This is a genomic window from Paenibacillus sp. NRS-1782, from assembly GCF_050467685.1.
Classification (GTDB): Bacteria; Bacillota; Bacilli; order Paenibacillales; family Paenibacillaceae; genus Paenibacillus; species Paenibacillus terrae_A.
In genome coordinates, this window is record NZ_JBITPH010000037.1 from 1 (window position 1) to 85,516 (window position 85,516).

Below are 85,516 nucleotides of genomic sequence, written 5' to 3' on the forward strand. Positions count from 1 at the left end.
TTAAATTCCCCTTACTTCGACTGGTAATAATTATATATTAATGAATGAAATTAAAATTATTGTTGATAAAGGAATAGCTGAAGGAGTGGGGCAGGTTGTAGAATGGCTCATAAAGTATGGAAGTAAAATTGTCCTTTAGAATAGAGGGGTAAAATGAACAACTTAGATGAGAAATACCTAAAAAAACGGATAGAAATTCTTCTGGAGTGGAAATCAGTGTTATTACGTCTTGCAGAAGATGAACTGTCACCATTTGTAAAATGGTGCGCTGAAAAAGAACTTAGTCAGGAAGATCAGCATTTTATAACAAACTTATGCTTGCTATTTCAAATTCATTTACATCCTGATCAGGGAGACCCTGAAGTTAAAAACATAATGAGAAATATTAAAGGTCATTTTAATGTTGATGTTGTTGAAATAAGCTGCGAATCCTTCCAAGGCTTTATTGAAAAATATCAACAAGACAAACAACCAATCCATGAATGGGACGCTAGAGAAGTACTTGAAAAGTTAGCTGAGAGTAACAGAAGTATTGAACTGAAAGAAAAGCTTCTTGGGTAGCTATGGATTGGAAAGACCCATTCAGGTTAACGGAGGCTTCTAATATAAACCTCTATCCCCACTTTAGTAGTGGAGACGGAGGTTCTTTTGCGTGAAATTCGGGGACTTCCCAGTTTATGCGAACTTTTGGAACGGTCCTTTTTTGGTAGGATCATCATTAAAAAACCCTTAAAACGTCTTTTTATTCTAAAATATGACATATAGGAGGGATCATGCTGATGAATCAAGGTGTGACTTTACTTCGTGTCGAGAGAGCTAGGAGGAAGCTGTATCAAGTCCAGAAAAAGTACGGATTTTTAACACATCCCAAAGTGATCGAACAATCCAAGAAGCTGGATGATCTGTTGAATCATTACCAAATGGGCAGATCATTAAGCTAATGTGTATTACGTGTTGCATCATATATGATTTCAAAAACTAGGCTTGGAGGTAATAAAATTGAACCGACGAAATGCTGTAACCCCCTTTGGGTGGGAGATCAAACAAAAATTGGTCGAGAAAAGAATGGATCAGAAAACGTTTTGTACTACATACCATATTCCAGCCTCCAGATTGTCCAATCTCATTCACGGGACACGTAGGGCTACGAGATATAGAAAACAAGTAGCTGAATTGCTTGAAATTGAAGAATAAATGTAATTTTATCTATTTATGGATAAAATAACTTCTATACTATACGCATGTATTCACACCAATAGCGAAATCAGTACAGGCAGTATAGCAAGAGAAATGACCGCACTAATGACGAAAGCAGAGACTGTTTCCGATTCCAGACTTTCAAAACGTGTAGCAATCATGGCAGCGACGGCTGAGCCGGGAAGGAAACCTTTACCGATTGCTTCACTGCAAACCGACCCACTAGCAGGAGGGCGGCATAAAAGCCGAAAATACCCATGAACAGAGCCAGCAAGAAAGGCCATTGCTCGATAAGCCTGCGAACCACCCTAAAATAATGACGAAGAAAATAGGCACCAAAATGTAAAAGATATGTCCGACACTCATGGATTGTTCCTCCTGAAAGCCCTCTTAATGCGGGTGGTGTATTACGTTTTCCACTGCTTTTACCTTCGCATATTCCGGCTTCCACATCGCATCCCGAACGGCTTGCTCGATATTAGCAATGCGTGCCTGAGCAACCTGATCCTGAATCGCGGCCTTCGCAACCGCAACCGCAACAGCGTATGAAACATCCCGTAATTTTCGGATATGAGGGAGCAGCGCACCGCCAGGCTTATTCGAATCTACGCCATTGGCAACAGCATCTGCTGCGGCTGTAAACATGGCAGGGGTGATCCTTTTGGCTTTGACTACAATTGCGCCCAGACCAAGTCCCGGGAAAACAAAGGCATTGTTTGCCTGTCCAATCTCAAATTCTGTATCGTTATAGGTGACGGGCTCAAAGGGACTTCCGGTAGCGATTAAGGCTTTACCCTCTGTCCACTGAAGCAAATCCTTAGGTACCGCTTCTGCAAGGTTTGTAGGATTGGACATAGGCATGATAATCGGGCGTTCTACATGCTTGGCCATTTCCTTGATGATCTCTTCGGTAAAGGCATCCGCTACGCCGGAGGTTCCGATCAATATCGTAGGCTTCACCTGACGGATGACCTCTAGCAGCGGTATTTTTTCGTCATCAGACCGGGTCCATGAGCTGACTTCATCTTTGTTCCGCACATACGGCTTCTGATAATCCAATACATCCTCCATATCGTCCGTTAGCAGACCACGATAATCAAAGGCCCAGAACGACTTGAAGGAATCCTTCTCTGCAAGGCCGTCCACGATCATGGCTCCGCGAATTTGGTCGGCGTTGCCGATTCCCGCTGCCCCCGGGCCGAACACAAGTACTTTTTGCTCACGCAGCGGAACCTTGGTGACGCCTACCGCCGAAAGAATTGCAGCCAGGGTGACCGCTCCTGTGCCTTGAATGTCATCGTTAAAGGTGAGAATGCTTTGACCGTATTTTCCGATAATATGGCGTGCGTTCACGCTGCCCACATCTTCCCAATGCAAAAGCGCTTTTGGGAATTGAGCTAACGTTTTGCTGATAAAGGTATCAATAAACTGGTTATAAGCCTCTCCGCGAACCCGTTTATGGCGATTGCCGATATACAGCGGATCATTCAGCAGCTTTTCATTATTCGTGCCCACATCCAGCACAATCGGCAGCACCCGCCCGGGATGAATACCAGCCGCAGCTGTATACACAGCCAGCTTGCCAATCGCAATATTAATGCCTCCCACACCCCAGTCACCAATCCCCAAAATACTTTCGGAATCCGTCACTACAATCAGATCTACATTCTCACCACTCAAGCCAGAATTATAGAATGCTTGTCCGATGCCGTTCGGGTCATCTATCGATAAATACACGCCTCCAGGGCGATTATACTCATGACTATATTCCTGAATCGCGGTCCCCACCGTAGGTGTGTAGACTACGGGCAGCATCTCACTCAAATGGTCGGTTAGCAGCCGATAGTACAGCACGACATTTCGATTGTGAAGGTCATTCAGGGAAGCGTTTTTGCGCAGCATGGTCGGTTGTGCCAAAAATTGCTGGTACGCCCGGACGCTCTGTTTCTCCAGAGAAAGGATGGTCGGCGGAAGAATGCCTTCAAGACCCAGTTCTTTGCGTTCCTCTTCGTTAAAAGCGACCCCCTTGTTCAAAAGGGGATTGGCTAATATATCCTTTCCCCGCAGCGGGGTGGATAATGACCCATCCTTATTCAGATAAAATGCTTCCATATAAATAACCTTCTTTCACTTCATATTGACGACCATTCATGACGAAAGAAGACATGTTGTCCATAGTATGGACGTGTGAATCTGGTTTATTCGCCCTAATTTTATATGACAAAATAACCATAGTCTATTCTATTTTTGATCAAAAAGAACTATATATGAAAAATGAAGTGCAAGGTCTTTTTGCACGTATTTTACAGGGTGGAGTAGGTCTAAATGCTTGTTTTCTACTAAATGTTAAATATCAGTCTCACTTCGACATTATCCATATATATCAAGATGTGTGAGCTATTTTATTAAAAAAATATGAAGGATTAGCAGCTATGTTTAATCACTATAAGCAAACATTTTTAATTCCTTTTCAACAAAATAGAACTACCCGGAGGAAAAGGAGATGTTTATGTGCAGGGACCTATAGCCATTTTTAGCGATAACCACAGGGCTATTGATTATCCCAACGTGATTTATTTTTACGAGTATATACAGTGCGAGGATCAGGAAGCCACTTCAGTCTATGAAGACGCATGTTGCTGCCTGATTGATTACAGGGAGTCTGGACAGGCTGTACGGGTAGCGAATCAGATCCGTAGTCACTTTCCGCAGATGCCGCTGTTACTGGTGACGGATGTATCGCATCCTTTCAGTGATCAGCATATGGTGCAGATTACTGGAATAGGTCGTTTGCGCCTGCTTTTTTGGCAAGCCAATGACAACGAAGAGATGCTTTCTGAAATTCAAAGCTTGCTCTATCCCGAGTATTCGGCCAAAAGCCGGCATATTGCTTTTATCTTGTCTGTATATAACGAGGAGCAGCGTTTTGTTCATGTCAAGAAGTTTGCTGAACGGCTGCAAGCCTTTATCCGCAGTCATATTGTGGAGGGCTCTATTTATCTCATTGATGATGGCAGTCATGATGGCACGAATGCCTTGATCAAAGCGCTGGAGGCGGCGACAGACCTGTCCGTGAACCGGATTAATCAGAATCTGAGTCCGCTGCTTCAAACCAGGGAACTGGGACGCAATACTCGCAAGGCAGGAACGTATCTGGAAGGGATGCGCACCATCGGCGCGGATTACTACGTATTTGTGGACGCGGACGATTCCTTTTTTATTGAGGATATTGCCAGAATGATTAATGTCGTTCAGCAGGGCTACTATGATGTGGTGATTGGAACCAAGGACATGACGGCTGAAAACCGTTCCTTATTACGATCTGTAGTCAGCTTTGGCAAACGTGTCATTTCCCGGCCTTTTTTACCAACAGGCGTGGTGGATTCCCAGACAGGGCTTAAAGTGATGAGCTCGGTCGCTGTGAAGCGGATGTTCCCGCATTTGAAGGAACAGCTCGGGCTGGCGCTGGATCTGGAAATGATGTTTATCGCCAAGCGGCTCCAGCTTCGTGTGCTGCAATTACCCGTCAAGTGTATTGACCGAGATGGATCGCATATCCATGTCTGGAAGGATTCCATTCGTTTTTTGCGCTCGATCATTGATATTTGGTGGCTGGATCGGCGGGTGAGATAAGCACGTGACAAACCGCTTGCGAACGTTGATGTTTCCTCTATTTAATGTGCTGCTGAACGGATTTAATTTTTTCTTCCACATTGCAGCGAGCTGGTATCTTACCGGACAAGCTTATGGTCAGGCGAATGCGCTACTGGCCCTCTTTGCACTTTTGTCCGTTTTGGGCCTGTCTATTCAGCTATTAACAGCCAAGCTGGTCTCCAAGGGAGACAGGAAGCTTCCATTGCGTAGCCTGCCACTCGGTTCCCTATTGCTAAAAGCACCACTGTTGCTAACTGCGCTTGCCATGGTCATTTTGCTGGCATTTCATCCGCTGCTACGCTCGCTATTAGGTGTCCAATCCGGCCCGTTGTTCATGCTGTATGGCTTGGTAGGGCTGCATATTCTCGTCAGCTCGTGCCGTGGAGATCTACAGGGCAGGGAACGTATGCTGTCGCTGAATGTGAACTATTACATCGAGGTTTTAGGAAAGCTGAGCCTGTTTTTTATGCTGGCTGCATCAGGGCTTAAGCTGGAAGCCTTACTGCTGGCAAGCTGTGGGGGGATGCTGCTGTCGCTGCTTCACGGCTGGGCTGTTTCGGTTCGGGGCTTATCCTTACTCGGTCACACTAAGGAACGTATACCTTCCGGGCTATGGAAATCACTAGGCCAGGATTTTACGGATAGTCTGATTACGAATTTATTTATTTTGTTCTGCATCTCCATTGACATGCTGTATGTGCAGCATTACTTTCCCGAACAGGCCAGTGGCTATGCGATTGCACTGAAATACAGCCAGTTGGTCTACTACGTGTCGTACAGCCTGATTGCCGCCTTTATTCCAAAGCTCGGTGCGCAGGGTCATGATCGCCAAGCCCTGGGCAAGCTGGTTGCCGTCTATGCCGGATTAATGGCTGTTGCAGCGATCTGTGTATATGTGGGCACCACCTTTGTATTCCCGACCTCTATTCCCGTACTATTCGGGTCTTCATACCAGTCGGCAGAAGCCTATATTCCGCTGGGAGGATGGGTGTATTGGCTGTTTTCTATCGTGCTGTTCTTTGTTCATGTGCATGTGTTGGTGGGCAGACGTAAATTTATGTTCGGGCTGCTGGCCGGAGCTGCGACTTTATTGGCAGCCTTTCATATTGCACATCAAAATCCGTCTGACTTTCTGCTATCTGAATTGATTGTTTACGGCGTCATGTCTCTCTACTTTGTGGTAGATGCCTATGTATATTTGTTCAAAATAAAGATAAGGGGGGATTCAACCCGTGAATACAATACCTGAACAGGATGGTAAAACCGTAGTTTTGTTGCTCTCCTGGCGTGACATTCGTTCGCCTAAAAGCGGGGGAGCCGAAATTTTTACCCACGAAATGCTCAAACGCTCACAGCAAGACCGTTTTCAGTTTATTCATTTTTCGCCCAGGCTCAAGGGGATGCCCGAGGAAGAAATCATAGACGGAATTACGTATATCCGAAAAGGAAACATGTATAGCGTTATTTATTATGCCATGCGCTATTATCGCCATCATCGTAAGCATATTGATTATGTGATTAATCAGGCGAACACACATCAGTTTTTCACACGTTTCTGGGTAGAGGCACCCAAGCGTATTTTCTTTATACATCAGCTAACAAGGGAAATATGGTTTGAAAATGCCAGATTCCCGCTAAATCATATCGGATATCGCTTGGAGCCATTGATGCTCAAGCTTGCTCGTAAGGATCGGACAATGACCGTATCCCCATCTACCCGTTATGATCTGCTCAAGCTGGGCTTTCACCCGGATCGAGTTCATCTGTTGCCTGAAGGTATTGAGTTTGAACACTGGCCTCGGGAACAATTCTTAACTAAGGAGTCCCATCCGACCTTTATGTACGCCGGGCGCTTTGTGAAATATAAAGGTATTGATCTGGTGGTTGAAGCTTTTGGAGAGCTTAAGAAAAAATTCCCGCAGGCTATGTTATGGATCGCTGGAAAAACCGATAAAAACTATGTGGCAGAACAATTATTGCCGATTATGAAACGGTATGGATTGACCTACGGAGAACCGGATGAGCAGGGACAATCACAAGCGGATATTACCTTTTACGGATTCGTCTCAGCAGAGCATAAGCTGGAACTGATGAGCCGCGCCCATGCGCTCGTTTTCCCTTCCCTGCGTGAAGGCTGGGGCTTGACGATTACCGAAGCAGCGGCTGTGGGGACTCCCAGCATCGTAAGTAATTCACCCGGACTGGTGGACGCGACAGATTTTGGGAAAAGCGGATACCTGTGCTTCCACGGCGACGTCCGGGGATTATCTGAACAAATGGAAAGAGCAGCCAACGGCGGCGAGGACTATATGGCCATGCGTGAGCGGGCGTATCAGTATGCGCTGAGGTTTCATTTTGATCATACGGCGGCTGCATTTGAGCAGTTGATGGGAGATTGGGTAAAGGAGGCGGAACAGAGTGGACAAAGTGGTCATTCTCTTCTCCACGTACAACAATGAACCGTCAATAGAGCCTTGTTTGCGGAGCTGTATGTGGCAAAATTACAAGGATCTGCATATCGTGATTGCCGATGACGGCTCAGAGGATCAGACGGTGGAGACGATTCGTACGCTAGCCGCAGGGAGTCCAGTGCCCGTAACGATATTGGAGCTTCCTCATGGAGAGCGAGGAGTCGCGAGAGTCAAGGCGGTTGAGGAAGCCGGACGTTTGGGTGCCGAATACATACTTGTATTGGATTCCGATATGATTTTAGCCGAGCATTTGATTCAGCAGAGCATCGACTTTTTTGACCATCATCAGGACATCGGCGCATTGGTCGTTCCCGAGGAGGCCTATTCGGAAGCGACCAACTTTTTTTCCAAAGTCAAAGTCTTTGAGCGGAATGTGATTAACAATGCGGGTGACACCTTGGGAAAACGTTCGATTGAAGCAGCACGCTTCTGGCGAATGAGCGCTTATGAATCGACAGGCGGATTTAACGCAGAGCAGATTGCTTTTGAAGAAATACAGCCGACCCTGCGTTATATAGAGTCTGGCGGAGTCATCCGGCGGGCAGTGTTTACACGTGTATATCATGATGAAAAACAGGTCTATTTGCGTGATGTATTACGTAAAAAAGCTTACTACTTCTCGGTGATGGATCGTACGCTGTCGTCTGAGGAGGGGGGATTGCGGAAGGCGCTGGAACGGTGGTACTTTTTCCGTCCGGTGCTGTATACATGGAGCAATCTGAAAAGCTATATCTGTCACCCGTTGCTAACGGCAGGGATGCTATGGATGTATGCATGCCTGACCGTGATTGGGGCAGCCGCCGTGTTGAAGGGCGGCGCCCGTCACTCAGGCGATCTCGCTAAGGCGGATAAGGCGTAAGGATGAACGGCCCAGGGTCAGCGTATCCACCGTGTACAGCTCGAGATCGGAGGATTCCGACTCATCATACGGTATATACAGTGAGTGTGCAGTTAGCTGAATGCCTTCCTGTTCAGGATGACGAAGCGAGCTGCCGACAGGATATAGCTCAGTGAGTGCAACATGTACAGCGGTGACGATATCTTGCTCATTGAGCAGCACATAAGGTCGGTATGGAGCATTGAGAATACTGTCTAGAAATAGCGACAAGTTGGAAGTCGCGTTCTGGTCTGCATACAGTCGGTTTCGGTTGAGCTTGGCTTCATCAAGCGCCTTGTATAGGATTTTTTTCAGTGTGTCATCATCCAGCTCCAGTGGTTTTGTCAAAAAGCGGAATACGCCCACTTGATTAATCGCCGATAAAATGGTCTGCGTATGCAGGTGACCTGACAAAATGATCCGCACGATATGGGGATAATCCTCCTTGATCATGCGAAGGAAGGTAATCCCGTCCAGACCAGGCATAAGCAGATCGGAAACCACGACATCAATGGGGTGCTGCTCCAGTATCTGCAAGGCTTCTTTGGTGGTATGGGCGGTATATAAGGTGAAGCTTTCTTCCGACAATGTCCGTTCAAGCAGGGACAGAACCATAGGGCTGTCGTCAACAAATAGAATGTTTTGGGGTGTCATAAGAACTGCGCAACTCCAATCAGGAAGTAAGAAATGAGGAACTACATGTATAATATCAGCGTTTTGGCATTTTTGAAAGATGTCAATACAGAACGAGCGCTGCGTCTTTTTTGTGAACGATTCGACTCAGCGGAGCATGCGCTCTGGGAAAAAGGAATGCGTCTGCTTCACCAGTATCATGCTGCACAGCATGCGGGAGTAACCCTGACCGTCTCCAGCGCACTTCAGCATATGGACGATCGTCATGATATTTACATTGTTGATCTGCGAGAGTATAGCGAAGAAGAGCTGGATCGTTTATATATTGCAAAAACCTGCGAGTTGCTGCTGCTGACGGACGAGGCAATGGAAACCGCTGCTAGGTTTGCTGCACTCCAGCGCCGGACTCCCCGGCTGCTGTGCGCACGGTTGCCGCTAGTCAGCTACGAGCTGGAGTGTCTGATGCAGGCTATTCTGGGCCGACTTGAATCGAATGGAGGAGACAGTGAAGCATGAAGCGATGGGCTTTGTTGAAACCGGGTTGGCAAAAGCTGATCCTGTACCTGCTTGTTCTGGGCATGACCATGCTTCTGGCCATTGTGCTTCAGTGGTTTATCGTTCGGGAGTTCGGCAGTCAATTGGCAGATATTCAGGACAAGCAGCTCCGGTATGAAGTGCAGGAATTGTCCAGTCGTATATCCGAGCACTACGCGACATGGCAGGCTGAGCTGAATGAGCTTGCATCTGGCCTTGGCAAAAACATACTGAACCAGGAGACTCGTCAGTATACTGATGGCTTTAAGCGTGGAAGCGGGGCATTTTATGTGCTGGATGAACAGTATCGTGTCATCGCAGGACGTGACAACCGTGAGATGAAAAGCGCGATACAGCAAATTAAATTACTGCAAAACGGCTGCGCTGTAAGCCCCTTTGTGACAGAGGAGCATCAGCCTGCCCAGTATATCATATGCAGGATTCAAGGAGCGCAGACGGGCGGATTTATGGTGCGTACGATTGACTCCGGTATGCTCAGCGGCATGATCAAGAGTAAACCGGTCAATCAGCATGAGGTTTTATTTTATAATGATCAATTCAAGGTCGTAGCTTCCCTCAACACACCGGATATCAATCGGACAGACATTACGGGCGTGACCCGCAGGCTGCTGGAGGGCAATACGGGCGTTGTTGAAGATCAGGGAGTGAAGCATGGAATAGGGTTCAGCCGCATGGGGGAGGAGGCTCTTTATATTTCCGTTAAGGATGTCGGTCAGGACACTGCCCAACGGATAAGCTCTTTTCGCAAAAAGGTGTGGCTGGTCATGGTTGTGCTATTGTTTATGCTGTGGGCCATGCTCGTACAGTTTCGCAAACGGGTCGTGAAGGATGCGCTCGTGAATAATCAGGTGTGGGACCAACGACGGGATGAAGATATGCGTCAGCAGCAGGATACGTATTACTTGCCGTTAATGCAGACGATTGAGCAGCGGCTACAAGAGTTGCAAGAGCAGACTACACACCTGACAGGCGGTGACGATTTGAAGCTGTTAGGCTTTTATCATGATCTGGTGAACCGCTTTGAGGCAGCTTCCAGTCAGGGAAAGGGAGCAACCCATGAGGAATTGGAATATTTCCGTGAGCTGAATGAAAATTTCATTCAGGGACGTCTCAAACAGGAATCCTCGCTGGGAGGTCTGCTGACTGGAGTCCGCACCTTACGTGACGAACTGGAAGAGAAGATGCACGACAATAGCGGAATCCGTTTCACAGATATGAATGAAGTGTTGTCAGAATCGCTGAAATGGGCGAACCGTTCGTTGAACATGAAGGATATTCAGGTCATCTTGCGGCAAGAGCCAGTTCCATCCATTGCGGCCCAAGCACCCTTGCTGTACAAGACGATTCAGGGACTGCTGGAAAACGCGGTGCAGGCGATGGGACAAGCGGATGAGCTATCAGAGGATCAGCATCGAGGCCGAACGGGTCTGCGTACCAAGCGGAAGACGCAAGTGCTTAAGGTCAGCTCGCGGCTGGAAGAAGGAGAAATCGTTATTACCATTGAGGATACGGGCGGCGGTATTGATGACAAGATGCGTTGGAGCTATTTCCAGCCGGACTATTCCGAAAACTCGCAAGAGCATACGTTCAGCCTGTATCATATGGATGCCTATCTAAAGACGATCAGTGGCCGCTTGAAGCTGCGTAATACGGATCAAGGCTTGCAGGCAATCGTTCGTTTGAGAAGATAACGGAGAGATAAACCGAAAGATCATCGGAAATTTCAAGAGAGGGGGGCCAGGCATGGTAAGAAAATGGATATTTCGATACCGCTATGATATGGCAGCAATCTTGCTGATGCTGGCTGCGATTGGCGTATATCTTGCGCCTATCTATGGACCAGGGCAAATCGTATTTAGTGATATTGCCTTTGGAGCCACCTCTCATCGGTATCTGGAGGAAATTATGGGGGTATGGAACGAACGGTGGTCTACCTCTACCATGTTCAATGCTCCCCGTATCCTTTATATCTTGCCCTTCTATGGACTTTCGTTGCTATTCGGAGAAAGCGGCCCGGTCTTGCTGAAGTCGTTTATCACGGGTCTACTGTTTGTTTCGGCATTTTCGATGTATGCCTTTGCCAAGCGGCTGGTCAGTGTATATTATTCACCGAGCTTTACGAAAACTCGCATTTTTGCCATCATGATCGGCGCACTGTTTTATGCACTGAATCCGTGGGTTATATTCCGCATTCAGCATATCTATTTGCTCTGTGGATATAGCTTGTTCCCGTTAATGCTGCGTTTCTTTTTCAGCGCGGTTGATCCCAAATTTCAAATTCAGCAAATTAAAAACTATCATCCTCACAGGCTGTACCAGCGGAACTGGATAGACTTGTTTCTGTTGGCTGCGGTATTTACCGTCAGCGCCGCTGCGATTCATTATTTTTTCTTCGGCATGATTTATTTGGGCTTGTTCACCGTGCTTCTGCTGATCAAGCTGACCTGGACGCACCGCAAGTCTGGTCGCACCTATCTACAGCCGTTATACGGCAATTTTTTGCGTAAAGGGATCATTTTTGGCGTGTTCTTCGGACTACTCAGTTTTTACTGGTTGTCCCTGTATCTCGGCAGTATGGTGATGGATGCCCAGGCGTCGCAGCATAATATCAACGTCGTCGATACTTTGTCCCTGTTCAGTCGTAACAGCAGCTTAATCAATGTGGGTTATTTGCTGAGCTATTGGTGGCCTATGTTTTCCTTTTCCTCACTGCCTGCGATGTTTTATGTGGGAGGGGGGTTTTTACTGCTCTTGATTGGCTATGCGATGGTGACGCGCTCACACAAAAATCCGATCATTCTGATCTTTTCGTTGCTTACGCTCCTGTTTCTCGTTGCCGCCACCGGGACAACCTTCCCGTCCATTGCCAAGTGGTTTGTCATTCTGGTGACGAAGACCCCTGTGATTGGCTCGGTTTTCCGTGATCCCAACAAGTTTATCGGGCTGATTGCCCTTAACTTCGGGGTACTACTGACCTTCGGTGTGATTCAGATTATGGAATGGTTTGGATCATCGCCGCTGCAACGAATGTATAAAAGGCTGGTGCTGGTCATTGTCGTCCTGTGCCTTGGCGTGTATTTTGCACCCTTGCGTACCCAATTCATTGAGGGATATTACAAGCCTGTTCAAGTGCCAGAGGCTTATAGCCAAATGGCTGAAAAGCTGACAGACCCGGACCGCTTCGACAGCAAAGCCTTGTATTTTCCGATTGCCGACAATATGATTCAGAGCTTTAACGGCGTAGCCACGCCCAAATGGAATAAGGGGAAGACAGCAACCGAGAAGGCAACCGGGGATTTTCAGGTATACTCTTCTCCTAAAAATACAGTCTTCCACCATGAAGGCAATGACTCCGGTATTACATATTATATGAACTTTCTGGAGTATTTGCTGGACAACGGATTAAGCTCGCGGTTAGGCTGGCTATTCTCCACTTTTGGGGTCAATCAGCTGGTCTACCATGACGAATATGAGGGACAGGAGAAGCGGCAGGATTTCCACCTGTCTCAGCTGGAGGGTCAGACCGGGCTGAAACGCACATACAAGAACGGACTTTTTTCCATATTTAATCTGGATCAGCCGCCCCCTTACATGAACATATTAACGAGCAAAATTGTAACACCTTACGGGTTTAGCCGACTGGAGAGCTACAGCCATCTGCCTGGATTTGATTTTAGTCGCTTCGGCGTATTGTTCAGTGCGTTAAAGCCTGAGCTAAAAACCGTTCAGACGGTCAACAAGGGGGATTATGTGGAAGCGGCCTCCTTTAATGATTTGCTGTTGTCACAGCTTCCGGCAGAGGATTATTTGCGTCCGTTTGATGTCATTGAAGATGGTAATGCCTTTTTAAAATGGTCCAAAACCTTTGCCTCGACTAACGATTGGTTATGGTATTTATCGTCCCAAAATATACGGAATTTCCCGTTTGATATGGAAATGGACGCTGGAATTGCTGTCACCTTTGCCAGTAAGAAGCTGGATGTGGCCCCTTATCAGATGAGCAGCATTGAGGGGAAAACAGTCGTGGATTTTGATTCCATGCTGCGGACCGAAACCTTTTTCAAACCGGATAATCCGCAGTTGTTCAGTGTGGAGGCTAACCCGCGTGAGGAATTGAATAATGTGCCAACCCTGCACGGCGAGATTATGAAGGGGGACCCAAGTAATATATGGCAGGTCGCCAGATCCGGGTTGCTGGAAGCCAAGGAAAATAACCCGTACCAGTTTCAGATCACCGTCTCTGGACGCGGCACGAACAAAATGCATGTTAAAATGAGGTTTTATGATAAGCAGATGCGTGAGCTGGGGGTTAGCTATGTCGTTGCACCTTCGGAGGGATACAATTTTGACGGTGTGAAATTTTACGGGGAATATGTGTCCCCGCCGGGCAGCTACTGGATGCGAATGGATTTGTTAACCCTGCAACGCCCGCAGCAAAAGAACTACTGGTGGATTCATGATATCCAATTGCGTGATTTGGGACAATATAGCAAGCCTAACGCATTTACGATGCACAAAAAGCTGGAACAGCCGCAAACCTCGCATGTCTATGCAAGAGTGTTTATGAATAAGGCAGGCGGGAAGCTGCGAGTTACGCTGCCGGGCGGAGTGGTCGACATCAAGACCCATGATGAAGGCTTGAATCAGTTCCAATGGGTCGACTTGGGGGAGCATGCTTTTCCCAAAGGGGATACCCCGATTACGGTGAATAACCTGCAAGGCTTTAATGCGGTCAATCAATTTGCGATTGTGCCTGTAGACCAACTGGATGAGCTATCTTTTCCGGTGGAGCAGGCATTGAAGCGAGGCAAGCTCTTTTTCACGCTGGAGGCCGAGAACGATTTTAACGCCCAAGGAAATGTACAGTCAGAGCGTGCTCTGCCGAGGCTCAGCATGGGACGGGGAATCAGCTATCAGAAAGGTACATTAAGCAGGGATGTGGAGATCGCCAAAACCGGAACCTATTCCACAGCTATTCTGGCTGATTTACCTGCCGGGTATCATGGGGCATTGACGATGAAGTGGACGAATGAAGAGACAGGCAAGGTGCTGACAAGAACGATTCATACAGGTGAATCGTATACGCGGTTGTCCGTTGCCTCTTCATCCGAAAATCAGGTTATTGAAACGGTGCCGAATCAGGATGGCTTTGCCAAACAAATCATTCAAATTCCTGGTCTGTTGAACGATTATGGACGTGTAGAGTTCAAGAATCTGTTTTTAACCAAAGGGAAGTATCGCTTAACGCTGGTGTTGGACAGTCAGGTGCCGTCCACGAGCGGGTATGGAGATATTCATCGGATGGCTGCGCAGGAAGTGACGGTTATGCCAGAGGATAACACGAAGGAATCTTTAACCAATGATGTAGGCTGCGTGGCGGATATTCAGCCTGGCAAGACGAGTCTGTCATCAGGCGGCGAGGGGTTGTCCATTCGTTACGTACCGAGCTATTCATGTGATTGGAATATATATGCGTCGAAGAAGATGAAGGCTGAGCCGCTGCAAGAGTATGCCGTACAACTGGATGCGCGGTCAGATCAAATTGGAAGTCGGCATATGAAGGTTATTTTTTTGAATAAAGCCTCCCAAATCCTCCAGACCTCTTATATTAACGAGGTGGAGGAGCGAGATAAGGAGCAATGGAATCATTATGATCAGATTGTGAAGGCTCCGGCAGGAACCGCCTTTATGCAGTTTCAGATTTTGGCACATGCGCATAAGAAGCAGTCAGGCTTATTTCAAATGAAGCATTATTCCATCATTCCTTATCGGGCCATGATTACAGTGGATCAGCTTACGCTGTTTGAGGGGACGGATATGGAAACCTTTTTTACGGCTCCCCATGCTTCAGAAAGTATTCAGGCTACTCGTGAAAATTCCATGGAACGCAGCTTCACGCTGTATAATCCGATGAATCAGCAGGTGCTGATTCGGGAAACCGAGTCGCCCAATCCACTGTGGGAATTCAGACTGGGAAGTGAAACCCAGCGTGCCCGTCTGTCGGTGAACGGAGTGACTACCGGATTTATAACCAGTGGCAGCGGAAGCGGCAAGGTCGTCATTATTCTGGCTTCCGCCTACCGTTTTGGCTGGATACTGTTCATCATTGGGATTCTTGGTGGAGCAGCTTGCTTTCTTCCATATCGGCGATGGAAAAAGCGAAAGATTCCATAGAAGGAAGTTATCATGATGCAATTCAGTAGCCATTAGAGGGCACGGCTACATCTCGTATTTGTACCCTCGGCCCCAAACGGTGCGGATGTGCTGAGGATTTTTGGGATCACGTTCGATTTTTTTGCGGAGACTGGAGATATGTACGTCGATCGTGCGATCGAGATAGGCACCGTCTCCGCCTTTAATCCGATCCATCAGCTCGCTGCGGGTAAAGACTTTCCCCGGGTAGCAGGATAGCTCTTTTATAATGGAAAATTCAATTTGAGTTACTTCAACCTCCCGATCATCGACCAACAGGCTGTGACGGTAATCATTTACCCAGACCCGCACTTTTTTGAGTTTTTTGCTTATGGCTTGGGACTCGACAGGCATGTTGCGGCCACAGCGACGCAGTAAGGCTTTGATACGGGCGGTTAGCTCTCTCAGGTTGAATGGCTTGCATAAAAAATCATCCGCTCCGTCTTCCAGTGCTTTAATTCTTATATTCAGAAGGGTATTGTTGGAGATCACCAGCACAGGAACCGTCGTATATTGACGGATTTGGCCGATTAGTGCGCATTCGACCATACCGGAAAACATAAGATCGGTCACAATAATATCAGGCTTAAAACGCATAAGTGTCGGAAGTGCTTGTTTGAAATCGTAAATAAGTTCGGTATGATAACCTTCTTCCTGAAGATGAAGGGCGATCATATCTGCCAAACTTTTTTCATCTTCAATGATAAGTATTTTAATAGACATGACTGACAGCTCCTGTACAAACAAATATACAAATACATGATGTAATCATGCATAAATTGCGATTTATGCATACTTATGTAATCGGCATATTTATGAAAAACGAACAGTGCCAGGTGGCATGTGTTTATTAATTTAGAGGAAGAAGGTTGCATAAATGCGAATGATTTTATTATCTGGAGGTTCTGGTAAACGTCTCTGGCCTTTGTCCAATGAGAGTCGCCCCAAGCAGTTTCTTACCATTCTGCGTCATGACGAACGACCTGAAAGTATGCTGCAACGGATTTGGCGGCAGTTATCTGAAGCAAATTTGGCAGGGGAGGCCTATTTTTCAACGAGTGGAACTCAAGCTGAGCTGATCCGTGGGCAAATTGGGGCGGACGCTGTGGTAATTGAGGAGCCAACCCGGCGGGATACATTTCCGGCTATTTCCTTGGCTGCGGCCTACTTACATGACAAGGCAGGTGCGTCACGCGATGAGATTGTAGGGGTCATGCCGGTGGACGGATATGCGGGGGATGAGTTTTTCGAGCATTTACGCAGGCTCCCATCTATATTGGAGCAATCCGGGAGTGACATCGCACTCATGGGAGCTGTTCCAACGGAGCCTTCTGACAAATATGGCTATATTGTTCCTTCGTCATCTCCCTCCCCCAATCAGCCGTATCTCAGGGTTAGCTCATTTGTGGAAAAGCCGGATCTGATCCGTTCGGAGGCGCTGATCCGGGAGGGGGCACTATGGAATTGCGGTGTGTTTGCTTTCAGGCTTGGTTTTTTACTGGACACGCTGGAGCAAAAGGGTCTATCATCGAACTATGAATCTCTTTCGACAAATTATGCAGAATTGCCCAAAAACAGCTTCGATATTGCGGTGGTGGAGCAGACCCGTCAGCTTTCGGTGCTTCCATATCATGGGGAGTGGAGGGATTTAGGAACGTGGGATTCGCTGGTGCGGGAAATGAGCTCGGAGCTGAGCGGCCCGGGCTATATTTCGGAAGCTTCTCATGATTCGCATATTATCAATGAACTGGAGATTCCAGTTAGCATATGGAATGTCCCGGACATCATCGTCGTTGCCGGACCGGATGGTGTGCTGGTGACCGATCGACAGTCGTCCACCGGGATTAAGGATATGGTGACAGAAATTGAGATTGGCCCTCGCTTTGAGGAGCGTTTTTGGGGGAAACAAACGGTGTTGTCCCACCAACAAGCGACCAGCGGCTTACAGACAGTCACCAAACGGGTAGTCATCTCTGCTGGAAGATTTATCAGTTATCATGAGCATCTGTTCCGTAAAGAGGTTTGGACTATTGTGTCAGGGGTGGGAAGCGTCTGTATCGATGGAATTACGCAAACGGTCAACCCCGGTGAGGTTATCGTCGTAGAGTCGGGTACGAAGCATTATATAGGTGCTGTCGAGGGGGATTTGGAGTTCATCGAATCTCAAATGGGGCATATTGTGTCAGAAACCGATATTATTAGATACGAATTTCCCGACTCCATTTAACACTAGATATCGTATGAAGTAAATCTATAATAATAGGACCCAGCCGGTACAGACGATGCTATCATAAGGTAGTGAAGGCGAGTTAGGAACTGTTTTTCTTCAAAACCTTAAATCATCTGAAAATTCTCCAAAAAGGTATCCATGCGGTGAACGCGTGAATACCTTTTTCTGCATCGAAGCTTGTCCGTAAGACACGGTAAAGGACGATGCTTATAAAATCAGTTTCTTGGAAATCAGCCATTCTTTTACCACATCCGTACTGAGGTCCCCTTCAGGTGTCCATTCTACTTTATCTACCAGCTTGCCATGTCTGAATTCCGCAATGGTGGGGGTATACTTTATGTTGTATTCCTCTTTGAATTTATTCCACTGAGGCTTGTCCTTATGAATTTTGTGAACATTTAAAAAAGTGATTTTGGAGCCCAGATCATACTGCTCGATCATCTTATTAAAGTTAGGCTCAAATCGGTTGCAGTCACCGCAGCTCGGTCTGCCAACATAGACAAACACACTTTGATCCTGCTGGATCAGGTTTTTAAAACCATCAACTGTAACTGCATTCAAATGATCGTATATTTCGGGATAATTGCTTTTACTCACTTGAATCTCTTTGTCTTTTTGCTGAACAACCTGCTCCAGATCCTGAAACTTGAACACAGCCGAAATAGCGATAGCAATGACGAGCAGCACGATCACGCTTAAACCGATAATATATCCTTTTTTCACAGAAATCCTCCTTTATTTAACAGTCTTATACACACCATAAACAATTTTTCCGTTTTTCGCTGTAATACTTGTCTCATATTTACTTTTTTTCTACGAATCATGACATAAATATGAAAAGGATATATTTGTAAAGTACTTGACTGAGGGCAAACATAAGCTGTAGTGGGAGGAAACGCAAAAGAAGCTCCCCGCAAGGGAAGCTTCTTTTATACGTGAAGACAATGTTACTGTGTTCATTCATGATTAGATAACGACTGTCATCAAGTAGTCTTCACGTTTCACTTCAGATTCTGCTGTTTTCAGAACATCCAGGTACTTAGCAGAATTCGTCACAATGATCGGCGTAGTCGTCGGGTAACCTGCTGCTTTAATTTGCTCAATGTCAAATTCGAGCAGCAGTTGTCCTTGAGTAACGATGTCGCCTTCTTTTACGCGCTTGTCAAAAAATTGTCCCTTCAGCTTCACTGTATTCACGCCAACGTGGATCAAAATTTCTGCTCCGTCATTGGAAGTAATACCGATAGCATGTCCGGTCGGAAATACCGTCGTAATTGTTCCGTTTACAGGTGAAGTCAGTATGCCCTCTGTAGGTTCAATTAGAATTCCTTTACCCATAGCCCCTGAGGCAAATGCGACATCAGAAGATTCTTCGAGTGGCAACACTTTACCTTGCAGTGGACTTACGAGAATTTCCTTCTCGATCACAGTTTCTTTCTTCTCAGCTGTTGGTGCTGCTTGGACAGCTTCTTCTTTTGGATCATCAAAGCCCAATACCATAACTAGCACCATTGCAAGTACAAAGGCAACGACTAAGCCGATGATAACCCACAAAAATCCTGCTCCGAAGTAGGTCGGCAACGCCAGCAAACTAGGCAGTGAGAAGGATTTTGCAGTCGCTCCGCCGGAAGCGATAATAGCCCCGCCAATACCACCGGAAATACAAGCATAAATAAATGGCTTTTTCAATTTCAAAGTTATTCCATAAATCGTTGGTTCTGTAATCCCGAAAACAGCCGCCAGCGTAGAGGAACCTGCCAAAGCCTTCATTTGAGTATTTCGGGATTTCAGGAATACGCCGAATGTTGCACCAGCCTGAGAAAGTACGGCTGCTGTAAGCATCGGAAGCATCGTGTCATAACCCAATGTTGCAATATTCGACAGTATGACCGGAACGAAGCCCCAATGCACGCCGAAAATAACAAACACTTGCCAGAACGCCCCGGCAATAGCACCAGCGACCAGCGGGCTTAAATTGTATATCCAGGTAAAGCCGTTCGCCAAGCCTTGGCTGATCATGTTACCTATTGGACCAAAGGCCAGGAATGTCAACGGAATAACGACCAGCAAAACCAGCATCGGAACGATAATATTTTTCACCGATTGATGGATAAAGGAATTGAACCAGCGTTCCACGTAGGACTGAACCCAGACTGCGAGAATAATTGGAATAACACTGGAACTGTAATTAATCAGAATGATCGGAATACCCAGAAATGCCAATCTTTCCGGGTTGCTCACCGCCGCTATAACCGCCGGATAGACCAGAGCTCCGGCGATTGCGACCGATACAAAGGTGTTTGTCTTAAATCTACGGGACGATGTAACAGCCAGAAATACGGGCAGGAAATAAAATACGCTGTCCGAAGCAGCGCTTAGGATCAGATACGTACCGCTTTTATCATTAATCCAATGGAGTGACAAAATTAATGCCAGAATCCCTTTGAGCAAACCGGCTCCGGCAAGAGCGCCCAAGAGAGGCGAAAAAATGCTGGAAATGATATCGACGGCTTTACCAAGAAAGTTCGTTTTTTCGGAAGACTCTTCCTTTTTCTCGCCTTCATTTTCGGCATCCTGCAAATTCGTTTCTGCCATCATATGCTCAAATACTTGACCTACATTGTTGCCGATGACAACTTGAAACTGGCCGCTGCTTTCAACCACCGTAATGACACCGGGCGTTGCCTCCAATGCAGCTTTGTCTGCTTTGGTACGATCATTTAATTTAAATCTCAAGCGTGTAGCGCAATGGAATACCGAATTGACATTCTCTTCGCCGCCAACGAGGGTCACTATTTTTCTGGATAGCTCTTTATCGCTCATGTTCAGAACTCCTTATGGGTTATTCTTGTTATGGATAGGACTTTCTGTTTACTTCATGTTGCTAAGATGCGCCGGCGTGCATCTTTTTAACCTTGTAAACAAGAAAAACCTAAACTCGTGGTAAAAACAACGCACCCTCTCCATAGAGGAAACGCCGATTTCACCATCAGTTTAGGTTTTGCCTGCCTTACCAGTCACAATCCATGAACGATGAGGGTATGAAGTTTTTAGCCAGATTTATGATTCGACTTGTTACTTGGCAATGTTATTCCGCTCGGTCACTCGATGAATATGAATGGTCAGATATACATATTCGTCCTTGCTTAAATATTGATCGTATGTTTTTTCCAGATATTCATTGATCTTTTGCGCACAAGCGAAAGCTTCGGTATACGTCTGTTTTACCTGGTTGTACAAAAATTCTTCTCCACTGTGAATGACCTCTTTACGAATCACCCGCATCGCAAAATATTGCAAATGCGTCAAAAATCTCGAATAGCTAAAAGAGGACTCATCCAGCACAATACCGTAATGATACGTAATAATATTCAATATATGTTGAACAATCTCGGTCATTTTCAGCGTAGACTTCATTTCGTTACCGTCGATCCGAGCATTCACCATATGCAATGCGATAAAGCCCGCTTCGTCTTCGCCCAGTTTCACTCCAAGCGTATTTTCAATTTTTCGCAAAGCTTCCAGCCCAACCTCATATTCTTTCTTGTAAAAGCGCTTAATCTCATACAGCATCGCGTTTTGGAGCGCGAGCCCTTTTTCTTGACGCTGTATCGCAAAATGAATATGATCGGTCAGCGTTAAATAAATATTATCGCTTAATTCCGTATCGAGCACTTCCATTGCATGGGTTACGATTTCATTCACGACCTCCAGATGAGATACGGGAATATCGTTTAGCAGCTCGGTAAGCTTGGCCGTGAACTCGTTTTCATTTAACATGAAAATCTTATCTATTTTATCATCATCGACTTGGTCTCCAGCCACCTTTTTGAAGGAAATGCCTCTTCCCATCACGATGACCTCTTTGCCTTTGTCGTTTTTAGTCAACAGGACGTTGTTATTGAGTACTTTCTCAATAATCATTGAAGTTCCTCCTCCCATCCTTTAGCAATAAAAAATGCCTAAGCACAATTCAACACTATTGTTAGCAATAGCACTCAATTGAACTCAGGCATTGCCCGCATTACCGGTCACAATCCTTTATATAGTGCTATTGTAGCACAATATAAAGCGATTTCAACATATTTTATTCTTATTCGACAAAAAACATTACAAACACAGGTCATTTCGCCTAGCCCCAGGTAAGCGTTACGCTATGTAGTTGTGCGTTCAATGAGGCTGTATTGCAGGTGGTGCAGTTCCATTTGGCGACCTAGGAGCTGAGGGGAAAGCATGTAAAAGGCATTTTGTGCCTGAGCCTCAATTGGATTCTGAACGGTTGTAATCCCCATCGTATGCGAGAGCTCCGTGTTATCAAACCCGACGATCGCCAGATCTTCCGGCACGCTCAGCAGTTGTCTGCGGGCTTCGCAGAAAATACCAACCGCCACATAATCGTTGGAGCACAGAATAGCCTGTGGGAATTCGTCCCGATATTGTAACAAATCACGCACCACCTGTTCGCCATCACGGATGTTATAGATGGAAGATTGATTCCAATGCTGCAATACAGGAAGATTATGCTGCTCCATGATATACGCATAGGATCGTTGTCTGCTGTGGGTGTTGATGCTGCTTGGGCGGCCAAAGGCATTGGCTATACGAGTATAGCCTTTTTGTATCAAGTGTTTTAGCGCCAGCATGTACCCTTCGTACTGGTCCATGGCGACGGAGCGAATATCGGTATGATCCATTCGTTGCCACGACACAATCGGGCCATACTTGCAATAAGTGCTTAACAAATCGGTATCATTTACACAGGAAATGATGACCAGCGCATCAACTCTTTTTCTTTTTAGATCTTCGAAGGCCTGAAGCTCTTTCTTCTTATCTTCTTCCGAAGTATAAATAATCGTTTGAAATTCGTACTGGGCCGCTACCTCTACAAAGCTGTTCAGAAATGCGAGAACAATTTCATTAATGGTTGAAGTGATGATGCCAATTTGAAGGGTCTGACCCTTGGATAAGGAAACGGCGTTCCGATTGGGAACGTAATCCAGCTCCTGCATGATTTTCAAAATCTTGCTTCTCGTCTCCTGGCTCACATGGGGGGACTTGTTTAACACTCTGGATACCGTAGCTTTGGAAAAGCCCGCCAGTTTGGCAATTTGATCAAGATTCGACATGCTGCTTCTCCTCACATATGAAAAATATTTGACATGATACGCGTTACAACGTTTAGGATGCTTATGAGGGCATTACGTCTAGTTTATAGCATCTGTCGATGCATTTCAAAAAAACGTTCCTCATGTTGTGGTATTATTCTGGCAATACTTGCGATATACTCCTCATGGCGCTGATGATTACAATGAAACTATATTATATTACCCGGACAAAAAAGTGATTGTAAAAACTTCTCTGGTGGTGTGCCTGCCTTACCCGCAGTTTACTATTCACGGCACGAAGGGCAGCTTCGTCAAATGGGGAGATGATCAGCAGGAAACCTGGCTGAAAGCCGGCAAGACCCCGGATATGAAAGGTTTCGGACTGGATAATCCCGCTTCCTATGGCAAACTTAAATACGTGCCGCCCGGCAGTAGTGAAGCTATCGAGGAAACACTTGCTACGCCAGTAGGAGATTATGGGCAATTGTATGACTCGTTGTACGAGTCCATTGTCCACGGAGCACCCAAGCTGGTTAAGGACGAGGACATTTTGCTGACAATCGAAATATTGGAAAACGGCTTTAAGCAGCCTTCCCCGTCCATCGTTGATTTCCGGCGATAGGTTCGTTATCAAGAAAGGAGTTACGCTAATATGAAGCTTGGAATAATTGGAACAGGGTGGATCAGCACAGAATGGGTTAAAGCCGTGAAAGAAGCTGGCGGCTGGGAAATTACAGCACTCTTTGTTCGAAATAAGGACAAAGGCGCAGCTTTTGCCGCCGAGTGCCAGCTTGAAAACATTACGCTGTATGACAGTTTGGAAGAAATGGCTCAATCCGATATGGATGCCATTTATATTGCTACCCCCAATTCCTTGCACATGGCGCAAGCGCGTCTATTTTTGGAGCATGGCAAACATGCGATTGTCGAAAAACCGATTAGCCTGACAGAGCAGGAATTGCAGGAGGCTTACGAGTTGGCTAACCGAAATGGCTGCTACCTGCTGGAAGCGGTTCGTCATATCCATGAGCCTAATTTTTTGTGCCTTAAGGACAACTTGAAGCGCGTGGGCAATATCCAGGGTGGCACCTTGTACTCCATGCAATTTTCCTCCCGGTATGATCAGTTGCTGTCAGGAGATACTCCTAATATCTTTTCTCTGTCTTATGGCGGGGGTGCATTAATGGATTTGGGTGTGTATTCGCTGTATTTTGCCATTGATTTGCTCGGAGCCCCGACATCAGGCCTGTACTGTGCCAAAAAGCATGAGAATGGCGTGGATTTGGGCGGCCCGATCCTACTGTCGTATCCCGATTTTACACTGGTGATCCAACTGGCCAAAAATGCTGTAACCACCAACCGTGTTGAAATTTACGGGGACCAGGCCACTATGATCTCCAGTGGTGTCTCTGGTATCACGGACGTAACAGTTCTGGATGTTCGTACTCAGGAAACAGATACTGTAAGTGCTCTGGAAACGCATCATTTCATGTTTTACGAGGCTCAGGAGTTTTATCGGATCATTGCCGAAAAGGACAAGGACCGCTACGAAGAATTGAAGTCATTGAGCATTGAGGTTCAGAAGATCAGCAATGAGCTGCGTTATCAAAATGACATTTATTTTGAAGATGGACAAAAATAACTAAAAAAAGAAAAGAGGCTCTCATCCCATGACTAAGATATTAAAAGGATTTCCGAAAAACTTTCTGTGGGGCGGGGCAACCGCAGCCAACCAATTGGAAGGCGCCTTTGACGTAGATGGAAAAGGATTGTCCAGTGCGGACGTAATTGCCTATGTACCCAAAGCAGAGCGCACAAACGATCATGCTATAGAGATTTCGTCCGAGCGACTTGAAGACATTTTGGCTGGCAAGGTAAATGCCCGTTTTCCAAAGCGCGAAGGTGTGGACTTTTTTCATCATTACAAAGAAGATATCGCATTATTTGCGGAAATGGGCTTTAAGGTATTCCGCATGTCCATTAACTGGTCGCGGATTTTCCAAAATGGTGATGATGCGGAGCCGAATGAAGCAGGACTGCAATTTTACGATAATGTATTTGACGAGCTGCGTAAGTATGGGATAGAGCCACTGGTGACATTGTCCCATTACGAAACACCGCTAGGTCTGACACAGAAATATAATGGCTGGCTTGGTCGTGAAGTGGTACAACACTACGTCAATTATGCCGAAACGGTGTTTACACGTTATAAGGATAAAGTGAAGTACTGGCTGACTTTTAATGAGATCAATGTGATGACGATGAGTCCGTTCACAGGTGGTGGTGTGGTCATTGACCGTGTAGATAACAAGCAACAAGCCATCTATCAAGCCCTGCATCACCAGTTTGTGGCGAGCGCATTGGCGACAAAACGAGGACATGAGATTATTCCTGGCTCTCAAATCGGCTGTATGCTGGCTCGTATGGAAAGCTATGCACATACGTGTAACCCGGAGGATGTGCTGAAAAGTCAGCATGAAAACCAGATGAATCTGTTCTTTACGGATGTACATGCCCGTGGGGAATATTCAAATTATATGAACCGTTATTTTGAAGAAAATAATATTGTTTTGCACACAGAACCCGGCGATGCCGAGATTCTGAAAAACAACACGGTCGATTACATCTCATTCAGCTATTACATGACCTTGACTGTCTCGGCAGGTCCGGAAGGTGAGAAGGCAGCGGGGAACCTGATTGGAGGCGTGAAAAATCCGTATTTGCAATCCTCTGACTGGGGCTGGCAGATTGATCCGATCGGCCTGCGTGTTACGCTGAACACATTATATGACCGCTATCAAAAGCCGCTGTTCATCGTGGAAAACGGCTTGGGTGCATATGACAAGGTGGAAGAAGACGGCTCCATTCACGACACGTATCGCATTGATTATTTGCGCCAGCATATTGCCCAAATGAAGGAAGCGATTACGGACGGTGTGGATTTGATTGGTTACACCAGTTGGGGGCCTATCGACCTTGTGAGTATGTCTACTTCCGAAATGTCCAAGCGTTACGGATTTATTTATGTTGATATGGACGATGACGGTAACGGAACACTGAAGCGCTCCAAGAAGGACTCTTTTGACTGGTACAAAAATGTAATTGTCACTAACGGAGAAGAACTGTAATCCAAGTTAACTGAATATAACCCAATATGGTCTGGGGGTGGGTGCGGCTGAGAACATCATGAGGATGAATTCGGCCAAGTCCGCCCTTATTTTATAGGCTCGTCCTAAAAAAACGAAACACCTTCACAAATTTTTCACTTGTAAAAAGCTGAAAGTTTTCTGTATAATAAAAACAATTTCATATGTCTGGTTGATGTTTGCGGGAGATGGAACGTAAGTTCCGACCGAAGGGGCAAAACTCTCAGGTGCTTGGGCTGATTACAGCAACAAGCGGGACCGTAAACGGACAGAACTCTGGAGAGACCCTTAATTGGGCGCCGAAGGTGCACCGCAGATATCATCTGCTTAAACTCTCAGGCAAAAGGACAGAGACGCGAATAACCTGTGACAGGGGATGCCCTAGGCTTTTTTATGAGCTGTTAGTGGCTGAATCCTGCACAAGATGGTTGTATTTTTTCGTGCCTTTAACCTCTCCAGGAGTCGAATCAGCGGATTTGACTCTTTTTTGTTTTTTAATATGCTAGAGGAGCGGGTTGAAATGAATTTGGTACATGTGCTAGAAATGATTGACAGCTGGATGTGGGGAGCGCCGCTTCTAATTCTCGTCATGGGCACTGGGTTGTGGCTAACGATCCGTCTGAAGCTACTTCAGGTTGTTCGATTGCCCCTGGCGCTCAAGCTAATTGGTAAAGCGCCGGATGAAGGCAGCGGGGATGTCAGTAGCTTTGGAGCATTGAGTACAGCACTCGCAGCTACTGTAGGTACAGGAAGTATCGTTGGCGTTGCGACTGCGATCAAACTGGGTGGACCCGGCTCATTATTTTGGATGTTGGTTGCAGCTTTTTTCGGAATGGCAACCAAATACGCGGAAGGATTATTATCCGTTAAATACCGTGTTAAAGACCGGAACGGACAATTTTCGGGTGGACCCATGTATTATATTGAAAAAGGGCTTGGCCGCCGTTTCAAGCCGCTGGCGATGTTGTTTGCCTTTTCTGGTATTCTTGTAGCGCTATTTGGAATCGGTACTTTTCCGCAAGTAAAGGCTATCGTTTCTTCTACGGAAAGTAGCTTTGGAATACCAACAGTAGTTACAGCAATCGTTATTTCCGTGTTAACGGCTGTTGTAACGATTGGAGGACTCAAAAGTATTGCCAAGGTATCCACAAAGATCGTTCCATTCATGTCGGGGCTCTATATCGTAGTTTGTTTAATCGTTCTCATTAAGTTTGCAGGAGAGCTGCCTCATGCGATCGCTTTAGTATTGCAAGGGGCTTTCTCGACCACATCCGCGACTGGTGGTTTTGCCGGAGCCACGATTATGCTGGCGATGCGAAGCGGGGTAGCCAGAGGTATTTTTGCCAATGAGGCCGGACTGGGCAGTGCACCAATTGCAGCCGCAGCTGCCAAAACCAAATGGCCTGCGGAGCAAGGGCTAATATCCATGACAGGCGTATTTATCGATACGATGATTATTTGTAATCTGACAGGGTTTACGTTGCTAGTTACAGGAATATGGAGTGGAAATGATGATGGAGGTCTGATGACCCAGCATGCGTTTTCCAGTGCCTTTCCGGCTGGGGCAGAGCTCGTGACGATTAGCCTTATTTTATTTGCGTTCACAACGATACTTGGCTGGAACTACTACGGGGAGCGCTGCGTTGAATATTTGCTTGGGGTCAAGTGGATTAAACCGTATCGCTATCTATTCATCGCTCTGGTAGCAGGAGGCGCGTTCATCAAGCTGGAAGCCATTTGGCTGCTGGCAGATATCTTTAACGCCATGATGGCCTTCCCGAACTTGATTGCACTGCTTGGCTTGTCGGGAATTGTAGTTGCTGAGACCCGTACCTATATGGATTCCCTGTACCCCAACAAGAAAAAGGGAATGCTTGCCGGTGCCAGTGCCGGAGCAGCCATAGACATAGAAGAAAAAGGACAAACAGTCAACTCATAAAGGAGTGTCCCTCAGCCACTACAGGTTGGGAGGACACTTCTTTTTTTACTGTAAATATCGTCTTATTCAAGCTCTTTTGATGTTATTGTTGTGGGCTATGACTGGATTCCAAGGGCTTCGGCAAGGCGGGCGGCTAAAAGTCATTGTGGGTTTTCTGGTTGTCAGCATCGGCTTGTCCTTGGGCGGGACGACAGGTTATGCTATTAATCCGGCTAGAGATTTGGGGCCGCGTCTTGTGCATTGGTTGCTGCCGATTGTAGGGTCATTGTTTGGGGGCGCTTTCGAGGGTTGTTTTACCAGATCGTATTTAAAGGGAATATGACTCCAGCTTTTGGATTGTGCTGGGTATGATTGTAGTAGTGCTTATGGTTACCTTTCGTTTCAGCCGTACTTATAAAAGTGATAAAGCTCATAAAATGACAGCATAAAATGGTTTCATTACAGGGGGGAGATTAACGATGGAAAAATATATTTTGTCACTGGATCAGGGAACAACCAGCTCAAGAGCGATTTTGTTCAACAGTAAAGGGGATGTGGTGTACTCGGCTCAGCGGGAGTTTCCGCAATACTTTCCTCATCCCGGCTGGGTGGAACAGAATGCGAATGAAATCTGGAGCTCCATTCTGGGGGTCATTGCATCCTGTCTATCCGAATCCGGTGTAAAAGCGAAGCAGATTGCCGCCATCGGCATTACCAATCAGCGTGAGTCGGTAGCGGTGTGGGACAAAAATACAGGACTACCTGTGTATAACGTACTTGTATGGCAGTCACGCCAAACCTCGGAAATCTGCGAAGAACTGAAGCAGCAAGGGCATGAAGAGCTATTCCACAGTAAAACAGGGCTGTTGATTGACCCGTATTTCTCTGGCACAAAAGTGAAGTGGATACTGGACCATGTAGAAGGTGCGCGCGAAAAGGCGGAACGAGGCGACTTGCTGTTCGGTACGATTGATTCGTGGCTAATCTGGAAGCTGTCCGGCGGCAAGGCGCATGTGACCGACTATTCCAACGCAGCCAGAACGCTGATGTATAATATTTATGAGCTAAAGTGGGACGAAGAGCTATTGGACATTCTAGGTGTGCCAAAAAACATGCTGCCTGAGGTACGGCCTTCTTCCGAGGTATACGCGCACACCGTGGATTATCATTTCTTTGGTCAAAATATACCGATTGCTGGCGCAGCAGGTGACCAGCAGGCGGCTCTATTTGGTCAGGCTTGTTACGAAAAAGGGATGATCAAAAATACTTACGGCACAGGTTGCTTCATGCTGATGAACACGGGCGATCAACCCGTGGAATCCAAGCACGGACTCATTACAACCATCGCTTGGGGGCTGGAGGAAGGCAAGGTGCAATATGCGCTGGAGGGGAGTGTCTTTGTAGCGGGCTCGGCGATCCAGTGGCTTCGTGACGGTCTGCGCATGTTCCGTGAAGCCAAAGACAGCGAAGCCTATGCAGCCCGCGTGTCCTCTTCGGAAGGGGTGTATCTGGTACCTGCTTTTGTCGGACTGGGCAGTCCGTACTGGGATAGTGAGGTGCGTGGAGCGATGTTTGGCCTGACACGGGGTACCACGAAAGAACATTTTATTCGTGCAACACTGGAGGCACTTGCTTACCAGACGAAAGACGTGCTTGCCGCGATGGAAATTGACTCCGGCATTGCCGTGAAGACGTTGCGAGTGGATGGGGGAGCCGTGCTGAACAATTTTCTGATGCAATTCCAGAGCGATATTCTGGATGCCACAGTAGAGCGGCCTGTGATCCATGAGACGACGGCACTGGGAGCCGCATGTCTGGCAGGCTTGGCGATTGGATATTGGAAGAGCATGGATGAACTGCGCAAGCGTGTGAGGGTGGAGCGATCTTTTGCCCCCGCTATGGATGAAGAAACGCGCAGCAGCTTGTATGAGGGCTGGAAAAAGGCCGTGAACGCGACGATGGCCTACAAGTAACAGCTTAAATGAAGGGTCTCTTCTGGAGCAACGCAATGTCTTTTTCGGTTACATGTAAGACAGTTGAATAGGGCGTTATATTTTATCCGCTCCACCACTGTTGTTTACTCTAAATAAAACTTAAATGCCCCGTAAGATGGATACTTTCTCTCAAAGTGTCCATCTTACGGGGCACAGGCATGTAACACGATGGTGACTCCCTTTTTTGCTAAAGAGTTATAGAAAGCTGACGCACTCTTTGAGATACGCATGGATATGCTAGCCCTGAACCATCGTATGGTTCCAATTTTGCATCGCTCCGCAGGAACTGCGAATGACTAGCTCCGGTTCTACTTTAATACATTTCGTTTCCATTTGTTTATTCATCAGGTCAAATAGCACCATAGCAGCTAGTCGGCCTATTTTTTGTTTATCTTGTTTTACAGTGGTCAGTGGAGGATCGGTGTAGCGACAGGCTTCTATATCATCACATCCCACCACAGCAATATCCTCGGGTACCCTCAAGCCGCTTTCCTTGAAAGCACGGATGGCACCAAAGGCAAGCAGGTCGGTAGCCGCAAAAATAGCCCTTGGCAAATTTCCTTGCTGTATCCACGCCTTCGCAATCTGGTATCCATCTTCCGCCGCGTAGTCCTTAGCATACACGATCCATTCGGGTCTGACATCAAGACTAAACCGTTTTAGTGAAGCAATAAAGGCTTCTTCTCTCTCCTTAATCACCAGGGAGGGGCGTTCGATGCCTATAAAACCCATATCGCGGTAGCCATTCATGTAAAAATGCTCAACAACCTTCATTGAGATCTTTTGATTATCGGACATAATATAGCAGGAACTGGCTCCGGTTAGTTCAATATCGACACCGATGCAGGGAATGGGGCTGGCATCGAGATCAAAAACGCTCTTCTCCACTTCATCTCCGGCAATAATAATGCACCCGTCCACTGAAAAATATTTTGAACGAGCCAAATAGTCCTCTCCATTGTCCAGAAATTTTTCATTCGAAAAAAACAGCAGGTCGTAACCGAGCAAGCCAATCTGTTTTTTGAAGACATTAATGATATCTACAAAAAAAGGATGGCTAAAATCGACATTCAGCTTGCCAGCGAATATAACGCCTACCACATTTGATTTTTTGGTAGCAAGCGTTTTAGCCGAGGAGGAGGGTCTGTAGCCTGTTTCCTCCATAATTTTAAGCACCCGCTGCCGGGTTTCCTCACTGATATCCGTGTAATTATTTATAATTTTCGAAACCGTTGCTACAGAAACGCCTGCCATATTTGCTATTGTTTTTATATTCATGAAATCCTCCAAAACTAAACTGGTTTAGTTGAATTGACCTTGTATTCTAAATCTAATGATTACTCGTATTCTATGCTACCTTATAGAGGAGAGTCAACAGTGCTTTTAGGATATGTTTTAATATATTATGGGAAAATAAGTTTAATTTAGCGGTGGTTCATGTTTTTTTTGATATTTCACAAATCTCTATTTACAAAAACAGATCATTCGTTACATAATGGTAAATGTAAATAACGAAACTGCTTTCGTAACGTATTCTAAAATGATATGGGGGGATTCTGCAATGCTAAAAAAGAGTTTATTTTTACTTCTTGTAACCGCTTTAATCTTGGTATTGGCCGCTTGCGGTAAAGGTAGCGGAACTGCACAGGAGGGGAATAAAAAGGTCACGTTAAAGATTATTCATTGGCAGCAGGAAAATATTAATAACTATATAAAGGAATTTAACAAAAAATTTGAAGAGAAGTATCCAGATGTTCAGGTGGAGTATACGACAGTTCCTGCTGACTCGACGTATGATCAATTGATGCAAACGCGTATGAATGCTGGTTCATCCGGTGATGCAGACATTATTCCTTTGAAATTCAGCTTCGTAGGCGCTCCGCAGGAATGGTCCAAGGGAGCAGCAGATCCGATGTGGAAGCAATGGATTGACGGAGGACTAATAGCCGATCTGTCGGATCAAGCTTTTATCAAAAACTATAATCCTACAGATGTCAAAAATGCCATGACCTATAAGGACAAGGTGTACGGTGTAAATATGGGTAAGGTGGCACTGACAGGTCTGTTCTACAACAAAGAGATTTTTGAAAAATATAATCTTGCTGTGCCCACAACTTGGGATGAGCTGGTACATGTGATGAAGGTACTCAAGGATAACGGCGTAGAACCGATTGGTTTCGGCGGTAAGGATGTATGGCCTATTAACCTTGCTGTCCAGGGGCTTCAAGCCTCTATCCATGATGATCAGCTGGAATATATTAAAGGGCTGTGGACAGGTAAGACAAAGCTGACAGACCCCGTCCAGCTTGAGGTGCTGGAAAAAACACAAATTTTGATGAACAACGCCATTGGTGGATTTATGGGGATTGACTATGGAACCCTGCCAAGCTTGTTTGCTACAGGGCGTGTAGCTATGATTGCGGATGGCACGTGGGATGCAACGACGATCCAGACAGCCAATCCAGAGATGAAATTTGGTTATTTCCCGATTCCAGGCAGCAATGATCCCGCCAAAAATAAAAACCTTGCAGGCAAGTATGATATGACATGGATGGTATTGGAAAAGTCGCCAAACAAGGATTATGCGATCAAATGGCTTGAAATGCTTTCCGAAAAACAGAACTATACGGATTTTGTGAACGCCGCCGGATTTTTGCCAACACAGCCTGATGTGAAGATAAGTAGTGAATTCGTTAATGAAATCCAGCCTTCACTGGAAAACTTCAAGCTCTCTTGGGATCAGCTGTTTATCAATCGTAAGAATGTTGGACAGTACATTAAGGATGCCAGCGTACATGCTGAATTTCTGACGCCTGCCGGTCCGCTAAAGACGCCTTTGGAACTTGCCCAAAAATCTCAGGCAGACTGGGATGCAGCAGCTCCTAAATAAATCAACAGGCTTTACATGAGCCCAGACAGGCAAGTGTAAAGCCCCATAATAATGTAAAAAGGTGTGAGGCCCATGTATCCCTTCGGAAAGGGTGCGGCCCGGTTAATGCCGTATCTTTTGCTGAGTATTCCGGTGCTGCTCTATTTGCTTCTTGGCTTTGGTCCCTCCATGGTAACTGTACTGTTTTCCTTTACAGATGCTACAGGGGTTCCGGGACAAACGTGGAATTTTGTTGGATTCGAGAATTATATGACCTTTTTTACCTCTTCCGATTCTGGAGATCGAATCGCATCTATGGGTCGTTCCCTATATTTCGCCGTAGCTGTGGTTGTGATTCAAAATGCAGTAGGGCTGTTCATGGCCGTCATTATTAATAAAAAGCTCAAGGGTGATGTGTTTTACCGCGCTATATTTTTCCTGCCCGTTGTGCTTGGGGTAACGGTATCCGGACTGATCTGGCAGCTGATTGCCAATCCGCTTGGCGGTCCTGCGCAAGCCATGATGAACTTTTTTGGAACCAGCTCCAACTTTTTCGGGGACTATGATATTGCATTTGAACTGATTATTTTTGTGCAAATTTGGATGTACATGGGTTACTCGATGACTATTTTCTTAGCCGGACTCCAATCCATTCCCAATGATTTATATGAAGCAGGGTATATGGATGGCGCTTCTGGGTGGAAAGCGTTCAAAAACATTACCTTTCCGATGATTGCGCCGTCTTTTACAGTCAATATGCTGCTGTCCATTATTGGAGCATTGCAAACCTTTGACATTATTTATGTGCTGACAGGTGGTAAATTCAACACGACGACACTTGCGTTTGATGTGTATGCAACAGCCTTCGGCTCCGGGACGTCGGATTACGGCCTTGCTTCCGCAGTAGCTATGATCCAGTTCCTGTTCGTATTTACGGTGTCGATGATTGCTCTATATTACTTGCGCAGAAGAGAGGTGGAAATGTAATGAGCAGTACCAAAGGAACCAAATTACTGAGCTACATCATCGTACTGCTCATGCTTTCGTTATATGTATTTCCGCTTTTCTACCTCTTTAATGTATCGATGAAGACTCAAAGTGAGTATCTGATGGATCCTGTGGCTATAGCCAAGAGTCTGCGCTTGGAGAATTTCATGGACGCTTGGGAAAAAGGAAATTTCTCTCAGTATATGTGGAACAGTATTTTGTATACGGGCGTATCTACGCTATTAACGTTGGTGATATCTGTGTTTGCAGCTTTTCCACTGGCGCGGGGATACGTTAAGTTCAGCACCTTCTTTTATGTGTTTTTCCTGATATCCATGTATCTTCCGAACCCGCTGATTCCGCAATTTGCTCTCATTAATAGTCTGGGACTTTACAATACCCAGCTTGGTTTTATTTTGCTAAAAACAACGGGTACTGGCATTGCCTTCCTGATGTTTGTGGGATATATCAAGTCTGTCTCCCGTGAGCTGGATGAAGCGGCTGCAATGGACGGGTGCGGATATTCCCGCTACTTGTTTACGATTCTTGTTCCGCTGATGAAGCCGGTGTTGGCGACAGGCATTATTTTGACAGCCATCGGGGCGTGGAACGACATTATCGGTCCTACCATTTATTTGTCTGATCCCGCGTATCAGCCAGTGACCAAGGGATTGTTCTCCTTCTATGGACAATACATGAACAACTGGCCGCTGCTTGCTTGCGGTATCCTGATTGTTACACTACCACTGGTCATTTTGTATATTTTCCTACAGCGCTTTATTGTCGGTGGTGCAATGGCCGGAGCTGTGAAGTCTTAAATCCTGAAAGGAAGATACCAAGTATGAGTGAGAATACCTTTTTATTTCCAGACACTTTTATGTGGGGAACCTCGACCTCTTCTTATCAAATTGAAGGTGGTGTAGCTGAGGGAGGAAGAACGCCTTCCATTTGGGATACTTTCTGTCAAGCACCCGGGAAGGTGATAGGCGGTGACAGCGGAGATATAGCTTGTGAACATTTTCACCGCTTTAAGGAAGACGTGCAATTAATGAAGCAGCTTGGCTTTTTACATTACCGTTTTTCCGTGGCCTGGCCGCGCATTATTCCCGCACCCGGCGTGGTTAACGAACAGGGATTACTCTTCTATGAGCGCCTGCTGGATGAGATTGAGTCGGCCGGGCTCATTCCGATGCTGACATTGTATCACTGGGATCTTCCGCAGTGGATCGAGGACGAGGGAGGTTGGACACATCGAGGGATTATCCAGCATTTTATGACGTATGCCTCTGTCATTATGGATCGCTTTGGACAGCGAATAAGCTGGTGGAATACAATCAATGAACCCTATTGCGCCTCTATTTTGGGCTATGGTACAGGAGAGCATGCCCCCGGCCATCAGAACTGGAAGGAAGCCTTTACTGCCGCCCATCATACTCTGCTGTGTCATGGGATAGCCATCAAATTACACAAGGAAAAAGGGCTGACGGGTAAGATCGGTATTACACTGAACATGGAGCATGTGGATGCCGCTTCTGAGCGACCTGAGGACGTAGCCGCTTCCGTCCGCCGGGATGGCTTTATCAATCGTTGGTTTGCCGATCCTTTGTTTAACGGGAAATATCCAGAGGATATGGTGGAATGGTATGGTGCGCATCTGAATGGCTTGGATTTTGTACAGTCTGGTGATATGGAGCTGATTCAGCAGCCGGGGGATTTTTTGGGCATCAATTACTACGCCCGCAGCGTCATCCGAGCGGCTACAGACGCTTCGTTGCTTCAGGTAGAGCAGGTTCGCTTCGAGGAACCGGTAACGGATATGGGATGGGAGATTCACCCCGAATCCTTTTATAAGCTGTTGACTCGGATTGAGAAGGATTTTACCAAGGGCTTGCCCATTCTGATTACGGAAAACGGAGCAGCGATGAAGGACGAACTGATGGATGGGAAGATTGAGGACACTGGACGTCAGCGCTACATTGAGGAGCATTTAAAGGCATGCCATCGCTTCATCGGGGAGGGAGGGCAGCTCAAGGGCTATTTTGTCTGGTCATTCCTTGATAACTTTGAATGGGCCTGGGGCTATAGCAAACGTTTCGGTATTGTACATATCAATTACGAAACGCAGGAACGGACACCCAAGCAAAGTGCGCTGTGGTTCAAGCAAGTGATGGCGAATAACGGGTTTTAAACAGATTATCATGATAATCCAAGCCGTCATGCTGCAATACAGCGCATGACGGTTTTTAAGACTGCATAAATCTTTGTGTAAGGGGGGGACTATGCTGAAATATCTTGCATGTCCAATATAACAGGGCAGTGATCGCTGCCCGTAATATGACAATCAATGCTTGCGTCTATCAACAGCGGACGAAGTCTGTTCGAGACGAGGAAGTAATCGATCCGCCAGCCGATGTTCCGTTCTCTCACCTTCGGCATGTAGGACCACCAGGAATAAACATCCGTCCTGTCAGGATAAAAGTATCTGAAGGTGTCTATAAATCCTGCTTCGAGCAGCTGTGACATTCGCCCCCGTTCCTCAGGCGTAAATCCGGCATTGCCGTAGTTGGCTTTTGCATTTTTTAAATCCATTTCCTGATGAGCCACGTTGAGATCACCACAAACAATGACAGGCTTCAATGCATCCAGTTGCTGCAGATAGCTGCGGAAACGGTCCTCCCATTCCAGTCTGTACGGCAATCGGGACAAATCCCGTTTGGTATTTGGAGTATATACATTAACCAGATAAAATTTCTCGAATTCCAAAGTAATGGTTCTGCCTTCAGGCTCTCCATTTTCTTCAAGTCCATAATGCACAGAAAGAGGTTTGATTTTGGTGAAGATCGCCGTGCCGGAATATCCTTTTTTCTCGGCATAATTCCAGTACTGTGTGTATTCCTCCATATTCTCCATCAGGATTTGTCCCTCTTGAAGCTTGGTTTCCTGTACGCAAAAAATATCAGCATTCGTTTCTTTTAGATAAGTATAAAATCCATTGGTCACACAGGCTCTTAAGCCATTAACATTCCAAGATATTAATTTCATTAATTATTTCTCCCTTGCCGTACCCAACATGTAAGCTTACTGCTTTATTTCTGAGGCACTTTGTTCAGTTCATGCTCCTCAGAAAATATTCAAAATTAAATCAGAAAATATTCGACATTATAGATGATGGTATTCACGATCTCAATTCAGCGCTATAGAGATCGAAACGGTTTAGTTTGTCTATCTATTGTACTTTCTAGCGTGGGGAATCAAATGATGCAAAATGCTGGAATTAAAATAGAATATATTTTTTGTGGGGGGTTGTAAAACACAAAAAAGCTCCCTTACGGAAGCTTCTCATCATAACGTCCCAGGAGGGATTCGAACCCCCGACCGACGGCTTAGAAGGCCGTTGCTCTATCCAGCTGAGCTACTGGGACATAAAATTCAAGCGAATATTAATATATCACATGGGAAAAAAAGATTCAAGTATTTTTTCATATTATTTGATTGTTTTAGTCTTTGTGCAGCATAAATTCAGAGTAGGTATGGTTTTTTTTGCCTTATAAAAGGGTATGTTAGAATACAGGTGAATATGTTGAAGACGAGAGGTTGGACTTCGGCCGCTGTTTCTCATATAATCTACAAATACTTTAGCTTACGGAGGAGAGGGGGTGCCTTGAATAAAGGACTCCAAGGTGACGACAAAAGAAAATAATATTGTATTGTTTCCTAAGACACTGGATTACTATCAAATTCAACTTACTGTAATGCTTGAAAATGAGCGTTACGGAGAGGCGATGGCGATGCTGCGTTTTTTGATGCAGTGTCAGGGACAGGAACAAAAGCAATACGAAGAGTGGGAGGCCCTTTTACAATGGCTGGAGGCCGCATTTCCACAGTATGCTGACAGAGGGGCGGACACGGACGCTACGGCAGAAGATGAGGTCAATGAAGCAGAGCTGGCCCGCCGACATGCGCGCTTCAAGCAGGAGCAGGATGCAGGCTACGGCAACAAGCTGCTACATATGGCTATGGATGAACCGTTGTCGGAACAGACGATTTTAGCGTTGGAACAACTGTCTTATCTGGATCTGCCAGAAATCGACGATGCGTTGCTTCACTGGATTAAGGAACGGGAAATCCACCCTCTGCTTCAATTCCGTGTTTTGCAGACACTGCGGCGACGCGGAATGGAAGGGACGATTGAAATCAGCCGGGGGGATGAAAAGGCGGAAATCGAGATTGAGTCGATTCCGCTGCAGCCGGATGAATTTCCTGAGCCGATTATGCGTATTCTGGAGCGGGTGGCCGATCAGACTGAGGTACATGAGCCTACGCTGTTCTATTTTGCGCAGGAGCTATGGTCGCAGTTTGTGATGGCAGTGTATGGTACAAAAGATTACAGGTCAATGCTGGTGGAGGAGGACGGGATGCCAGATATTTGGGCGGCAGCACTCCATCAGACGGTATCGGAGAGTCTGAGTGGGAACAAGGATGAGGAAGAAACCCGTGTTATATATGGCATTACTGATGCATTGCGCTTCCGTTTTGAGCAGGTATATCGGTCGATGCGTCTATTCGTAGCGGCGGGAATGAACACTCTATAATGGCCGGAAACGTTTACCTGTGAAGCATTCAAGGAGCTGCCCTTGAAAAAGATAGTAATGTTAGATATACTATAGTGGTTATTTTGTGTGCGTTGATCATATGAAAACTAAGTGAAGATTTTGTTGGAGGGGAAAGCATAAAATGAAAGCAACTTGGGAGAAAATAGAGAAGAACCTTGGGGTTCTTGAAGTTGAGGTTGACGCGGATCGTGTAGCCGCTGCACTCGACAAAGCTTTTAATAAAGTGGCTAAACAAGTAAGTGTACCAGGATTCCGTAAAGGTAAAGTACCACGTCCTATTTTTGAAAAACGTTACGGTATTGAAAGCTTGTATCAGGATGCAATTGACTTCCTGCTACCAGAAGCCTACAGCCAAGCTGTAGAAAAAACGGATATTTTCCCGGTAGACAGCCCTGACGTTGAAATTGATCAATTCGCTAAAGGCGAATCCTTCAAATTCAAAGCCAAGGTTACGGTTAAACCTGAAGTGACTTTGGGTGAGTACAAAGGCGTAGAAGTGTCTGTAAGCAAATTCGAAGTGACTGACGAAGAACAGGCTCAAGAGCTGGAGCGTTTGCAACAACGTCATGCCGAACTGGTTGTCGTTGATGAAGATGCTGCACAATCCGGCGATACGGCTATTATCGACTTCGACGGTTCCGTTGATGGTGTACCATTCGAAGGCGGACAAGCTGAGAAGTATTCTCTGGAGCTGGGCTCCAATACGTTCATTCCCGGCTTTGAAGAGCAAGTGATCGGTCTGCACACAGGCGATTCCAAGGACGTTGAAGTAACGTTCCCTGAGAACTACCATTCTGCTGATCTCGCTGGCAAACAAGCAGTGTTCAAAGTGAAAATTCATGAACTGAAACGCAAGGTTCTTCCTGAGCTGGATGATGAATTTGCAAAAGACGTAAGTGAATTTGATACACTGGCTGAATTCAAGGAAGACTTGAAAAAGCAACTGCTGGAGCGTAAGGAAAACGAAGCTAAAGCTGCCCGTGAGGGTGCGGTAGTGGAGAAGGTTGCTGAGAATGCAACAATCGACATTCCTGAAGCGATGATCAAAAGTGAAGTGCAAAACATGGTTCGCGATTTCGACAACCGTCTGCGTAGCCAAGGCATGAATCTTGAAATGTTCCTCGGATTCTCCGGCCAAAGCCAGGAAGATCTGGAAGCGCAAATGAAAGTGGATGCTGAGAAGCGTGTACGCAACAACCTTGTGCTGGAGCAAGTGGCTAAAGCGGAAAACATCGAAGTTTCCGAAGCGGAAATCGATGAAGAGCTGAAAAACATGGCTGAAGCTTACAAACGTTCGGTTGAAGAAATTCGCAGTATTCTGGAAGGTAACGGCTCGTTGGCAAACCTGAAAGAAGAAATTTCACTGCGTAAAACGATCGCTTTGTTGTTGGAAAACAGCAAAGAAGTTGAAGCGCCAGCTGAAGTTGCCGAGTAATTCGATAAAATATATGGAGTATGCCGAACAGGCTGCAACGTAGCAATTAGATAGGGATAAGGCACGTAGTGAAAGTTACGTGCCTTATTTTTAACTTAGGCAATCCATATTTTAGTCGTTTATGGAAAGTGCTGTGAGTTGCGCTTTCTTGTTGTACATAAGTCACTGCTGTACATTTGCACATACATACGAAACATGGTTAAATATGAGAAGGTCTCGGCTAAGCACGTTGTATAACAGCCCGCACTGCATATATGAGCGGATGCAAATATGACACGAGACTCTGAACATGTTAAAATATTTTGTAAGGTGTTCCCGTTTCATGCTTGCCGCTTTCGTTCCAATCGGACTTAAGGAAGTGGATGAATACTGGTGTTCATTTCAATAAAGAAAAGAGGTTGGTCGTGATGAGTCTCGTCCCTATGGTTGTGGAACAAACGAATCGAGGAGAACGATCTTACGATATTTACTCGCGGTTGCTTAAGGATCGCATTATTTTCCTGAGTGGCCCGATTGATGACGATGTCGCCAATCTCGTCATTGCACAGCTATTATTCCTTTCTGCGGAAGATCCGGAGAAGGATATCAATTTGTACATTAACTCGCCGGGCGGTTCTGTAACTGCGGGCATGGGTATATATGATACAATGCAATTCATTAAGCCAGACGTATCGACGATCTGTGTAGGCGTGGCTGCAAGTATGGGCTCTTTGCTGCTCACAGCAGGTGCGCCAGGTAAGAGATTTGCGCTTACCAACAGCGAAGTCATGATCCATCAGCCGTTGGGTGGCATTCAGGGGCAAGCCTCCGATATGCTGATCCATGCAGACTGGATTATCAAAACGCGTGCCAAGCTGAATCAAATCTATGTCGAGCGTACGGGTCAGCCCCTCGAAAAAATCGAACGTGATACTGACCGGGATTTCTTCATGGAAGCGGAAGAGGCAAAAGTATACGGTATCATTGACCAGGTGCTGTCTAGACCGATTAATCTGTAAAGGGGTGGCTCTATGTTTAAATTTAATGATGAAAAAGGACAACTGAAATGTTCCTTCTGCGGTAAATCTCAGGATCAGGTTCGCAAGCTAGTTGCTGGACCGGGCGTATATATATGTGACGAATGCATCGAGTTGTGCACAGAAATCGTGGAAGAGGAATTGGGTCATGAGGAAGAAGTAGATCTGAAAGACATTCCGAAACCGATGCAAATCCGTGACATTCTGGATCAATATGTAATTGGTCAGGATCAAGCGAAAAAATCATTGTCCGTAGCGGTATATAACCACTACAAACGTATTAATACGCAAAACAAAATTGATGATGTGGAACTGCAAAAAAGTAACATTTTGATGCTCGGACCTACAGGTTCAGGTAAAACGTTGCTTGCGCAAACCATGGCTAAAATCTTGAACGTTCCTTTTGCCATTGCAGATGCCACTTCCCTTACGGAAGCAGGTTATGTGGGCGAAGACGTTGAAAACATTTTGCTGAAATTGATTCAAGCTGCCGATTATGATGTGGAAAAAGCCGAACGCGGCATTATCTACATCGACGAAATTGATAAAGTAGCCCGCAAATCCGAAAACCCGTCCATTACGCGTGACGTATCGGGTGAAGGTGTGCAGCAGGCATTGCTTAAAATTTTGGAAGGCACGGTTGCTTCTGTACCTCCACAAGGTGGTCGTAAGCATCCGCATCAAGAGTTCATTCAAATTGATACCACGAACATTCTGTTCATTTGCGGTGGAGCCTTTGACGGTCTGGAGCAAATGATCAAACGTCGTGTCGGTAAGAAAGTGATTGGCTTCAATGCGACTACAGATCAAAAGGATTTGAAGCCGGGTGAATATACTTCTATGGTATTGCCTGAGGATCTGTTGAAATTCGGTCTGATTCCGGAGTTTGTAGGACGTTTGCCGGTTATTTCTACGCTGGAGCCGCTTGATGAGAACACATTGGTTCGTATTTTGTCTGAGCCGAAAAATGCGTTAGTCAAGCAGTATCAGAAGATGCTTGAACTGGATAATGTTACTTTGGAGTTTAAGCAAGATGCTCTGGAAGCCATTGCCCGTGAAGCCATCAAGCGTAACACGGGTGCCCGTGGTCTTCGTGCGATCATTGAAGGCATTATGCTGGATGTGATGTACGAGGTTCCTTCCCGTGATGATATCACGACTTGTGTCATCAATGAGCAGGTTGTAAAAGATAAAATCGCACCGGAGCTCGGTGGTACAAATAAGGATAAAAAACAAGAAGAGAGCGCCTAAGGATTGATACTTCGCGATCTCTAAAACATGAGAAGCCGGATCTCCACTTCACTAAACCCATATGAGGTTTTATGGGGTGGAGGTTTGGCGTTAATGGGAGAGAAAAGTACATGTTCTTAAGACAAGACACACGTCCCGTTAAAGTCGGGAATCTGACGATTGGCGGCAGCAATGAAGTCATCATCCAAAGCATGTGTACGACCAAAACAGCAGATGTGGAAGCTACCGTCGCTGAAATCCTCCGTTTGGAAGAGGCGGGTTGCCAAATTGTACGGGTCACCGTAAACAATGAGGAAGCTGCCGCAGCCATTAAAGAAATTAAAAAACAGATCCATATTCCGCTCGTAGCGGATATTCATTTTAATCATAAGCTGGCTCTACTGGCTATTGAAAACGGAATTGACAAGGTTCGTATCAATCCCGGCAACATTGGTCGTCGTGAAAAAGTCGAAGCTGTCGTCAAGGCGTGTAAAGAAAAGGGGATTCCGATTCGGATCGGTGTGAATGCCGGGTCATTGGAACAGCATTTGCTGGATAAGTACGGCTATCCTACGCCGGAAGCGATGGTAGAAAGCGCACTATTCCATATCGGTATACTGGAAGATCTTGATTTTCACGATATTATCGTGTCCCTGAAAGCATCTGATGTGCCTATGGCGATTGCAGCTTATACGAAGGCAGCCGAAATCATCAAATATCCGCTACACCTGGGTATTACCGAAGCGGGTACGCTTTTTACCGGAACCGTTAAGAGTGCAGCGGGGATGGGGGCTTTGCTGGCAGCAGGTATTGGTTCGACTATGCGTATTTCGCTGAGTGCCGATCCAGTGGAAGAAGTGAAGGTTGCGCGGGAACTGCTCAAAACCTTTGGGTTGATCACGAATGCAGCGACTTTGATTTCCTGTCCTACTTGTGGACGTCTGGATATTGATCTGTTCTCTATCGCCAACGAAGTCGAAGACTATATTGCCAAACTCAAGGTGCCGATTAAAGTGTCGGTACTGGGTTGCGCGGTGAACGGTCCGGGTGAAGCAAAGGAAGCTGATATCGGTATTGCCGGAGCGCGCGGGGAAGGACTTCTGTTCCGTTATGGAAAAATGATCCGCAAAGTTCCCGAGGCTGACATGGTTGACGAATTGAAAAAAGAAATTGACATCATCGTCAAGGCGTATGAAGAGACGGGTAAAATTCCGGGTCGCGAGGAACGTCATACAGCCGAGAAGGTATAAGCCAAATCGGTTCTCATAAAGAGGCATAATCATATTCTATTTGCCATCATGTAAACGCCGTGGAGGGCAGCTCTGCTACAGAACTGTTCTTCGCGGTGTTTTTGTATTTTCTCTCTGATCTTTTGGAAGACTGCCGTTTAGCTATTAGGGAAAAGGAAATACTGTTTTTCATAGACGGCATTTTAGCGGCATTTTCAAAATGCTGAGATGAGAAACGGAGGAAATACGATGGACTTTACTATGATTTTGTTGTTGGTGCAAATGTTTTTTGGGATTGTCATCGGTCTGTATTTCTGGAACCTTTTGCGGAGCCAAAAGACGAACCGCAGCGCAGTGGACCGGGAATCTCGCAAGGAACTGGATAAGCTGCGCAAACTGCGCTCCATTTCATTAACCAAACCGCTGGCTGAACGCACTCGTCCTGCCACATTACAGGATATTGTCGGTCAGAAGGACGGATTGCGAGCGCTCAAGGCAGCGTTATGCAGTGCGAATCCACAACATGTTATTATTTATGGCCCACCGGGAGTGGGCAAGACGGCTGCTGCACGTGTGGTGCTGGAAGAGGCCAAGAAAAACCTGTCCTCTCCGTTCAAGGGAGACGCCAAATTTACAGAGATTGATGCGACGACTGCCCGTTTTGACGAGCGGGGTATTGCAGACCCGTTGATTGGTTCGGTGCATGATCCAATTTATCAAGGTGCTGGAGCAATGGGAGTGGCGGGTATTCCACAGCCCAAGCCTGGAGCTGTAACGAAGGCGCATGGCGGTATGTTGTTCATTGATGAAATTGGCGAGCTGCATCCCACACAGATGAATAAGCTGTTGAAAGTATTAGAGGACCGAAAAGTATTTCTGGAGAGCGCGTACTACAACTCGGAGGATTCGAATACTCCTGCTTATATCCATGATATTTTCCAAAATGGTTTGCCTGCCGATTTCCGTTTGGTAGGTGCGACGACCCGTTCGCCGCACGAACTGCCGCCTGCCATTCGTTCCCGCTGCATGGAAATTTATTTCCGTGCCCTTCAGCCGCAGGAAATTGCACGTATTGCTGAGGATGCTGTCCACAAGTTGGGCTTCGGTCCTTGCCCTGAGGCAGTTGAAGTCGTACAGCGCTACGCCACTAATGGCCGGGAGGCCGTCAATATGATTCAGCTTGCCGCTGGATTGGCACTTACGGAGAAACGGGAACGTCTAAACGCCTCGGATGTGGAATGGGTAGCAGGCAGCAGCCAAATTCAACCGCGTCCTGACCGGAAAATACCGGGTCTGCCACAAATCGGATTTGTTAACGGTTTGGCCGTATATGGCCCGAATATGGGCATGCTGCTGGAGATTGAGGTTACAGCAGTTCCGGTTCCTGCGGGAAAGGGAACTTATAATATTACGGGTGTGGTCGATGAGGAAGAGATTGGCGGCGGCTCCCGCACGCTGCGGCGTAAAAGTATGGCCAAAGGCTCTGTAGAAAATGTATTGACCGTTTTGCGTACGCTTGAGTTGTCCCCGTCAAATTACGATTTGCATATTAATTTTCCTGGGGGAACACCAGTAGATGGCCCGTCGGCAGGTATTGCAATGGCAACGGCTATTGCTTCCGCAATGCGGGGAATTCCGGTAGATCACGAAATTGCGATGACCGGAGAGGTCAGCATTCACGGTCGTGTCAAACCGATTGGCGGCGTATTAGCGAAAGTTGAGGCTGCTTTTCAGGCAGGAGCTAAAAAGGTGATCATTCCTCAGGACAACTGGCAGTCTCTTTTTGACAGTATTGAAGGCTTGAAAGTCATTCCGGTGCAGTCGGTTACGGAAGTATTCCGGCACGTATTTGGAGAAGAATTGACGCCAGATTTACCTGTGCACACACCAATTGAGACTTTTCGCCCATCCCAATCTTCCCTGTTGCAGGCCGATGGACCGCATAACGGGACGATATCGGACACAGGATCTTGCTAATGAACTACCCCTTCATTGGTTTTTTCATAAAACATTTGATAAAATATGAAAGATAACAACGTGAAGGATTGTAAAATCCGGAACCTGAGAATCACTGGAGGTGCGAAAGCGATGGGACCCAACAAGACAAAAGGTCGTCGTTTTCCTTTGCTGCCTTTAAGAGGACTTCTCGTCTACCCGAGCATGGTGCTGCATCTCGATGTGGGCCGGGAAAAATCGGTCAAGGCTTTGGAAAAAGCGATGGTTGAAGATAATTTGATTCTCCTGTGTTCTCAATCAGAAGTGAATATTGAAGAACCCGCACAAGAGGATATTTTTAGAGTCGGCACGGTAGCCAAAGTGCGCCAGATGCTCAAGCTTCCCAATGGAACGATTCGGGTGCTGGTGGAAGGGCTGGAACGTGCCGAAATTATTCAATATACGGAGAATGAGGAATATTACGAGGTACTGGCGAAGGAGCTGCATGAGGCAGAAAACGTGCATCCCGAGACAGATGCACTCATGCGCACGGTTCTGACCCAGTTCGAGCATTATATTAACTTGTCCAAAAAGGTAACCCCCGAAACTCTGGCTGCGGTATCCGACATTGAGGAGCCCGGACGGCTGGCTGACGTGATTACAAGCCATCTAACGCTCAAAATCAAGGAGAAGCAGGATATACTGGAGACGATCGACGTAACTCAACGTTTGGAGAAGCTTTTGGATATTTTGAATAACGAGCGTGAGGTATTGGAGCTGGAACGTAAAATTAACCAGCGCGTGAAGAAACAGATGGAGAAAACGCAGAAGGAGTATTACCTGCGTGAACAAATGAAGGCGATCCAGAAGGAGCTTGGCGAGAAGGAAGGTCGCGCGGGAGAAGTAGAAGAACTGCGCAATCAGCTAAGTGAACTGGAACTGCCCGCTCCTGTGAAGGAGAAGGTTGAGAAGGAAATCGACCGTCTGGAGAAAATGCCTGCAAGTTCTGCTGAGGGCGGGGTTATCCGTAATTATGTCGATTGGCTGTTAAGCTTGCCATGGAACAAGTTTACGGATGATGATCTGGATATCGTCAAGGCTGAAGAGGTACTGAATGATGACCACTATGGACTGGATAAGCCGAAGGAGCGGGTGCTGGAGTATCTGGCTGTACGCAAGCTGGTGAAGACCATTAAGGGGCCGATTCTGTGTCTCGTAGGCCCACCGGGGGTCGGCAAGACCTCGTTGGCTCGTTCCATCGCCAAATCCATGGGGAGGGAATTTGTCCGCATCTCGCTCGGAGGTGTGCGGGATGAAGCAGAAATTCGTGGTCATCGCCGCACTTATGTGGGCGCGATGCCAGGGCGTATCATTCAGGGGATGAAGACGGCAGGAACGTCTAATCCAGTCTTTTTGCTGGATGAGATTGATAAAATGGCTTCAGATTTTCGAGGTGACCCTTCGGCGGCGTTGCTGGAGGTGCTTGATCCCGAACAGAACAATACGTTCAGTGACCATTTTGTCGAGCTGCCCTTCGATTTGTCCAATGTGATGTTCGTGACGACAGCCAATGCTGCGCACAACATTCCGCGTCCGCTGATGGACCGGATGGAGACATTGTACATTCCGGGTTACACCGAGCTGGAAAAGCTCGAAATCGCCAATCGTTATCTACTGCCCAAGCAGAAGAGAGAGCATGGTTTGGAAGAGGAACGGCTGGACATCGGAGAGGATACGCTGCTGCGTGTTATTCGCGAATATACCCGTGAATCCGGTGTGCGGAATCTCGAACAGCAAATGGCTTCTCTGTGCCGTAAGGCTGCGAAGTCAGTGGTATCTGGAGGAGAAGGCCCGATTCGAATTACACCGGTTAATCTGAAAGATTATTTGGGCGTCGCCAAATTCCGTTACGGTGTAGCGGAGCTGGAAGACCAGATTGGTACAGTTACAGGCTTGGCGTGGACAGAGGTCGGCGGTGAAACGCTGATGATTGAAGTGACGGTCGTGCCCGGCAGCGGTAAGCTGATTCTTACAGGTAAGCTGGGTGACGTTATGAAAGAATCCGCGCAGGCAGCATTTAGCTATACTCGCTCCAAAGCGGTTGAGCTGGGCATTGCTACGGACTTTTATGAGAAAAATGATATTCATATCCACATTCCGGAGGGAGCGATTCCGAAGGATGGACCATCGGCGGGGATTACCATTGCGACAGCGTTGATTTCAGCGCTGACCAACCGTCATGTATCCAAGGATGTAGCTATGACGGGTGAAATTACCCTGCGCGGCCGCGTATTGCCTATTGGCGGGTTGAAAGAGAAGTCGCTGGCTGCCCACCGGGCAGGCTACAAAAAAATTCTGCTTCCCAAGGATAATGAACGGGATCTAAAAGATATTCCCGACAGTATTAGGCAGGATGTTGAATTTGTTCCCGTTGCCCATATGGATCAGGTGCTAGAGCATGCTTTGGTTGAGCAGGCAAGGGCACATTAGAGAGGAATTAAGGACATAATGAAAGTAACAAAAGCAGAATTTATTATTAGCGCGGTTGGCCCCGATCAGTTCCCTGTGGACGCTTTGCCGGAGATTGCTCTGGCGGGGCGTTCCAATGTAGGGAAGTCGTCACTGATTAATCGGTTGATTAGCCGTAAAAACTTGGCGCGGACCAGCTCTACGCCGGGGAAAACACAGCAGCTTAATTATTACCGGATTAATGATGATCTCTATTTCGTCGATTTTCCGGGTTACGGCTACGCAAAGGTATCCAAAACGTCCCGTAAAGCCTGGGGACAAATGATTGAGTCGTACTTGCTGGAACGGGAGCCGCTTAAGCTGGTGCTTCAAATGGTCGATTTGCGTCATCCACCGTCCAAGGATGATATCATGATGCACGACTGGCTGCGCCATCACGGGCTTCCGGTATGCGTTGTAGGCACGAAGGCAGATAAAATCCCCAAGACACGGCGGGAGAAGCATTATAAAGTAATCAAGCAGGAACTCGGAATACTTCCTGGGGGTTTGTTTATCCCCTTTTCATCTGAAGAAGGCATGGGTAAGGACGAGCTATGGTCGGTCATCTCCGGCTATATTGAGAACGACGAAGACGAAGAACAACCAGAAATCTAAGAAGAAGGACGTCCATGGAGGGCGCTCTATCGGAAAAGATATATGCGAAGAATAACCATGGATTTATTCCATGGTTATTTGTTTTAAGACTGGTTCAAACTATATCAAACGATAGAGAACATTTTGGATGTTGGAGTTTGCCATACAATTTTCATAAACAATTCATAAAACAGCCGGAGGACATTCGGACTTCTGTGATATAATTAACATAGTTTGTGATAACAGTAGTTATTCTTATTACAGTTTAGGCAGGTGAACTTGCAATGCACATCGTCGTTGTTGGGTTGAATTATCGTACGGCGCCTGTGGAAGTCAGAGAGCGTTTTACATTTGCGGAACAAGATTTGCCAAAAGCGCTGGAACAACTCAAACTCACCAAAAGTGTGCTGGAGGGCGTAATTGTCGCAACCTGCAATCGGACTGAAATATATGTCGTGGTGGACCGCCTTCACATGTGCGGTTATTTTATACGCAGTTTTATGGAGCAATGGTTCGGTATTCCTCGCGATCAATTTACACAGCATTTATATATATATGAGGACGAGCAGGCCATCCGGCATTTGTTCCGTGTGACTTGTGGCCTGGATTCTATGGTGATCGGAGAAACACAAATTTTGGGACAGGTGAAGAACGCTTTTCTTCAGGCTCAATCCCAGAAAATTACGGCAACGTGGTTTAATATGCTGTTTAAGCAGGCCGTCACATTGGGCAAGCGTGCCCATTCGGAGACGTCCATTGGAGAAAGCGCCGTATCCGTCAGCTATGCAGCAGTGGAGCTTGGCAAACGGATTTTCGGGATGTTTACCGATAAGAAGGTGCTGATTCTCGGTGCGGGCAAAATGAGCGAGCTTACCGTTAAGCATTTGTACAGTGGGGGAGCAGCCGAGGTCATTGTGGCGAACCGGACTTTATCCAGAGCGGAAGATTTGGCTTCCAAGTTTCACGGAACGCCGGTCACGATGGAGGAAGGCATGAATCGGTTGGCGGATGTGGACATTGTCATTAGCTCGACAGGTGCACAAGGATATATTCTGGATCGGGAGCGGGTTGAAGCCAGTATGAAACGCCGTCGGTCCCGTCCTTTGTTTATGATTGATATCGCGGTTCCACGTGATTTGGACCCGGCTATTGGCGAGTTGCAGAATGTTTTTCTTTATGATATTGATGATCTGGAAGGCATCGTGGAGAGTAATTTGGAAATGCGTCGTACCGAGGCTGCCAAAATTGAGCATATGATCGAAGGGGAACTTGGCGAGTTTTATCAATGGTTAAAAACGATGGGAGTGCGTCCGGTGATTCGTGCTTTACAGGAAAAAGCAGAGTCCGCGCATCAGGATACGCTGGAAAGCTTGTTCAACAAGCTTCCCGAGCTGGATGAACGACAACGCAAAGTGATTAGCCGTTTGACGAAAAGCATGCTGAATCAGATGATGCATGATCCGATCAATTCGGTGAAGGAACTGGCTGTCCAAAAGCAGGGGAATGAGGCGCTTGAACTGTTTAGCCACATTTTTGCTCTGGAGGATCGTTTGGAGGACGCCGCTCAGAAAGTAGATAAAAGCGATGCATCCGCGTTAATGAAACCGGAGGTCGGTATTCATGAAAAATCCGGTCAGGCCCAAGCCTCGCCAGCGTCGTTTGCGCCGGCTGGCCTGTAAAGGCGGGTGAGTGGACGTGGCTTTAAGCACGCTTATATATGATTCGATGATTTATGTTTTTGCCCTGAGCCTTCTGTTTGTATTCTCGGATGGCATTCGCCGTAATGCGAGTGCCAAACGGACAGGTACAGGGCTTCTTGCTGTCGTTCTTGTGCTCCAGCTTATATATATGGGAATGAGAACCTGGAACGAAGGACATCTTCCTTTTTTCGTGACTTACGATTTTTTATTTCTGTTTTCATTTATTTTGGTCCTGATTTCTTTAATACTGTCACGTTATCAGCGGTCAGAATTTGCGGTATTGCTGCTTAACATTATTAGTTTTGCGGTTCTTGTGCTTAATAATATATGGATGGAGCCCACCAACAATCCGCTTGGGAGTTGGCATACGGTGCATGGGCTGCTTCTCATCCATATCGCTTTGGCCAATCTTGGCTTTGTAGCCATGACGGTAGCGGCTGTATTTTCGGGGCTCTATCTGTTTTTGCATCGTAAATTGAAAGTTAAAAAATGGAATGATACGATCCGGCGTCTGCCGAGTCTGGAAATGATGGATCGGTATACCCACATGGCGTTGTTGATCGGTACTCCTTTGCTTGGGGTCTCCATTGTAGTTGCCGTCATTTCTATTATTGCTGAAGAACGCTGGCGTCTGCTTCTGGATACTAAAGTATTGATGACAGCAATAGCCCTGTGCGTGTATATTGTATTTTTAGTGAGCAAAAGATTCAATCAGAAGTCGGGCCTCGTGATGGCAAAATGGGCATTGGTGGGCTACACGCTATTGATTCTTAACTTTTTGCTGAATTCCTGGTCTGTATTTCATCAGTGGACAGGAGAGTGAATGGCCATTTGCAGCATTTTGTGCCGATTTCGCTGAATTGTAAAAATAAGATCTGTTGTATTGTGGGCGGTGGAAGGATAGCGGAACGCAAGGTAAAGGGACTGATGGAAAGCGGGGCGTTCATTACCGTCATCAGTCCGAATATAACGCCGGATTTACAGGTTCTGGCCGATCATAAGCAGCTCCACTGGGTAAATCGCGTATACCGCGAGGGTGACCTCCAGGGAGCCTTTCTTGTATATGCGGCGACCGACCGGAGAGATGTGAACGATGCGGTTGCGCATGAGGCCAGACAAAGGGGTATACTGGTAAATGTGGCGGATCGTTCGGAAGAGGCGGACTTTATAACACCGGGCATCATCCGGCGGGGCAGGCTAACGATCAGCGTATCCACCGCAGGTGCGGGTCCGGCAGTTACATCCGAAATTACATCGGCTTTGGATACGCTGTTTGGTAGGGAATACGAACCGTATCTGGATTTCATGTACGATATGCGGCAAGCGATTAAACATACCGTATCTTCCCCGCAGCAAAGGGCGAAACTGCTGAGACGTTTGGCGAGTAGCGGAATTTTGGAGCAAATACGACGTCAGGAATTTACGGTATGGACTCAAGAAGAGATAGACACATGGATTGCGCAAAATCAGGAGGAATAGCATGCGAACAATTGTGGTAGGTAGCAGACAGAGCGCGCTTGCGCTAACTCAGACCGGGCATGTCATCGAGGATTTGAACGCGTTGTGCGCGGAGCATGGGCTGGATATGCAGTTTGTCGTAAAAAAAATATTGACCAAGGGCGACCGGATTTTGGATGTAACGTTGTCCAAGGTGGGTGGCAAAGGGCTGTTTGTCAAAGAAATTGAACAGGCCATGCTGGCTGGTGAAATTGATATGGCAGTACATAGTATGAAGGATATGCCGTCAGAATTGCCTGAAGGGCTAGTGAACGGCGCGGTACCGCGTCGGGAGGACCCGCGGGATTGTCTCGTTTCCCAGGGATTCAAGAGCCTGGAAAACCTGCCGCAAGGGGCAAAGGTCGGCACAAGCAGCCTGCGCAGAGCTAGCCAGATCAAGTCATTACGACCGGATCTTCAATTGGAGCCTGTGCGCGGTAATATTGATTCCCGTCTGAAAAAGCTGGAGACTGAAGGTTTTGACGCCATCATTTTGGCGGCTGCAGGTTTGAACCGGATGGGCTGGAAGGACCGAATCACGTCCTATATACCGGAGGAAGCCTGCTTGCCAGCAGTCGGACAAGGAGCGCTCGGTATTGAGTGCCGTGCAGACGATGAAGAGCTGCTGGCGTTGCTGCGCCTGTACAACGACGAGGATACCTCAGCTACGGTTGCGGCAGAACGAACCTTCCTGGGCGTGCTGAATGGGGGATGCCAGGTGCCAATCGGGGCTCACGCAGTCTGGGCTGACCAGGAAATCCGCCTCACGGGCATGGTAGGCTCGCCGGATGGCGAAGTTATTTTGAAGGAAACGCTCCAGGGAAATGATCCGCAAAAGCTGGGAGAAGCTGTGGCGGCCAGCTTGATCGCCAAAGGAGCGGAACAGATTCTGGCGCAGGTGAGGGGGTGATGAAATGGCAGGAAAGGTATATTTAGTAGGCGCAGGACCCGGAGACGCAAGACTGATTACGGTCAAGGGCTGGGAATGCATTCAACTGGGTGATGTTATTGTCTATGACAGACTGGCAAGCCCTCGCCTTTTGGGTTTGATGAAGCCAGGTGCCCAAAAAATATATGTTGGCAAGCTGCCGGATCGTCACACCATGAAGCAAGAGGAAATTAATCAGTTGCTGGTGGACTTGGCCTTGGAAGGAAAAACGGTTGTTCGGCTCAAAGGGGGAGACCCCACCATCTTTGGTCGGGTTGGAGAGGAAGCCGGACTGCTGCGTAAACACGGTATTTCCTATGAAATCATACCTGGCATCACTTCAGCAATCAGCGTACCCGCCTATGCGGGCATTCCGGTTACACATCGGGATATGGCTTCATCGCTGTCTATCATTACGGGGCATGAAAGTCCAGACAAGCTCGACAAGAGTATTCATTGGGATAAAGTAACGAACGCAACGGGCACACTGATCTTTATGATGGGTGTAGCGAAGATCGGCTATATCAGTGAGCAGCTGATGAAACACGGCAAATCGCCAGGCACCCCCGTTGCTTTAATCCGTTGGGGAACGCGGGCGGAGCAGGATACACTGGTGGGTACGCTAGCAGATATTGAGGCCAAGGTGAAAGCGACGAATTTTCAGCCTCCCGCCGTTATCGTCGTCGGAGAAGTGGTTAATCAGCGTGAGCAGTTAAAATGGGCTGAGGATATGCCTTTGTTCGGCAAGCGGATTTTGGTTACACGTGCGCGCGCTCAGGCCAGCAGTCTGGTTCATCGGATTGAGGAGCTTGGTGGAGAGCCTTATGAATTTCCAGTCATCCAGACGGTTATCCCTTCGGACGAGCCGACACAACGGCAAATTAAAGAGGCGTTTGCGCGACTGCCTGAATACGACTGGGTGTTTTTTACCAGCGTTAACGGAGTGGAATACTTTTTCACTCATCTGAAGGAACAAGGCAAGGATGTGCGTTCGCTGTTTAAGGCGCGTATTGCCGCAGTCGGGCCAGCCACAGCGGCGGCATTGCGGTCACATGGAATTGAAGCGGAGCAGATCGAAGGTCCCTTTCAGGCAGAGGGCTTGCTCGAAGCGTTTAAGCAGGATTTGCAGGCGGGGCAGAGCGTATTTCTGCCAAGAGGCGATCTCGCTCGGTCCTGGCTGCCGGAGCAGCTGAGAGAGCTTGGACTTGAGGTGACCGAGGCCGATTTGTATCAAACCATGCTGGCGGCAAACGCACAGGATGATGAGCTGCTCAAGCTGCTTGAGGAACGTGCCATCCATGCGATTACTTTTACCAGTTCCTCAACCGTCACCTTTTTTCTGGAAGCACTCAGGCAGATGGGAGTCGAAGATCCGCTGTCGCTGCTGGAGGGAGTGACGATCGCTGTGATAGGCCCTCTCACCGGAGAAACAGCGACCCAAGCGGGCCTGAACGTCAGCTTCATGGCGGAAAAGGCAACCATTGAAAGCTTGGTCCAATCGCTATGTGACTGGAAACAATCAAGCTCTGTGACATCATAATTATATTTTACCAAATGGATCTATAAAAACTGGAGGTTTGCAATCATGAATGTTCCTTTTACCAGACATCGCCGTTTGCGTCAATCCGCTGCTATCCGCAGTATGGTGCGTGAGACGGTATTGAATCCAGCTGATTTTATCCAGCCGATCTATGTAACATTCGGTACAGGAGTGAAGCAGGAAATTAGCTCCATGCCCGGTGTGTACCGCTTTTCTCTGGATCAACTGGAAGAAGAACTGAAAGAAATTAGTGAGCTTGGCATTCCTGCCGTGCTCCTGTTTGGCATACCGGAGACGAAGGATAGCTTGGGTACTTCGGCTTTTGTGGACGATGGTATTGTTCAGGAAGCTACACGTCTGATCAAGTCGCGTTATCCCGAGCTGCTGGTTGTGGCTGACACTTGTTTGTGCGAGTTTACGGATCATGGGCATTGCGGTATGGTCCACATGCATGAGCATGATGGTGAGGTATGTGGTGAAGTGCTGAATGACGAATCTCTGGAGGTGCTGGTACGTACAGCCGTTTCTCAAGCCAGAGCGGGCGCTGATATTATCGCGCCATCCAATATGATGGACGGTTTTGTGCAGGCGATTCGACAAGGGCTGGATGAGGAAGGCTTTTCGCATATTCCGATTATGTCGTATTCCGTCAAATATGCGTCTGCTTTTTATGGTCCTTTCCGGGAAGCGGCAGATTCTGCACCGCAATTCGGTGACCGCAAATCCTATCAGATGGACCCTGCTAATGCGCGTGAAGCATTGCGAGAAGCAGAATCCGACGTGCTGGAAGGTGCGGACATGCTGATGGTGAAGCCGTCCCTTTCGTACCTGGATGTGATGCGCACGATTAAGGATCAATTTGATCTGCCTATGGTGGCTTACAACGTAAGTGGTGAATATGCGATGGTCAAGGCGGCAGCTCTTCAAGGCTGGATTGATGAAAAAGCGATGGTGCTGGAGATTCTGACGAGCATGAAGCGCGCAGGTGCAGACATGATTATTACCTATTCCGCCAAGGATGCGGCAAGATGGTTGAAGCAATAAGCTTATTTTTCAGAAGATTGGAGTGATCAGAATGATCAACGAACAACGAACAGTACGCGAGGATGCGCGCTCCAAAGCAGCCTTCGACGAGGCAAAGCAATATATTCCGGGTGGCGTAAACAGTCCAGTAAGGGCTTTTAAATCCGTTGGCATTACACCTGTTTATATCGACCGTGGAGAAGGATCGCGGGTATATGATATCGACGGTCAATCCTATATTGACTATGTATGTTCATGGGGACCGCTCATTATGGGACATGCGCATCCTGAGGTCGTTAAGGCTATACAGGCTGCAGTTGTCAAAGGAACCAGTTTCGGAGCGCCAACGTTGGCGGAAACTGAAATGGCGAAGCTTGTGTGTGAGCGTGTTCCTTCCATGGATATCGTTCGTATGGTCAGCTCGGGAACCGAGGCGACGATGAGCGCGATTCGACTCGCACGCGGATTTACGAGCCGCAGCAAAATCCTTAAATTTGAAGGCTCTTATCATGGTCATGCGGACAGCTTGCTGATTAAAGCAGGCTCTGGTGTAGCAACACTGGGTCTGCCCGATAGCCCCGGTGTACCCGAGGTCGTGGCCAGACATACGTTAACCGTACCTTACAATGATTTGGCTTCGGTGAAACTGGCCTTTGAAAAATTCGGCGAGGAAATTGCCGCCATTATTGTCGAGCCAATAGCCGGAAATATGGGAGTCGTACCGCCACAACCCGGATTTTTGGAAGGACTGCGCGAAGTAACCCGACAGTACGGAAGCCTGCTGATTTTTGATGAAGTCATGACCGGATTCCGGGTAGGACTTCATTCAGCTCAAGGTCGTTTTAGTGTGACCCCGGATCTTACATGCCTGGGTAAAGTTATTGGCGGAGGACTGCCTGTCGGTGCTTATGGTGGACGCCGCGATATTATGGAGCAGATTGCACCGTCTGGTCCGATCTATCAGGCGGGTACGCTTAGCGGGAACCCACTTGCTATGGCAGCAGGCTATTCGACGCTTAAATTGTTGACACCAGAAGTATATGACCGACTGGAGGAACGGGCAGCACGGCTTGAGGCTGGATTCGAGCGTAATGCACGTGAGCTGGGCATACCTGTCACGATCAACCGTGTGGGTTCCATGGTTTGTCCATTTTTCACGGAAGAAAAGGTTGTCAATTTTGATACAGCCAAAACAAGTAATCAGAACCACTTCCGCCGTTACTTTACCGAATTGGTGAACGAGGGAGTCAGTGTGGCACCATCCCAATTTGAGGGCATGTTTGTGTCGGGTGTGCATACGGTGGAAGATATTGATGCTACCATTGAAGCGAACTATCGCGCGCTCAAACGTCTATGAGCTGGCAGGGCGGCTGTAAAAGACGGGGACCATGGCTGGAAATCACACCGGGACGGGAAATCACAGAGGGTGAGTATCGCACCGATGCTGTCGATCATTGGCTGCTGAACCGTTTGGATCTACCAGACAAGCTGTGGCGCAGACTGCGACATGAAAAGCAGATTGAACTTGCGGGGGACCGGCTGCGGCTGGCCCTTTTTCCTGTTACGAACCTTGGTGTGACCCCTCGCTGGTACGATTTGAAGGTGCTGTATGAGGATGATTTTTGCCTGGTCGTACACAAACCGGCGGGTATGGGGGTACATCCGGACGGAGCTGTAAAAGAGGGTCCGCTGACGTTGGATCATGCGGTCGCATCGTATTATGAAATGAATGGCATCCATGCGGCAGTACGGCATGTGCATCGTCTGGATACGGATACTACAGGCCCAGTGCTGTATGCCAAAAATGAATTCGCGTTGCTCAAGCTGGACGAGCAGATGCGGGCCAAAGATATCGGTCGCCGTTATGTGGCTTTGGTACGGGGGAAAGTACCTTCATCACTGCGGACGCTGGATTGGCCGATTGGCAAGGACAGGCATCACAAGCAGCGTCGCCGTGTTTCTCCGACCGGACAGAGCGCGGTTACCCATGTGGAACTTGGTGAATTGTTGGGGAGCGGTCAAAAGGCGGTTAGCCTCGTATATTTAACACTGGAAACAGGCCGAACGCACCAGATTCGCGTTCATCTTAGCCATGCGGGCTATCCGTTATTGGGGGATGTATTATACGGTGGACGGGCTGCTGATTTTGGCAGGCAGGCGCTGCACGGAGAGCGTCTTACCTTCCGTCATCCGCTGAGCGGTGAAACGATTACTGTGGAAGATGCTTGGCCGGATGATTTTCAAAAGCTACATCAACAGCTATAAAAGATGGCATGCCTTCTATTTTGGCGCATATACTTGAACCTAGAAACGGTTTGCAATATGGAGTTTCCGTGCGCCTGACAGGAGTCAGAGGATGTGCGGAGGCTGCCCAAAGGAGGATGCCATCCTTGAACAAACAACAGAATGATCAGCCGCAAGGCTTGCGTTTTGATATTTATGAACGCATTCATTTGACGGAGGAAGCTGCCGGGATTGCTGAGTTGGAGGAAATTGAGATTCTGCCACGCATTCAGGTTGTAACCCACGGCGACCATGCCGCTTTGCGAGGGCATTTGCTGCTGGAGGGCGTGTACCGCACACCTGAACAGGTAACGAACGAGCTTCATCATTTGATCCCTGTGGAAATTACGATTCCACTGAATCGGGTAGGAAGACTGGAAGACATTTCAGTCGAGATTGAGAATTTCGATGTGGACCTGCTATCATTACGTAGTCTGAATATTACAGGTGTCCTCTCCCTGCACGGGGTGGAAAGCTCCCATGCGGAGGAGACAGCGGTTTGGCTGGATGAGGAATTTACGGTGGTGCACGCACCTGAACATCCTGCTCGCCCCTTTTCCGCGAATGCAGAGCAGCGTCAGGAAGAAACTTATGCCACCCAGAATTCTGTATCCGATCATACGACGGAGTCGGAATCTTCATACAGGGTGCCAGCTCAGCAGGATTACGCTTCCTGGGAACAGCCATCACAGGAGTATGGGGAGCACAAGTCATCACCGGAACACCAAGGTTATGAGCCTGCTGTAGACCCGAACCGGATCTATGAGCCTTGGACGGGTAAAGCTGTTGAAGACAGCACTTCCGAGGTAAAGTATGAGCATGAGACACCAGAAGTATGGGGATTTCAGCAAGAGGAAGCATGGACGGGAAGTGACCCGAAAATATCCTCCACCGCTCCCGATGTGGTCTATGATCCTTTGCCAGCTGAACCGCATCACGCGACGAAGCCAGAGATCTATCTGGAGCCGCAGCTGGAAGCAGGTCAGGTGGACGCTGTGTCCCATGACACTGTTGCAGACGATAAACCAGAGATGCGCGTGGCGCTGAACAGCAAAAAGGACGAAAAAGCAGACGAGCCGGACCCGGTGGTCTACTCATCATTGCTACAATCCAGTCGTTCGGTGAAGGAAGCGGAATACCAGCAGCAACTGGAGCAAGAACCGCAGGGGAAGGAAGCCCAAGAAGAGCGTGAGGATGCCAAATGGAAAAACCTTTTTTTCCATACACAGGATGAAACGCCGTTCCGCAAGGTCCGATTATGCATTGTGCAGCGTGAAGATACACTGGAAACGATCGCTGATCGCTATCAACTCAGTACACGGGAGCTTCAACTGTATAACAAGCTGGCAGAGCATCATGTAGAAGAAGGGCAGGTATTGTACATCCCTTAATTCGGTCATTGGAAAATGAGCAACGGGTGTTGACTATAGTCAATGGGAAATGTATGATGTGGTATAGCTATTGAAAGACTGAGATCGGGAAGAGTAGGCAGCAAGCCCTTCAGAGAGTGGAATTGCAGCGCTGTGAGGTTCCGCAGGAAGCTACTGGCCGAAGTCACCCGGGAGTCGCCTGTTCGAACGGTCCCTCATTTAATCCCAACGGAAGGTACGAGGTTCACGGTAGAATAAGGCCGGTCCGCAGCCGTTATCTGCATAAGTGTCACACCATGTGTAATGGATCAGTGGATACATACACTAGGGGTGAAACAAAGGTGGTACCGCGAGAGAACAGCCTTTCGTCCTTTGAGGATGAAGGGCTTTTTTTATTTGCCAATTGAAAAATCATGGAGGTATCCTGATATGTCAGAACAAGACAACAAGACAACCTTGGAAATGCCGACAACGTACGATCCAAAATCAGCCGAGAAAAAATGGTACAAAACGTGGATGGAGAAGGGGTATTTCCGCGCTGGACGACTTCCAGAGGCAGAGCCTTTTACAATCGTTATTCCACCACCGAATGTTACAGGCATGCTGCACATTGGACATGCTCTTGATTTTACTTTGCAGGACATTATTATCCGCACCAAGCGGATGCAGGGCTATGACGCATTGTGGCTGCCAGGGGCAGACCATGCGGGCATTGCCACCCAGACAAAGGTAGAGCAGAAGCTGCGTGAGGAAGGCTTGACGCGCTACGATCTGGGACGCGAGAAATTTTTGGAGAAGGTTTGGGAATGGAAGGATCTCTACCTGGACAACATTCATAATCAATGGGAAAAAATGGGGTTCTCTCTCGATTATTCGCGTGAGCGTTTTACGTTGGATGACGGGTTGTCTCAAGCCGTTCGCGAAGTATTCGTCAAGTTGTACAAGAAGGGCCTGATTTATCGCGGTAAACGCATCATTAACTGGGACCCTGCTGCACGTACGGCTCTGTCAGATATTGAAGTGGAATACAAAGAGGTAAACGGAAATCTGTATCACCTGCAATATCCGCTTCAAGATGGCAGTGGGTTTATCACTGTAGCCACCACGCGTCCTGAAACCATGCTGGGTGATACAGCGGTAGCCGTACATCCTGAGGATGAACGGTACAAGCATATGATCGGCAAAACACTCGTGCTTCCGATTATCGGACGGAAAATTCCGGTTATTGCGGACGACTACGTAGAAAAAGACTTCGGTAGCGGTGCGGTTAAAATTACACCTGCTCACGATCCGAATGACTTTGAAATGGGCCAACGTCACCAGTTGCCACAGATTACTGTTATGGACGAAACAGGTACGATGAACACCGAAGCAGGCAAATATCAGGGCCTTGACCGCAGTGATTGCCGCAAGCAAATCGTCGCTGATCTGAAAGAGCAGGGTGTGCTGATCCGTATCGAGGAGCATTTGCATCAGGTGGGCCACAGCGAACGTACAGGTGCGGTTGTAGAGCCTTATCTGTCTACACAATGGTTCGTGGAAATGAAGCCTCTGGCAGCCAAAGCGATTGAAGTGCAGAAGGCTGGCAATGGCGTAAACTTTGTCCCGGATCGCTTTGAGCGTACTTATCTGCACTGGATTGAAAATGTGCGTGACTGGTGTATTTCCCGTCAATTGTGGTGGGGACATCGTATTCCGGCTTGGTACGATGAAGAAACCGGAGAAGTTATTGTATCGGCAGAGGATCCTACAACCTTGCCTGAATATGCTGACAGAAAGCTGAAACAGGATGAGGACGTGCTGGATACATGGTTCAGCTCTGCCTTGTGGCCGTTTTCGACACTGGGCTGGCCTGAGCAGACTGAGGATCTCCAACGCTACTACCCGACCAATGTCTTGGTTACAGGCTATGACATTATTTATTTCTGGGTGTCGCGGATGATTTTTACAGCCCTGGAGTTCACAGAGGGAATTCCGTTCAAGGATGTATTGATGCACGGACTGGTTCGTGATGCGGATGGAAAGAAAATGTCCAAATCCCTCGGAAATGGTGTAGATCCGCTCGACGTAATCGACCAATATGGCACGGACGCCATGCGTTACATGGTTTCTACAGGCAGCACGCCTGGACAGGACCTTCGTTTCCGTTGGGAACGGGTAGAGCAGGCACGTAACTTTGCCAATAAAATCTGGAATGCGTCACGCTTTGCGCTGATGAATCTGGAAGGGGTCACCGCGGCGGATATCGACATTACCGGTGATTTGAGCACAGCGGATCGATGGATCCTTCACCGTTTGAACGAAACTTCACGCGATATCACGCGTCTAATAGATGCTTATGAATTTGGCGAGACAGGCCGTCTTCTGTATAACTTTATTTGGGATGACTTGTGCGACTGGTACATCGAGTTTGCGAAGCTTTCCCTGTATGGCGAGAACGCAGAGGCGAAAAAGAAAACACAGTCCGTACTGGCGTATGTGCTGGATCGGACACTGCGCATGATTCATCCGTTCATGCCGTTTATCTCCGAGGAAATATGGCAGCATCTTCCGCATGAAGGCGAAACGATTACACTGGCCGCTTGGCCTGTTTACGATTCGGCTTTCGAGGACAAGGATGCGGTAGCTGAAATGAATTTGCTGATCGACGTGATTCGCGCAGTGCGGAATATCCGTTCTGAAGTGAACGTACCGATGAGTAAAAAGATTGAATTGCTCGTAAAACCCGGCGATCAAGCCGTTCTCGATATCATTAACCGCAATGGGGAATATGTACGTCGATTCTGTAATACGTCTGAATTCGACACGGGATTGGAACTCTCTGTTCCAGATAAAGCCATGACTTCTGTAGTCAGCGGAGCAGAGCTATACCTGCCGTTAGCCGGGCTCCTTGATATTGCCCAGGAAATTAGCAGACTGGAAAAAGAGCTTCAACATTTGAACAGTGAAGTGGAGCGCGTGGAGAAAAAGCTGTCCAACCAAGGCTTCGTGGCGAAGGCACCAGCCAAAGTCATCGAGGAAGAGAAGGCCAAGCAAGCCGATTATTCGGATAAGCGCGCCAAAGTTATCGCACGGATTGAAGAACTCAAGGGATAATTCCACTAACTATAAAATGACCTGAAGGTGAAGAGGATGTCAGATACAATCAGGGGCGGGGGAGCGGCTCCTTTACAAAGCTATGATGAAGCAGTGGAATGGATTAACGGTCTGATTCCGTTCGGAATCAGACCCGGACTGGAACGGATTGAGAAGTTAATGAGCATGTTGGGGGATCCGCAACGGCATCTTAAATTTGTGCATATTGCGGGAACCAACGGCAAGGGCTCGACCTGTGCTTTCTTAACCTCTGTTCTGCTGAAATGCGGTTATGATGTGGGAACCTTTACGTCTCCGTATATCACCCGGTTTACGAACCGATTCCAATTCAACGGGACGGATATTCCCGATGATACACTGGTCTTACTTGCCAATCGTTTGTATCCGTTGGTCAAGGAAATCGCGGCGAGCGATTTGGGATCACCCACGATGTTTGAGGTATCGACAGCGTTGGCTATTTTATATTATGCAACAGTGACTTTTCCAGATGTTGTGGTATGGGAGACGGGCCTCGGGGGAAGGATGGATGTAACTAATATCGTGAGTCCTATCGTCTCGGTCATTACGAATGTAGGCTATGACCATACGGATATTTTAGGGGATACACTCGAACAGATCGCAGGCGAAAAGGCTGGAATTATCAAGCCAGGCGTACCTGTTGTTAGCTGTGTATCTCAGCCAGAGGCTATTCAGGTTATACGGGAAACGGCGGCAAAAAAGGGAACTACCTTGTATCTAGCAGGAGAACAGTTTACGTATGAACGGCTGAATGGGGACGAAACAGGACAGACTTTTTCGTTTGCGGGACCCTTCCGGCACATGGAAATCGGCATCACGTTGTTAGGCGAGCATCAATGTACTAATGCGGCAGGAGCTCTGATGACACTTGAGGTGCTTCGTCAGTATATGGCTTTTGTGCTGGATGACGCTGAACTACTGGAGGGCTTTAGAGAAGCAGCTTGGGCAGGTCGCCTGGAACAGGTCAGCAGTTCGCCGAAAATTGTTATTGACGGTGCTCATAATCCAGAAGGGGCGCAGACGCTGGCAAAGAGCCTTCCCCAACTGTATTCGTACCGAAAAATGGTTTTAATGATGGGTATGCTGTCAAACAAGCATCATGAAGCATACTTGCAGCATATACTGCCACTAGTGGATACGCTTATCCTGACCGAGCCCGATTTTCGCCGCAAAATGAATGCCGCTGAACTGGCTCATCTCGTGGAGAAGCTGCGGCCGTCCTATGCCAAAACGGATTTAAAAATTATTGTAGAAGGTGACTGGAAAAAGGCTCTTCGCCTGCTTCAGTCACATACGGAAGCGGAGGATCTGGGGGTGGTATCCGGAACACTGTATCTCATTGCGGATGTACGGGCTACCCTTATGTATCAAACCGATTCGGAAAAAGGTTGGTGAAATTTGTTGATTACTTCGGAACATGTTCATTTTATCGGTATCGGCGGTTACGGGATGAGCGCGATTGCTCGGGTCATGCTGGAGATGGGATATACCGTGACAGGCTCAGATGTGGCATCACAGGAGCTGACAGAAAAACTGGCGGCGAAAGGCGCAAAAATATATCTCGGGCACACTCCTGAGCACGTTTCAGGGGCGGACATCGTCGTTTATTCGACGGCACTGTCCCGCGACAATGTGGAGCGGGTGGCAGCAGAGGAGTTGAATATTCCGACCCTGCATCGTTCCCAGATGCTCGCACGGTTGCTTAATGAGCGTAAGGGAGTAGCTGTTGCGGGAGCGCACGGCAAAACGACAACCTCCTCGATGATTGCTCTGGTCATGGAGAGATGTAATGTCGATCCAACATACATTATTGGCGGCGAAATCACGAATTTGGGGACGAATGCCAAAGCAGGCAAAAGCGAGTTTGTCGTTGCCGAGGCGGATGAGAGCGATGGTTCTTTTCTGCAGTATCATCCTTGGCAAGGTATCGTGACCAACATAGAAGCCGATCATTTGGAAAATTATGATGGCGACTTTAATCGTCTGAAAAGTGCCTACGTACAGTTCTTGAGTCAAATCCGGCCGGATGGCGCGGCTATCGTATGTGCTGATGATCAGAATGTACGGGAAATGCTGCCTCAGATTCAGACTCGAGTCATTACCTATGGAGTCGAGCATGAAGCAGATTATACGGCAACGGATATCCAGTTGGGCGACCGTCGTTTAAGCTTTACCATGAATCGCAAAGGGGCGGCGCTTGGAACCATCGAATTGTCTGTACCGGGTAAACATAATCTATACAACGCTATGGCTAGTGTGATTTCTTGCTTGGAAGCAGGCATCCTATTTGAGCAAATTGCTGCGGCTATTGTGGAGTTTCACGGAGCAAAGCGTCGTTTTCAGGTGCTAGGCGAAAGCAATGACATTCTTGTTATTGATGACTATGCTCATCATCCAACAGAGATTGAGGCTACGATTAGTGCAGCTACAGTGACAGGCAAGCGTATTATTGCTGTGTTCCAGCCGCAACGCTACAGCCGTACTTTTTTCCTGCTGGATGCGTTCAGTCGTGCGTTCAGTGAGGCGAATGAAGTCATTATTACCGACATTTATTCTCCAGCGGGAGAAAAACAAATTGAAGGTGTGCATTCTTCGAAGCTCGTGGATTTAATCGTCCAGAACAGCAACGCGAATGCCATCTATCTGCCAACCAAGGAAGCTGTTATCGACGAGTTGAAGGATCGTCTTCAGCCGGGCGATCTTGTGCTGACCATGGGCGCGGGAGATATCTGGAAAGCAGGCGACGCGCTAGCACGTCATCTGCGTGAACAGCAAGTGTAACAAGCATGCATAAAGTGTTACGCTGATGAAATGCAACCATCAGGGTATTCCGAACACGAAACGTGTCTTCGGGATACCCTTTTTTGTAATGTCCGGGGCATATTTTCTCTTCCTGACTCATACAACAGACTATGAGGAAGTATGGGACAAGGAGGGAGTGCATCCGTGAACAAGGCAAAGATGACATTCCGGTTCGAGCAACAGACGCCGGAGACAAGCCGTGAGGAAAAGCTACAGGTGCTTCCATACAAAACCGGGCCGATAACTAGCCAGCAGCGTGAAACAAATAAAGAAGCGGAACGGTATGAAAGCGAGAAACAGTATCAAGCTGCTAACCAGCATGAAAGAGCGGAAAGAATTAACGGCATAGGTGCAAACAGCGGGACTGAACGAATTTCAGAAATTAACGAGCCTCTGGGCGTGAATAGACCTAGTACGAGGCGGCGTTTTGCTCCTGCCCCCATCGTGAAGGAAGGATGGGATGATCCGTTTGGGCGATCAGCAGCTTCCTGGTCAGATACGGATTTTCTGTCAGATCGTACGGAAGAGGATGAAGAAGAAACTCATCGTTCCAGTGAAGAGTACCGAAAGCGTCCGCCCCATCCCTCCAGATGGAAGCTGATTGGCTCAGTAGCCAGTGCGTTGATGACCGGGGGGGTGTTTGGATACATCATGTTGCTGCTTTTTAACGGAGGTGGGGCTGTTCCTGGATCAGATCCGTCAACAGAGGAGGCTATACCGGTTTTTAAAGAATCCGTTAGTACACATACACCATCTGTAAAAGAGAATTCCGCTCCTGTTACAGTTGTATCGGCTCAGGTCCCCCCACAAACCTATTACCTGCTGCAATACGGAGTATTCAGCACCCCTGAACGGGCTTTGCAAGCAAAGGAAGAGCTGTTGAAGGCAGGCATTGCCGCCGGTGGGGACACCGAGGATCAGAACCGAGTCTATGCAGGAATATCGCCAGACAGGGAACAGGCCAAGCTGCTCAGCAATCAACTGAAAACACAAGGAGTTGAGCTGTATGTCCGTGAGCTTCAACTGCCAGGATTCGAAAAAGCAGCTTATGGGGGCGATGGTGAAAAGCTCACTACCTTTTTTCAGCTAAGCAGCACTTTAGTCGGCAAGCTGAGCGGACTTTCCTCATCCTTGCTTGAAGCAGGCGGATCAGGTAAGGCAAATGCCGCCGAAATGAAGGAACTGAACGATCTGCATCAGCAGTGGACACAAAATATCGCTGCGCTTCCCTCCAGTCTGCCGAAGGAAGCGTCTGCTTCCGCATCCACGCTGGAAAAGGCGATGAACAGTGCAGTCTCGGCACTTGGAGAATATAACAAGAACACAGCCAAGGAGCACATTTGGGAAATTCAGTCTTCGATGATGGAATATGTTTTGCATGAGAAGGAATTTATACAATTCATAAAACAATAGATTCTCAATGTTTTCCGGCAAGGAACTGGAAATAGTTCCCCATGCCGGATTTCTGTTTGTATTGCAGTTGAAATCACCGTATAATAATGAAGGTGTCAAAAAATGGCGAGGGAAGATCAGGATGAAAAAAAATGTAGGAATGCTTATACTGTTTTTGTTGCTCGGTTGGCTCTTGGGTGCATGGATTGCCAAAGCCCTTCAATCGATCAAATTCCTTTCCTTTCTGACCCACCCCACTACGATATCCTGGTCGCCGAGAGCGGATCTGGATATTATCAGCTACAACATAACGATAAATTTTGAATTGAGCCTGCTTAGTCTGATCGGCATCATCGCCGCGTTCTGGCTGTACCGCAGGCTCTAACTGATGAAAAGGAGCTTCCCTTATGGACGGGAAAATTACGCCCCGCATTGTTCTGGCATCGACTTCACCGAGAAGGAAGGAATTGCTTTCATTTCTTAGACTGCCCTTTGACGTGATGCCAAGTCATGCGGATGAAAGCACGCCTGATAACTGGACGCCTCAGCAAATTGTGGAGACCCTTGCGGTACGCAAAGCCGAAGTGGTCGTGAACATTGCCAGCCAATCCGAAGAAGATGGATTAGTAATTGGCAGTGATACCATAGTCGTTCTGGATGGTTTGGTACTGGGTAAGCCTGCCGACCATGCAGATGCGGTTCGCATGCTTACAGCATTGCAGGGAAGAACCCACCTTGTATTCACTGGGGTGGCCTGCATACATACCTTAACCGGTAAAACGCTTGTCAGACACCGCCAAACGGAGGTTACGATGAAGCCTTTGAGCCATGAGCAAATTGTGGCATATGTGAATACGGGCGAACCGTCTGACAAAGCGGGGGCGTACGGCATTCAGGGTTTGGGTGCTACGTTGGTGGAATCTATTCAGGGTTGTTATTTTAACGTCGTAGGATTGCCGCTTTCACTGCTGTCGGACATGTTGTCCGAATTCGGAGTGAGCGTGTTGCAACCTTAAAGGGGATAAACATATGTTAGAGTCGCCAACACTGATGCTTCGCGACCTCCCTCAAGAAGAACGACCAAGAGAGCGCATGATGACATATGGGGCGGAAGCTTTAAGCAACGCGGAGTTGCTGGCAATATTGCTGCGTACGGGAACACAAAATGAGTCATCGGTGCATTTAGCGCAGCGTATTTTGCAGCAGGCGGGGAACTTGCGCCAACTGGTGGATATGAGTATGACCGAATTGACCCAGATTAAAGGCATTGGCAATGCCAAGGCGATACAGCTCAAAGCGAGTATCGAACTGGGGCGACGGTTGGCATTGTCACGCCATTTGGAGACCCCGGTGATCAGTTGCCCACGGGACGTGGCAGATTTGCTGTTTGAGCAGCTTCGTTATTTGCAGAAGGAGCATTTTGTATGCCTGTTCCTGAATACTAAAAATCATGTCATTGCCCAGGAAACGCTATCCATGGGCAGCCTGAATGCCGCCATCGTACATCCTCGTGAAGTATTTCGGGCAGCGATCAAATGCAGCAGTGCTTCGATTATTTGCGCTCATAACCATCCGAGCGGTGATCCGAAGCCAAGCCCGGAGGATGTCCAGTTGACCCGTCGCCTGATGGAAGCGGGCAACATCGTGGGCATCGACGTGCTCGATCATATCGTGATCGGGGACGGAACCTTCGTAAGTTTGAAGGAACAAGGTCTGATATAATATACTATTTAAATCAAACATTTAAATCCGACCGGCTAGGCCGGCCTGAATAAACCGTTTATACATGGATAACAGATTTCAGGGAAGAGAAAAGGAGATTAACATCATGCTGGGTGGCTTTACAAAAGATTTAGGAATTGACTTGGGGACGGCAAACACGCTGGTATTCGTAAGAGGAAAAGGGATTGTGGTTCGTGAACCTTCTGTAGTCGCAATACGTACAGACACAAAAACCATTGAAGCAGTTGGTGAATCTGCAAAAAAAATGATTGGTCGTACACCGGGGAATATCCGTGCGATCCGTCCGATGAAGGATGGCGTTATTGCGGATTTTGACACGACTGCAACGATGATTAAATATTTTATTCGTCAGGCGCAAGCCCAACGTTCTTTGTTTCCACGTCATCCGAACGTGATGGTTTGTGTACCTTCAGGCATAACTGCGGTGGAGCAGCGTGCTGTTGAAGATGCGACGAAGCAAGCGGGCGCGCGGGAAGCGTACACGATTGAGGAGCCGTTTGCAGCTGCAATCGGCGCTGATCTTCCCGTATGGGAGCCAACGGGTAGTATGGTTGTCGATATCGGCGGAGGTACAACCGAGGTAGCGGTTATTTCTCTGGGCGGGATTGTGACTAGCCGTTCCGTGCGTGTGGCTGGTGATGAAATGGACGACTCCATCATCCAATACGTGAAGCGTCAATACAATCTGATGATTGGTGAGCGGACTTCAGAACAGTTGAAAATGGAAGTTGGCTCCGCAATGCCGCTGGAACAAGTGGAGACGTCAGAAATTCGTGGACGTGATCTGGTAACAGGTTTGCCGAAGACAATTACGATTACGTCGGATGAAATCAGTGAAGCGTTGTCCGACACAGTGAATGCAATTGTGGAAGCAGTCAAAGTGACACTGGAAAAATGCCCTCCCGAGCTGGCGGCGGACATTATGGACAGAGGTATCGTATTGACTGGTGGCGGAGCACTTTTGCGTAACTTGGACAAGTTGTTGGCGGCTGAAACCGGGATGCCGGTTATCGTAGCGGAAAATCCTCTGGATTGCGTGGCAATCGGTACAGGCAGAGCGCTGGAAAATATTCATTTGTTCAAATCGCGCAGCAGTTCAGCCGTCCGTTCCAAACGTTGAATCGGGGGTGTAGGAACTGTTTAAGCTGTTTGGAAATAAAAGACTATTTATTCTATTGATCGGAATCGTTCTGTTTATTGCCCTTATGGGGATTACACTTGGACAGAGAAATTCCTTAACCTGGCCGGAAAAGTTCGCCAGAGATTCAATTGGCTTTGTACAAGGTATCTTCTACAGGCCCGCTTCAGCAATAGCGGGCTTCTTTGAAGATATAGGGAATATGCGGAGCATTTATAGTGAAAATGAACGGTTGAAAATTGCCGTAGCGCAGCTAACCGCCGAGCAGATTCAGACTTCTAACTTGAAAGAGACAAATGCCAGACTTGAGCAAGAACTGAAATTTACCCAAACGCAAAAATCCAAAAATCAATATGATTATCGGATTGCGCAGGTCAATAGCGTCAGTAATGACTCCAAAACGCTTGTCATTGATATTGGTGAAAAGGATGGGGCCAAGGTTGGTCAGGAAGTCAGATCACTTGAGGGGTTTGTAGGGGTTATTAGTCGCACAGCGAATTTCACTTCTACAGTTACGCTATTGACTACATTAGACCCTAAAAATCCAAATTCTTATGCTATTGCAGCGACAGCACTGGGCAAGGAAAATAATTCGTTTGGTATGATTGAAAGTTATGATCCGGCTACGAACAGATTTCAAATGACTCGCATTGAGGAAAATGATCCAATCGCAAAAGGTGATCAGATCATTACGTCCGGAGCAGGCGGGAAGTTCCGTAAAAATCTGTTGATCGGTACGGTAGAAAAAATCCAGGTTGGCGAGTTTGGACAAACACGTACAGCGATTATCCAACCGGCAGCCAGCTTCGTGGATTGGAAAGAGTTGCTCGTTCTTTACACTCCTGAGGTACCGGAATAATGAAGATACGCGGTCAGGTTTTAATACTGCTGCTGTTTGTACTGTTTATAGCTGAAGGAACGATTCTTCCGTGGCTTCTTCCGGATAGCTGGCATCCGAGAATGGTTCCGAATTTCGTGTATGTCGTCATTTTGTTCGTATCCGTATATTATAGTCGCCATACGGCATTGGTACTGGGTATTGTTTTTGGGCTTATTCATGACGTTGTGTATTACGGGTTTATTATCGGACCTTACTCTTTTGCAATGGGATTGTCGGCTTATTTGCTGGGGCTGGTATTTACAGCTCGACGTGCGCCAATGCCTATCATGATGGGAGCTGTACTGATCGGCAGTTTTCTGCTGGATTCCATGCTTTTTGCCATTGATCATCTGTTCCAGCTGAATCATCAGACTTTTGATTGGGCGCTGGCACAATATATGATTCCTGATTTATTTATCCATTTTCTGTTCGCCCTCATCATTTACGTCCCAGTTCGCAAGCAATTGCAGCGTTTGGATATCCGTGTGAAAAAGGAAGAGAAAGTCTAGGTCTTTTTACACACATTTTGTCCGGGTTAGCAGGGATTTCACGTTCCGGGGACGAAATGATTGAGATAGGAGGGACAGGCTAATGGCGGTGAAATCGAATCATGTCACGATTAAAGGCATCAAAGACGGCCTGGTATTCCTTCTGGACGATCAATGCGAGTTTGAGGATTTGCTGGGTGAGCTGCGTTTCAAGCTGGAGCACAGTCATCAAAATATTTTAACCGGCCCGATTATTCATGTAGACATTAAGCTGGGAAGCCGGGAAGTGACGGAGGAACAGAAGGAAAGCATTCTGGAGATTTTGAGACAGAAGGGGAATCTGCTCATTCGTTCTGTTGAATCACCCGGGCTGCCTTCAGAAGCGCAGGGGAAAGCTCCCATCCACACCGTGACAGGGATTATTCGTTCAGGTCAGGTGCTTCATCATAACGGGAATTTGCTCTTTTTGGGAGATGTGAACCCCGGTGGAATTATAACGTGTACCGGTGATATCTATGTCCTTGGTGCCCTGCGAGGTATGGCGCATGCGGGGATGGAGGGGAATGGCGAGGCAATTATCGCAGCCTCTTATTTTGCACCAACACAGCTGCGAATTTCCGAAATGATCAGTCGTCCACCCGATGAATGGGAGACGCGTGAATCCGGAATGGAATTTGCGTATCTCAAGGACGGCGCCATGCAAATAGATAAAATGAGTAATATTGTGCGTCTGGGCCGCGATTTTAACGTGTTCAAAGGGGTGTAGCACATGGGAGAGGCTATCGTCGTCACTTCAGGAAAAGGCGGCGTCGGCAAAACGACGACGTCAGCCAATATAGGAACAGCGCTGGCACTGCTCGGCAAAAAGGTGTGCTTGGTGGATACGGATATCGGCTTGCGTAATCTGGATGTTGTTATGGGTCTGGAAAACCGGATTATTTATGATCTGGTCGATGTAGCCGAAGGTCGTTGCCGTTTAAATCAAGCCTTGGTCAAGGATAAGCGCTTTGAGGAGTTGTATATGCTGCCTGCTGCTCAAACCAAGGATAAGAGTGCCGTAACGCCGGAGCAGGTTAAGGATATTATTTTGGAGCTTAAAAAGGATTTTGAATATATATTGATTGACTGTCCTGCGGGTATTGAGCAAGGCTTCAAAAATGCTATTGCCGGAGCGGATCAGGCCATTGTCGTAACGACACCGGAAAACGCTGCTGTGCGTGATGCTGACCGGGTTATCGGATTGCTGGAAAGCTCGCATGTGATCTCACCAAAACTGGTGGTTAACCGTATCCGTAACAGCATGGTCAAATCCGGGGATATGCTGGATATTGACGGCATTTTACAAGTGCTTAGCATAGATCTCATTGGGATTGTACCGGATGATGAAATGGTGATCAAGTCAGCCAATACAGGAGAGCCTACCGTCATGAATCCGGATTCACAGGCCGCGATTGCCTACCGTAACATTGCTAGACGGATTTTGGGTGACACAGTGCCACTCATGCAGTTGGATCAGAAGAAAAGTGTGATGACTCGGTTTAAGAAATTTTTTGGTATGGGTGGATGAAGAAAACGGTGAGTTATGGCTGGGAGACGGCTCCGCGTGTGATTTGATCTTACGATCGCTTCGCTTCTTCAGATTCAAATCACCGCTTCGCTACTGCCTACAAAATTCCTACACTGTTTTAAGTAAGAGTATGGATGTAGAGGAAAGATTCCTATGAAGAATTGCAGGCTTTTTTAAGCCGCGTAGTCCCTTCATCTTAATAATGAACACTTAAATAAGTAATGAACTTATTTAAGTGTTTTTGGTTTGTCTTTTTAAACTTCTATAAATCCTGAATCTTAATTTCAGACTCACTACATAACCGCCATATATTTACAGACCATCCGGTGCGCTTGCGTCGGATTTTTTCATTTTCAGATACGTAATCCCGAATCGGACAACATAAGTTGAAGCCCGTCCTCATAAGATGTACCAAACATACCTCGCTGGGGGGCTGGAACAGGATGAATAAAAACTCCGGAATCAAGCAGCGCAGAGAAGAACGCATACAGCAGCTGATCGCGAGAAACAAAGCGGAAGAGTATTCCTCAGGCATGAATCAGGACAGGTACAGGAACAAGGGAATGAAGCCGATGCCAGCAGTCAGTACCAACCGGCCCAGAGACCCGGAAACCGAATGGAAAAATGAACGACAACGCTGGCAGCAATCTTTTGGGGAGAACCGGCGTCCGTCTTTTTGGGTTTCTTTTTGGCGCAGATCTGTGTTCGCTACAATGCTATTTGGGTTGGTGTGGGGATTATTTCGCTGGGATGTTCCCTATGCCGTCAATTTGAGAATGTTTATCGCGGATGCCTTAAATAAGGATATGGATTTTGCAGCTGCCGGACAATGGTATGAAACTTATTTTGATGGGGCCCCGTCCTTTTTACCGATCTTTGGAGAGGAGCCTGAAACACACAAGGTGAATGCAGTCCGCAAAGGCTCGCCGCCAATTCAAGGGAATATAACACAGCCATTTGCGCTAAGTCTCAAAGGAGTGGAAATTGCACCCAATGCTGCTGGTAATGGGGCAATCGCTGTCAAAAGTATAGATGCTGGACGTGTGCTGGACATATTTAATCACCCGGAAAGTGGAATTACAATTACGATTCGTCACACAGGCGGTATTACGGTAATGTACGGACGTCTATCTCGCTCTACCTTAAAGGTAAATGATTGGGTCCAGGAGGGGGACGAGGTCGGTGTGCTGCCAGCAGGCCATAGCGGCAGTGAGACGGCGACTCTGTTTTTTGCGGTGCAGAGAGGAGATCAGTATATTGATCCGGCGGAAGTGGTAGCCCTTGATTAATGTCCGGGGTGTGACTTTGTCTCTGCATCCACTGTTCGTACTGGTGATGCTAAGCTCTGTTTTGACAGGACATTTTATCGAGATCATGACTTTGTTTACACTAGTATTCATTCATGAGCTGGGACATGCGACAACTGCCACGTTGTTGGGGGCGCGAGTACTGACCATACAAATGCTACCCTTTGGAGGAGTGGCCGTCATTGACGATCAGGGGAAGCTCAACGCGTGGAAGGAGATTGTCATTGCGTTGGCTGGCCCTTTGCAAAACGGAATTATGATTGTCATCCTTCTATTGCTTAGAAATGTGAGCGGGGGGGGGCATGAATATATAAATTACATGATTCAGGCAAATGCCGTTATTGCACTGTTCAATCTGCTCCCGATTTTACCACTGGATGGCGGGAAAATAATGCAGGCGCTGCTGAGCTTATTTATCCCATATCACCGTACTCTAGTTTGGACTTTTCGAGCCAGCATCGTGACCAGCCTGCTATTTTGTATCTATGGCATTTCACCGTTATTAAGGCAAAGTGGACCTGTGCATTTAAATCTGCTGGCGGTAGGGATTTTTTTGCTTTATTCTAATATTGTGGATTATCGTAATATCCCCTATCGTTTTATACGCTTTTTGCTGGGAAGGGACGAGCTCTTTTACCGCGAGGCGGCCAAGGGAAGTATTGCCTTGCCAATTGTATCCTTGCCTATGAAACATTTGGAGCCTGTTTTGCGTCTTTTCAAGAGGGACCGATACCATATGGTTTATGTCATGAATGAGCAGGGACGGATTGTAGCCGTATTGCCAGAGCAACGCCTTATTCGGTCTTATTTTGCAACGCGTCCGTCAGATGGCGGAAAATCTAAGCCTAAATAGAAAAGTTAGAAGTTTTTATGGATTGAGGAAAGAGGCTGTATCGAGAGAGGTTGAAAAACCATGAAGCAAATGATTGTACAATGCCAGCAGCAGATGACCCAAATGGCACTGTTAGAAGAGGGACGATTGGTAGAATATGCAGCTGAATTGCCGCGAAAGCGGGGAATTCTGGGATCCTTTTTCAAAGCTAGAGTCGTCAATATACTGCCGGGAATGCAAGCCGCCTTTGTTGATATTGGACAGCGAAAGAATGCCTTTTTATATGTGGATGACGTACTTCACGCCCATTTGGACAAGCAACCTGAGGTGAAGCCATCCATTTCCGAGCTGTTGAAGGTGGGACAGGAAATTGTAGTACAGGTACTGAAAGAGGCCGTGGGTAGCAAAGGGGCTAGAGTAACCACTCATTTTTCACTTCCAGGTCGCTGGATTGTATACATGCCTCGCGCCGATTATGTAGCTGTATCCAAAAAGATCGAGCGTGAGGGAGAACGGGCTCGTCTGAAAGCGATGGGAGAGCAGCTTCGAACAGGTGAAGAAGGAGTCATTATCCGTACAGTTTCGGAGGAAATGAGCAGAGAAGCGATTGAAAATGACCTGAACCAGTTGCGTCAGCAATGGGAAATCATTCAGCGTAAAGCTGCTGAACACTCGGCTCCATGTGAGCTGCACCGGGATTTGAGCATCGTCCAGCGTTTGATTCGGGATGTGTTTACACCGGAGCAGGATGAGCTGATTATTGACAGTGAGGAACAGGCAAAGGAAGCGGAAATATTACTACGTCAAATCAGTCCGCAGAAAGCTCATGTGCGTATATTTCGTGGTGTAGAAGAGACCATATTTAAAGCCTATGGCATCCATGAGCAAATGGAACGTGATTTTGCGCGAAAAGTATGGCTTCAGGGCGGCGGATATATCATCATCGACCATACAGAGGCACTGACTGTCATTGATGTGAACACAGGGAAATTTACGGGGGGCAGCAATCTGGAAGAGACGGTGACCCGGACTAACATCGAAGCGGCTGAAGAGATTGCCCGATTGGTGCGTGTGCGTGATATCGGGGGCATTATCGTCATTGATTTTATTGATATGGAACAAGAGGAGAACCGACGTGAAGTGTCCTCTATGCTGGAGTCTAGGCTGAAAAAAGACCGAACCAAATCATATGTCGTTGGCTGGACACGGCTAGGGCTTTTGGAAATGACTCGAAAAAAGGTACGTGAAGAGAAGACGATTTTATAAGGTGCTGCGTTTCCGAAATCATTTTAAACTAGAGGTTGAATGTGGACGAAGCTTATGCTACAATATTTTAGTATGTGTCATGCGTAAGATTGGCTGCACATGCTGTAACCGCTCCAATCAGGTACTGAAGTACAGCATCCTCAGGGAGGTTGTCACCTGCGATTAGGCGAGTCTGAGACATAAGGAGGTGCAAGCAAATGTACGCAATTATTGAAACAGGTGGTAAGCAATACAAAGTTCAAGAGGGCGATGTATTGTTCATTGAGAAGTTGGAAGCTACCGATGGTGAAACTGTAACGTTCAACCGTGTTCTGGCAGTATCTAGCGACAATGGCTTGACTACAGGTACACCGCTTCTTTCCGGAGCTACTGTAACAGCTACAGTTGAGAAACATGGTCAAGGCCAAAAGGTCATTGTATACAAATACAAACCTAAAAAGAATTACCATGTGAAGCAAGGTCATCGTCAACCGTACACGAAAGTGACGATTGGAAAAATCCAAGCGTAAGAGGGTGCGATAAGTGATTATCGTGCGTATTACACGACTGGAGGATGGCAGCATACAGGGATTTTCTATTAGAGGTCATGCGAATTACGCCAAATCTGGCGAGGATATCGTATGTGCTGGCGTATCAGCGGTAACTGTAGGGACGGTCAATTCGATTGAAGCTCTTACAAACGTTGATATGGAATCGGAAATGGAAAACGGCTTTTTGAGCGCGTATCTTCCCCCTGAAGTTCATCATGAGACGAACGCACAGGTACAACTGTTGCTGGAATCCATGGTAATCATGCTGACAAGCATTGCTGAATCATACGGTAAGTATATTCAAATAGAAAATAAACAAAGAAGGAGGTAGACATTATGTTGAAATTGACATTGGATCTTCAATTATTTGCATCGAAAAAAGGTGTAGGTTCCACAAAAAACGGACGTGACAGTCAATCGAAACGTCTTGGCGTGAAACGTGCTGACGGTCAAGCAGTTACTGGTGGTAGCATCTTGGTTCGTCAACGCGGAACGAAAATTCACCCAGGCACGAACGTGGGCATCGGTAAGGACGACACTCTGTTCGCGAAAGTGGACGGCGTTGTGAAGTTCGAACGTTGGGGCCGTGATCGCAAAAAGGTGAGCATCTACCCGATCGACGTTGCTCCAGTAGCAGCTACCGTAGAAGCTTAATAGCGGCTTAGACACGCTGAAAAACCTCCGGCAATTTTGTCGGAGGCTTTTTTGTATGATGGTAATGAACTGGAAAGTCAGTCTGTGCTATACTGGATTAAGGTTCTTTATTAATCCATTTTAATTATCGCAGAACGGAGAGAAGCCATGTTCCAGCGGATAAGAGCGCCTCATCTGGCGTTGGTTTCCATTCTGATTCCTTTGGTTTTTTCACTGCTCTATCCTGCAGCACTAACGATTATCATATTAGCCGTGTGGTCTGTTATTGCCGCCTGTTTTAGCATGTGGCATATACAGAGACAGGTTGAAGCTGAGCGGAAAGCTGCTTTGCGTTCTTTGGAGCGTACAGCTATCGCAGCTCTCAATCATCACCGGCATGACTGGATGAATGACTTGCAGGTGCTTTATGGCTATATTCGTATGAATAAGCATGATAAATCGGCTGCTTATGTGGAAACAATAAAAGGGCGCGTGGCAGAGGAAAGTAAAATATCCAAGCTCGGTATTCCCTCGCTGGTGTTTTATTTGCAATCTTTTCGCGTGAACGCCGGAAATTTACAGTTGATGGTTCAGGTTGAGGAGCATTTAAAGTTGGACGCTGTCATGTCTCCCGAAGACGGCGAGTCGCTTGCCTCGGCCGTCATAGAAACGGTACGTGCGTATCAATATGGCGGGGGCCGGTCGTCCTGGGGAGAAGTGCGCAGATTGACACTTTATTTCGGTATGGATCAGAATGATGTTATCGTCCGGTTTGAAGGTAGTGACGTACCTGCTGATTTGAATTTGTTAAAGCAGGTCAGATCCGGACACGGAAGTGAACGCATTCGAACAGAGAAGCTTCCTACGGGAGAAATGCTTCAAATTCGGATGCAGTGTCAGACATAAGGAAGGTGTAACCATGTTTGTAGATAAAGCGAAGATTTTTGTTAAGGGCGGCGACGGTGGTGACGGGCTGATTGCGTTTCGCCGTGAGAAATATGTTCCTGAAGGCGGCCCTGGTGGCGGTGACGGAGGTAACGGTGGAGATGTGATCTTCCGCGTCGATGAAGGCTTGCGTACCTTAATGGATTTTCGGTACCAGCGGCATTTTAAAGCTAAACGTGGAGAAAAAGGCCGCAACAAAAGCCAGCATGGAGCCAATGCGGATCATATGATCGTACGCATACCTCCGGGTACAGTCATCATGGATGATGATACGGGTGAAGTAGTGGCAGATATGACACGTCATGGTCAGCAGGTCATCGTAGCCAAAGGAGGACGTGGGGGGCGCGGAAATATCCGTTTTGCCACACCAAACAATCCAGCGCCTGAGCTGGCTGAGAACGGCGGAGAGGGACAGGAACGTTATATTACCCTTGAGCTTAAAGTAATGGCCGACGTAGGCTTGGTTGGTTTCCCTAGTGTAGGGAAATCTACATTGCTGTCAGTTGTCTCCTCTGCAAAACCAAAGATCGGCGCGTACCACTTTACAACGATTACCCCGAATTTGGGGGTTGTGGATGTAGGAGACCATCGCAACTTTGTTATGGCCGATCTGCCTGGATTGATTGAGGGAGCTCATGAAGGCATAGGATTGGGACATGAATTTCTGCGGCACATTGAACGGACACGTATTATTATTCACGTCGTGGATATGGCGGGTTCTGAGGGTCGTGATCCGTTTGAGGATTGGACTAAAATCAACGACGAATTAAAGCAATATAACGCGACATTAGCCGAGCGTCCACAAATTGTGGCGGCGAATAAAATGGATATGCCAGAATCGGAAGAAAATCTGGCTCAATTCAAGGAGCAAATCGCTTCTGTTCGTCCAGATCTCGAAATTATGCCCATTTCCTCGTTGACACGCCAAGGCGTAAAGGAATTGCTCTATCGAGCTGCTGATTTGTTGGATCAAATACCGGACGAGCCAGTTGTTGAGGAAGTAGCGGAAGTGAATGAACGTAAGGTGTTTAAGCTGGATAAGGCAGAGGATGAAGGTTTCACCATTGTACGTGAAAACGATACATTCGTGGTGCACAGTGTCAAAATCGAGCGCATGATGAAGCGTATGCAGCTGAATTCTCATGATGCGATTTTAAAGTTAGCAAGAACATTGCGCCACATGGGTGTGGATGCTGAGCTGCGCAAGCGTGGTGCCGTTGATGGAACGCTTGTACGCATTGCCGATTTCGAGTTTGAATTTGTGGAAGGCAGCAGCTATTATTAAAAATGAAATACTTGTCTGAAGTATGGACGGTTACTACGCTATAGGAAACCCTATAGACGGCAGTAGCCGTTTTTTGTACCGTTAGCTTGCCGATTGACAGGAGTTTCGATATAATGTCCTCTATACAAAAACATAAGTCTTTGAGGAGAGGACGTTCGTGAAAGAGCGCTATTACTTGGTACGGGAAGATATTTTGCCTGAAGCTATCGTTAAGACGATCCAGGTCAAGCTGCTGCTTGCTTCGGGAGATGTTAAAACCGTGCATGACGCCGTGGAGCAAGTTGGGCTAAGTCGAAGTGCCTTTTATAAATATAAGGATGGCATTCATTTGGTCAACCAGTTGGAGCGTGAGCGAATTGTCAATATCTCCATTGATTTGGAGCATCAATCGGGCATGCTGTCCAGAGTGCTTGGCAGGGTGGCAGATTACGGAGGCAATGTGCTAACGATCCAGCAGAGCATCCCGCTGCAAGGCAGAGCTAACGTAGTCATTTCGGTAGAAATGTCCAGACTCAGTGAAGAACTAGGGGTTCTGCTGGAGGGCCTGGAGACTATATCCGGTGTTAAGCGCGTTCGCCTGATCGGGCAAGGTTAAGAGCTATAAAGCTCATCAGATATAAGTTAGCAGGAGGGGAATGGATGAAACCGGTCAAAGTAGGATTGTTAGGGTTAGGAACGGTAGGAACGGGAGTCGTTCGAATCGTGGAAGGAAATCAGGAAGATTTGAGCAGACAAGTTGGTTCGCCGATCATTATTGAGAAAATAGCTGTGAAAAATATAGAGAAGTATCGTTCCATTGAAGTAGATCCCACCAAGCTTACAGAGGACCCGTGGGAGGTCATACGTGATCCCGAGATTGATGTTATTATCGAAGTCATGGGTGGCGTGGATCAGACGAAGAAGTACATTCTGGAAGCGCTGGAGCGCGGTAAGCATATCGTAACAGCGAACAAGGACTTAATGGCTCTGCACGGCTCTGAAGTGCTGGCGCAGGCGCAGGAAAAGCAGTGCGATATTTTTTATGAAGCTAGTGTAGCGGGCGGTATTCCGATTATTCGGACGTTGATTGAAGGCTTCTCCTCCGACCGCATTACTCGTATTATGGGGATTGTGAACGGTACAACTAACTTCATTTTAACCAAAATGAGTCAGGAGGGGGCTTCTTACGAAGAAGTTCTCAAGGAAGCGCAGGAGCTTGGATACGCGGAATCTGATCCGACTTCAGACGTGGAGGGGCTGGATGCTGCCCGTAAAATGGCTATCCTCGGTACGCTCGGCTTCCGTACGGATGTAGAGCTTAAGGACGTAAGCGTTACTGGTATTACAAAAGTATCCAGTGAAGATATCGCCTTTGCCAAAACACTGGGCTATGAAATGAAGCTGCTTGGCATTGCGGAGCGTCAGGGTGATGAATTTACGATCAATGTTCAGCCGACGATGGTACGCAAGCAGCATCCTTTGGCCTCGGTGAATGGGGTATTCAACGCGGTTTATGTACACGGTGAAGCCGTGGGTGAAACCATGTTCTACGGTGCGGGCGCAGGAGAAATGCCGACAGCAACATCGGTTGTGGCCGATCTGGTGGCTGTAGTGAAGAACCTCAAGCTCGGCGTGAATGGGCTTAAGGCCATCGTACCTTATAACCCTAAAAAAATCAGCAGTGACGAGGATGTGTATTTCAAAAACTTCGTACTTCTGCATGTAGATGATAAGGCTGGAGTATTGGCGCAGATTACACAGGTATTTGCTGAATTCGACGTCAGTCTGGCATCTGTGGTGCAGCAGCCGAATGAGGTCAATCCAGATGCTGAAATTATTATCGTTACCCATTTGGCTAGTAAGGCGAGTATGAAAAAGGTTCTGGAGCATTTTGAATCTCTGGATGTCATTCGCCGTATCAAGAGTGTGTATCGAGTTGAGGGATAGTTCAAAAAAGCAGGAGGAATTGCTTGTATGACTGTTTTAAAAACGGCAAGAGTGCGTGTGCCTGCAAGTACCGCCAATTTAGGCCCCGGTTTTGATACATTGGGCATGGCGTTGTCCTTGTATGCATGGGTTGAATTGAAAGAAGCCAGACAGACGGCTTTCCATTTATACGGGAACGAAATGAACGGCATACCCTGGGATAAAACGAATCTGATTTATAAAGTAGCACAAATGGTTTTTCAGGAGGCTGGAGTACTAGTTCCTGAGCTGGATATTTCAATGTATTCGGATATTCCACTTACCCGTGGTTTAGGCAGTAGTGCTTCAGCGATTGTGGGTGCGCTTGTAGCTGCAAATACGCTGATTGGCTCACCTCTGTCAGATTCCAAGCTGTTTGACATGGCAAGTGCTATTGAAAAGCATCCTGACAATGTGGGAGCCTCCTTGTTTGGCGGCATTATTACAGCGATGTGGGATGGCAAACATGCCAAGCATTTACGGCTTGAGCCGGATGAAAATCTGGAGGTTTTGGTAGTCATTCCAGATTTCCAATTGTCTACCTCCAAGGCCAGAGAGGTTCTACCCGCGCATGTATCCTTGAAAGATGCCGTATACAATGTGAGCCATGCTTCGATGCTCGTAGCGGCATTGGCATCTGGCCGAACTGATTTGATCGCCGAGGCGATGCAGGATCGGCTTCACCAGCCTTATCGGGCGGCGCTTGTACCGGGTATGACGGAGATTTTGCAGGAAGCGCATCATTATGGTGCTTTGGGGGTGGCTCTCAGCGGAGCTGGACCGACATTGCTGGCATTGGCGGATCGCCGGGAAAACCGGAGAGCGGAACTGGAACAGTATTTAACCGAAACGATGAGCAAGGAAGGAATCACTGCATCTGTTTTAAAATTGCGCCCAGAGAACGAAGGCGTTAAAGTATATACAGATGAGAAAGAGATTCCTTTTATGGACATGATCAAAGGGGAAGTTACGATATGAAACGAATTGCACTTCTTCCGGAGGGAACGGTTTCCCATGAAGCGATTCGGTATTTGATAGGGGATACGCCCTGTGAATTGCTATTTTATAAGTATATAGCAGATGTATTTCAGGCTGTGGACAAGGGAAAGGCTGACTACAGTGTAATTCCGATTGAGAATACAATTGATGGCTCTGTAAGTCTGCATATGGATTTGCTTGTACATGAGGTGGACATTCAGATGCAAGCGGAATGGGTGTACCCTTCTATTCAAAACCTCATTGGATATCGCAGTGAATTTACCAATGACCGGGGCGAGCTGGATTTGAGCAAAGTGGTCAAAATTATGTCTCATCCCGTGGCGCTTCCGCAGTGTAAGGAGTTCATACAGACTACAGCTGCTCAGGCTGAGTTGGAGAGTGCAGGAAGTACGGCGGAAGCCGTCGAAATTGTTAAACATAACCCGGGTAAAGGCTGGGCTGCTTTGGGAACCAAGCTTGCGGCTTCCAAGCACGGACTGGATATTTTGGCCAGCAAGGTGACCAATCACGATAATAATTTTACCCGCTTTGTCCTGATCGGACATCAGCCTATCAGCCTCCCGCGTAAACCTGAAGGTCAACGGACCAGTATTTTGGTGACACCACCGCAGGATTTTCCGGGAGGGTTGCATCAGGTATTATCTGCATTTGCATGGCGCAGGTTGAATCTGTCACGGATTGAATCGCGCCCGACCAAAAAGCAACTGGGGAACTACTATTTTTACATTGAAATTTTGGAATCCATAGATTCTGTCCTGCTTCCCGCGGCATTTGCTGAGATTGAGGCTTTGGGATGTCACGTGCGTATCCTTGGTTCCTATCCAAGCTACAAGTATGTTGAAGCAGCGATCGAACCTATTTTAGAAGAACAATAATCGGAGGTGCGGTTCTTAATGGCAGAGCAATGGATTTATCTAGATGGACAGCATGTAACTAAGGAAAATGCAAAGGTTTCCGTATATGATCATGGGTTTTTATACGGGGACGGGATATTTGAAGGCATTCGAATTTACAACGGTAATATTTTTAAATGCAAAGAGCACTTGGATCGTCTGTACGATTCTGCAAAATCAATTCAGTTAAACATTCCGCTGTCTCCTGATGAAATGCTGGAAGCGATGGCGGAAACAATCCGTCTTAACGAGATGCGTAATGGATACATTCGCCTGGTTGTATCGCGTGGTGCGGGAAATCTTGGGCTTGATCCTCTTCGCTGTCCGAAAGCAAGTGTTATTATTATCGTGGAGCAACTCGCCATCTACCCCGAGGAAGCTTATCTGACCGGGCTAAAGACGATTTCCGTCTCTCAGCGTCGCAACATTCCAGATGCTTTGAATCCGAAAATCAAATCGTTGAATTACCTCAACAACATCCTGGTGAAAATCCAGTCTAACTACGCTGGTGTGGGCGAGGCTATTATGCTAAATTCCCAAGGATATGTGACAGAGGGTTCCGCAGACAATATTTTTATCGTCAAAAACGGAGTATTGTATACGCCGCCTTGCTATCTGGGAGCGCTTGAGGGTATCACGCGTAATGCTATTATCGACTTGTGCGCCGAGCTCGGATATGCGCTCAAGGAGCAGCCTTTTACGCTGCATGATGTGTATGTCGCTGATGAGGTGTTCTTTACGGGAACTGCAGCAGAAGTTATTGCTGCTTATGAAGTAGATGGTCGTACGATTGGTTCTGGCGTTGCGGGTCCGGTGACTTTGGAGCTACTGGCCGAGTTCCGCAAGATCGTGGATCAAGACGGCTATAAAGTGTGGCAGGACTAAAAATAGTGAATCCTTTTGACTGGATGCCCGCAAGGGGATTCGGTTGAGAGGATTTTTTTGTTTGTATGGGGTCATTCGCCCGGGAAGTGCATAGGATGTAATAACAGAAGCCGGGCGTTTATCCTATCCTGCCCGAACGAATGTCTAGGAGGTTTGTGACCTGTGAAAATACACATCGTTAAGAAAGGCGACACACTGTATTTGCTTGCCCAGAAATATAATGTGTCGCTGGAAAAAGTGATTGCGGCCAATCCCCAATTGGCTGATCCGAATCAGTTAAGTATCGGCGAGAAAATCAAAATACCGGCAGACCCTGTTGCGATGCAAGAACAGCCATCAACGGTTTATCAGCACAAAGTCAAGCAGGGTGATTCATTGTGGAAGTTGTCCAAGGCATGGGGAGTCCCACTCAAGCTAATTATTGATGCTAATTCCCAACTTAAAAACCCGAATGCTCTACTGGTTGGGGAAACCGTCAATATTCCTCAATACAAAGGCGAGGCAAACAGTCCTGCTTCGAATCAAAAGAAGAACACAGGTGTCAAGCAAGAGTCAACAAAGCCTGAATCAGAGTCAGCAGCACCAACTGCAAATAATGAAAACGAAAACCTACCCCAGACCAAGACGGAACAGACTCAACCTAAAGCGGAGCTAACTCAGCCCAAGTCAGACAACACACCTATCCCTAAAGAGCAGGTGAACCAGCCTAAGGAAATAGTGAACGCTCCCAAGCTGCCTGAATTGAAACTGCCCGAAATTCCGATAGCGCCCATAAACCCACCTCCTCCTCAACCTATAGCCTCGCAACCAGTTCAACCAAAACCACAGCTGCCTGCAAATGTTGAACTTAAGCCTGTAACTGAGAAATTTTGCGGTTGCACGAACTTGGAGCCAACGACAAATTCCCAATGGCCGATGCAGCAGCCAACGCATGATTACAACTCACCAACAAATATGGGACCAAACTCATGGTACCCAGGCATCGGGGTTGCCCAGCCATGGGGGAATGCGCCAGTAAATACTTCCTTTGTAGAGCAATGGACCCCTTCGGTAGCCCCCAACCAGGGATATCAGCAAGACTGTGAGCACCCATGGAGTTGGGGAGCTGTACAAACAGCGCCTATAAATGTTCAACCGACACCATATCCTGTCTATCCGGACTGCATGTGCCCGGGGTATCATCCAAGCTGCGAAGCGGCTGAGAATACATCCTATCCTGTCTATCCTCCATTTATCCATCAAGGTTACCCGCAACATCCTGAGAGTGCAGTCCAAGGCAGTCAGTGGGGCCATGAATGGGGATCCCCCCATCACAGCTTGCCTATGGGCGGGTATGTATCGGACTATAGCCAGATACAAGGGCAACAATCCGCGAATCTCCCGCATCATCCGTTCGCCCATGAGAATGCACCTGTGAATCCATTAGAGGGGTATACCACTCCCTATATGTTTTTGCCTGACTGCGGCTGCCGGGAGGGGAAGAGGGAGTCAGAACCAGGTTTCTCCGGAACGCAGGGAAATGGCGACAATCTGAATATTGGATCTCAAAACGAAGTTAACTCTTCTCCCAAACATAAAGATAGCAATGCGCGTAAAGGCAAGGGGAAAGATAGCTCAGGCAATACAGCCAAAGAAGAGACATCCAAAGCCAAGGTTTCAGGTAAAAATGGTACTGCTAAAAATCAAAATTCTCGCAAGACGGTAACAACTGCTTCCTATTCCACTGCCCGTAGTTCCCGCTCTCGCAAAAATCCCTGGATTAAGGACTGACAAAACGGAATTAAAAGTGGAGGTAAACTCCATGAAGGTGAGATCAGCTTTTGATTGACCCAAAAGAGAAATGTAAAATAGTAAGGCTGTTATTCCTCGGAAACGGAATGACAGTCTTCTCTTTTCGTTTAGAGGTGAGGGCATAGAAAAATAAATTAAAAAAGATGTTGCTAAGTAACAGGAGAATATGATATATTCTTATAGCTGTCTTTTCTGAGATAGTTAGCAACACAAAGCAGAATGAAAATGCTTGAAAAATTATCTTAAAAAAGTATTGCAAAGCCTTGGGAAACATGATATATTATTTAAGTCGCCGCTGAGATGCGGTGTTGAAATGAAGAAAAAGAATATGAAGGTTTGATCTTTGAAAACTG

Annotated in this window: 72 protein-coding genes, 1 tRNA gene, 2 pseudogenes, 2 riboswitches and 1 other annotated feature; of the genes and pseudogenes, 64 read left to right on the top strand and 11 right to left on the bottom strand. The window is 47.3% G+C overall.

Features of this window, described 5'->3' with window-relative positions:
- Positions 1–153: 153 nt before the first annotated feature.
- The 3 genes from ACIFQM_RS13650 to ACIFQM_RS13660 all read left to right on the top strand — a co-directional run bounded on the left by ACIFQM_RS13650 (position 154) and on the right by ACIFQM_RS13660 (position 1,194).
- Positions 154–561: a hypothetical protein gene (locus ACIFQM_RS13650; RefSeq protein WP_430044164.1), complete on the top strand. Its 408-nt coding sequence runs from the start codon at positions 154–156 to the stop codon at positions 559–561.
- Positions 562–773: 212 nt separating this feature from the next.
- A complete protein-coding gene (locus tag ACIFQM_RS13655; protein ID WP_430044166.1) occupies positions 774–941 on the top strand; it encodes an aspartyl-phosphate phosphatase Spo0E family protein in 168 nt (55 codons plus the stop codon).
- A gap of 58 nt (positions 942–999) precedes the next feature.
- Positions 1,000–1,194: an XRE family transcriptional regulator gene (locus ACIFQM_RS13660; protein WP_430044168.1), complete on the top strand. Its 195-nt coding sequence runs from the start codon at positions 1,000–1,002 to the stop codon at positions 1,192–1,194.
- Between the two features lie 53 nt (positions 1,195–1,247).
- Here the strand turns inward: ACIFQM_RS13660 and ACIFQM_RS13665 are convergent.
- Positions 1,248–1,379, bottom strand: a pseudogene (locus ACIFQM_RS13665) (AEC family transporter); the annotation flags it as partial.
- 208 nt (positions 1,380–1,587) lie between these two features.
- The gene (locus ACIFQM_RS13670) at positions 1,588–3,309 is read right to left on the bottom strand and encodes an NAD-dependent malic enzyme (RefSeq protein WP_430044170.1); all 1,722 of its coding nucleotides are present in this window, start codon (positions 3,307–3,309) and stop codon (positions 1,588–1,590) included.
- Between the two features lie 399 nt (positions 3,310–3,708).
- Here ACIFQM_RS13670 and ACIFQM_RS13675 point away from each other — a divergent pair, with 399 nt between their 5' ends.
- The 4 genes from ACIFQM_RS13675 to ACIFQM_RS13690 are packed head-to-tail and all read left to right on the top strand — an operon-like array spanning position 3,709 to position 8,181.
- The gene (locus tag ACIFQM_RS13675; RefSeq protein WP_430044172.1) at positions 3,709–4,830 is read left to right on the top strand and encodes a glycosyltransferase family 2 protein; all 1,122 of its coding nucleotides are present in this window, start codon (positions 3,709–3,711) and stop codon (positions 4,828–4,830) included.
- A 4-nt stretch (positions 4,831–4,834) separates the two neighbouring features.
- Positions 4,835–6,100, top strand: a complete 1,266-nt coding sequence (locus ACIFQM_RS13680) for a transporter (RefSeq protein ID WP_430044174.1) — start codon at positions 4,835–4,837, stop codon at positions 6,098–6,100.
- Positions 6,084–7,310 (top strand): glycosyltransferase family 4 protein, encoded by a 1,227-nt coding sequence (locus tag ACIFQM_RS13685; RefSeq protein WP_430044175.1) that lies wholly within the window; start codon positions 6,084–6,086, stop codon positions 7,308–7,310. Before ACIFQM_RS13680 ends, ACIFQM_RS13685 begins: the two co-directional genes overlap by 17 nt.
- Positions 7,270–8,181 carry a glycosyltransferase family A protein gene (locus ACIFQM_RS13690; protein ID WP_430065684.1) on the top strand — a complete coding sequence of 304 codons (912 nt, stop codon included), beginning with the start codon at positions 7,270–7,272 and terminating at the stop codon, positions 8,179–8,181. Before ACIFQM_RS13685 ends, ACIFQM_RS13690 begins: the two co-directional genes overlap by 41 nt.
- Here ACIFQM_RS13690 and ACIFQM_RS13695 read toward each other — a convergent pair.
- Positions 8,149–8,853: a response regulator gene (locus ACIFQM_RS13695; RefSeq protein WP_430044179.1), complete on the bottom strand. Its 705-nt coding sequence runs from the start codon at positions 8,851–8,853 to the stop codon at positions 8,149–8,151. The two genes, ACIFQM_RS13690 and ACIFQM_RS13695, sit on opposite strands and share 33 nt — an antisense overlap.
- A 45-nt stretch (positions 8,854–8,898) precedes the next feature.
- Here ACIFQM_RS13695 and ACIFQM_RS13700 point away from each other — a divergent pair, with 45 nt between their 5' ends.
- Genes ACIFQM_RS13700 through ACIFQM_RS13710 form a run of 3 tightly spaced genes read left to right on the top strand, consistent with a single transcriptional unit; the run spans position 8,899 to position 15,561 of the window.
- Positions 8,899–9,348 carry a hypothetical protein gene (locus ACIFQM_RS13700; protein ID WP_430044181.1) on the top strand — a complete coding sequence of 150 codons (450 nt, stop codon included), beginning with the start codon at positions 8,899–8,901 and terminating at the stop codon, positions 9,346–9,348.
- The gene (locus ACIFQM_RS13705; protein ID WP_430044184.1) at positions 9,345–11,078 is read left to right on the top strand and encodes an ATP-binding protein; all 1,734 of its coding nucleotides are present in this window, start codon (positions 9,345–9,347) and stop codon (positions 11,076–11,078) included. Before ACIFQM_RS13700 ends, ACIFQM_RS13705 begins: the two co-directional genes overlap by 4 nt.
- 52 nt (positions 11,079–11,130) lie before the next feature.
- Positions 11,131–15,561 (top strand): hypothetical protein, encoded by a 4,431-nt coding sequence (locus ACIFQM_RS13710; protein WP_430044186.1) that lies wholly within the window; start codon positions 11,131–11,133, stop codon positions 15,559–15,561.
- Positions 15,562–15,606: 45 nt separating this feature from the next.
- Here ACIFQM_RS13710 and ACIFQM_RS13715 read toward each other — a convergent pair whose 3' ends face one another.
- Entirely contained in the window at positions 15,607–16,302 is a 696-nt protein-coding gene (locus tag ACIFQM_RS13715) for a response regulator transcription factor (protein WP_430044188.1), read from the bottom strand.
- Between the two features lie 154 nt (positions 16,303–16,456).
- Here ACIFQM_RS13715 and ACIFQM_RS13720 point away from each other — a divergent pair, with 154 nt between their 5' ends.
- Positions 16,457–17,806: a sugar phosphate nucleotidyltransferase gene (locus ACIFQM_RS13720; RefSeq protein ID WP_430044190.1), complete on the top strand. Its 1,350-nt coding sequence runs from the start codon at positions 16,457–16,459 to the stop codon at positions 17,804–17,806.
- Between the two features lie 210 nt (positions 17,807–18,016).
- On the opposite strand, the gene ACIFQM_RS13725 is transcribed toward ACIFQM_RS13720, so the two are convergent.
- The 4 genes from ACIFQM_RS13725 to ACIFQM_RS13740 form a co-directional block, all read right to left on the bottom strand.
- On the bottom strand, positions 18,017–18,532 hold the full coding sequence (locus tag ACIFQM_RS13725; protein WP_430044191.1) for a thioredoxin family protein: 516 nt from the start codon (positions 18,530–18,532) through the stop codon (positions 18,017–18,019).
- Positions 18,533–18,775: 243 nt separating this feature from the next.
- Complete coding sequence (locus ACIFQM_RS13730; RefSeq protein ID WP_430044193.1) at positions 18,776–20,632, bottom strand: beta-glucoside-specific PTS transporter subunit IIABC; 1,857 nt, start codon at positions 20,630–20,632, stop codon at positions 18,776–18,778.
- A 252-nt stretch (positions 20,633–20,884) separates the two neighbouring features.
- Positions 20,885–21,733, bottom strand: a complete 849-nt coding sequence (licT, locus tag ACIFQM_RS13735) for a BglG family transcription antiterminator LicT (protein WP_430044195.1) — start codon at positions 21,731–21,733, stop codon at positions 20,885–20,887.
- A gap of 230 nt (positions 21,734–21,963) precedes the next feature.
- Positions 21,964–22,935 (bottom strand): LacI family DNA-binding transcriptional regulator, encoded by a 972-nt coding sequence (locus tag ACIFQM_RS13740; RefSeq protein WP_430044197.1) that lies wholly within the window; start codon positions 22,933–22,935, stop codon positions 21,964–21,966.
- A 127-nt stretch (positions 22,936–23,062) separates the two neighbouring features.
- Here ACIFQM_RS13740 and ACIFQM_RS13745 point away from each other — a divergent pair, with 127 nt between their 5' ends.
- The 6 genes and pseudogenes from ACIFQM_RS13745 (at position 23,063) to glpK (ending at position 29,951) form a co-directional block, all read left to right on the top strand.
- Positions 23,063–23,536 carry a Gfo/Idh/MocA family oxidoreductase gene (locus tag ACIFQM_RS13745; RefSeq protein ID WP_430044199.1) on the top strand — a complete coding sequence of 158 codons (474 nt, stop codon included), beginning with the start codon at positions 23,063–23,065 and terminating at the stop codon, positions 23,534–23,536.
- A 30-nt stretch (positions 23,537–23,566) separates the two neighbouring features.
- Positions 23,567–24,556, top strand: coding sequence for a Gfo/Idh/MocA family protein (locus ACIFQM_RS13750; protein WP_430044201.1), 990 nt, complete (start codon positions 23,567–23,569; stop codon positions 24,554–24,556).
- Positions 24,557–24,584: 28 nt separating this feature from the next.
- A complete protein-coding gene (locus ACIFQM_RS13755) occupies positions 24,585–26,042 on the top strand; it encodes a glycoside hydrolase family 1 protein (RefSeq protein ID WP_430044203.1) in 1,458 nt (485 codons plus the stop codon).
- Positions 26,043–26,232: 190 nt separating this feature from the next.
- Positions 26,233–26,309, top strand: a riboswitch (glycine riboswitch).
- A 17-nt stretch (positions 26,310–26,326) separates the two neighbouring features.
- Positions 26,327–26,421, top strand: a riboswitch (glycine riboswitch).
- A 159-nt stretch (positions 26,422–26,580) separates the two neighbouring features.
- Complete coding sequence (locus tag ACIFQM_RS13760; protein WP_430044205.1) at positions 26,581–27,999, top strand: alanine/glycine:cation symporter family protein; 1,419 nt, start codon at positions 26,581–26,583, stop codon at positions 27,997–27,999.
- 97 nt (positions 28,000–28,096) lie between these two features.
- Positions 28,097–28,427 (top strand): annotated as a pseudogene (locus ACIFQM_RS13765) (aquaporin).
- A 30-nt stretch (positions 28,428–28,457) separates the two neighbouring features.
- Positions 28,458–29,951, top strand: a complete 1,494-nt coding sequence (gene glpK / locus ACIFQM_RS13770; protein ID WP_430048310.1) for a glycerol kinase GlpK — start codon at positions 28,458–28,460, stop codon at positions 29,949–29,951.
- A gap of 258 nt (positions 29,952–30,209) precedes the next feature.
- On the opposite strand, the gene ACIFQM_RS13775 is transcribed toward glpK, so the two are convergent.
- Complete coding sequence (locus ACIFQM_RS13775) at positions 30,210–31,250, bottom strand: LacI family DNA-binding transcriptional regulator (protein ID WP_430044210.1); 1,041 nt, start codon at positions 31,248–31,250, stop codon at positions 30,210–30,212.
- 283 nt (positions 31,251–31,533) lie between these two features.
- Between ACIFQM_RS13775 and ACIFQM_RS13780 the strand changes: the two genes are divergently transcribed.
- The 4 genes from ACIFQM_RS13780 (at position 31,534) to ACIFQM_RS13795 (ending at position 36,016) form a co-directional block, all read left to right on the top strand.
- Positions 31,534–32,862, top strand: a complete 1,329-nt coding sequence (locus ACIFQM_RS13780) for an ABC transporter substrate-binding protein (RefSeq protein WP_430044212.1) — start codon at positions 31,534–31,536, stop codon at positions 32,860–32,862.
- Positions 32,863–32,934: 72 nt separating this feature from the next.
- Positions 32,935–33,828: a carbohydrate ABC transporter permease gene (locus tag ACIFQM_RS13785; protein WP_430044214.1), complete on the top strand. Its 894-nt coding sequence runs from the start codon at positions 32,935–32,937 to the stop codon at positions 33,826–33,828.
- On the top strand, positions 33,828–34,646 hold the full coding sequence (locus ACIFQM_RS13790) for a carbohydrate ABC transporter permease (protein WP_430044216.1): 819 nt from the start codon (positions 33,828–33,830) through the stop codon (positions 34,644–34,646). The genes ACIFQM_RS13785 and ACIFQM_RS13790 overlap by 1 nt, the downstream gene beginning before the upstream one ends.
- 23 nt (positions 34,647–34,669) lie before the next feature.
- Complete coding sequence (locus tag ACIFQM_RS13795; RefSeq protein ID WP_430044218.1) at positions 34,670–36,016, top strand: GH1 family beta-glucosidase; 1,347 nt, start codon at positions 34,670–34,672, stop codon at positions 36,014–36,016.
- 89 nt (positions 36,017–36,105) lie between these two features.
- On the opposite strand, the gene ACIFQM_RS13800 is transcribed toward ACIFQM_RS13795, so the two are convergent.
- Both ACIFQM_RS13800 and ACIFQM_RS13805 read right to left on the bottom strand, forming a co-directional pair.
- A complete protein-coding gene (locus ACIFQM_RS13800; protein WP_430044220.1) occupies positions 36,106–36,870 on the bottom strand; it encodes an exodeoxyribonuclease III in 765 nt (254 codons plus the stop codon).
- 306 nt (positions 36,871–37,176) lie between these two features.
- Positions 37,177–37,250: transfer RNA gene (locus ACIFQM_RS13805), tRNA-Arg, on the bottom strand.
- 258 nt (positions 37,251–37,508) lie between these two features.
- Between ACIFQM_RS13805 and ACIFQM_RS13810 the strand changes: the two genes are divergently transcribed.
- The 43 genes from ACIFQM_RS13810 (at position 37,509) to ACIFQM_RS14020 (ending at position 85,142) form a co-directional block, all read left to right on the top strand.
- Complete coding sequence (locus ACIFQM_RS13810) at positions 37,509–38,420, top strand: hypothetical protein (protein WP_430044222.1); 912 nt, start codon at positions 37,509–37,511, stop codon at positions 38,418–38,420.
- Between the two features lie 142 nt (positions 38,421–38,562).
- Positions 38,563–39,876, top strand: a complete 1,314-nt coding sequence (gene tig, locus ACIFQM_RS13815; protein WP_430044224.1) for a trigger factor — start codon at positions 38,563–38,565, stop codon at positions 39,874–39,876.
- A 407-nt stretch (positions 39,877–40,283) separates the two neighbouring features.
- Entirely contained in the window at positions 40,284–40,874 is a 591-nt protein-coding gene (clpP, locus tag ACIFQM_RS13820) for an ATP-dependent Clp endopeptidase proteolytic subunit ClpP (RefSeq protein ID WP_430044226.1), read from the top strand.
- A gap of 12 nt (positions 40,875–40,886) precedes the next feature.
- Positions 40,887–42,143 carry an ATP-dependent protease ATP-binding subunit ClpX gene (gene clpX / locus ACIFQM_RS13825; RefSeq protein WP_430044228.1) on the top strand — a complete coding sequence of 419 codons (1,257 nt, stop codon included), beginning with the start codon at positions 40,887–40,889 and terminating at the stop codon, positions 42,141–42,143.
- Between the two features lie 110 nt (positions 42,144–42,253).
- Complete coding sequence (gene ispG / locus ACIFQM_RS13830) at positions 42,254–43,372, top strand: flavodoxin-dependent (E)-4-hydroxy-3-methylbut-2-enyl-diphosphate synthase (RefSeq protein ID WP_430044230.1); 1,119 nt, start codon at positions 42,254–42,256, stop codon at positions 43,370–43,372.
- Positions 43,373–43,600: 228 nt separating this feature from the next.
- Positions 43,601–45,328, top strand: coding sequence for an ATP-dependent protease LonB (gene lonB, locus ACIFQM_RS13835; RefSeq protein WP_430048323.1), 1,728 nt, complete (start codon positions 43,601–43,603; stop codon positions 45,326–45,328).
- A gap of 111 nt (positions 45,329–45,439) precedes the next feature.
- Complete coding sequence (gene lon, locus ACIFQM_RS13840) at positions 45,440–47,776, top strand: endopeptidase La (RefSeq protein WP_430044284.1); 2,337 nt, start codon at positions 45,440–45,442, stop codon at positions 47,774–47,776.
- A gap of 18 nt (positions 47,777–47,794) precedes the next feature.
- Positions 47,795–48,409: a ribosome biogenesis GTP-binding protein YihA/YsxC gene (gene yihA, locus ACIFQM_RS13845; protein WP_430048326.1), complete on the top strand. Its 615-nt coding sequence runs from the start codon at positions 47,795–47,797 to the stop codon at positions 48,407–48,409.
- A 263-nt stretch (positions 48,410–48,672) separates the two neighbouring features.
- Positions 48,673–50,067 (top strand): glutamyl-tRNA reductase, encoded by a 1,395-nt coding sequence (gene hemA, locus ACIFQM_RS13850; RefSeq protein WP_430044236.1) that lies wholly within the window; start codon positions 48,673–48,675, stop codon positions 50,065–50,067.
- A 16-nt stretch (positions 50,068–50,083) separates the two neighbouring features.
- Positions 50,084–50,911 (top strand): cytochrome c biogenesis protein CcsA, encoded by an 828-nt coding sequence (gene ccsA, locus ACIFQM_RS13855; RefSeq protein WP_430044238.1) that lies wholly within the window; start codon positions 50,084–50,086, stop codon positions 50,909–50,911.
- A gap of 8 nt (positions 50,912–50,919) precedes the next feature.
- A complete protein-coding gene (locus ACIFQM_RS13860; RefSeq protein ID WP_430044286.1) occupies positions 50,920–51,567 on the top strand; it encodes a precorrin-2 dehydrogenase/sirohydrochlorin ferrochelatase family protein in 648 nt (215 codons plus the stop codon).
- A gap of 1 nt (position 51,568) precedes the next feature.
- Positions 51,569–52,495, top strand: a complete 927-nt coding sequence (hemC, locus tag ACIFQM_RS13865) for a hydroxymethylbilane synthase (protein WP_430044240.1) — start codon at positions 51,569–51,571, stop codon at positions 52,493–52,495.
- 4 nt (positions 52,496–52,499) lie between these two features.
- Positions 52,500–54,053 (top strand): uroporphyrinogen-III C-methyltransferase, encoded by a 1,554-nt coding sequence (cobA, locus tag ACIFQM_RS13870; protein WP_430065686.1) that lies wholly within the window; start codon positions 52,500–52,502, stop codon positions 54,051–54,053.
- Positions 54,054–54,098: 45 nt separating this feature from the next.
- Positions 54,099–55,097, top strand: coding sequence for a porphobilinogen synthase (gene hemB, locus ACIFQM_RS13875; protein ID WP_430065688.1), 999 nt, complete (start codon positions 54,099–54,101; stop codon positions 55,095–55,097).
- Positions 55,098–55,128: 31 nt separating this feature from the next.
- Entirely contained in the window at positions 55,129–56,433 is a 1,305-nt protein-coding gene (gene hemL, locus ACIFQM_RS13880) for a glutamate-1-semialdehyde 2,1-aminomutase (protein WP_430044247.1), read from the top strand.
- Complete coding sequence (locus ACIFQM_RS13885) at positions 56,430–57,341, top strand: RluA family pseudouridine synthase (protein WP_430065690.1); 912 nt, start codon at positions 56,430–56,432, stop codon at positions 57,339–57,341. The genes hemL and ACIFQM_RS13885 overlap by 4 nt, the downstream gene beginning before the upstream one ends.
- A gap of 125 nt (positions 57,342–57,466) precedes the next feature.
- Positions 57,467–58,750: a LysM peptidoglycan-binding domain-containing protein gene (locus tag ACIFQM_RS13890; protein ID WP_430065692.1), complete on the top strand. Its 1,284-nt coding sequence runs from the start codon at positions 57,467–57,469 to the stop codon at positions 58,748–58,750.
- A 408-nt stretch (positions 58,751–59,158) separates the two neighbouring features.
- Positions 59,159–61,825 (top strand): valine--tRNA ligase, encoded by a 2,667-nt coding sequence (locus ACIFQM_RS13895; protein ID WP_430065694.1) that lies wholly within the window; start codon positions 59,159–59,161, stop codon positions 61,823–61,825.
- Between the two features lie 36 nt (positions 61,826–61,861).
- The gene (locus ACIFQM_RS13900) at positions 61,862–63,238 is read left to right on the top strand and encodes a bifunctional folylpolyglutamate synthase/dihydrofolate synthase (protein WP_430044256.1); all 1,377 of its coding nucleotides are present in this window, start codon (positions 61,862–61,864) and stop codon (positions 63,236–63,238) included.
- 6 nt (positions 63,239–63,244) lie between these two features.
- Positions 63,245–64,624, top strand: coding sequence for a UDP-N-acetylmuramate--L-alanine ligase (murC, locus tag ACIFQM_RS13905; RefSeq protein WP_430044258.1), 1,380 nt, complete (start codon positions 63,245–63,247; stop codon positions 64,622–64,624).
- Between the two features lie 165 nt (positions 64,625–64,789).
- Complete coding sequence (locus ACIFQM_RS13910; protein ID WP_430044260.1) at positions 64,790–66,058, top strand: SPOR domain-containing protein; 1,269 nt, start codon at positions 64,790–64,792, stop codon at positions 66,056–66,058.
- A gap of 121 nt (positions 66,059–66,179) precedes the next feature.
- Entirely contained in the window at positions 66,180–66,422 is a 243-nt protein-coding gene (locus ACIFQM_RS13915; protein WP_044645689.1) for a DUF4321 domain-containing protein, read from the top strand.
- 22 nt (positions 66,423–66,444) lie between these two features.
- Complete coding sequence (locus ACIFQM_RS13920; RefSeq protein ID WP_430044261.1) at positions 66,445–67,053, top strand: Maf family protein; 609 nt, start codon at positions 66,445–66,447, stop codon at positions 67,051–67,053.
- Between the two features lie 13 nt (positions 67,054–67,066).
- The gene (gene radC, locus ACIFQM_RS13925) at positions 67,067–67,759 is read left to right on the top strand and encodes a RadC family protein (protein WP_430044262.1); all 693 of its coding nucleotides are present in this window, start codon (positions 67,067–67,069) and stop codon (positions 67,757–67,759) included.
- Between the two features lie 106 nt (positions 67,760–67,865).
- Positions 67,866–68,900: a rod shape-determining protein gene (locus ACIFQM_RS13930; RefSeq protein WP_430044288.1), complete on the top strand. Its 1,035-nt coding sequence runs from the start codon at positions 67,866–67,868 to the stop codon at positions 68,898–68,900.
- Between the two features lie 49 nt (positions 68,901–68,949).
- Positions 68,950–69,777: a rod shape-determining protein MreC gene (gene mreC / locus ACIFQM_RS13935; RefSeq protein WP_430044289.1), complete on the top strand. Its 828-nt coding sequence runs from the start codon at positions 68,950–68,952 to the stop codon at positions 69,775–69,777.
- Positions 69,777–70,307 carry a rod shape-determining protein MreD gene (mreD, locus tag ACIFQM_RS13940; RefSeq protein WP_283652997.1) on the top strand — a complete coding sequence of 177 codons (531 nt, stop codon included), beginning with the start codon at positions 69,777–69,779 and terminating at the stop codon, positions 70,305–70,307. Before mreC ends, mreD begins: the two co-directional genes overlap by 1 nt.
- Before the next feature lie 82 nt (positions 70,308–70,389).
- Positions 70,390–71,052: a septum site-determining protein MinC gene (gene minC, locus ACIFQM_RS13945; protein ID WP_430044264.1), complete on the top strand. Its 663-nt coding sequence runs from the start codon at positions 70,390–70,392 to the stop codon at positions 71,050–71,052.
- Between the two features lie 3 nt (positions 71,053–71,055).
- On the top strand, positions 71,056–71,853 hold the full coding sequence (minD, locus tag ACIFQM_RS13950; RefSeq protein ID WP_014277587.1) for a septum site-determining protein MinD: 798 nt from the start codon (positions 71,056–71,058) through the stop codon (positions 71,851–71,853).
- Positions 71,854–72,296: 443 nt separating this feature from the next.
- On the top strand, positions 72,297–73,142 hold the full coding sequence (locus ACIFQM_RS13955; protein ID WP_430048331.1) for a peptidoglycan DD-metalloendopeptidase family protein: 846 nt from the start codon (positions 72,297–72,299) through the stop codon (positions 73,140–73,142).
- Entirely contained in the window at positions 73,135–74,013 is an 879-nt protein-coding gene (locus ACIFQM_RS13960) for a M50 family metallopeptidase (RefSeq protein WP_430044267.1), read from the top strand. The genes ACIFQM_RS13955 and ACIFQM_RS13960 overlap by 8 nt, the downstream gene beginning before the upstream one ends.
- Positions 74,014–74,073: 60 nt before the next feature.
- On the top strand, positions 74,074–75,258 hold the full coding sequence (locus tag ACIFQM_RS13965) for an Rne/Rng family ribonuclease (protein WP_430044269.1): 1,185 nt from the start codon (positions 74,074–74,076) through the stop codon (positions 75,256–75,258).
- Between the two features lie 96 nt (positions 75,259–75,354).
- Positions 75,355–75,442 (top strand) — a sequence feature (ribosomal protein L21 leader region).
- A gap of 13 nt (positions 75,443–75,455) precedes the next feature.
- Positions 75,456–75,767 carry a 50S ribosomal protein L21 gene (rplU, locus tag ACIFQM_RS13970; protein WP_014277583.1) on the top strand — a complete coding sequence of 104 codons (312 nt, stop codon included), beginning with the start codon at positions 75,456–75,458 and terminating at the stop codon, positions 75,765–75,767.
- A 13-nt stretch (positions 75,768–75,780) separates the two neighbouring features.
- Positions 75,781–76,119: a ribosomal-processing cysteine protease Prp gene (locus tag ACIFQM_RS13975; RefSeq protein WP_430065696.1), complete on the top strand. Its 339-nt coding sequence runs from the start codon at positions 75,781–75,783 to the stop codon at positions 76,117–76,119.
- Positions 76,120–76,124: 5 nt separating this feature from the next.
- Positions 76,125–76,442: a 50S ribosomal protein L27 gene (rpmA, locus tag ACIFQM_RS13980; protein ID WP_014277581.1), complete on the top strand. Its 318-nt coding sequence runs from the start codon at positions 76,125–76,127 to the stop codon at positions 76,440–76,442.
- A gap of 147 nt (positions 76,443–76,589) precedes the next feature.
- Positions 76,590–77,327, top strand: coding sequence for a Spo0B domain-containing protein (locus tag ACIFQM_RS13985; protein WP_430044272.1), 738 nt, complete (start codon positions 76,590–76,592; stop codon positions 77,325–77,327).
- 13 nt (positions 77,328–77,340) lie between these two features.
- On the top strand, positions 77,341–78,651 hold the full coding sequence (obgE, locus tag ACIFQM_RS13990; protein ID WP_430044274.1) for a GTPase ObgE: 1,311 nt from the start codon (positions 77,341–77,343) through the stop codon (positions 78,649–78,651).
- Positions 78,652–78,808: 157 nt separating this feature from the next.
- Entirely contained in the window at positions 78,809–79,246 is a 438-nt protein-coding gene (locus ACIFQM_RS13995; RefSeq protein WP_007431685.1) for an ACT domain-containing protein, read from the top strand.
- A gap of 44 nt (positions 79,247–79,290) precedes the next feature.
- On the top strand, positions 79,291–80,577 hold the full coding sequence (locus tag ACIFQM_RS14000; protein ID WP_430044277.1) for a homoserine dehydrogenase: 1,287 nt from the start codon (positions 79,291–79,293) through the stop codon (positions 80,575–80,577).
- A 27-nt stretch (positions 80,578–80,604) separates the two neighbouring features.
- Positions 80,605–81,573, top strand: a complete 969-nt coding sequence (thrB, locus tag ACIFQM_RS14005; protein WP_430044279.1) for a homoserine kinase — start codon at positions 80,605–80,607, stop codon at positions 81,571–81,573.
- Positions 81,570–82,469, top strand: coding sequence for a prephenate dehydratase (pheA, locus tag ACIFQM_RS14010; protein ID WP_430044280.1), 900 nt, complete (start codon positions 81,570–81,572; stop codon positions 82,467–82,469). Before thrB ends, pheA begins: the two co-directional genes overlap by 4 nt.
- Positions 82,470–82,487: 18 nt before the next feature.
- Positions 82,488–83,372 (top strand): branched-chain-amino-acid transaminase, encoded by an 885-nt coding sequence (ilvE, locus tag ACIFQM_RS14015; RefSeq protein ID WP_014277575.1) that lies wholly within the window; start codon positions 82,488–82,490, stop codon positions 83,370–83,372.
- A 162-nt stretch (positions 83,373–83,534) separates the two neighbouring features.
- Entirely contained in the window at positions 83,535–85,142 is a 1,608-nt protein-coding gene (locus tag ACIFQM_RS14020) for a LysM peptidoglycan-binding domain-containing protein (RefSeq protein WP_430044282.1), read from the top strand.
- Positions 85,143–85,516 lie beyond the last annotated feature (374 nt).

Excerpts from the sequence above, each read along its gene's own strand:
- ACIFQM_RS13965 (WP_430044269.1), top strand. The coding sequence starts at position 74,074 with ATGAAGCAAATGATTGTACAATGCCAGCAGCAGATGACCCAAATGGCA.
- ACIFQM_RS13740 (WP_430044197.1), bottom strand. The coding sequence starts at position 22,935 with ATGTCGAATCTTGATCAAATTGCCAAACTGGCGGGCTTTTCCAAAGCT.
- lon (WP_430044284.1), top strand. The coding sequence starts at position 45,440 with ATGGGACCCAACAAGACAAAAGGTCGTCGTTTTCCTTTGCTGCCTTTA.
- minC (WP_430044264.1), top strand. The coding sequence starts at position 70,390 with ATGGCGGTGAAATCGAATCATGTCACGATTAAAGGCATCAAAGACGGC.
- ACIFQM_RS13955 (WP_430048331.1), top strand. The coding sequence starts at position 72,297 with ATGAATAAAAACTCCGGAATCAAGCAGCGCAGAGAAGAACGCATACAG.
- ACIFQM_RS14000 (WP_430044277.1), top strand. The coding sequence starts at position 79,291 with ATGAAACCGGTCAAAGTAGGATTGTTAGGGTTAGGAACGGTAGGAACG.
- ACIFQM_RS13915 (WP_044645689.1), top strand. The coding sequence starts at position 66,180 with ATGAAAAAAAATGTAGGAATGCTTATACTGTTTTTGTTGCTCGGTTGG.
- minD (WP_014277587.1), top strand. The coding sequence starts at position 71,056 with ATGGGAGAGGCTATCGTCGTCACTTCAGGAAAAGGCGGCGTCGGCAAA.
- glpK (WP_430048310.1), top strand. The coding sequence starts at position 28,458 with ATGGAAAAATATATTTTGTCACTGGATCAGGGAACAACCAGCTCAAGA.
- ACIFQM_RS13780 (WP_430044212.1), top strand. The coding sequence starts at position 31,534 with ATGCTAAAAAAGAGTTTATTTTTACTTCTTGTAACCGCTTTAATCTTG.
- radC (WP_430044262.1), top strand. The coding sequence starts at position 67,067 with ATGTTAGAGTCGCCAACACTGATGCTTCGCGACCTCCCTCAAGAAGAA.
- ACIFQM_RS13705 (WP_430044184.1), top strand. The coding sequence starts at position 9,345 with ATGAAGCGATGGGCTTTGTTGAAACCGGGTTGGCAAAAGCTGATCCTG.
- ACIFQM_RS13730 (WP_430044193.1), bottom strand. The coding sequence starts at position 20,632 with ATGAGCGATAAAGAGCTATCCAGAAAAATAGTGACCCTCGTTGGCGGC.
- hemC (WP_430044240.1), top strand. The coding sequence starts at position 51,569 with ATGCGAACAATTGTGGTAGGTAGCAGACAGAGCGCGCTTGCGCTAACT.
- ACIFQM_RS13695 (WP_430044179.1), bottom strand. The coding sequence starts at position 8,853 with ATGACACCCCAAAACATTCTATTTGTTGACGACAGCCCTATGGTTCTG.
- ACIFQM_RS13795 (WP_430044218.1), top strand. The coding sequence starts at position 34,670 with ATGAGTGAGAATACCTTTTTATTTCCAGACACTTTTATGTGGGGAACC.
- cobA (WP_430065686.1), top strand. The coding sequence starts at position 52,500 with ATGGCAGGAAAGGTATATTTAGTAGGCGCAGGACCCGGAGACGCAAGA.
- ACIFQM_RS13790 (WP_430044216.1), top strand. The coding sequence starts at position 33,828 with ATGAGCAGTACCAAAGGAACCAAATTACTGAGCTACATCATCGTACTG.
- ACIFQM_RS13785 (WP_430044214.1), top strand. The coding sequence starts at position 32,935 with ATGTATCCCTTCGGAAAGGGTGCGGCCCGGTTAATGCCGTATCTTTTG.
- ACIFQM_RS13755 (WP_430044203.1), top strand. The coding sequence starts at position 24,585 with ATGACTAAGATATTAAAAGGATTTCCGAAAAACTTTCTGTGGGGCGGG.
- ilvE (WP_014277575.1), top strand. The coding sequence starts at position 82,488 with ATGGCAGAGCAATGGATTTATCTAGATGGACAGCATGTAACTAAGGAA.
- hemL (WP_430044247.1), top strand. The coding sequence starts at position 55,129 with ATGATCAACGAACAACGAACAGTACGCGAGGATGCGCGCTCCAAAGCA.
- ACIFQM_RS13760 (WP_430044205.1), top strand. The coding sequence starts at position 26,581 with ATGAATTTGGTACATGTGCTAGAAATGATTGACAGCTGGATGTGGGGA.
- clpX (WP_430044228.1), top strand. The coding sequence starts at position 40,887 with ATGTTTAAATTTAATGATGAAAAAGGACAACTGAAATGTTCCTTCTGC.
- hemB (WP_430065688.1), top strand. The coding sequence starts at position 54,099 with ATGAATGTTCCTTTTACCAGACATCGCCGTTTGCGTCAATCCGCTGCT.
- ACIFQM_RS13650 (WP_430044164.1), top strand. The coding sequence starts at position 154 with ATGAACAACTTAGATGAGAAATACCTAAAAAAACGGATAGAAATTCTT.
- ACIFQM_RS13930 (WP_430044288.1), top strand. The coding sequence starts at position 67,866 with ATGCTGGGTGGCTTTACAAAAGATTTAGGAATTGACTTGGGGACGGCA.
- yihA (WP_430048326.1), top strand. The coding sequence starts at position 47,795 with ATGAAAGTAACAAAAGCAGAATTTATTATTAGCGCGGTTGGCCCCGAT.
- pheA (WP_430044280.1), top strand. The coding sequence starts at position 81,570 with ATGAAACGAATTGCACTTCTTCCGGAGGGAACGGTTTCCCATGAAGCG.
- thrB (WP_430044279.1), top strand. The coding sequence starts at position 80,605 with ATGACTGTTTTAAAAACGGCAAGAGTGCGTGTGCCTGCAAGTACCGCC.
- clpP (WP_430044226.1), top strand. The coding sequence starts at position 40,284 with ATGAGTCTCGTCCCTATGGTTGTGGAACAAACGAATCGAGGAGAACGA.
- ACIFQM_RS13670 (WP_430044170.1), bottom strand. The coding sequence starts at position 3,309 with ATGGAAGCATTTTATCTGAATAAGGATGGGTCATTATCCACCCCGCTG.
- ACIFQM_RS13775 (WP_430044210.1), bottom strand. The coding sequence starts at position 31,250 with ATGAATATAAAAACAATAGCAAATATGGCAGGCGTTTCTGTAGCAACG.
- rpmA (WP_014277581.1), top strand. The coding sequence starts at position 76,125 with ATGTTGAAATTGACATTGGATCTTCAATTATTTGCATCGAAAAAAGGT.
- tig (WP_430044224.1), top strand. The coding sequence starts at position 38,563 with ATGAAAGCAACTTGGGAGAAAATAGAGAAGAACCTTGGGGTTCTTGAA.
- ACIFQM_RS13700 (WP_430044181.1), top strand. The coding sequence starts at position 8,899 with ATGTATAATATCAGCGTTTTGGCATTTTTGAAAGATGTCAATACAGAA.
- ACIFQM_RS13895 (WP_430065694.1), top strand. The coding sequence starts at position 59,159 with ATGTCAGAACAAGACAACAAGACAACCTTGGAAATGCCGACAACGTAC.
- ACIFQM_RS13750 (WP_430044201.1), top strand. The coding sequence starts at position 23,567 with ATGAAGCTTGGAATAATTGGAACAGGGTGGATCAGCACAGAATGGGTT.
- obgE (WP_430044274.1), top strand. The coding sequence starts at position 77,341 with ATGTTTGTAGATAAAGCGAAGATTTTTGTTAAGGGCGGCGACGGTGGT.
- ACIFQM_RS13885 (WP_430065690.1), top strand. The coding sequence starts at position 56,430 with ATGAGCTGGCAGGGCGGCTGTAAAAGACGGGGACCATGGCTGGAAATC.
- mreD (WP_283652997.1), top strand. The coding sequence starts at position 69,777 with ATGAAGATACGCGGTCAGGTTTTAATACTGCTGCTGTTTGTACTGTTT.
- hemA (WP_430044236.1), top strand. The coding sequence starts at position 48,673 with ATGCACATCGTCGTTGTTGGGTTGAATTATCGTACGGCGCCTGTGGAA.
- ACIFQM_RS13800 (WP_430044220.1), bottom strand. The coding sequence starts at position 36,870 with ATGAAATTAATATCTTGGAATGTTAATGGCTTAAGAGCCTGTGTGACC.
- ACIFQM_RS13715 (WP_430044188.1), bottom strand. The coding sequence starts at position 16,302 with ATGTCTATTAAAATACTTATCATTGAAGATGAAAAAAGTTTGGCAGAT.
- ACIFQM_RS13720 (WP_430044190.1), top strand. The coding sequence starts at position 16,457 with ATGCGAATGATTTTATTATCTGGAGGTTCTGGTAAACGTCTCTGGCCT.
- rplU (WP_014277583.1), top strand. The coding sequence starts at position 75,456 with ATGTACGCAATTATTGAAACAGGTGGTAAGCAATACAAAGTTCAAGAG.
- ACIFQM_RS13920 (WP_430044261.1), top strand. The coding sequence starts at position 66,445 with ATGGACGGGAAAATTACGCCCCGCATTGTTCTGGCATCGACTTCACCG.
- ACIFQM_RS13655 (WP_430044166.1), top strand. The coding sequence starts at position 774 with ATGCTGATGAATCAAGGTGTGACTTTACTTCGTGTCGAGAGAGCTAGG.
- ACIFQM_RS13985 (WP_430044272.1), top strand. The coding sequence starts at position 76,590 with ATGTTCCAGCGGATAAGAGCGCCTCATCTGGCGTTGGTTTCCATTCTG.
- licT (WP_430044195.1), bottom strand. The coding sequence starts at position 21,733 with ATGATTATTGAGAAAGTACTCAATAACAACGTCCTGTTGACTAAAAAC.
- ispG (WP_430044230.1), top strand. The coding sequence starts at position 42,254 with ATGTTCTTAAGACAAGACACACGTCCCGTTAAAGTCGGGAATCTGACG.
- ACIFQM_RS13900 (WP_430044256.1), top strand. The coding sequence starts at position 61,862 with ATGTCAGATACAATCAGGGGCGGGGGAGCGGCTCCTTTACAAAGCTAT.
- ACIFQM_RS13710 (WP_430044186.1), top strand. The coding sequence starts at position 11,131 with ATGGTAAGAAAATGGATATTTCGATACCGCTATGATATGGCAGCAATC.
- lonB (WP_430048323.1), top strand. The coding sequence starts at position 43,601 with ATGGACTTTACTATGATTTTGTTGTTGGTGCAAATGTTTTTTGGGATT.